The following is a 112177-nucleotide window of genomic DNA, read 5'->3' on the forward strand; positions in this document are numbered from 1 at the left end:
TCTGGTTTGGCATACCAGCCTTCGCCTGCGCCAAAGACCATCGGCCAAGCGCGCAGGTCATGCCCGTCAGGCGCGGGAATCCGCGCCATCGACCGGCGCAGGGGTTGGAACCCCAAAGGGGCCACCCCCGCCATGGCGGCGATCACATCGACCCATGCGCCAGCGGCATTAACCAGTTGGCGCGCTGCATAGTCCCCAGCCTTGGTGCTGACAGCCCAGCCTTGCGCGGTGCGACTGATCGCCGTCACCTCGGCCTTGGTGATGATCTGCGCGCCATTGCCGCGCGCGGTTTTCGCGAATGTCTGGATCAACCTGTCGGTGTCGATATCCCATGCCCCCGGATCATAGGCCGCACGATCGACATGGGCGGGGTTCAGCACAGGGATCAGCGCCAAGGCCTCATCCATCGTGATCTCGGCCATCTGCATCGCCTGCACGTCGGCTGCGAACAGATCAGCCTCGCCCTTGCTGCCGACCAGCATCAACCCGCGCGGCGACAGCACATCGGCGCTGCGATGAAAATCAAGACTGGCGCGGTTCAGCGCGACTGTCGACGGCTTGCCGTAATGTTGCTCGAACAAGGCGGCAGAGCGGCCAGAGGCGTGATAGGCCAGCGCGTCTTCGCGTTCCAGCAGCGTGACGCTGCCCAAGGCCGACAGGCGCGCTGCGGCGGAAATGCCGGCGATCCCACCGCCGATGATCAGGAAATCATTCATGCCTCTTCCAGCCGGTCAGTGGCCGGTGGCGGCGCAGGGCTGAGCGCTGTGATCTGTGCATAGATATCTGCCGACATTGTGAAATCCGCTGCCGCCAGCGACGGGCGCAATTGCGCCAATGACCGGGCCGAGATGATGGGCGATGGCCGTGTCGCATGGGTCATGACCCATGCCACGGCGAGCGTGGCGGGGTCGGTGCTTGCATCGCGGGCCAAGGCGGTCAGGCGCGCGGCCACATCATGCATCCAGCCCTGACCATACCGCACCGCATAGCGCGGATCATCGGTCAGCCGCCCGGTGCCGCCGCTGGCATATTTGCCGGTCAGCAACCCGCCACCCAAAGGCGAATAGGGCACCAGCGCGATGCCCTGATCCTGCGCCATTGGGAAAATCTCGACCTCGGCCTGTCGTTTGACCAAGGAATACATCGGCTGCATCACATCGATCCGGGTGCCAAGATCGCGCGCCACGGCTTGCGCTTTCATCACCTGCCAGGCGGCGTAATTGGACACGCCGATATGCCGGATCGCACCGCGCGCTTGCAGCTCTGCCATGGTGGCAAAGGTTTCTTGCAGCGGCGTGTCATCGTCAAACCGGTGCAGATACAGCAGATCAACCTGATCGCGTTGCAACTGGCTGCGGCAGATGTCGAATTGCGCCAGAATATTGGCCCGCCCCGCCCCGCCGGTATAGCCGACCTTGGTCGCCAGATAGATCTTGTCGTGCTCATGCTTGATCAGCTGGCCAAGGATCTTTTCGGCTGCCCCATCGGTATAGCGCACGGCGGTGTCGAAATGGGTGATACCGGCGGCACGCGCGGCGTCATACATGGCGGCACTTTCGGCCGCATCGGCCTTGCCGCCAAATTGCATTGTGCCGAAGGTCAGGCGGGAAACGGGCGTGCCGTCTTGTGTGGTCAGCTGTGTCATGCCGGCAATCTGGCACGGCGCTGGGCCGATGAAAAGCGGCGGCGCAGCTAAATTTCGACCCCCGCACCTGTTGCAAAGCCGGTTTGTGAGCATGGCGTTGGCCCTGACGGGGTTTGCATGACGGGGTTTACGTCGGGGGGTTTACATTTTGCCGCCCAGCCTGCTTGTTGCGGCAAGGTAATGGGGCCGATAAGGGGCGCAAACTTGCACGGCTTTCCGGTGGCAAAGGCAGGACAGGTGATCGGGCTGCTCGGCGGGTCGTTTGATCCGGCGCATCACGGCCATGTGCATATCACCAAGGCCGCGCTGACGCGGTTCGGGCTGGACAAGGTCTGGTGGCTGGTCAGCCCCGGCAATCCGCTGAAACGCAACGGGCCTGCGCCGCTGTCCCAGCGCATGCAGGCGGCACAAGCCCTGATGCGACACCCCCGCGTGACTATCACCGACATAGAGGCCCAGCTTGGCACCCGCCATACCGCGCAAACGCTGGTGGCCTTGCGCAGGCATTATCCGGGGGTGCGGTTCGTCTGGCTGATGGGGGCCGACAATCTGGCGCAATTGCACCGTTGGCAGGATTGGCGCTGGATCATGGACAACGTGCCGGTCGGCGTGATCGCGCGGCCCGATGACCGGATTTCGGCGCGCCTGTCAAAAGCAGCGCGGATCTATGGTGCCGCCCAATTGCCCGACAGGGCCAGTCATCGTCTGGGGCGGGCGCAAGCCCCTGCGTGGTCATTCATCAACCTGCCGATGTCGCATCAATCGTCCTCGGCGATCCGCGCGCGGGGCGAATGGTGATGCGACCGACGCGGCGGCAGATGCTGGCAGGGCTTGGCGCGACCCTTGCGACCGGCGCTTATGCCGAAGCGCCGCTGCGGTCCTACCGTCCCATCGCCCGGGTATCGCCGCGCGCTGCGCTGGACAGCATTGTCGCCCGTGCGGGGATCAGCGGGCAGGTCGGCGTGGCGCTGGGTGATCCGGCCACGGGGGAGGTGCTGGAAACATATAACGCCGCCGCGCCGCTGCCACCGGCCAGCGTGACAAAGGCGGTCACGGCGCTTTACGCGCTCGAAACTCTGGGGCCGGATCACAGGTTCACGACACGCGTTCTTGCTCAAGGCACGCTACAGGGCGGTATTTTAGATGGTCATTTGATCCTTGCAGGTGGTGGTGATCCAAATCTGGACACGGATGAGATGGCCCGACTGGTCGATGCCACCTATGCGGCCGGCCTGCGCGAGGTCAGGGGTGATTTTCTGGTCTGGGATGGCGCTTTGCCCTCGCTTGACCAGATCGACCCCGCGCAACTGCCGCATGTTGGCTATAACCCGGCACTTGGCGGGCTGAACCTGAATTACAACCGCGTGCATTTTGAATGGCGGCGGCAAGGGCAGAACTTTGTCACTGCGATGGACGCGCGCAGCGACACCCAGCGTCCGCCTGTCACCATCGCGCGGATGCGGGTCGTGGACCGTGATCAGCCGGTATTCACCCATGCGCGTGACGGCGATGTCGATGACTGGACTGTGGCACGCTCTGCGCTGAACGCCGAAGGATCGCGCTGGCTGCCGGTGCGCGCCCCCGCGCTTTACGCAGCCGAGGTCTTTGCGGTTTTCGCGCGCAGCAAGGGCATCATGCTTGGCCACCCCCGCGTCATCCCCGCGCTGCCGCAGGCGGTGGAACTGGCGCGCCACGACGGCCAGCCGCTGGCGGGGGTTTTGGCGCAGATGATGCGCTATTCCACCAATATCACCGCCGAGGCGCTGGGGCTGACCGCCACCGCGCGGATCGCAGGGCAGGTCCGTGGTCTGCGGATATCGGCGCAGGATATGGCGCGCTGGGCAGGCATGCGCGCGCCGGGCATTGCGCCGCAATTCGCGGATCATTCCGGCCTTGGCGATGCGTCACAGATCAGCGCCGCCGATATGGTCGCTTTCCTGCAAGCCCGCGATGTGCAAGCACAGTTGCGTCCGCTGATGCGCGACATCAGGCTGGTGGACCAGAACCAGACGGCGATCAGCGCGGGGCAGGTGGATGTACAGGCCAAGACCGGCACGCTGAACTTTGTCAGCGCCTTGGCGGGATATCTGCGCAGCGCGGGCGGGCGCGACCTGAGCTTTGCGATCTTCGCCGCCGATCTGGAGGCACGCGACCGTGGCAAGGCGCTGGGCGAGGAAATCCCGCCCGGCGCGCGCCGCTGGAACGCGCAGGCGCGCCGCCTGCAACAGGATATCGTGCAGCAATGGGCATTGCGGGCCTATTAGGTCTTTGGCATCTTCCGAGCGCAAAGATCCCCGCCGGAGGCCAGAATCTTTTTTTAAACTCTGTCTTTGCTTTACACGGTCATGTGCCGCGCCCGCGCACCACGCTCGATCGCAGCCGCATAAAGCCGGTCAAGATCCAGCTCCTCGCGGATTTCTTCGAGCATCCGCGCCTCTTGCCCTGCAATCTGGCCATCGGCGGCGGCTACATCGCATGACAATGCATAGGCGGTCTCGAACAGGCGGGTGGGCAGGGCATCGCGGATCAGGCCAAACAAGGCTTCTAGCCCGTCTTCGGGTTCCAGCAGATCGAAGACAAGCTGCGACATCTGCGGCACGCGTTCCACGTCATAGCCCGCGAACACCGGCAGGTTGTTGATCGCATTGCTGATCTTGACCAGTTCGGATGTGCGGATGTTGCCATCCGCGGCGGAAACGCTGATCATCAGAACGACCAGCGCGTCCTGAGCAGTCAATGGGCCGGCGTCTGACATGGTCTATCCTTTTTGATACCTGTCCCATTTATTGACGCCCTGTCCGTCTCGCAATAGGGAGTGTGCGTGCGGGCGCCATTTGGGGCGCCGCCTTTGACTGCGAGCAAGATTATGACCAACCTGCGTGACGCTGCGATGACATCCAAGGCCTGGCCCTTTGAAGAAGCGCGCGCCTTGCTCAAACGCTACGAGGATGCACCGCCCGAAAAGGGCTATGTGCTGTTCGAAACTGGCTATGGCCCGTCCGGCCTGCCGCATATCGGCACCTTTGGCGAAGTGTTGCGCACCACGATGATCCGCCGCGCCTTTGCGGTGATTTCCGACATCCCCACCCGCCTGATCTGTTTTTCCGACGATCTGGACGGGATGCGCAAGGTGCCGGGCAATGTACCCCAGCAGGACATGCTAAAGGAACATATGCACAAGCCGCTGACATCGGTGCCCGACCCGTTTGGCGCATATGAAAGTTTCGGCCATTACAACAACGCGATGCTGCGCCGTTTCCTTGATACCTTCGGGTTCGAGTATGAATTCTATTCGGCGCGCGAATTTTATCGCACCGGCCAGTTCGATGAAATCCTGCTGCGGGCCGCTGAACGCTATGATGCGCTGATGGCGGTGATGCTGAAATCCCTGCGCGAGGAACGGCAGGAAACCTATTCGATCTTTCTGCCGATCCACCCTGAAACCGGTCGCGTGCTGTACGTCCCGATGAAGAACGTCGATGCCGTGCGCGGCGAGGTGACGTTCGACGATGAGGATGGCCGCGAATGGACCCTGCCGGTCACGGGCGGCAATGTAAAACTGCAATGGAAGCCCGATTTTGGCGCGCGCTGGGCCGCGCTCGACGTTGATTTCGAGATGTATGGCAAGGAACATGCCACCAACACCGCGATCTATGACCGGATTTGCGAAATTCTGGGCGGGCGCAAGCCGAACCATTTTTCCTATGAATTGTTTTTGGACGAGAACGGCCAGAAGATTTCCAAATCATCCGGCAACGGGATTTCGATTGACGAATGGCTGACCTATGCGGCGACGGAATCGCTCAGCTATTTCATGTATCAAAAGCCAAAAACCGCCAAGCGGATGCATTTCGACGTGATCCCCAAGGCGGTGGACGAATACCACCAGCAATTGCGCGCCTATGCCGATCAGGACGATGCGGGCCGCGTGAACAATCCGGTGTTCCATATCCACGGCGGCGACGTGCCGGTGTCCGACATGGTGGTGCCGTTTGCGATGCTGCTGAACCTTGCATCCGTATCAGGGGCCGAGGACAAGGATACGCTGTGGGGCTTTATCCGCCGTTATGCCCCCGATGCGTCCGCCGAAAAGAACCCCCAGATGGATCAGGCAGCAGGGTTTGCGGTGCGCTATTACAATGATTTTGTGAAGCCCGCCAAAACCTATCGCGCGCCCAGTGATCAGGAACGTGCGGCGTTGCAGGATCTGGCGGCGCGGCTGCGGGTCTGGGATGGCGGGCTTGATGCCGAAGCCCTGCAGACCATGGTCTTCGCTGTCGGCAACGACCACGGGTTCGATCCGTTGCGCAATTGGTTCACCGCCCTTTACGAGGTGCTGCTGGGTGCCTCGCAAGGCCCGCGGTTTGGTGGGTTCATCGCGCTTTACGGTGTGGATGAAACCGTCGCCCTGATCGAGGCCCAGCTGTCCGCCGAGGTCTGAATTTCCGCTGCGCGCAAACGCTCCGCGGGGGATATTTGGGCTCGGAAGATGGGGGGCGCGAAAATGAACTGATTGGCCTTTGGCTGCGTATCAAAGACGAAGATTGCGCGCGGAGAGGCTGATGAAGGGCATTTTTGTATTCATTGTGGGTTTTTGGCTATCGGCCACGGCCCTTGTCGCACAGGATAATGCGGCCATCACCGGCGTGATCGGTGACCAGTTGCAGGCCTTCAACGACCGCGATGTTGCGGCGGCCTGGTCCTATGCCAGCCCCAATATCAAGCGCCTGTTCGGCAATGAGGGCAATTTCGCCGCGATGGTCCAGCAAGGCTATCCGATGGTCTGGGACAATGCCGATGTGCGGTTTCTGGACCTGCGCGATGTGGCGGGGTTTGTCTGGCAAAAGGTGATGATCCGCGATGCGCAGGGCGCGCTGCATCTGCTGGATTACCAGATGATTGAAACGGCTGATGGCTGGCAGATCAATGGTGTGACGCTGTTGCCTGCACCCGATGTCGGGGCCTGAGGCGCCCGTTGCGCGGCCCAGCGTAACGGTGGTGTCAGCCGGTCTTTAACTCTCTGGGATATCCTGTCGGCAGTTGCGCAGCACAGCCTTTGGGGATCATCCATGAACAAAGCCATCACCGACGCTATCGTTTTCAACCCTTTGCCATTTGCGGCGGGCCTTGGGGTCTGGTCCAGCGGCGATGGCACGCCGGGGTCCGATACCTATGCCGTCAGCGGGTCGGGGGTGTTTGTCGCTGCCGATCAGGATTTCGCGGGCTGTCTGGAAGTACTGAAAGTCGGGCCAATCACGCGCCTGCGCTATATGGGCCAAACGCCGGTTCTGCCCGGCTGCTATCTGCGTGTGACCGCGCGGGTCAAGGCGGTGGCGGGGCCTTTGCCCGCCGTGCGCATCGCCGGTTGGGCCGGCCGCGCCAATGGCACCGCCTTGACCGGCGTGCCCACGACCGGCCCCGCCACGCAGCTGACCGCCTATGGCGCGGTCGTCACGATCAGCGCGATCATCGCCACTGCCGCGCGCACCGGGGTTGATCTGGTCTGGACCGGGGCGGATTACGGCCATCTGGGGCTGGACCTGACCGGCCCTGTCGGCGGGCTGGTGCGCATCGACGATATCACGATCGAGGATGTCAGCGCCGTGTTCACGCGTGATCTGGTCAGTCTTGTCGATGTGCGCGATTTCGGTGCCAAGGGGGACGGCATGACGGACGATTCCGCCGCTTTCATCGCTGCTGATACGGCGGCGAACGGGCGGACGGTGATGGTGCCTGCGGGCGATTACCTGTTGGCGGGCCATGTGACGATGCAGAACAACACCCGTTTCGAAGGCCGGATTGTGCAAGCGGCCGAACACCGGTTCATTTTGCAAAAAGGGTACGATTACGACGCCTATCTTGATGCGTTCAAGGATGAGGAGACGGCGTTCAAGAAAGCCTATCAGGCGCTGATCAATTTTGCCGATCACGACTCGCTGGACCTGTGCGGGCGGCGCATCCTGCTGACCGCGCCCGTCGATATGCAGGCCTGTGACCCCGCGCGGCTGCGGTTCGAGACCCGCCGTGTGATCCGCAACGGTCAGTTCCAGCCCGATGACAGCGCCGCATGGGATACAGCCGTGGTCACATCGCAGGCCAGCTATGCGGCGGCCAATAACAGGCAGCTGACCAATGTGACCGGGATCGCCAATATCGCGGTGGGGTCACTGGTCACCGGGGCCGGTGTCGGGCGCGAGATCTATGTGATGGCGGTGGATGTCGCGCAAGCGCGTCTGACGCTGAGCAATCCGCTTTATGATGCCGAAGGCACGCAGGTTTTTACCTTTACCCGTTTCAGATACATGCTGGATTTTTCCGGCTATGAAAAACTGAGTCAGTTGATCCTGTCCGATATCGAATTCCAGGGGCGCGGTATCGCCAGCGGGATCATGATGGCCCCCGATGGCGTGACCTTTCACATCCGCGATAGTTTCATCAACCGGCCCCGCGACCGTGGCGTGACATCGCCCGGCTATGGCTGTCAGGGGTTGATGATTGACCGCTGCCAGTTCATTTCGGACGAACAATCCGTGCCGGTCGCCGCCCGCGTCAGCATCGGGTTCAATGCCAATGCAAATGACGTCAAGATCCGCGATAACCGCACCAGCCGGTTTTTGCATTTCTGCGTGCTGGCGGGGTCGGGCAACCTGATCACGGCAAACCACTGGTTTCATGGCGATGACGAGCCGGGCAGCGTGCGCAAGGGCGGCATCGTGCTGACCCTGCCCAATCCGAAAAGCATTTTCACTGGCAATTACTGTGACAACAATTTCATCGAATGGACCAATGAACATACCAGCAGCCCTGCGCTGGGCGCGCAGTTTTCTTTTGGCGGGCTGACGATCACGGGCAATATGTTCACCACCAATGACGTGGCCCCCTGGTTCAATTTCATCGTGATCAAACCTTATGGGCCGGGACATTTCATCAACGGGTTCGCTGTTGTGGGCAATGTGTTCCGCGCGATCAATGGGCGCATCGACCGGGTCGAGATGGTGGATACCACCTTTGCCGATCTGGATTTCAGCCGCACCCGCAGTTTTGAATTCAGCGCCAACACCTTCCACAACGTCGATTTTCCCGTCGCAAACCCCGCCGTGCTGGCCCATAGCCAGACGACCGCCGCCACCACTTGGGTGATGGATACAGGTCAGGCCTTGCCCTTTGGCGGGCGCGCACGCCATGTCGATTTTGTGATGCCCAGCGGCGCAATCACCACTGCGGCCAATGCCACGATCCGCGAGCTGCCCTGGGCCGAGGGCGAGCGTGGCACCAACCAGCGATCCGTTCATCTGAACTGGAGCGTGCCGGTGCGTGGGGCTGTCCGTTATCAGGTGCGGATGGACAGGACGGGCTGATTTCCGGGTATGTTGCCTGAATTTTAGGCAGGTGACCGCAAGATCGCATGTTTCTGCGCGATATTCTTGCGCCAAAGCTGGTCCTGCGCCGTTGATCCTTGGCACAAGGGGCCAAGGAAAGGCGGCACATGACCTATAGCGCACAGATCGATACGGACCGCGCCGTGCCTTTGCAGCCCCGTGCGCAAGGTGCCTTGTGTCTTGTGGCCAAGCGCCGTGGCGCGCAAAGCGTGATTGCCGATCTGCGTCAACAAGGCGCCCTGAAGGCGTTGTTTCCGCGCAGCTATGGCCGCACGCTCGATGCGGTGTTTTTGAATACGGCGGGCGGATTGACCGGTGGCGACCGGATGGCGCTGGACGTGGTGGCAGGTCCGGGCGCGCATGTCGTGCTGTCCTCGCAGGCGGCGGAACGCGGCTATGCAGCACTTGACGGTCATGTCGCGCGCGTCGATGTCACCTTGCAGGTGGCGCAGGGCGCGCGGATCGACTGGCTGCCGCAGGAAACCATTCTTTTCGATGCGGCAGCCCTTGACCGGCGCATGAGCGTCGATCTGGCGGGGTCTGCGCAATGCTTGATCGTGGAACCGGTGATCTTTGGCCGTGTCGCGATGGGCGAGGTCGTCCATTCCCTGCATCTGCGCGACCAATGGCGCATAAGGCGTGATGGCGTGCTGGTCTTTGCCGATGCGATCCGCCTGATCGGCGATGCCGATGCCCTGCTGGCACGCGCGGCTATCGCGGGCGGCGCAGGGGCGATGGCGACGCTGTTGCTGGCAGCACCGCAGGCGGCGGCGCTGGCTGGCATGCTTGAGCTGCCCGATGCCGCCGGTGCGAGCCTTTTGGCCGATGACCTGCTGCTGATCCGGCTTTTGGCGACGGATGGTTTTACCCTGCGTCGCGACCTTATCCCTTTGATCGAGGCGCTGTCGTCGGCGCCGATCCCCCGTGTCTGGAGATTGTGACCCATGCAACTGACCCCGCGTGAAAAAGATAAATTGCTGATCGCGATGGCTGCCGAGGTGGCGCGTAAGCGGCTCGCCCGTGGTGTGAAGCTGAATTATCCCGAAGCGATTGCCCTGATCACCGATGCCGTGGTCGAAGGCGCGCGCGATGGCCGGTCGGTTGCGGATATGATGCAGGCGGGTGCGCATATCATCACCCGCGAGCAGGTGATGGACGGGATCGCAGAGATGATCCCCGAGGTGCAGGTCGAGGCGACCTTTCCGGATGGCACCAAGCTGGTGACGGTGCATGATCCGATCCGTTGAAAAGAAGATGAGTATTTTTGGAAATAAGAAGTTGGGGGTCGTGCGATGAGACCGGGTGAAGTGATTGTGGGGTCAGGCGATCTGACGCTGAATGCCGGGGCAAAGGTGCTGGTGATGCAGGTGGCCAATACAGGCGACAGGCCGGTGCAGGTGGGGTCGCATTTCCATTTTGCCGAAACCAATCCGGCGCTGGATTTTGACCGCGTGGCCGCGCGCGGCATGCGGCTCGATATCGCCGCTGGCACGGCTGTGCGGTTCGAGCCGGGGCAAAGGCGCGATGTCAACCTGATCCCGCTTGGTGGGGCGCGGCGTGTGTTTGGGTTCAATCAAGCTGTGATGGGGGATTTGTAGGATGCCAGCAACGATCAACCGCCGCGATTATGCGGCCATGTTCGGCCCCACTGTGGGCGACAAGGTGCGGCTTGCCGATACGGAATTGTTCATCGAGGTCGAGCGCGATCTGACTGCTGAACTTGTCGGGCGCGCCACGACGGGCGGCACCGGCCCCAATGCGCTGTATTACGGCGAAGAGGTGAAATTCGGCGGCGGCAAGGTGATCCGCGACGGGATGGGGCAGTCTCAGGTCACGCGGGCGGCGGGGGCGGTGGATACGGTCATCACCAATGCGCTGATCGTGGACTGGACCGGCATCATCAAGGCGGATGTCGGCCTTAAAGACGGGCGCATTGTGGCCATCGGCAAGGCGGGCAATCCTGATACCCAGCCGGGCGTGAACATCATCATCGGACCGGGGACAGAGGCGATTGCCGGTGAGGGCCGGATTTTGACCGCAGGCGGGATCGACAGCCATATCCATTTCATCTGCCCGCAGCAGATTGACGATGCGCTGTATTCCGGCCTGACCACCATGATCGGCGGCGGCACTGGCCCTGCGCATGGCACGCTGGCCACGACCTGCACGCCTGGCCCTTGGCATTTGGGGCGGATGTTGCAGGCGGCGGATGCGTTTCCGATGAACCTTGCCTTTGCGGGCAAGGGCAATGCCAGCCTGCCTGCCGCGCTGGAAGAGCAGGTGCTGGCGGGTGCGTCTTGTCTGAAACTGCACGAGGATTGGGGCACGACCCCCGCGGCGATTGATTGCTGTTTGTCGGTCGCTGACGCGTGGGATGTGCAGGTGATGATCCATACCGACACGCTGAACGAGGCGGGATTTGTAGAGAATACCGTTGCTGCCCTGAAAGGCCGCACCATCCATGCCTTCCACACCGAAGGTGCGGGGGGTGGCCATGCGCCGGATATTATCAAAATCTGCGGCCAGCCCAATGTGCTGCCCTCATCCACGAACCCGACACGGCCCTTTACCGTCAACACGATTGACGAGCATCTGGACATGTTGATGGTCTGCCATCATCTGGACAAATCCATCCCCGAGGATGTGGCCTTTGCCGAAAGCCGCATCCGGCGCGAGACGATTGCGGCGGAAGATATCTTGCACGACATGGGCGCGTTTTCGATTATCGCATCCGATAGTCAGGCGATGGGCCGCGTGGGCGAGGTGATTATCCGCACATGGCAGACCGCCCATAAGATGAAGGTCCAGCGCGGGCAATTGGCCGAAGAAACCGGCGATAACGACAATCTGCGCGTGCGCCGCTATATTGCCAAATACACGATCAACCCGGCGATTGCGCATGGGATTTCCGCCCATGTCGGATCAATCGAGGTCGGCAAGCGCGCCGATCTGGTGTTGTGGAACCCTGCGTTTTTCGGGGTCAAGCCCGAGATGATCTTGATGGGCGGCACGATTGTTGCGGCCCAGATGGGTGATCCCAATGCGTCGATCCCCACGCCGCAGCCGGTCTATACACGGCCCATGTTCGGCGCCTATGGCCGGTCGGTCGAACATTCTGCCGTCACTTTTGTCAGTGCGGCGGCGCAGGATGCGGGGATCAGGGGCAGCTTGGGGCTGGCGAAACAGACCTTGCCTGTCGTCAACACCCGCAACATTGGCAAAAAGGATCTGAAACTGAACACCGCCATGCCGCATGTCGAGGTGAACCCCGAAACCTATGAGGTGCGCGCCGATGGCGTGCTTTTGACCTGCGCACCGGCAGAGGTGTTGCCGATGGCGCAACGCTATTTCCTGTTTTGATCATGATGCTGCATTGCAGAAAACGCATAGTGGCTTTGCGCAATGCGCGGTTGTTGGCACCGCGCACAGGGCCTAACTTGGGCGCAGGGGGGAAAGATAACCGCATTATAGAGGTGCAACATGGCTTTCCACACAGATACGATCCTGATCTCCAACCACGACATACTGACCCGCTTTGTGACGACGCCGCTGCGCGCGCTGGGGCGGTTCATCATCAAGGTGTCGGAGGCAACCGCGCAAGCGCGTCTTTTGCACGAGCTCAACAACATGTCCGATGCCCAGCTGGAGGCCTGGGGCATGACCCGCGCCGAAGCCACGGCAAAGTTTCTCAGCATCCGCAGCTGACGATGGTGTTGGGGTGCGCGCCATGACGGCACGCGCCCTGCAAACACATGCCCATGCGCATGGGCCGGTGGCGGATCATGTCAGCCTGACCTATGACGCGCGGATCTTGCGCCGCAAACGGTTGGTCACGGATCATGGCGAACCGTTTGTGGTTGATCTGCCGCAGACGACATCGGTTGATGCAGGGCATGTGTTCGTGCTGGACGATGGTCGCCAGATCGCCGTTATCGCCGCAGACGAGGCGCTGATGCGCGTCACCGGCGACTTGGTCCGTCTGGCCTGGCACATCGGCAACCGCCATGCGCCCTGCGCGATCCTGCCTGACGCGCTGGTCGTGCAGCGCGAAAAGGTGATGCGCGCGATGCTGGAACAGCTGGGCGCGACAGTCACCGATGTCGATGGACCCTTCACACCCGAAGGCGGGGCTTATGGCCACGGGCGCACCATGGGTCATGATCACGGCCATTCCCATGCATGACGCGCAGTTTCTGACGTTGGCACAATGGCTGTCGCCGGCCTATCCGGTGGGGGCCTTTGCGTGGTCGCACGGGTTGGAACGGACCATCGGGCGCGGCGATCTGCACGATGCGCAGGGTTTGGCGGACTGGCTGTCGGATGTGCTGGACCATGGGGCAGGGCGCAGCGATGCGATCCTGCTGTGCGCGGCGCATGGCGCGGATGATGTGGCCCCCGTGGCAGACCTCGCCGCTGTGCTGGCCCCCAGCCGCGAACGCCGGATGGAAACGTTACAACAAGGGGCAGCTTTTGCCGCGACGACGCGGGCTGTCTGGGGGCTTGATCTGCCAGATATGGCCTATCCTGTGGCGGTGGGGCGCGCGGCGCGGCTGATGGACCTGCCCGTGCAGCCGGTCGCACAGCTTTGGCTGCAAAGCTTTGCCAGCAATCTGGTGCAGGCCGCACAGCGCCTGATGCCGCTGGGCCAGACGCAGGCACAGCAGATAGTGGCGGGTCTTGCCCCTCTGTGCATTCGCATCGGGGCCGAGGCGACCCGCGCCAGCCTTGACGATATCGGCAGCGCGACCTTTGCCGTCGATACGGCGGCGATGCAGCATAACACGCAATACAGCCGGATTTTCCGGTCATGACGAAAGCTCACCCCATGTCCCCTCACGGCCCTTTGCGTATCGGTATCGGCGGCCCTGTCGGCGCAGGCAAAACTACGCTGACCGCGGCCCTTGCACGCGCGCTGAAAGACGAGTTGAGCCTTTGCGTCATCACCAACGACATCTACACTCAGGAAGATGCCGAAGCCCTGATGCGGATGCAGATCCTGCCCGCCGACCGGGTGATGGGTGTCGAAACCGGGGGCTGCCCGCATACCGCGATCCGCGAGGATGCGTCGATCAATCTGGCCGCCGTGGCTGAAATGCGCGCGCGGCACCCCGATCTGGACCTGATCCTGATCGAAAGCGGCGGTGACAACCTGTCGGCCACCTATAGTCCCGAACTGGCCGACCTGACGATCTATGTGATCGACACGGCGGCAGGCGAAGACATCCCGCGCAAGGGTGGCCCCGCCATCACGCGGTCCGATATTCTGGTCGTCAACAAAACCGATCTCGCGCCCTATGTCGGCGCATCGCTTGATGTGATGGCAACAGATGCCGCACGGATGCGTGGCACGCTGCCGGTGGTTTTCGCCAGCCTGAAACATGGCAAGGGCGTCGATGATGTGGTGGCCCTGATCCGCAATCTTGGCGGGCTATAGCGCCAGCCTTGCCCATCTTCCGAGCCTAAATATCCCCCGCGGAGCGTTCCCCTGCGCAGCAGGGGAAAATCAACGCCGGCCCAGTTTGCCGAACTCGCTGTCCAGCAAGGCGCGCAGTTTCTTGGCCCCGCCGCGCAAGGCGGCTTCGACATTGGTGTCGCTGTGGGTGACGGTCTGGGGCTGCATCCCTTCGGGGCGGCCTTCGATGGTGCAGCGGATATCGTCCGATCCGCCTTTGGCGGCATTCACATCGACGATATGCACCTCGACACGGGTCAGGCGGCTGGTCAGATGGCCCAATGCGCCGGTGACGATGGTTTGCGCCACTTCGGCCAGACGTTCGTCACCCTGGATGGTGGAATCGGTGTTCAGCTGGAATTGCATGTCAGTCCTTTCAATGTCTCTTTTGACCTAAGCAGTGAACGCGGCATTACAATCCCGGTGCCGGTGGGGCGGATCGCGCCATCGCGCGCGGCACTTGCGGGATGATGGTCCAAGGTGTATCTGAAACGCCATGAAACCGGTATTTGACATGGATGATCGCGCACGCCTGCCTTGGCGGTTCTTTGGCGCGACTTGCACGATCCTCGCACGGGGCTGACGCCCCCCGTTTCCGCACGCCTGCCAACATCTGAATTTTGATACGGGAGAGGACAATGTCCCCCAAAACGCTTTATGATAAAATCTGGGATGCGCATGTCGCGCATGAGGCCGAAGACGGCACCTGCCTGCTGTATATCGACCGCCATCTGGTCCACGAAGTCACCAGCCCGCAAGCCTTTGAAGGGCTGCGTCTGGCCGGTCGCAAGGTTCATGCCCCCGACAAGACTATCGCCGTGCCGGACCATAACGTGCCGACCACGCTGGACCGTGCCAATGGCGGCATGAACGAGGAATCGCGTATCCAGGTCGCGGCGCTGGACACCAATGCCAAGGATTTCGGGATCCATTACTACCCGGTGTCCGACGTGCGCCAAGGCATCGTGCATATCGTCGGCCCCGAACAGGGCTGGACCTTGCCCGGCATGACCGTGGTGTGCGGCGACAGCCATACCGCGACGCATGGGGCATTCGGTGCTCTGGCGCATGGGATCGGCACGTCAGAGGTCGAACATGTGCTGGCCACCCAGACCTTGATCCAGAAGAAATCCAAGAACATGAAGGTGGAAATCACCGGCAAACTGCGCCCCGGTGTTACCGCCAAGGACATCACCTTGTCCGTGATCGGCGCGACAGGCACCGCTGGCGGCAACGGCCATGTCATCGAATATTGCGGCGAAGCGATCCGTGATCTGTCGATGGAAGGGCGGATGACCGTTTGCAACATGGCCATCGAAGGCGGCGCGCGCGCGGGCATCATCGCGCCCGATGACAAGACCTTTGAATATTGCAAAGGCCGTCCACACGCCCCCAAAGGTGCGCAGTGGGAAGCGGCTGTCGCCTATTGGAAAACCCTGTTCACCGACGAAGGCGCGCATTTCGACAAGATCGTCACCCTGCGTGGCGAAGACATCGCGCCTGTCGTGACATGGGGCACCTCGCCCGAGGATGTGCTGCCGATCACCGCGACCGTGCCTGCGGCTGACAGCTTTACGGGTGGCAAGGTCGGTGCGGCGCAACGTTCGCTGGACTATATGGCGCTGACGCCTGGCACCAAGCTGACCGATATCACCATCGACACGGTGTTCATCGGGTCCTGCACCAATGGCCGAATCGAGGATCTGCGCGCTGCTGCCGCGATCCTGAAAGGCAAAAAGAAAAAAGACGGGCTGCGCGCCATGGTCGTCCCCGGTTCTGGTCTGGTCCGCGCGCAGGCCGAAGAAGAAGGGCTGGCGCAGATTTTCATCGACGCCGGTTTTGAATGGCGCCTTGCGGGCTGTTCCATGTGCCTTGCGATGAACCCTGACCAGCTTGCCCCCGGCGAACGTTGCGCGGCCACATCGAACCGCAATTTCGAAGGCCGCCAAGGCCGCGGCGGGCGCACCCATCTGATGTCGCCCGCGATGGCGGCGGCAGCGGCGATCACCGGCAAACTGACCGACGTACGGGAGATGATGTAATGCAAAAGTTCACCAAACTTTCGGGCATTGCCGCCCCCATGCCTTTGGTCAATATCGACACTGATATGATTATCCCCAAGCAGTTTTTGAAAACGATCAAGCGCTCCGGCCTTGGCGTGAACCTGTTTGATGAGATGCGCTATGACGACGACCGCAATGAAATTCCTGATTTCGTGCTGAACCAGCCGCAATACCGCGCGGCCCAGATCCTTGTCGCGGGCGAGAATTTCGGCTGCGGGTCCAGCCGCGAACACGCACCTTGGGCGATTGCCGATTTCGGCATCACCTGTGTGATCGCACCCAGCTATGCCGACATCTTTTACAACAATTGTTTCAAGAACGGCATCCTGCCGATCACCCTGCCGCAGGAACAGGTCGATGTGCTGATGAAGGATGCCGAAAAAGGGTCGAACGCGCGGATCGAGGTCGATCTGGAAGCGCAGACGATCACATCCTCGGATGGGGATGTGTTCCATTTCGAAGTCGATTCGTTCAAGAAACATTGCCTGATGAACGGGCTGGACGATATCGGCCTGACGCTGGAAAAGGCCGATGCCATCGCCGGTTTCGAGACACGGGCAAACGCCGCGCGCCCCTGGGTCTGAACGCCCCGCCATCGCAGGAAAGCCGCATCTTCGGGTGCGGCTTTTGTGTTTTGGGGTACAAGCAAAGGTTGTAATCACGCACCACTTTGCGGCTAAAACATGACATCAAGTTCATGAAAGCGCGTGATTGACTTGCAGATTGGCACCCGTTCATGCGAAATCATGGTTATCGTTCTGGTTGTGTTGCGCCGAGAATTACAGCCTAAGAAAAAATGGTCGCGGGCGCAGCCCTTGTGATCCGGGGAGTGGATGCCGTGTTCTTACGCTTGCCAGCCGCAATCGTGCGGGCAATCCTTGTGATAATGCTGGTCGTCATGCCATCGGCGTTGCTTGTCGGCAGCGGCAATGACACGACACAGGTTGTTGTGCTGGTGGCGATTTTTGCTGCCCTGTTCACCTTGGTCGAATACAGCGCGGCCAGCCCCAGCCTTGTAGAATTCCGCGATGCGCCGCCGTTCAACCGGACGCGGTTTTCGGCACTGTTTGGCATGGTTTTTTGCCTGTCGATGATCTTTCGTGGTTATGACAACCCGTCCCGGCTGACCGCCTTGTTGCAGACCACAGGCGAGGCGATCGGCAAGGCGATTGATTTTCCTTATTCGCCGGTCCGGCTGATGGTGCAGATGATGCCTGCGGGCACCGATCTCGCGCTTTTGGACCGGATCCGCGATGCGGCGGGGCTGAGTTATCTGATCGCGCTCTTTTCGATCGTCTGGTTTATCGTGCTGTTGCGGCTGCACCGCTGGCCACGGCGGGGCGGGGCGTTCAATGTCTGGGTCAATCTGCCGACCTTCGACCCCACGGCGGGCGGCGATGTGGTGCTGCGCCTGCAACGGGACGGGCGCATTAATATCTTGTTAGGGTTTGTGCTGCCATTCTTGGCGCCGGCGGTGGTCAAGCTGGTGGCGGTCTTTGCCGCACCGATCAATCTGGACAATCCGCATACCTTGATTTGGACGGTGGCGGCATGGGCGTTTCTGCCTGCAAGTATCCTGATGCGGGGTGTCGCGCTGACACGGGTCGCCGACATGATCCAGATGCAGCGCGAAAGACTGCGCAACCGCGCCACAGCCGCGGCGCTGGCTGGGTATTGATCCTGTGGCTTTGGCCCTTGGCCACCGCCGCCGATGTCCTCCGGATTGCCACCTATGCGGCGCCGCTGACCCGTGATGGGCCGGGATTATTGCTGCGTGACATCCTGCGCGGCGATGATCCGCAGGTCACGGCCCATGCCGCCATCATCGCGCAGGCCGATCCCGATCTGCTGGTGCTGACGGATTTCGATTATGACCTCGATTCCATCGCGCTGCGGGCTTTTGCGGCGCTGTTCGATCCGCCCTATCCCTATCTGTTCGCCGCGCGGCCCAATACCGGCATGCCAACGGGGCAGGATATCGACCGCAACGGCCGCTTGGGTGAACCGCGTGACGCCCAAGGGTACGGGCTGTTCAACGGGCAAGGGGGCATGGCGATCCTGTCGCGCCTGCCGATCGACGCAGGCGGTGTCACCGATCTGTCCGCGCTGTTGTGGCGCGACCTGCCGGGGGCGGATCTGCCGGTGCTGGATGGCGGGCCATTCTTTGCGCCGGCGGTGCTGGATGTGCTGCGGCTGTCCACCACCGGCCATTGGATCGTGCCGGTGCTGCCGCCCGATGCCCCGCCTTTCGCGATCATGGCCTATGCGGCCAGCCCGCCCGCCTTTGATGGGCCAGAACGGCGTAACATCCGGCGTAACCGCGATGAACTGCGCCTGTGGGAACAGGTGCTGGCGGGGCATTTTGGACCGGTGCCGGATGATTTCGTGATCACCGGCAATACCAATCTGGACCCGCAGCGCGGCAAAGGCGACAGGGCCGCGATGGCCGCATTTCTGGCGCATCCTTTGGTGCAAGACCCTTTGGCGGGACAGCCCACCGCCGATTGGCGCGCTATCGGGCTGGGCAAGCTGCGCGTCAGCTATGTGGTGCCGTCGCGGGGCTGGCAGGTTGTGGATGCGCGGGTGGTCTGGCCCGTGCCTGATGGCGATCCTGCCTTTGGCGCGCATCATCTTGTCTGGGTCGATCTGGCCCGTTAGGCCCTCTGGTATCTTGAACCTTTTCGCCGCGCGCGTTACGCCAAGGCAACATTTTTTTGCAAGGAAATTCCCCATGGCCAACCCTTCCCTTCTGATCCTCGCCGGTGACGGCATCGGCCCCGAGGTCATGAACGAGGTCAAGCGCATCATCGACTGGTTCGGTGCAAAGCGCGATCTGGCCTTTGACGTGTCCGAGGATCTGGTTGGCGGTGCCGCCTATGACAAACACGGTGTGCCGCTGCACGATGACACGATGGCAAAGGCGCAGTCGGTTGATGCGGTGCTGCTGGGGGCTGTGGGTGGCCCAGCCTATGACAACCTTGATTTCAGCGTCAAACCTGAACGCGGCCTGTTGCGCCTGCGCAAGGAAATGGACTTGTTCGCAAACCTGCGCCCAGCACAATGTTTCGATGCGCTGGCGGATTTTTCGTCGCTGAAAAAGGATATCGTGGCGGGTCTCGACATCATGATCGTGCGCGAATTGACATCGGGCGTCTATTTCGGTGAACCGCGCGGCATCCATATGGAAGACAACATGCGCGTGGGCATCAACACCCAGCGCTATACCGAAGCCGAAATCGAACGCGGCGCGCGCGCGGCGTTCGAGCTGGCGATGAAGCGCAACAAAAAGCTGTGTTCGATGGAAAAAGCCAATGTGATGGAAAGCGGCATCCTGTGGCGCGATGTCGTGACCGAAGTCCACCGCGATTATCCCGAAGTGGCGCTGTCGCACATGTATGCCGACAATGGCGCGATGCAGCTGGTGCGCGCACCAAAGCAATTCGATGTGATTTATACCGACAACCTGTTCGGTGACATCCTGTCGGACTGCGCCGCGATGCTGACCGGCAGTTTGGGCATGTTGCCTTCGGCCTCGCTGGGTTTGCCGATGGCCAATGGCCGGCCAAAGGCGATGTATGAACCGGTCCATGGGTCGGCCCCTGATATCGCGGGTCAGGGCAAGGCGAACCCGATTGCCTGCATCCTGTCGTTCGCGATGGCGCTGCGCTACTCGTTCGACCAAGGCGCCGAGGCTGACCGGCTGGAAGCCGCCATCGAAACGGTGCTGGCGGATGGCGCACGCACAGCCGACCTGATGGGCCCCGAAGGCGGCGTGCCTTTGTCCACCACGCAAATGGGTGACGCGATCCTGACCGCGCTCGACGCGAGCCTGTGATGACCCCGAACGCCAAAGGTGCGCTGATCGCGCTTGCCGCCTTTGGCGTTTTCGCCACGCATGACGTGGTGGTGAAAATCCTTGGTGGGATCTATTCGCCGGTGCAGATCGTCTTCTTTTCGGTGTTGCTCAGCTTTCCGCTGGCGACCATGATGCTGATGCGCGACAGTAAACCCGGCACGCTGGTCCCCACCCATCCGTGGTGGATGCTGACGCGCGCGGTGGCGACGGTGATCACCGGTTTCACGGCCTTTTATGCCTTTTCGGTGCTGCCATTGGCACAGGTCTATACGATTCTGTTCGCCTCGCCCTTGTTGATCACGGTGCTGGCGATTCCGGTCTTGGGCGAAACTGTCCGTATCCGGCGCTGGGCGGCGGTGATCGTGGGGCTGATCGGCGTGCTGGTCGTGCTGCGCCCCGGATCGACCGAATTATCGCTGGGCCATCTGGCGGCCTTGATGGCGGCGATTGGCGGGTCGATTGCATCAATCATCGTGCGCAAGATCGGGTCAGAGGAACGGCCCGTGGTCATGCTGCTCTATCCGATGGCATTGAACTTTGTGGTGATGGCGGCGGCCTTGCCATTCGTTTATGAACCAATGCCGATCGACCATCTTGGTATGTTGGGGATCATCGCGGTTTTTGCATGGATTGCCAGCCGGATGATCATTTCGGCCTATCAGGCGGGCGAGGCGGCGATCATCGCACCGATGCAATACAGCCAGATCATCTGGGCTAGCGTTTTCGGCTTTGTTTTCTTTGACGAAATGATTGATCTGAACACCGCTATCGGTGCCAGTATCATTATCGCAAGCGGCCTTTATATCGTCCTGCGCGAAAGCCGCAGTGGGGCATCTGAAAACACGCCTGTTCTGCGCACGCGGTCACGCTCGGAAACAGGTATCATTCCGCGGATCAGCATTTTGGTGCGTATCTCTGGCAAGACCTTGCCGGGGCAGCAAAAAGCCCCCGACTAAGGGTCAGAAATTCGCCTTGACGCCCGGTAGGTCCAGCGCCTTGATCAGGTCGCGCAATTCCTGCCGTGCCGCCACGTTCGAGATGTTCATGCTTTTCACCCCGATATCGCGCAGGTCCAGCAGGGTCAGGCCGCGCGGAAACAATTCGCGGAAAATCACCCGTTCGTTGAAACCGGGGGCAGTGCGAAACCCGATGCGGCGGGCCAACTTGTTGATCACGCGCTGCATCTTTTCCTTGTTGACCATCGCTTGCGCGCCCATCCGGTTACGCACGACCACCCAGTCAATTGGTTTCAGCCCCGCCTGCGCGCGCAATTGTCGTGCGCTCCAGACCATTTCCGAATAGATTGACGGGCCGGTGATTTCCTCGCCCTCGCCGTCAACATGGGCCAGCAGGTCGAAATCGACGAAACTGTCGTTCAGTGGCGTGATCAGAGTATCGGCAAGGCTATGCGCGACCTGGCTGAGCCGGGTGTGCGAGCCGGGACAGTCGATCAGGATGAAATCGCAATCCTCTTCCAGCCGGGCGACCGCCATCGACAGGCGATGGTCGAATGCGTTTTCGCCCGGGTTCAGGCCGTTCTCGTCGATGTCGGGCAGGTCGTAATAAACGGGTGTCGCCAGATCGAGGCCGGATTTCGCCATAAATGCTGTCCGATTGGTCAGGTACCGCGCCAAGGTGCGTTGCCGCAGGTCCAGATCCAGCACGCCGACCTTGTGGCCCTGGCGCGCAAGAGCAGTCGCCACATGCATGGATACCGTGGACTTTCCTGCGCCGCCCTTTTCGTTGCCGATAACGATGATATGCGCCACGCCGGACTCCTGTACTGGCTACTCTGGCGCGACTATATGATGTGGCAGTGCCAAGGAAAAGCGCAGCATCGCGTATTTGCGTGGTTTTTGTCATCTGTGGTTTTGCCCCCATGGCCACAGCACCTGACGCCCCGCTTGACAACAGGCGCGCAACCGATCATGTGCAGGTCAACCGATGCAAGCTGCCGCGTGAGCAGAGCGGGATCAAACCCGCAAGGCATCCGTTGATTTTCAGGTTCCCAGATCACGCAGGGGTCCCGCGCCACATCGGCGCCCGGACAATGCGGTTCAGGCAGTCAGCATTTGGCGCAACTTCTGCTTTTGACCTTTGGGGCTCGCCCATGGGTCGTACCCATATGCGCGGGCCGCAGGTCCGCTGAAAACACAGGATATCCATGATGGATTTTGACATGCTGGGCCTTGCGCCCCGATTGATTGCCGTTCTGAAAGAACAAGGCATCACCGATCCCACCCCGATCCAGACGCAGGCGATCCCGCATGCGATGAATGGTCGTGACGTGATGGGGCTAGCCCAAACCGGCACGGGTAAGACCGCGGCCTTTGGCCTGCCGATGATCCACGCGCTGATGAAGGCGGGTGTGAAACCAAACCCCAAGGCCGTGCGGGGGCTGGTGCTGGCACCGACACGCGAATTGGCCAAACAGATTGCTGACAACCTGACCGCCTATACCAAGGGCAGCCATCTGAAGGTCGCACTGGTCGTTGGCGGCGCAGGCATCACCGCCCAGACAAAGCGTCTGGCGGGTGGTGTCGACCTTTTGGTTGCAACCCCGGGCCGGTTGATCGACCTGCTCGATCGTCGCGCTGTGCGGCTTGATGAAACCGTCTATCTGGTGCTGGACGAGGCCGACCAGATGCTGGACATGGGGTTCATCCATGCCCTGCGCCGGATCGCCCCGCTGTTGGCCAAGGATCGTCAGACCATGATGTTCTCGGCCACCATGCCGAAACTGATGTCGGAACTGGCAGATGCATTTTTGACCGATGCGGTGCGTGTGCAGGTCAACCCCCCCGGTCAGGCTGTCAAGAAGATCGCGCAATCGGTCCATTTTGTGGCGCAGGCCGCGAAAACCGATTTGCTGGTCGATCTGTTGGACAAACACCGCGACGAGCTGGCGCTGGTTTTTGGCCGCACCAAGCATGGCTGTGAAAAGCTTTATAAAACGCTGGAGGCCAAGGGTTTTGCTGCGGCGTCCATCCATGGCAACAAATCCCAAGGTCAGCGCGAACGTGCGATCGAGGCGTTCAAGGCCGGCAAGGTCCGTGTGCTGGTGGCGACCGATGTTGCCGCCCGTGGCATCGACATTCCGGGTGTGCGCCATGTCTACAATTACGACTTGCCCAATGTGGCGGAAAACTATGTCCACCGGATTGGTCGCACCGCGCGGGCCGGTGCTGACGGGTCAGCCATCGCGCTGGTCGCCCCGGACGAAATGATTGAACTGCAGGATATCGAAAAAGCGATGAAGGAAACCATCCCCGTCGCATCGGGCCGTCCATGGGAAATCATGCCCGGCCAGAAAAAGCGCCCCAATGGCGGCGGTGCCGGTGGCGGGCGTCGTGGCGGCGGTGGCGGTGCTGGTGGTGGTGGCGGGAACCGTTCTGCCGCGCCGCGTGCCGGTGGCAAGCCCGGTGGCTTTGCCGGCAAGCCCCAGGGTGGTCGCAAACCAGGTGCTGGTGGTGGCGCTGGCCGGTCGCGCGGGCGGTCTGCCGCGTAAGTTGCCTCAGGCCTGCGGCCTGCCACGATTGCGCGGGGCGCAGGCCAATATCGTTACCGTCCCGCCTGATCATAGGCCATGGGGCGGGTGCTCTGATCATGCCTTGGTGCATTGGCACGGCCAGGGCGGTCTGGATAAGTCCGGCAGGGCAGCTGAGATACTGGTTCTGCCGCCAGATCAGATGGTGCCTGATCCGGCTATGGCGCAGCAGCGGTTCCACCCAAGCACGCGCTGATCTGGACTGTTCGGGGCTGGCCGCGATCACTTGCCATACACCAACCGGGCCGTCAGGCTGCACGTACCGCGCCTGACTGCTGCCGCGGTGTGTGGAACTGGCGCAAAGTGGCCGACAGGCGTTGCGCCTCGTCGCTAAGAGTGCTGCTGGCGGCGTTTGCTTCTTCGCCCAGAGCAGCGTTTTCCTGCGTCATATGATCCAGCTGCTGGACACCAATACTGACTTCGGATTGACCAAGCGCCTGATCCTTGACCGATGCGGCAATGGCCTGGATTGTCACGCCCATCTGTTCGACCTGCGCCAGCACCTGGCTCAGGGCGGTGCCGGTGTTCTGGACCAGGACCGTGCCTTCGCTGATCTTGGTCCGGCTGGCGGTGATCAGGGTCCGGATTTCGCGGGCCGATTGCGTGGCGCGCATCGACAAGGCCCGCACTTCTGACGCGACAACCGCAAAGCCGCGGCCTGCATCACCCGCGCGGGCAGCCTCAACCCCAGCGTTGAGGGCCAGAAGGTTGGTTTGAAAGGCGATGTCTTCGATGACTGAAATGATCTGGTTGATCTGGCCGGACGATTCTTCGATTTCCTGAATGGCTTGCGTTGCTTCATCCAGAACCTGACGGCTTTGGTTGGACAGGCTCAGGCTGCGCTTGGCCATCTCGTCCGCTTCGGCTGCTTTGGCTGCGATTGCTTTGCCGCTCTCGCTCAGATTTTGCAATGTCGCCGATGATTCCGCCAGCGTCGCCGCCTGTGTTTCGACCCGTCGCGCCAGCGAATCCGACATCGACGCAATCCCGGTGCTGGCGGTTGTCACTTCTTGTGCGATCTCGGTCATGTCGGACACGCTTTTGCCAAGGCTTGCGACCACCGCGTTGAAATCTTCGCGCAGCGCCTCATAGGCGGCGGGAAAAGGATCGGAATTGGTCGAGTCGATCCTATGTGTCAGGTCCAGTCGGGCCAGATGGGCCAGACCCGTGCGCAGCAGGCCCATGACCTTTGTCTGTTGTTCATGCGCTTGCCGGCTTGCGTCTTCCAGCTGATGGTTGCGTTGCAGGCCGACCTTGAAATCGGTTACACGGCGGGCAATTTCGCCGATTTCATCCTTCTTTCCGGTATGGGGTACGGTCGTGTCGAGATTGCCGCTCGCGATATCAGCGATGGCATTCGATATCTGGGTAATCGGGCGCGTTATTTGCATTGCCATCAGCACAACCGTACCCAGGCCCAAGACGATCACGATCACTGACGCTACGAGCATCGTCATCAACCGGTCGAATATCGCCGCATCGATATCCGTCCGTTCGACACCCACGTAAATAATACCGATGACATCATCGCCTGCGCCGTAAACCGGCAGATAGGCCGTGAGATAAGGCTTGCCCAGAATCTCCGCCTCACCCCGGTATGTCTGGCCTTTTATCACCGCAGCATAGACCGGGTTGTCGCGGCCAAGGTAGGTGCCGACCGCGCGTTCACCGTCGGGTTTGATGATATTTGTGGTCATGCGACGAAAGTCGTTTTCCTCCGAATCCCACAGAAAGAATGTCGCCGTTTCACGCAACACGCGCCCGACCTGATCGATCACGTCATGCGTGTCGAATTCGGGAATTTCGGTCAAACTGGCGCGGGTGATCTGCCCATCGGGGCCATAGGTCACCGTTAACCCGTCGAAGGTAGATTGAAAGACCGCTGCGACAATGCGCAGTGACTGGTCCTGCCGGACTTCCACAGCTGTCAGCATGGCATTCTTCGTCTGGCGTGCAGAGATTGACACCAGAACGGCGCAGACCACCAGCATGATCATCGTCATCATAATGGCAAGGCGCAGTTTCAATGAAAGAGTGACAGAACGTTTCATGGTAATCCCCAGAGTGATACGACATCTGAAGTCTACAGTTGAAAAACCAACAAACACTTAAAGCGCGAGGACCAAATGAAAAAGGGCCATATGCGGTTGCATATGGCCCTTGAAACAATCGCGAAGGAAAGGTGTTTAGAACCCCAGACCGGCGTATTTGTTCTTGAACTTGGACACGCGGCCGCCGGCATCCATCAGGCGGGTGCCGCCACCGGTCCATGCAGGATGCACGGAAGGGTCGATTTCCAGTGACATCTGGTCACCTTCCTTGCCCCAGGTGGATTTCATCTGCACGATCGTACCGTCAGTAAACTTGACGTTGATGACGTGGTAATCGGGGTGAATTTCTTTTTTCATGGAACCCGTCCTATGCCTGAGCGCCGGTAGGCGCCTTGTAGTTGGTGACTTCGGCGATGCGTGCGGATTTACCGCGACGTGCGCGCAGGTAATACAGCTTGGCGCGACGGACCTTGCCGCGACGGACGACTTCGATGCTGTCGATATTGGTGGAATGCAGCGGGAACACGCGTTCCACGCCTTCGCCAAAGGAAATCTTGCGCACGGTGAACGACCCGGCGATGCCTTTGCCGTTCTTGCGCGCGATGCAGACGCCTTCGTAGGCCTGCACACGGGTGCGTGTGCCTTCGGTCACTTTGTAACCGACGCGGATGGTGTCACCCGCCTTGAAATCGGGGATGGTTTTCCCCAGCGCAGCGATTTGCTCCGCTTCGATCTGTGCGATCAGGTTCATCTGAAACGCTCCTTATGATGCTTGCGGTGGTCCGCAATGTTGTTGCCATGACGAATAGCTCTGATCGTTTGTCGGGTCTGGCCGTAGCGCCCGTCAGAGATTGCGTCATCGTCTTTATTCTATCCGTCTGGTCCATCGGCAGGATTTGCCCCAACGCAAGGGCTGCCCGTGATCCGCGTGATCCATAAACGCATGGCCCGGAATCGGAACCGACCCAAGCCTGCGTCGTATAGGCCCAAGGGGGGCTGCGATCAAGTGGCGTCTTTGGCCTTGTATGCAGCCCAAAGATCGGGCCTGCGGTGTTCGGTGATCTGTTCGGACATCGCCCGCCGCCAGGCTGCGATTTTCGCGTGATTCCCCGACATCAGTACGTCAGGGATCGGGCGGCCCTGCCATAGGGCGGGTTTGGTATATTGCGGATGTTCCAGCAGTCCGCCCGAATGGCTTTCCTCGACCGCGCTGTCGGCATTGCCCAAAACGCCGGGCAAGAGCCGCACGGTCGCGTCGATCATTGCTTGCGCCGCAATCTCGCCCCCTGTCAGGACAAAATCGCCAAGCGAGACTTCGGTGATGCCGAAATGGTCGATCACGCGTTCATCAACACCTTCGAACCGGCCACACAGCAGGGTGACCCCATCCATCCGCGCCCAGTTGCGCGCCATCGTCTGGTCAAACCGGCGCCCGCGCGGCGACAGATAGACCAGTGGCATGATGCCCTTGGCGGCGCTGCGGGCCTCCAGAATGGCTGCTTCCAGCACATCGGCGCGCAACACCATGCCCGCGCCGCCGCCCGCAGGCGTGTCATCGACATTGCGGTGTTTGCCAATCCCGTGTGCGCGCAGGTCGTAAGTCTGTAGCTGCCACAGCCCGTCCTGTAGCGCACGCCCTGTCAGGCTTTCGCCCAGCACGCCCGGAAAGGCCTGCGGAAACAGGGTGATGATCTGCGCGGTCCATGCCCCCGCGAGCAGGGGGGTATCCGTCATCAATTCGCGCGGTTTCAATGTCGCGCTGATCGATTTGCGCCCGATGGCGCGGGACGGCGTGTCAGTCATCGGATGCAAAAAGCCCGGCAGGCGGGTCCGCGATGATGCGCCCTGCGGCCAGATCGACGGTTGGTACGGCGGCTTGGGTAAAGGGCAACAGCACGGTGTCGGACTGGCCGGGCACATGCAGTTCCAAAAGCGCGCCTGCGCCGTGATCGACGACAGATTTGACCTGCCCCAATTTGCTGCCGCCGGTGTCCAGCACAGCAAGCCCGATCAGGTCGGCATAGTAATATTCGTCATCGGGCAGCGATGGCATCGCCGCACGCTCGGCGTAAAGAGCCACGTTGCGCAGCGCGTCGGCGTCTTCTTTGGTCACGACACCTGACAGCCGCGCGGTGAACCCGCCCTTGAGCTGGCCTGTCAGCACCACCTGCGCGATGCTGTCGCCGTGTTCGGTATAAAGCGGTGTATAATCGGCGATCGCCATCGGGTCGGCGCAGAAGGATTTCAGCCGCACCTCGCCCTTGACCCCGAAAGAGCCGCCGATCATGCCTACGATAACGCGGTCAGTCATTGATCATCTCCGCTGCAAGACAGATATTGGAAACCCATAAGCCACCGCCGTTTTCGCAGATGTCTTGCTGGCCTTGCCGTTCATACATCATGCCCGCCACGAAGGCGACCATCACAAGGATGAAGGTGCGGAGCAATCGGAACATCTGGTGTTTGGGGGTAGCCCGGGTCAAGACCCGGGCCACGGTCCGCCGCTTATTCGGCGGCGGCGTCTTCGGCAGGTGCGTTTGCCGCTTCGTCAGCTTTGGCGGCTTTCGCTGCCTTTTCTTCGGCGCGCTTGGTTGCGGCCTTGCCGGGGGTGCCTTTTTTCAGGTTGACACGGTCTTTCTTGGGCATCACGCCAGCGGCTTCGAGCATGCGGGCAACACGGTCGGTCGGCTGTGCGCCCTGACCCAGCCAATACTGGATGCGGTCCATATCCATGCGCACGCGGTCTTCGCTGTCTTTTGGCAGCATTGGCGCATAGGTGCCCAGTTTTTCGATGAAACGACCATCGCGTGGCATGCGGCTGTCGGCAGCGACGATGGCGTAATGTGGGCGCTTCTTGGAACCGCCGCGGGCGAGCCGGATTTTCATAGACATGGTGTTTCTCCTTTAAGATGTCTTTGGGGGTGGCGGGGTGAACCCCGCCCTACGATTGGTGTTGTTTGTGATGCTGGATCACTTCCTGAATGATGAAGTTCAGGAATTTCTTGGCGAATTCAGGGTCCAGATCGGCCTGTTGCGCAAGATCGGTCAGCCGTGCGATCTGCGCGGCTTCGCGCGCTGTATCGGACGGGGGCAGGGCATGTTCGGCTTTGAGCCGGCCCACGGCCTGTGTGTGTTTGAAGCGTTCGCCCAAAGTATAGACAAGGATCGCATCCAGCCGGTCGATGCTGGCGCGATGGTCTTTCAGGATTTGTGCGGCGCGGGTGACGGCGTCAGACATGGGCCTGTCCTTTCGGATTTGGGTGGCGGTAAACCAGTGTGTCGGGCTTTGGGCCAAGAGCCTTTGCGTCATGTGCCGCGCCAAGCTTTTCTGCCAACCGGATCGAGCGCGTATTGTCCGGCGCGATATAGCTGACGGCACTGTCCCAGCCGAGGCTGTCATAGGCATGGGCAATCGCGGCGCGCGCGGCCTCAGAGGCGATGCCGGTGCCTTCGGCGGCATCCGACAGGATCATCCAGCCGATTTCGGTTTCCGGCCAGTCGGGCGGGGTCCACGGGCCGACAAGGCCCAGGGCGGTATCGTCCTCCGCGCGCGTGACCGCCCACATTCCATAGCCAAAGATGTCCCAATGGCCCAGCTCGGACGCAAAGCTGCGCCACGCCTTGCCCAGATCCTTATGCCCGCCAAAGGCGGTGGAGCGGTCCGACATCATGAAATCATGAAAGGCGGGCCAGTCATCCGCGACAGGGCGGCGCAATGTCAGCCTGTCGGTTTTCAGGTTTTGGCAAACCTGAAGCCTCCGGCGGGGATATTTCGGCTCGAACGATGTCATTTCTTTTTGCCAAAACCTGACAGACCAGCCGGCAGTTGCATCCCGCCACCCAAGCCAGGCAGGCCGCCGCGCCCTTGCAGGGCTTTGGCGGCGTCGGCCATCGCCTTGGGGTCGTTCATATCGGGCATGCCTTCGGGGGCGCCGCCTTTGCCGAACATGCCTTTCATGGCCTGTTTCAGCATCCCGCCCTTGCCCATCTTTTTCATCATATCGGCCATCTGCCGGTGCTGTTTGATCAGCTTGTTGAGTTCGGAAACCTCAAGCCCAGCACCCGCCGCGATCCGTTTCTTGCGCGAGGCGGCCAGCAGGTCTGGGTTGGCGCGTTCTTTCTTGGTCATCGAATTGATCAGCGCGATCTGGCGTTTGAGGATGCCGTCATCCATCCCCGCCGCCGCCATCTGTTTGCCCATCTTGGCGGCACCGGGCATCATCCCCATCATGCCTTCCATGCCGCCCATCTTCAGCATCTGGTCCAGCTGCATCTTGAGGTCGTTCATGTTGAACCGGCCCTGCTGGAACCGTTTCATCATGCGCGCGGCTTGTTCGGCCTCGATCGTTTCCTGCGCCTTTTCGACAAGGGCGACGATATCGCCCATGCCCAGGATGCGGCCGGCGATGCGCGATGGCTCGAAGGTTTCGATGGCGTCCATCTTTTCGCCAAGGCCGACGAAACGGATCGGCTTGCCAGTGATCGCGCGCATCGACAGCGCCGCACCGCCGCGCCCGTCGCCATCCATCCGCGTCAGGACCACGCCGGTGACGCCGATCTTGTCGTCGAATTCCTGCGCAACATTGACCGCGTCCTGACCTGTCAGGCCATCGACGACCAGCAGCGTTTCGCGCGGATTAGCCACATCGCGCACCGCGGCGGCCTGTGCGATCAGTTCGGCGTCGATATGCAGCCGGCCTGCAGTGTCGAGCATATAGACGTCATAGCCGCCCAAGGATGCCTGTACCTTGGCGCGTTTGGCGATCTGGACAGGGGTTTCGCCCTTGACGATGGGCAGGGTATCGACCCCGATCTGCATCCCCAGGATCGCCAGCTGTTCCATCGCCGCAGGGCGGTTGGTGTCAAGCGAGGCCATCAGCACCTTTTTGCCTTCGCGTTCCTTCAAACGTTTGGCAAGTTTGGCGGTAGTGGTGGTTTTACCCGACCCCTGCAAACCGACCATCAGAATGGGCGCAGGCGGGTTGTCGATTTTCAAAGCACCTGGGTCTTCGTCACCGGTCAGGACGCGCTGAAGTTCGTCATGCACGATCTTGACGACCTGCTGGCCCGGCGTGATCGATTTGGTGACGGCCTGACCTGTCGCCTTGGCCTGCACGGCGGCGACGAAATCGCGCGCGACAGGCAGCGATACGTCTGCCTCGAGCAGGGCGGTGCGCACCTCGCGCAGGGCGGTTTTCACATCATCTTCGGACAGCGCACCTTGCTTGGTCAGCTTGTCGAACACGCCGGACAGGCGTTCGGAGAGATTTTCAAACATAGGCCACGGCCCTTTTGTCGTTTCGGTTGCGGCCCATCCTATACCGGACAGGCCAAAGCAGGAACGCCCCCGTGGGCGCAACGCGCTGACGGAGGGCGATCCCCTGAATGCGGGGACCGGAAAGCACAGGCGTTCCGGGATGGCTGGCGTTTATGCCGACAGACGGCGCGAGTCAACTGCCGCGCAATTGCGCGATCTTGTGCAGCGTATCGGCGCGATAGGCATAGGCCACGCTGCCGGTACCCGCCATGAGCGCCAGCATATGCAGATAGGGCGGGCCGACCCAGATCAGCAGGGCCGACAGACCGGTAATCATCGTGGCCAGCAGCACAAGCCCGGCAATCCCTTCCCAGCCGCGCCACCACAGCAGGGCGGCGCCCAACACCTCGACCGAGCCGGTGACATAGCGCGGAAACTGGCCAAAGCCGATGGCCTCATAGATGGCGACATCGGTGCTGTGCCCGGTCAGCTTGCGCAGGCCGAAATACACGAATGCGATGGTGAGCGCGGCGCGCAGGGCGGCCAGAAGTCGGGTCTGTGTCATGACCCAAAGATAGGCCGCACCGGACATTATCAAGGGCGCGCCTTTGCCCTTGCGCAGGCGAACGATTTGCGGGATTTTCAGCTTAGAGTGTCTGTCAGCGCACGGAACCGAGATGGATAATTGGGACGAAATCCGCACCGCATTTCAGGTTGCGCGCAGAGGGACGGTCAGCGGCGCTGCCGAGGAACTGGGCGTGCATCATGCGACCGTCATCCGCCATATCGACGCGCTGGAACAGCGGCTGGGGGTGAAATTGTTCCAACGGCACGCGCGCGGCTATACCGCAACCGAAGCGGGGCAGGACCTGTTGCAGGTGGCGCAAGCAACCGATGACCAGTTCACCCAGCTGGCCGGCCGGATCAAGGGGCAGGGCGAAGGCGTGTCAGGCGACCTGGTCATCACCTCGCTGGATATGCTGTCGCATCGGCTGACGCCGGTGATGGTGGCGTTTCAGGCGCAATATCCCGACTTGCGCATCCGTTACCGGACCGGCGACCGCGTGTTCCGGCTGGAATACGGCGAGGCGCATGTCGCGATCCGCGCCGGCACGATGCCCGAAGAGCCTGACAATGTGGTGCAGCCTTTCATGGCGCAGCGGATGTCGCTGGTGGCCTCGGCGGCCTATATCGACCGTTTTGGCCTGCCGGACGGGGCAGAAGACCTGCCGCGCCACCGGTTCGTGATCGGTGATGACGAAAAATCCCGGGCCCCGTTCGAACGCTGGCTGCGCCAAAGGGTGCCGGATGCGGCGTTGATGTATCGCGCCTCTGACCCGCGCAACATGCTTGATGCGATCCTTGCGGGGGCGGGGATCGGGTTCGTGGTGCAACAGGAATGCGCAGCGCATGGCTTGACCGAGGTGATCCCCAGCCTTGACGAATGGTCGGCGCCGCTGTGGCTTGTCACACATGTCGATCTGCACCGCACGACCAAGGTGCAGGCCTTCTTGCGGTTCATCAAGGACCAGATGAAGACGCTGGAATGACCCAGCCGCGTGCCGGGCATCTGGCGATGCTGCTGTTCTCGACGCTGGTAGCGGGGTCTTTCGCGCTGGGCGCGCTTGCGGCCAATGATATCGCCCCCATCGCGCTAAACGCGGTGCGGTTCTGGATCGCGGTGTTTATTTTGGGGGCGGCGGTGGTCGCGACCGGCGGCATGACGCGCGGGGCGGTCACGGCTCTCTGGCGCTATCCGTTGCTGGCGGGGTTCCTGACCACCTATTTCGTCGCCATGTTCGAAGGGTTGAAAACCGCGCCCCCCGTCAGCGCCGCCGCCGTGTTCACCCTGACACCGCTGATGGCGGGGGTCTTTGGCTGGCTTTTGCTGGGCCAGCGCTTTACGCCGCGTATTCTTTTGGCCTTGGCGATCGGTGGGGTGGGCGCGCTTTGGGTGATCTTTCGCGCCGATGTCGCAGCAGTGCTGCGGTTCGAAATCGGGCGTGGTGAATTGATCTATCTGGGCGGTTGTCTGGCCCATGCGGTCTATACCCCGCTGGTGCGGCGGCTGAACCGGGGGGAACCTGCATTGGTTTTCAGCTTCGGTGTGCTGCTGGCGGGGGCGATGCTGTTGACGGTTTTTGGCTGGGGCGATCTGCGTGCGACCGACTGGACAGCATTGCCCGCGATTGTCTGGATCACGATCCTTTACACCGCCCTGTTCGCCAGCGCGGCCACCTTTACTCTGCTGCAATTCGCCACGATGCGGCTGCCCAGCAGCAAGGTGATGGCCTATACCTATCTGGTGCCAAGTTGGGTGATCGTCTGGGGTGTGGCGCTGGGCGGTGAGATGCCGCCCGCCATCGTGATGGCGGGGCTGGGGATCACGATTGCGGCGCTGGTTCTGTTGTTGCGGCAAGACTAGCGAATTCGAGGTCCAGAAACGCCTCGAACGCATCCAGATCGACAGGTTCCATCTGCCCGAACCCCGCCATCCAGACCGAGGCCGCGCGCAACGCATCAGGTTCAAGCTTGCACCATTTCACGCGGCCGCGCTTTTCCTGACTGATGAGGCCCGCGGCGGTCAAAACCCCCAGATGCTTGGAAATCGCCGCCAGCGACATCGCGAAAGGCTCGGCCACATCGGTCACCGCCATGTCATCTTCCAGCAGCATCGACAGGATCGCGCGGCGCGTGGGGTCCGCAAGCGCGGCAAAGGTATTATCGAGCGTGGCAGCCATGCCTGTGCTTATGCCACCGACCACGCAAACGTCAACCATCCGGTTGAATATGAATATCGACAAAACGCGCACACCGACCGCCTTTTTTGACTTCTCTTTTCTAAAAATACTCAATTAAAACAGATGGTTGATATGGTATCGTCGCGGCTTGACTCTCTGCCTGCACCACCCTAGACGGTGTCCAACCTTCCGAAGGGGGCCAACCGATGCCGGAACCGCAGAACGCAGACCGCCTCAAGGCGCTCGAAGCGAAGATTGCGGCGCTCAAGACACCGGCAGAGGTGAAGGACCATTCGGAAGAACATTATTCGCAAGCGCAGCTTGCCTGGCGAATGGTGATCGAACTCGTGGCCGGTCTGGGGATCGGTTTCGGCATTGGATACGGCTTGGATACCCTGTTTGGGACCATGCCGGTTTTTCTGGTGCTGTTCATATTTTTAGGCCTCGCCGCCGGTGTGCAGACGATGATGCGCTCGGCAGCAGAGGTTCAGTTGAAGCAGCAGCGCGCTGCACAGGAAAAGGGTGACGCAAGTGGCGATTGAACCAGAAACCAAAGGTGGTCTTGTCTTCCATCCGCTGGACCAGTTCATCGTCAAGCCCGCTTTCGGGGATGGCGCGGTCAACTGGTATACCGTTACCAATCTCACCGTCTGGATGGGCATCATCCTGCTGGCGATCTTTGCGCTGTTCGTTCTGGGGAGCCGGGGCCGTGCGATCATTCCGTCGCGGGTCCAGTCGATTGGCGAATTGATGTATGGTTTCATCTACAAAATGATCGAAGACATCACCGGCAAGGACGGGGTCAAGTATTTCCCCTATATCATGACGTTGTTCGTCTTCATCCTGTTTGCGAATTTCATCGCCTTGATCCCGATGTCCTATAGCCCGACATCGATGATCGCGGTGACTGCGACGCTGGGTTTTGGGTCTTTCGTCGCCATCACGATCCTTGGGTTCGTGAAACATGGGGCCTCTTTCCTGAAATTGTTCTGGATGTCCGACGCACCCTTGTTCCTGCGCCCGATCATCGCGGTGATCGAAGTGATTTCCTACCTCGTGCGCCCGGTCAGCCTGTCCATTCGTCTGGGCGGCAATATCGCGGCGGGCCACGTCGTTCTGAAAGTGTTTGCCGGTTTCGCGGCGCTGGCTGTCGCCAGCCCTGCGGCGATCCTTGGCATTATCGCCATCTATGGGCTGGAAGTGCTGGTTGCCGGCATTCAGGCCTATGTCTTCACGATCCTGATCTGTGTCTATCTCAAGGACGCACTTCACCCGCATCACTAACACCGGATGGGTGAAATCACCCGTCCTACCTCTCAACTTCCAATCGTAAGGAGAATTCTCATGGAAGGCGAACTCGCACATATCGGCGCTGGTCTGGCTGCAATCGGTTCCGGCTTTGCCGCAATCGGCGTCGGCAACGTTGCCGGCAATTACCTGGCAGGCGCATTGCGCAACCCATCTGCCGCTGCTGGCCAGACAGCCACGCTGTTCATCGGTCTGGCATTCGCCGAAGCGCTGGGGATCTTCGCATTCCTCGTGTCGCTTCTGCTGATGTTCGCAGTCTAACAGGCAACCCATATCCTTACGGCTGACCGGCGCGTTTGATGCGTGTCGGTCGGTAAACCTGCAAGGTATTCGGGGACCATCATGGCAACACAGACAAATACGATCGCAGGAGCTTGCGTCGACGCCGGCGGATCCGCTCTTGGCATGCCGCAGCTTTGCGCTGAATGGATGCCGAACCAGATTTTCTGGCTCATCGTCACATTGATTGCGATTTTCTTCGTGATGTCGCGCATTGCGCTGCCACGGATTGGCGCGGTCTTGGCCGAACGCTCTGGCACAATCACGAACGATATTGCCGCAGCCGAAGATTTCAAGAACAAGGCAGCCGAAGCCGAAACCGCCTATGAACAGGCATTGACCGATGCCCGCGCCAAGGCCCAGGAGATCATCGCCAAGGCCAAGGCAGAGATTCAGGCCGACCTTGACGTCGCATTGCAAAAGGCCGATGCCGCCATCGCCGCCAAGGCCGCCGAAAGCGAAACAGCCATTGGCGAAATCCGCGACAGCGCCATCAAGAACATCACCGAGGTCGCCACCGACACCGCCAAGGAATTGGTGCTGGCGCTGGGTGGCACTGCTGACGCCACGACAATCACCGCCGCGGTCAACGCGCGGATGAAAGGATAAGTCATGCGTTTTATGGTCACTGCCCTTTTCGTTGCCGCAGCCTCGCCCGCATTGGCGGCCGATTATCCGTTCGTGTCGCTGCGCAACACCGATTTCGTGGTTCTTGTCGCCTTCCTGATCTTCATCGGCATCCTGCTGTATTACAAGGTGCCGGCGCTGGTGGCAGACATGCTGGACAAGCGTGCTGTCAATATCCGTGCCGAGCTCGACGAAGCCAAGGCTTTGCGCGAAGAGGCGATGGCGCTGCTGGCCTCTTACGAGCGCAAGCAAAAGGACGTGCAAGTCCAGGCTGACCGGATTGTCGCCTCTGCCAAGCAAGAAGCCAATGATGCGGCGGTCGCTGCGAAAGAAGAGATCGCCAAATCCATCAGCCGCCGCATGCAGGCCGCCGAGGAACAGATCGCATCCGCACAGGCCGCTGCGATCAAGGATGTCCGCGATCAGGCCGTGATCGTTGCTGTCGCTGCTGCCAAGGACGTTCTGGCAGGGCAGATGAACGCGAAATCGGCCGGTGCGCTGATCGACGAATCCATCGCGGTTGTCGCAGATAAACTGCATTAAACCGATCAATCTGATGATACAAAAAGCCCGGATGCCGCGATGCATCCGGGCTTTTGCGTTCAAAGGCCGTGGCGCGCGGCCGGATTAGCGGCGCAATTCGTGCTGGAACCGCTTTTGTGCGAAGGTTTCGTTGCGGTCCGCCTTTTGCTGGCGTGTCAGCGCCTGTTCGACATAATCAAGATGCGCCTCGACCGCCGCACGGGCCGCGACAGGATCGCGCGCTTGCAGCCCCATGTTGATCTGGCGGTGCTGGTCAAGCAAGGCATCGCGCGTCGTGCGCTGTTTGAACATGACGCTTCGGTTATAAAACACACCTTCGCGCAGCAGGTCATACATCGACCGCATCATATGCAGCATGATGATGTTGTGGCTGGCCTCGATGATGGCCAGATGGAATCCGGCGTCAAGATGGGCTTCTTCTGCCGGATTGCGTTTCAGATGGGCGGTTTCCATCTTTTGAAAAATAGTGTCGATCACCTTGAGGTCAGTATCGCTCCCAAGAATGGCGGCGCGGCTGGCGGCCAGCCCCTCCATGTCGCGGCGGAAGCTGATGTAGTCGAACACGGCCTCGTCATGGGATGCAAAAAGCGTGACCAATGCGGGGGCAAAAGCGGACCCCAGCACATCGGCCACGAACACCCCCGCCCCGGCGCGTGAAATCAGCAGGCCGCGTTCCTGCAGATCGGCCAAAGCCTCGCGCAGGGACGGGCGCGACACGTTCATAGTCTCGCTCAGCTCGCGTTCGGATGGCAGACGCTCGCCGGGCCGTAGGATGCCGCGCAAAATCAGACCTTCGATCTGGTGCACAACGCCCTGGGACAGTTTTTCCTGAAGAACCGGCTCGAACGGCATAATGTCTCTTTCGCGTTTTGGTCTGTTCATATGACCACATTCTGTATGATGTGTTCAAATGAAAAGGGGCCGCAGATTGCAGCCCCTTCGCCGGTCGCATGTCGAAAGATCAGTTTGGCGTGATGATGATTTCCACACGACGGTTCAACTGGCGGCCTTCGGCTGTGGCGTTGGATGCGATCGGCTGGTACAGACCCGCGCCGATCGACCGGACCCGCCCGGGTGACACGCCGCCGCTGCGCAGCACGCCGGCCACAGATTGCGCACGACGTTCCGACAGGTCCTGGTTAAAGCTGGCAGAGCCGACATTGTCGGTATGGCCGATCACGTTAATGGTCGAATCAGGGTAATTGGTCAGCGACCGCGCCACGATCATCAGGTCATTCTGCGATTGTGCGCCGATTTGTGTGCTGTTGGTCGCGAACAAAAGATCCTGTGACAGCACGACCACCAGGTTGGTGCCGTTATTGGACACACCCACATCGTTGCGCAGCGCGCGGCGCAATTCTTCGGCCTGACGGTCAAGGCTGTTGCCGATCCCGCCACCGACGCCTGCACCCAGTGCAGCGCCGATCAATGCCGCGCGGTTGCGGTCGCGCACGGTGCCGTCGTTGCCGATCAAGGCGCCGGCAGCAGCCCCCCCAAGCGCGCCGATCATGGCACCCTGACGCGTGTTCTGGCTTTGGTTCGGTGCACCGGGATCGCAGGCGGCCACCAGCAGCATGGCAGACGCGGCAATCGCGAGCGGGAATTTGGATAGGATCATGACAGGGTTTCCACTACTTTAAAGTGCGCAAAACGGCGCGGTTTACACGCTGTCTTATGACGACAAATGCATTGCTATCCAATAACGGTTTCACGCCCCTTTTGGTTCCAGTGCTTTTCCGCCCATCGCATCGCCTGCGTCAATGCGCGCAGATTCCCATGCCAGCATGGCCCGTTTGACAGGCATCCCCCAGTGATAACCGCCCAACCCCCCCGATTTGCGCAAGGCGCGGTGACAGGGGATCAACCAACTGACAGGGTTGCGCCCGACAGCCGTGCCAACCGCACGCACGGCCTTTGGGTTGCCGATGGCGCCCGCGATCTCGGCATAGGTGGTCACATGGCCTGACGGAATGGCGAGCAGCGCCTCCCAGACCTTGAGCTGGAATGGCGCGCCGATCATGTGCAGGCGGGTTTCGCCGGTCATGCCAAACGCAGCCTCGGCCCAGCCGCGCAGGGCATCGGGGTTTTCGATGAACGTTGCGGCAGGCCAGCGCTGGCACAGATCGGCCATCGCGGCGTCAGCACCGGTTTCCGCGGCGAAGGCCAGCCCGCAAATCCCGCGATCGGTCCCCATCACCAGCGCGGGGCCAAAGGCACTGTCAAACCAGCCCCAGACAATCGTTAGCCCCGCCGCGTCGCGCGCGTAATCGCCGGGGCTCATCGCTTCCCAGCGCAGGAACAGATCGTGCAGCCGGCCCGAACCGGACAGCCCGACCGCATGGGCGGTGTCCAGCGTGGTGAAGCGGTCACGCAACAAGGTCTTGGCATGCGACAGGTTCAGATATTGCTGATAGCGTTTGGGCGACACCCCGACCCAGGATGAAAACAGGCGCTGGAAATGCGCAGGGCTCATCTGCATCTGCGCCGCCAGATCGGCCAGCGACAGCGGTGCGTCGCCCGCAGCATCGATCAGGTCGATGGCGCGGCGCATGACGTGGTAATGATATCTGTCTGACTGGTTCATGGGTCTGATCCTAGTGATATCGCGCGCCCCCCGCGACCCGATTATTGCGCATCCGGCGCTTGCCCAGCCGCAACGGGCGTTGCATACCAGAAACATGGCAAAGCAGCTTGATTATCATTCCATCCGCGCGATCTTTGCGCGTTTTCAGGCCGAAGCGCCCGAGCCGGAAGGCGAGCTTGAGCATGTCAACGCCTATACGCTGGTCGTGGCGGTCGCGCTGTCCGCGCAGGCCACCGACAAAGGCGTGAACAAGGCCACACGCGGGCTGTTCGCTGTCGCCGATACACCGCAAAAGATGCTGGATCTCGGGCTGGACGGCGTGACCGAGCATGTCAAAACGATTGGCCTGTTTCGCCAGAAGGCCAAGAACATCATCAAGATGAGCCAGATTCTGGTCGATGATTTCGGCGGCGAAGTGCCCAATTCCCGCGCCGCGTTGCAATTGCTGCCCGGCGTCGGGCGCAAGACGGCCAATGTCGTGCTGAACATGTGGTGGGGCCAGCCGGCGCAGGCGGTGGACACGCATATCTATCGCTTTGGCAACCGCAGCGGCGTGGCGCCGGGGCGCGATGTCGATGCGGTGGAACGCGCCATCGAAGACCATATCCCCGCCGATTATCAATTGCATGCGCATCATTGGATGATCCTGCACGGGCGCTATGTCTGTGTCGCACGCAAACCCAAATGCGGTGCCTGTCTGATCCGCGATCTGTGTCTCTATGAGGAAAAGAATTTATGAAAAAGTATCAGGTTGTCGGAATCGGCAATGCGATGGTCGATGTGCTTGCGCGCGCTGACGACGGATTTCTGGATACCGCTGGCGTACAAAAAGGCATCATGCAGCTGATTGATATGGACCGTGCAGTCGATCTTTATGACCGGATCGGCCCGGCCAAGGAAATCAGCGGCGGATCGGCTGCGAATACCATCGCCGGTATCGCGCAGCTGGGCGGACGGACCGCCTATGTGGGCAAGGTCAAGGATGACCAGCTGGGCGCGATCTTTGCGCATGACCTGCGCGCGCAGGGTGCCGATTATGCGACACGTATGGCGCCCAAGACCGAGACCGCCGAAACCGGACGCTGCATTGTCATCGTGACGCCGGATGGCGAGCGGTCGATGAACACCTATCTTGGCGTGACCGAATTCCTGTCGCCCGACGACATTGATGACGCGCAGATGGCCGATGCTGACTGGATCTACCTGGAAGGCTATCGTTTCGACGGACCCGACAGCCACGCGGCCTTTGCCAAGGCGATTGCCGCTTGCAAAGGCGCAGGCGGGCGGGTGTCGATCACCCTGTCGGATCCGTTCTGCATCGCACGGCACCGCGACGCCTTTGCCGCGATGATCCGCGATCATGTGGATCTTTTGTTCTGCAACCGCGCGGAAATGCTGGCGATGTACCAGACGACAGATTTCGAGGCCGCCCTTGCCCAGTCGGCGGCAGAGGTGGAGATGGTGGCCTGCACCGACAGCGGCAATGGCGTACATATCCTGTCAAATGGCGCGCGCTGGCATGTGCCTGCCGTGCCGACCGAGATTGTCGATGCGACAGGCGCGGGCGATCTGTTCGCGGCAGGGTTCCTGTGGGGGCTGACCGCAGGGTTCGGTTTGGAAACCTGCGGCAAGATGGGCAATCTGGCGGCGTCCGAGGTGATCAGCCATATCGGCGCGCGGCCGGAAACCGATCTCAGGACGCTGTTTGCAAAACACCAGCTGCTTTAAGCCAGCGCTGGTCCAGCGCGTCGATTGCGGCAGGGTCAAAGCGCCCTTCCTCTTTCCAGTATTTGCCGGATGGGACGTAATATCCAAGCCGGGCCTCTTCGTCCAATGCCGCCTTTGCCTCGGCAAGGTCATAGGGCAGCGGCTGCGCAATGGCTGTCGCCTGTGGCGTGGAGCGCGGAAAGACCAGCCGGCTTTCGTCCAGTGACAGGTTGACGACAGCACAGCCGCGCGCGGCAGCCATCAGCATGAACCGCGCCGATTTCGCTTCGAGCGAGCGCAAAGTGACGTCGGCGCGCAACGGGTCGGCTGTGCCGGTGCCATAGAAATGCGTCTGGCTTTGCGCGGGATAGACCATATCGCAGCCCATCATCGCAATCACGCGTGGCTTGAGCGCCGCCAGCGCCCAATAGCCTGCGGTAAAGGCCATCGTCCCGCCGGCATAAACAAAGCCGCCAAATGCGTTCTGCAAGGGAACATAATCGGCGGCTCTGATAATCCGCTGCTCTGGGGCCAGCGCGCGCGGCATGCGCGCTGCCGGAAAATCATCAGGATGGATCAGATCGTCCCAATCGGGGCGCACCGCCCAGGCGTTGTTGATCGCCACGATCCGGTCGAATGGATGGCGCGGCCAGTCACGGGTTTCCACAACATTCGGGCCACTGCCCAGCACCAGAACAACCGCCATCATCATTTTCCTTGCATCACCCGATGTCTGGCAGATAACCCAGCATCAAGCGATGTCGAGAAAAACTTTTATGCCTCCGGCGGGGATATTTGGGCTCGAACGATGCAAAAGATAACCGCCATCCATCACTTGGTCGCCCGGCGCTTTGCAACAGATGGCGGCATCGTTGTCGGCGGTCATCGGCATCCCTGCCTGTACCGCAGCATCAGCATGGCGCATTAACCTTAACATCCCCTTAAACGGCATCGTTCGAGCAAAAATATCCTCGGGGGTGAGGCGCGCCAGCGCCGAGGGGGCAGACAGCCCCCTTACTGCCCCAGCTTGGCATGCACTTCGTCCAGGTCGATCTCGCCCACAGGCATCTTGTTGGCCGGATTTTCGAAATCGTATTTGAACAGCCGGAAATCGCGTTTGTAGATTTCATAGACCAAGTGCATCGACAGATCGTCGAAGTAATCCTCGACAGGATGCAGCCGCTTGGGGCCGTGGCCTTCGCTTTCGTTGAAACGCGGGATCGTGGCAAGGTCGATCGCATGGGGCCGGTCGGTCCGGTCCAGCACGGCCTGCATGCCGTCGTCAAATTTTTCGGTCCAGAAGATGTGGTCATAACGCCCGCCATTCGCGATGAATGTCCCGATATGGCCTGACATGGCCGACCAGTGGATATCCGGCTCCATCGGTTTGCGCCAGCGGATCGTGTCGCATGCAAACAGCAAGAATCGCCGGAAGCTTTTGATCTGATCAAAGGCGAGTCCATCCGCCGGATTGCCCACGTCGATCCCGTATTTCTGGATCAGCTGCGGGACCAGATTGCCGCGATAGTAATTTCCGCTGCGTTGCACGCCGCAGATCTTGTCGAAGAACGACGACAGGATGCGGGTATAGGGGTTGCGCACGCAGGTGAAGGCGAAACTTTTATGCGCCAGCACATTGTCCCGGATCGGCTGCTGGCTGTTCTCCAGCGCCCATTTGTGCAGGCCTGTCTTCGCGTCATGGATGTCGCCGTCGAAGAACCTGCCGTGATCGGAATAATACATGATCTGCCCGATGGTCGAACAGGCGCATTTCGGCACCACACGGTAGACCATGCTTTCGCTGGGCGTCATCCAGGTTCCGGGAAAATTGGCCAATGCGATGCTCCTTTGTGCCAAGCTGCGCCCACCCGACGACATAAAGGCAAAGAAACCCTGTCGCTTCAATGTCTGTTTGCGCTAAAACGCGACAAAGCCAGTCGCGGAACGAAGAATATCATGGCACGTGTCGCCTTTATCCTGCTTTGCCACAAAGACCCCGATGCCATCCTGAATCAGGTGACACGGCTGACGGCCGCTGGCGATTATGTGGCGATCCATTTCGATGCCTCTGCCGCCCCTGCCGATTACCGCAAGATCACCAGCGCGCTGGCAGACAACCCTAACGCGATCTTTGTGACGCGCCGTGTCAGATGCGGCTGGGGCGAATGGAGCCTGGTAGAGGCCACCCTGCGCACGCTGCAGGCCGCGTTTGACGCCTTTGCGCAGGCGACCCATTTCTACATGCTGTCGGGCGATTGCATGCCGATCAAATCCGCCCATTACGCGCATCGGTTTCTGGATGCCCATGACAAGGATTTCATCGAAAGTTTCGATTTCTTCGACACTGACTGGATCAAGACCGGATTGCGCGAAGAACGGCTGATCTATCGCCATTATTTCAACGAACGCAGCCAGAAGCGCCGGTTTTACGCTGCCTTTGCCTTGCAAAAGCGGTTGAATATCACCCGCGCGGTCCCAACTGGTATTCAGGTCATGATCGGCAGCCAGTGGTGGTGCTTGCGCCGAAGCAGCGTTGCGGCTGTGCTGGCCTTCACCCGCCAGCGCCCGGACGTGATCCGGTTTTTCCGCACGACCTGGATTCCCGACGAGACGTTTTTTCAGACCCTTGTTCGCCATCTCGTCCCCGGCCGCGAGATCGAGAGCCGCACATTGACCTTTTTGATGTTCAGCGATTACGGGATGCCGGTGTCGTTCTACAACGACCATGCCGATCTTTTGCTGGGGCAGGATGCCTTGTTCGCGCGCAAGATCAGCGCAGAGGCGCATCGCCTGAAACAGGTGCTGGGCGCGCTTTATGCATCGGATCGGACGGATTTCACCATTTCCAACGAAGGCCGGACCCTGTTCAGCTTTCTGACCGCGCGCGGGCGCAGCGGCCGGCGGTTCGCCCCGCGGTTCTGGGAGGCGGAGGCGTCAATCGGGGCGGGGCGCAGCCTGCTGATCATCTTGTGTAAGAAATGGCATGTCGCCAAGCGGCTGACGGCGGCGATCCGCCAAAGCACCGATATTCCGGCTTTTGATTACCTGTTCCATGAGGATGACACGCCATTGCCCGATATGGGCGGGATCGAGAGGTCGCTGGCCAAACGTGGCCGCCATCACCGTGCTTTCGTCCGGATGCTGTACGATCATGCGGGAACGGATCGGGTGGTGATCTGTCTGGATACATCCAGCCTTGATCTGCTCGGGGATTTCCATGCTGACCGCGCCGATGTGCGGATATTGGAAATCGACTGCGATCTGGGTGACGATTATCTGATCGGTCATGCGATCCGTGTGGGGCTGGCCGGGCCGCAAACATCGCGCGACACCTTCGCGCGCTTGCTGCCCACGATCCGCCGTGACATGATTCATGAACGTGACGCGATCCGCGATGCCCGTTTCAAGAATGCCGCGCGCCTGCGTGAAACCGCCACCGATGCCGAAAACGCGGCGGCGCTTGCGGTGTTTCTGGGGGTGGACGACACCACAGCACTGGCATTGGCGCAAACGCCGCATCTGTTTGTTGATTAAGGAAGACCGATGACTTTTGACTATGACGACCAGAATATCTTTGCGAAAATCCTGCGCGGGGAAATCCCCAATCAGACGGTCTATGAAAACGACCATGCGCTGGCGTTCAACGATATCAACCCGCAGGCACCGGTGCATGTGCTGGTGATCCCCAAGGGGGCCTATGTCAGCCTTGACCATTTCGCGCGCGATGCCTCGCCTGCCGAACAGGCCGGTTTCATGCAGGCCGTGGCCGAGGTTTGCCGCCTGACCGATGTGGCCCAAGGGTTTCGCGCCATCGCCAATACCCGCAGCCACGGCGTGCAGGACGTGCCGCATTACCATCTGCATATCATCGGCGGGCGGCAATTGGGCCGGATGCTGCAGGGCTGACGACGTTCAGGACGTCAGTGACAGGAACACATCTTCGAGATCAGCCTCGCGGCTTTGCACATCCTTGATGGTGATACCCGCCTCGCGCAGCAGCGACAGGATCGCGTCGGCTGGTGTGGCCCCCGCATTATAGGTAAAGCTCAGCCGTCCATCGTCATGCGCCTGTCCGGTGATCCCCGCGGGCAGGGCGGGCAGGGTCGCGGCGCTGGCAGGCGTGACGACCAGCGTCTTGCTGTCGAGCCGCCCCAGAAGGTTGGCGGTGCTGTCGCGGATCACGACGGCCCCGTGGTTGATGATGGCAATCTCGTCACACATTTCCTGCGCCTCTTGCAGGTAATGCGTGGTCAGGATGATGGTCATACCTTGCTGGTTCAGTTTGCGTACATTGTCCCACAGCATGTTGCGCAGCGTGATATCGACGCCTGCGGTCGGTTCATCCAGCACCAGAATCTGCGGTGAATGCACCAGCGCCTTGCCCAGCAACAACCTGCGCCGCATCCCCCCCGACAATGACCTTGCATAGGCATTGGCCTTGTCGGTCAGCCCGATCAGGTCAAGGATTTCCGCCGTCCGGCGCTGCGATTTCGGCACGCCGTACAGCCCTGCCTGCACGTCGAGCGATCCTGCGGGTGTAAAGAACGGATCAAGATTCGGTTCCTGCGGCATGATCCCGATGGCCGCGCGCGACTGGCGCGGGTTTTTGTCCTGATCAAAGCCCCAGATTTTTACCGATCCTGCCGATTTCACCACCAGACCCGCCAGAATGTTGATCAGCGTCGATTTGCCCGCCCCGTTCGGCCCCAACAGGCCAAAGACCATCCCGCGCGGGATATTCAGGTCGATACCTTTGAGCGCCTGATGCGCGGGTGCGCGGCTGGTGGCCGCATAGGTCTTGTGCAGGCCGGTGATTTCGATGGCGTTGTCGGTCATGCTGGTCTTTCCCCTTTGCCGCAGCTGCGGTATAGGGTGACACATAAGGCGGGCAGCGCCCCGCGGCAATCAGACAGGCCAGATCAATGACCACACCCGCACCGGAAACCCGCATTGTGAACGACTGGCGCGTGTCCTGCGACGGCGGCGAAGCCGGGCTGGGCCATCCGCGCGTCTGGCTGCAGATCCCCGACCAGCGCGGTTGGGTCGAATGCCCCTATTGCGACGCCAAGCTGATCCACAAGGATTTCGAAGGCAAGGTCTGACCTTGTCCAAGCCACATTGTCGCCGGAACGGAGGGACGTCATGACAACCCAATTCGGCAAAGGCTGTCACCTGCATCTGATCGACGGATCGGCCTTTATCTTTCGCGCCTATCATGCGCTGCCGCCGCTGACGCGCAAGTCCGACGGTCTGCCAGTAGGGGCGGTCAGCGGTTTTGTGAACATGCTGCAACGCTATGTCGAAAACAACTCTGGTGCTGACGCTGCGACCCATGTCGCCGTGATCTTTGACAAGGGCAGCCATACCTTTCGCAACGACATGTATGACCAATACAAGGCCAACCGCGAGGCGATGCCCGAAGAGTTGCGCCCGCAGATCCCGCTGACCCGCGACGCAACCCGCGCCTTCAACATCGCCTGCGAAGAGGTCGAAGGCTTCGAGGCCGATGATATCATCGCCACCCTTGCCCATCAGGCGCGCCGCGCGGGGGGCCGTGTGACCATCGTCAGTTCCGACAAGGACCTGATGCAGCTGGTCGGCGACGGTGTCGAAATGCTCGACCCGATGAAAAACAAACGCATCGACCGCGACGGCGTGTTCGAAAAATTCGGCGTCTTTCCGGACCGCGTGGTCGATGTGCAGGCGCTGGCGGGCGATTCGGTTGATAACGTGCCGGGCGCGCCGGGCATCGGGATCAAGACCGCGGCCCTGCTGATCAACGAATTCGGTGATCTGGAAAGCCTGCTTGAGCGCGCGGGCGAAATCACCCAACCCAAACGCCGCGAAACGCTGGTCAACCATCGCGCGCAGATCGAATTGTCCAAACGGCTGGTCCAGCTGGATTGCGATATGGTTCTGGATTTCGGGCTGGATGATCTGGAAATCCGCCTGCCCGATCCCGACACCTTGCTGGCTTTTCTCGCCCAGATGGAATTTCGCACCGTATCCAAACGGATCGCGGACAAGCTCGGCGTTGCTGCCCCCGTGATCGAAGCGCCAGCCCCCGCGACCGAAACCGCCCCGATTGAGGCCGTGCCTTTCGATGCCGACAGCTATGAATGCGTCCGCGATGCCACAGCCCTGCAGGTCTGGATCGACCGGATTTACGAGGCGGGCCATGTCGCCGTCGATACCGAAACCACCAGCCTTGATGAAATGCGGGCCGATCTGGTCGGCATCTCGCTTTGCGTGGCGGCGGGGCAGGCCTGCTATATCCCGCTGGCGCATAAGGCGGGGGCGGATGATCTGTTCGGCTCGGACGCGCGGGCCGAAGGGCAGATGGATATGGCCGCCTGTCTGGCGATGCTCAAGCCCGTGCTGGAGGATGCGAGCATCCTGAAAATCGGGCAGAACATGAAATATGATGCCAAGATTTTCGCGCTGCTGGGGATCGCTGTCGCCCCCATCGACGACACGATGCTGATGTCCTACGCGATGCATGCGGGGCTGCACAATCACGGCATGGACACGTTGTCTGAACGCTATCTGGGGCATATCCCGATCCCGATCAAACCGCTGTTGGGGTCGGGGAAATCTGCCATCACCTTTGACCGGGTGCCGGTGGACGATGCGGTAAAATATGCCGCCGAAGATGCCGATGTCACCCTGCGCCTGTGGCAGATGTTCAAACCGCAGCTGCACCAATCGCGTGTGACAACGGTCTATGAAACGCTCGAACGCCCGCTGGTGCCGGTGCTGGCGCAGATGGAAATGCACGGGATCAAGGTTGACCGCGATACCCTGTCGCGGATGTCCAACGCATTCGCGCAAAAGATGGCGGGACTCGAGGACGAGATCCAGAAAATGGCGGGCCGCCCGTTCAATGTCGGCTCGCCCAAACAGCTGGGCGAAATCCTGTTCGATGAACTGGGCCTTGCGATGCCCGACGGCAAATTGCCCGCCAAGGGCAAGACAGGCGCCTATTCCACCGGCGCCGATGTGCTCGAAGACCTCGCCACGATCCACGACCTGCCACGCCGTATCCTCGACTGGCGGCAATTGGCGAAACTCAAATCAACCTATACCGACGCGCTGCAGGACCATATCAACCCCGACACGGGCCGCGTGCATACGTCCTATTCCATCGCGGGCGCGATCACCGGTCGGCTCGCCTCGACCGACCCGAACCTGCAAAACATCCCCGTCCGGTCTGACGAAGGGCGGCGCATCCGCGAAGCCTTTGTCGCGGCACCAGGCAATGTGATCGTCAGCCTAGACTACAGCCAGATCGAATTGCGCATCCTGGCGCATATCGCGGGGATCGATGCGCTGAAACAGGCCTTCCTTGACGGGATCGACATTCATGCGATGACGGCCTCGGAAATGTTCGACGTGCCGCTCGACCAGATGACGCCCGATATCCGCCGTCAGGCCAAGGCGATCAATTTCGGTGTCATCTACGGGATTTCGGGTTTCGGTCTTGCACGCAACCTGCGGATTCCGCGCAGCGATGCCCAAGGGTTCATCGACCGCTATTTCGAACGTTTCCCGGGCATCCGGCAATATATGGATGACACCGTCGCCTTTGCCCGCGATCGTGGCTATGTCCAGACCCTGTTCGGCCGCCGGATCAACACACCGGAAATCAACACCAAAGGCCCGCAGGCCGGTTTCGCCAAACGCGCCGCGATCAACGCGCCAATCCAGGGCACCGCCGCCGATGTGATCCGCCGCGCGATGATCCGGATGCCAAAGGCCATCGCCGGTCTGCCCGCCAAGATGCTGCTGCAGGTCCATGACGAATTGCTGTTCGAGGTCGATGCAACCGCCGCCGACGACCTGATCGGCATCGCACGGCAGGTGATGGAAACCGCCAGCGACCCCGCCGTCAAGCTCGACGTCAAACTCTCCGTGGACGCGGGGCAGGGACCAAACTGGGCCACCGCCCATTGAAAACGGGGCGCGAGGCTAAAACCCCGCGCCCCCACTTCTTATTTCCAAAAATACTCCCGCGCGGCGCGCTCCGTCGCGGCAGCGGCGGATCAGTTCACCGATTTGGCCTCGACCAGATTGGCCTCGGATTTGCGCGCAGGCGCAATGGCGATCCGGCGGGGTTTCAGCGCCTCTGGCACTTCGCGCACCAGATCGATATGCAGCATGCCATTTTCATGCAAGGCACCTGTCACCTCGACATGATCGGCCAGCTGGAACCGGCGTTCAAAGGCGCGGGTGGCGATCCCGCGGTGCAGGAATTTGCGCGTGCTGTCGTCTTCGTCCTTGCGGGCGGTGACATGCAGCGTGCGGTCCTTGACCTCGATCGCAAGCTCGTGATCGGCAAAACCGGCCACGGCGATCGAAATGCGCCAGCCGTCATCGGCGGTTTTTTCGATATTATAGGGGGGATAGCTGGTCTGGCCGACATCACTGGCCAGCGCACGGTCCAAAAGCTCGGCGATCTGGTCAAAACCGACAGTGGCACGGTACAGCGGGGTTAAATCAAAACTACGCATAGGGTCATCCTTTTCATCAAGCGATAACAATGTCTGGCCTTCCATTCATGGACAGACCGTTAGGGCAAGGCCCGTCATTGGCACCTTGCTGGGATAGATTTGGGAAAGGCAGCAGCGCCTTTCAAGACCCTAATCGACGGTGACGAATTTGGCGCCCGTGTCGTTGCGCGCGCCCGATGTCATCACGCGCTGGCTGCCGCCCGGGCGCACCGGGGCTTGGCTTGCCAAATGCGCCATCAGCGCATTCAGCGGCCCTTCGAGCGAGGTGCCAAGCGCCACTTTTTCGCCGCCCACCTCGGCCATCGCGGACACGACCGAGGCGATCCGCGTCTCGCCCTGGTGCATGATAAAGACCGGCGATCCGCTTGATCCGTAATCGACATCGCAGGTCATGATGATCACGCCGGTCTGGTGGCCCAGCACGTTGCAGACCTCTTGCAGGCTGGGGGCGTCTTCGCGCCCGCGGCCATAGGACACGACCCCGACCTCGTCACCGCTCAGCGGGCGTTGCGCGATCAGATAGGGGCGCAGGCGGGTTTCACGGATCGGAAGGTCCAGTTCCAGCACTGCAATATCCATCGCCACAGCCGCCGGGCGGGTCACACCACCGGTGTGGATGTAATCCGGATGTGCCACCGCCCGTGTCACCCCGCGCGTCGCCGCCGCCCGCCCGTCGCGTAATCCCGCGCGAAACGAAAACCTGTCCGCCGCGACCACAGACCCGTCCTTGTCATAAAGGCAATGCGCCGCCGTCAGGATCAGCTTTTCGCGGATCAATGCCGCCGTGCAGAACCCTTTTCCTGCGATATCAAGCCGCCCGACAGCCTCCCAGCCCGCGCTGTCCTGACGCGTCTGCAAGGTGACTAGTCCGGTTTCCTGCGCGGCGGCAACACCGGCCATCAGAACCGTGCAAACTGTCGCAATGAAATGGCGCATCCCGTGTTCCGTCCAGCTGCCGCAGGTCTGCATGATAGATCACGCAGCACCACGGCGCTAGCGCAGGATCGGCACCGCTGGCACCGTCTTGCCGGGGGCGCTCAGCGCGGGGGGCTGCGGCCCGCCCGTCGCCCAATCCAGCAATTCAACAGTATGCACGATTGGCACGCCGGTGCCGCTGCCGATCTGCATCATGCAGCCGATATTGCCTGCGGCGATGATATCGGGCACCAGCGCCTCTAGCGTCTTGACCTTGCGGGCCTTCAACTGCTTGGAGATCTCGGGCTGCATCAGGTTGTACGTTCCCGCAGACCCGCAGCACAGGTGGCTGTCGGCAGGTTCCAACACGGTGAAACCGGCCTTTTTCAGCAAATCCTTGGGATATGTCTTGATCTTCTGACCATGCTGCAAGGAACAGGCGGCGTGATAGGCGACCTTGGTGCCTTTGGCGGCACCTGCGGGCAGGTCAAGCTTCATCAGCACTTCAGACACATCCATCGCGATGGCGGCAACCCGCGCGGCATCGGCGGCCAGCGGGTCATCGCGGAACATATGCCCGTAATCCTTGACCGTCGTGCCGCAGCCAGAGGTATTGATGACGATGGCATCAAGCCCACCCTGATCCATCTCGCGCACCCAGGCCCGGATATTGGCGGCGGCCGCCGCATGGCTTTCCTTTTCCTTGCCCATGTGATGGGTCAAGGCCCCGCAACAACCCGCCCCTTTTGCCACGACAACCTCGGCCCCGAAACGCGTCAGCAGGCGGATCGTGGCGTCGTTGATATCTGTGTTCAGCGCCTTTTGCGCACACCCCGTCATCAGCGCCACGCGCATCTTTTTATCGGCGACCGCAAAGGTCTGCGGATCATCATTGCGGCTGACCGGCGGAATGGTGCGCGGTGCCATTTCCAGCATCGCGCGCAGGCGCGGATCAGGCATGAACCGCGCAAAGGGTCGTCCAATCTTGGCCCCCAGCAGCGCCAGCCGGAACCGCATCGGATAGGGCAGGACCTGCGCCAAGATCCAGCGCAAGGCACGGTCCGACCATGGCCTGTCATAATTCTTTTCAATATAGGCGCGGGCATGATCGACCAGATGCATGTAATGCACGCCGGATGGACAGGTGGTCATGCAGGCCAGACACGACAGGCAGCGGTCGATATGTTTGACAGTCTTGGCATCGGGCTTGCGCTCGTTTTCGAGCATGTCCTTGATCAGGTAAATCCGCCCCCGCGGGCTGTCCAATTCATCGCCCAATATCTGATAGGTCGGGCAGGTCGCCGTGCAGAACCCGCAATGCACACAGGTGCGCAAAATCTGGTTGGCCCGCGCGGTACCTGAATCCTGCAATTGCTCTGGTGTGAATGTCGTCTGCATCAGCCGATCATCCCCGGATTGAATATCCCGCGCGGATCGAATTTCGCGCGCAGCCCTGCGCTCAGCGCCGCGACAGGCGCGGATTCCGGCTGGAACACCGGCACATGCGCCTGCCCACGGATCAGCGTCGCATGGCCTTTGAAATCACCCAGCCTTGTGCGCAGATCACCATCGGCCAGCAACCACACAAGCCCGCCCGCCCAATCATAGACCACCGCCCGCGCCCCTGCCTTGGCGACCAGCGCGGGCGCATCCGACGCCTTGACCGACAACCGCCAGACGCAGCCCTGTTGTCCGGCAAAGGCGGTCACATCGCGGATCGCGGCCCAGAGCGCGGCAGACGCGGCTTTATCATCCAGTACCGTGGCTGACCCAAACGGAGCCACGACCCCCGCCAAGGCTTGCGCGCGATACGCGACCGAGGCGGCAAATCCTTCCAGCCGCAGCATCGTGCGCCCCGCAGCAGGATCATGCGCCGCCCCTGTCACCTCGAAAGGCGAAGACATGGCAGCGGCCAACGCGGCGACAGCGGTCGCGTCATCCAGACCGTCCAGCACCAGCGTCGCTTGGGTTTGCACATCCGGCAGCACTTTCAGCGACACTTCGGTCAGCACACCCAAGGTGCCGTAAGACCCGCAGAGCAGCTTGACCAGATCATAGCCGGTGACGTTCTTCATCACGCGGCCCCCGTTCTTGATGATATTGCCCGCGCCATCGACAAACCGCACGCCCAGCATGAAATCGCGGCAGGCCCCCACGGTGATCCGGCGTGGCCCTGACACATTGGCCGCAACCATCCCGCCGATGGTCGGCTCTCCACTGGTGCCAAGCAGTGCGCGATGATCCATCGGTTCAAACGCAAGGCGCTGGTTTTCCGCCGCCAGCCGCGCCTGCACCTCGGCCAAAGGCGTACCGGCCTTGGCCACCAGCGTCAGCGCGCCGGGTTCATAAAGCGTGATCCCCGCCATCCCCGCCAGCGACAATGCAGCCCCTGTCGCGCGCCCGATAGGTCTTGTCCCGCCGCCCATGATCCGCAGCGGGCCATCGGCCTCGGCCACCATGCGGGCAAGGTCTTGCTCGTTCTTGGGTGTCATATCATCTTCCGAGTATAAATATCCTGGGGGAGCCGCGGACAGCGTCCGTGGCGGGGGCAAAGCGCCCTCAAGCCGCGCGCCGTGGCGCAGAGCTATCCAGCGGAAACACTTTGGCCGCATTCAGCAACCAACCCGGATCGAAGACATCCTTGACTGCCATCTGCGCCTCAAGATCGGCAGTGGCGAATTGCACATGCATCAGATCGCGCTTTTCGATCCCCACGCCATGTTCGCCGGTCAGGCAGCCGCCCACCTCGACACAAAGCCGCAGGATATCCGCGCCGAACGCCTCGCAGAGCTCCAGATCACCCGGTTTATTGGCATCAAACAGGATCAGCGGGTGCATATTGCCGTCACCGGCATGGAACACATTGCCGACGCCCAGCCCGTATTCCTTGGACATCTCGCCGATCCGGCGCAGCACATAGGGCAGTGCCGACACTGGAATCGTGCCATCCAGACACATGTAATCATTGATCTGACCCATCGCGCCAAAGGCCGATTTGCGGCCCAGCCAGATGCGGCCCGCCTCGTCGGCATCCTTGGCTTCGCGCAATTCCACGGGGTTGTGGCTGCGGGCGATCTGCATGATCAGCGCCAGCTGCGCGTCGATTTCGGCGGGCGATCCTTCGACCTCGACGATCAACAGCGCCTCGCAGATCGGATAGCCTGCCTTGGCAAAGGCTTCGGTCGCCTCGATACAGGGGCGGTCCATGAATTCGATGGCAACGGGCAGAATGCCTGCCTTGATGATGTCGGTGACAACCTGACCCGCGACTTCGGAACTGTCATAGCCCATCAGCACGGGGCGCGCGCCTTCGGGTTTGGGCAGAATGCGCAGGGTCGCCTCGGTCACGACGCCCAACTGACCCTCGGACCCGCAGATCACGCCAAGCAGATCAAGCCCGCCGGCATCCATATGCGCGCCGCCGATGTCCATCACAGTGCCGTCCATCGTGACCAGCGTCACACCCAGCAGGTTATTGGTGGTGACACCATATTTCAGGCAATGCGCGCCGCCCGAATTCATCGCGATATTGCCCGCAATCGCGCAGGCAAGCTGGCTGGACGGGTCGGGGGCATAGAAAAATCCATCCGCCTCGACAGCACCCGTCACCGACAGGTTGGTGCGGCCCGTTTGCACGCGGATATAGCGGTCGGGGTAATTCGTCTCGATCACCTGTGTCATCCGCGCGACGCCAAGGATCACGCAATCCGCCGTCGGCAGCGCACCACCGGCCAGCGAGGTGCCCGATCCGCGCGGCACAACCGGCACGCCCATATCATGGCAAATCTTCAGCACGGCCGAGACTTGTTCGGTCGTCGAGGGCAAAACCACGGCAAGCGGCGGGCAGCGATAGGCGGTCAGCGCGTCACATTCATAAGCGCGGGTTTCCGCGATATCGGACATCAACGCATCCGGCGGCAGCACAGCGGCCAATCGGGCGACAATCTGGTCCTTGCGGGACAAGACACCGGCATTCGGCTGTGGCATTTGCATGGAACGACCTCCCATCGTGGTGACTGGTAAGAATATATGACCAATTTTGCCATATGGCAAGTTGGAACTGGACCCGCTACAGGTTTGTTATGACATTTCTTGACCATATTGCCCTGCTCACTTTGTTCGACGCGATTGCGGCGGCGCTGATCTTGCTGGTCTGGTTCGGGATCGGCTGGCGGATCGAACATCCGGGGGCCAAGAACCCCTCGGTCACCATGCTGATGTCCGAACGGCGGCGCGACTGGATGAAGGTACTTGTCACCCGCGATTCGCGCATTTTTGACAGCCAGATCCTGGGCGGTCTGCGCGAAGCCACCGCGTTTTTTGCATCGACCAGCCTGTTTGCCATCGGGGGCGTGCTGGCGCTACTTGGCAATACCGAAAGCCTGCGTGGCGTTGCCGCTGAGGTGAGCGATACACAGGTGCCGGTCCTGATCTGGCAGTTGAAACTGGCGCTGGTGGCGCTGTTTCTGATCAATGGTTTTTTGAAATTCGTCTGGTCCAACCGTGTGTTCGGCTATTGCGCGGTGGTCATGGCCTCGGTGCCAAACGACCCCGCCGATCCGCTGGCCTATCCGCGCGCGGCGCAGGCGGCGGAACTGAACATCCGTGCCGCACTGAATTTCAACCGCGGCCTGCGGTCGATGTATTTCGCGCTTGCGGCGCTGGGCTGGCTGGCAGGCCCCGGTGCATTGGTCGCGGCAACGCTGATCGTGGCATGGATCATCTGGTCGCGCGAATTTGCGTCGTTGCCGCGCAATGTGCTGATGAACGACGACGGCGTTTCGGGGAAACCATGACCCGCATTTTGCGGCCTTTGGGGATGCTCTAACGCCGCCCTTCGCGCAGCCATGCCGCCACGCTCAACATCGCGGCCAGCAGCAGGAACAACCATGCCGGCACCAGGGGCGTGATCTTGATATCCGCCGTCTGGAACGCGCCGCGCGGGGTGATCCCGATCCAGCCGCGTCCCGTGGCAGGGCGGCCTGCGCGCACGGCGCGGATGTCCACGGCACCCGCTGAAACCGGCATGATCCCGCCGCGCTGCGCGTCGATCAGCGGTGCCAGCATGTCACCCGTTGCAATCGTCTGTTCGAATTCGCGCGGTGCCGCAGTGCCAAGGGCGATCACGGCCTGCTGGTCCCCGTCATCGAGCCGGTAAAGCCCGATCTCGGGCGCATCCCACAGCGTCTCGAACCGGCCAGGGGATGTTTCGGTCAAGGGCAGGGTGGTCTCGGTCCCGTCGGGATGGGTGATCGTCACGTCGCCCGTGGTTTCCGACAGGGTGCGGCGGATGATCCGCATCTGCTGGCCTGCAGGTTCGACAAACAGCGCCTCTTCTTCCAGCTCGGGTTCACGCATCATCCAATGCGCCAGACGGCGCAGCAGTTCCAATTGCGGCCCGCCGCCTTCATAGCCGCGATCCCAAAGCCATGAATGATCCGACGCCATCAGCGCGACACGGCCTGCGCCAACACGGTTCAGCACCAGCAAAGGGCGATCATCAAGGCCGGACATCACGACAGATGCCTCTTGCGGGACCACCACATCGACCAGCCGGAACCAGCGGCCCCAGCCCGGACCATCGCCCTCCGCGGCAGGCGGAGACAGGTCATCCAGCCCCGCTGTCACCGGATGGCGCGCGCCCAGATCGGTGATCTGCGGCACGAACCCTTCCTCGAACACGCGCGCGGTCGGCGCACCGGGCAGCACGGCGCCCAGAGGCGAGCGATAGATGCTTTCGGCGGCGCCATATTCCGGCCCCGACGAAATCAGCACAGCCCCGCCCTGGTCGACATAATTGCGGATATTATCCAGATAGGCATTGGGCAATATCCCGCGCCGGCGATAGCGGTCAAAGATGATCAGGTCGAAATCATCAATCTTTTCCAGGAACAGTTCGCGCGTGGGAAAGGCGATCAGCGACAATTCAGTGACCGGCACACCGTCCTGCTTTTCGGGTGGGCGCAGGATGGTGAAATGCACTAGGTCCACGGCAGAATCCGATTTGAGCAGGTTGCGCCATGTCCTCTCGCCCGGATGCGGCTCGCCCGATACGAGCAGAACGCGCAGCCGGTCGCGCACGCCGTTGATCTGGATCACGGCGGTATTGTTGCGGTCGGTCAATTCGCCTTCCGCTTCAGGAATGGTGAATTGCAGCACGTTCATGCCCGCATGGGACAATTGCACCGGCAGTTCGATATCACGGCCCACCGGCACAGGCAGGGTCAGCGGTGGGGCGCCATCAATGGAAACCGACAGATCGACCGTCTGCGTGGCGGGTGCGGCACCCTGATCCTCGATCCGCAGCGTCAGGGTAAAAGTCTCGCCCAGAATGGCAAAGGCGGGGGCGTTGGATATGACCAGCCGGCGGTCCCAATCGTCAGGCGCGCCGGTCAGGATCAGGTGCAGTGGCGCAGGCAGGGCGGGGGCATTGTCCATGTCATGCACACGCCCGTCAGAAATCACCACGATCCCCGCAATCCGGCCCTGCGGTTCCTCGGCCAATGCCTGCGACAACGCGGTCATCAGGGCCGTCCCCTGATCGCCCTTGGCATCCCCCAGCGTGACAAGGCGCATTTCCGTATTGGGCTGGCGGTCAAGTTCTGCGGTGATATTCGCCAAGGCTTGCGCATTCTGGTCTGGCCTGCCCGCGATGCGCTGGCTGGCGCTTTCATCGACCACGACCATGATTATATCGCTCAGCGGGGCGCGGTCTTCGCGCTGCAAGGACGGGTTGGCCATGGCCGCCAGCAACGCGATCCCCGCCAGCGCGCGCAGCCACCAGCCCGGCAACCGCCGCCAGAGGGCGAGCGTGACCGCCAGAACAACCAACCCCGCCAGACCATAAACCGCGATCAGCGGAATCAGCGGGTCAAAGATCACCGTGCCGGTCATTTACAAACGTCCTCGCATCTTCCGAGCCGCGTGAATTGCCGGTGGCAATTCACGTTAATCCCCGCCGGAGGCGTCAGATGTCGTGACATCTGACAGGTCAAGATCAGCCGCATTCTCATTGCCCGAGCCGGTCAAGCAGGTCCGGCACATGCACCTGATCTGATTTATAATTCCCGGTCAGCACATGCATGATCAGGTTGACGCCAAACCGCAGCGCGATTTCACGCTGGCGTTCGCCTGCCGCGCCGCGCCCGACAGGGAACATCGGCGCGCCGTTCGCCGTCACAGCCCAAGCGCGCGCCCAGTCATTGCCGCCGATCACCACCGGCGTCACCCCGTCGTTGAGATTGCGAAACGGCATCCCGTCGATCTGCACCGCATCCAGAGGGGCGGCCTCGACCCAGACATCGCGGCTGGCGTGGCGGCCCGGAAAATCCTGCAACAGATAAAACGTGCGCGTCAGCACATGGTCGGGCGGGATCGGTGCAAGGCGCGGAATATCCAGCGACCGCGCAATCGCCTGCAAACGCGCCCCTTCGGGCGAGCCTGACCCGAACCGCGCGGTATCGGCGTCGCGGGTGTCGAACAGGATCATCCCGCCGCTGCGCAGATAGCGGTTCAGCTTGCCATAGGCGTCGCGGCTGGGCAGCGGCTGATCGGCCGTGACGGGCCAGTACAGAAACGGAAAGAACGCCAGTTCGTCGGTTTCGATATTCACGCCCATCGGGGCGGCAGGTTCGATTGATGTGCGCCGGAACAAGGTCTGCGACAGGCCCAACAGGCCCGCGGCCGTCACTTCGTCAACCTGCGGATCGCCGGTCAGCACATGGGCCAGCACCACCTCGGAGGTGGCCTGGATGGCGAAATCCTCGGGGGTTTGGGCCTGCGCCTTTGGGGCAAGGGCCAGCGCCAGCATCAGGGCCACCGCCACATCCGCGCGCGGCCCGCGCAGACGGCCCCCCACGGCCAGTGACGCGATGATATCGACCAGCAACAGCGCCAGTGCTGCGCCCAAAAGCCAGCCTTTGAGCGCCGTGGCACGCAGGACGTCCATCCCTTCAACAGCGATCCGCGCAGGCCAGCCCGCAGGGGTCAGCACCGTATCCGGCCCGATCACATTGACCGCGATCTGGCGGTCGCGCGTGGCGTAAAGCCCGGGGCGCAATTGCGGTCCGGTGACGCCAGCGCCCAGCAGCTCGCCCGCGACACCGGCCAGATCGCGTCCGTCCTGCAAACGCCCGTAGGCATCAAGCAATTCCTGCGGTTGCCATACCGTGCCTGCCAGTTCTGCGGCCTCAGGCGCGGCAGGGCGGCTCGATACGGCCAGCCGTTCCAGCATCTGCACGAAAAGGCCGGACAATGGCAGGCTCGACCATTCGGCATTCGCCGTGACATGGACCAGCACGATTTGTCCGTCACCGCTGAACTTGCGTGTGACCAGCGGCGTGCCATCGGCCAGCTGCGCGATCACGCGCTCAGCCAGCGTCGGGTCGGGTTGCGCCATGACCTGACTGGTGACGGTCACGTCCTCGGGGATGGTCAGGCCAAAGAACGGCGTGTCGGTGGCAAAGGGGGCCAGCGCTTTGGGTTCGCCCCAGCTCATCGCGCCACCGACGCTGCGCCCGCCGTCGCGCAGGCGCACGGGCAACAATGGGTCCTCGGCGCTGCGGCCCACGTCAGAGGCGGCCAGACGCGGCCCCGCGAACCGCAACAGAAGCCCACCCTGATCGACCCAATCGACGATGCCCTGCGCCTCGATATCGGTCAGGATCGCGACATCGGCCAGCACGATCAAATCGGGATTGGCCAGCAGCACATCGGCCAGATCACCGTCGATCAGGTCTGCGGTCGGCTCTAGCGCCTCGCGCAGATAGAAAAGCTGTGACAACAGGTCCAGCCCTTCGCGTATGTCGCGCCCTGCGATCAGCGCCACCTCGCGCCGGCGCAGGGCATCGTCGCCAAGGCTGACGGCGGCGGCAGACCGCGTGCCGGTCAATTCGAAGCGCGTGATCCGGTTGCGCAATTCAGGCGGCAGGTCGAGCGTGGCTTCCGCCACCTCTTGCCCCGCCGCGAATGTCAGCGGCACATTGGCCAGCGCCCGTTCCACGCCTGCGGGATCAAGGCCGATGGCGGTGACGGTTGTATCGCTTGGCGCGCCGATGGGGGTGCGCGTCGCGCTCACACGGACCTCGCCGTCCTCATAGCGTGCGGGGCGCAGGCCGGTCACCTGACGTGGGGTCTGGAACACGGTCACATTGCCCGCCGCCTCGAAGGCGGAGAGCAGGTCGTCGCGGCCCGGATAATCCAACCCGTCGCTGATCCAATAGGTCTCAAACCCGCCCTGATCCGCAAAATAGGCGGCGGCATCGGCGGGTTGCCACGGCTGGGGTTGCAGGTTCGCCAACCGGTCCTGCCATGCGCTGGGTGGCGCAAAGGGCAAGGGCTCGGCCAGTGGCAGGTCTGTCAGCGTCACCACGGCGACGCGGCGTTCGTTGACGGACGCCTCGGTCAACAGCGCCGCCACACGGTCGCTTTTCGCCTGCCAGTCGGGCGCGCCCGCCCATGTGCCATCAAGGGCGATCACCAGATCACCGCGCCCGTCGCGGGCCTGTTGCGGGTTCAGCACGGGGCCGGCAAAGCCGACAATGACAGCCGCGATGGCCAGCAGACGCAACAAGAGCAGCCACCATGGGGTGCGGTCGGACTGGCTTTCGTCATCGCTCAGACCCAGCAGCAGCACCACACCGGGGAACCGGCGCCGCACGGGGGCAGGCGGCACAGCGCGCAGCACTATCCAAAGGATCGGCAGGGCGATCAGCCCCAGCAGCAGCATCGGGGCTGCAAATCCGATGGGTCCGATCATAAACATCAGCGCCGCCTTTCCAGCGCGCCATAAAGCCACAGCAACGCCTGTGTTGCCGACTGGCCGGTATGATGGGTGTGAAACTGCCAGCCAGTCATGCGCGCAAGCTGCGCCAGCTCGACCTTGCGGGCCGCCAACCTGTCCAGATAGCGTGACTTGAGATCGCGGGCGCGCAGCGTCTCGTGCTGGACGCTGCCGGTCATGGATTGAAAGATCGTGCGCCCGTCAAACGGAAATACCTCTTCCTGTGGGTCAAGCACCTGCAGCAGCGCGCCTTTGACACCGCGATCCGCGGCGCGGGCCAGCGCGTCGCGCACCCCGTCGATATTGCCCAGAAAGTCGCTGACAAACAGCGCGCGCGCATGCGGCAACAGGCCGGTCGCATCGGGTGATCCGTGGTCGGTCGCGGCCTGTTCGGACAGAATCTGCGCCATCTGTTGCAATTGCGCGCCTCCGCGCCGTGGTGGCAGGCGCAGACCGGTCAGCCCGACGCGTTCCCCGCCGCGGATCAGCAACACCGCCAGCGCCATCGCCAGAATGCGCGCGCGATCACCCTTGGTCGCGTGATCGTCGGACGCGAAACCCATAGACGCGCCCTGATCGACCCAAAGGATCACTGATTGCGCGATCTGCCATTCCTTGTCCTGCACAAAGCGCGCATCCGACCTTGCCGATCGGCGCCAGTCTATGCTGCGCGCGGCATCATGGGTCTGTGCAGGGCGGTATTGCCAGAACGTATCGCCGGTGCCCGCCCGCCTGCGCCCGTGGTCGCCCAGCAGGACGGTCGCGGCCAGATGCTCTGCCTCGGCCAGCAGGGGCGGCAGATGCGCGGCAAGCGTTTCCGCCTGCGACCGGAGCGTCAGCGCTGTTGTCATGCCGCCGCTGTGACCCGTGTAATCTGGCCTGCGACCTCGTTGATGATGGATTGCACATCCTCGCCGCGCGCGCGGGCGGCAAAGGACAGCGCCATGCGATGTTCCAGCACCGGCACTGCCATGTTGCGCACATCCTCTGCCGATGGGACCAAGCGGCCATCGAGCAAGGCCGAGGCGCGCACCGTCAGCATCAGCGCCTGTGCGGCACGCGGGCCGGGGCCCCAGCTGACATTTTGGCGGATTACATCGGGGGCGGTCGCATCATCGGGACGGCAGGCGCGCACCAGATCAAGGATCATCTCGAGGATATGTTCGCCCACCGGCATCCGGCGCAGCAGTGCTTGCGCGGCCAGAAGTTCGCCCGCGCTGAACACGGGCTTGACCTGCGCATCCTCGGTGCCTGTGGTGGCGATCAGGATGTCTTTTTCGGTCTGCCGGTCGGGGTAGGGCACGTCGATCTGGACAAGAAACCGGTCAAGCTGCGCCTCTGGCAGGGGATAGGTGCCTTCCTGTTCCAGCGGGTTTTGCGTGGCCAGCACATGGAACGGCACGCCAAGCGGACGGTGCTGGCCTGCGATGGTCACTTCTTTTTCTTGCATCGCCTGCAGCAGCGCCGATTGCGTGCGGGGGCTGGCGCGGTTGATTTCATCGGCCATCAGCAACTGGCAGAACACAGGCCCTTCGATAAACCGGAACGCACGGCTGCCGTCGGCGGCTGTTTCCAACACTTCAGAGCCCAGAATATCCGCTGGCATCAGGTCAGGCGTGAACTGGATACGGTTGCCCTGCAGGCCCATGACGGTGGACAAAGCATCCACCAGCCGCGTCTTGCCAAGGCCGGGCAGGCCGATCAGCACCGCATGGCCACCGCAGACCAGCGCCGACAATGTCAGGTCCACGACGCGGCGCTGGCCGATGAAACGGGCGGCGATACTGTCGCGCGCGGCACCCAGTTTTGCACCCAGTGCGTCTATCTGTGCGACAAGATCGGCGTCGTCGGCCATGACTTTCCCCTTGGATTACCTATATGCTGCAAGAGAACAGATAATCCTGATGATCCCAATGGCAAAAGAATGACCACACAAAAGATTGTTGCCCCCACCGCCGAAGGACTGGCCCAAAGCGTGCTTGCCGCGCAAAAAGCCGGTCCAAAAGGCGGATTGCCGCCGGTCCATCTGTGGAACCCGCCACATTGCGGGGATATCGACATGCGCATCGCGCGCGACGGGACGTGGTTTTACATGGGCACGCCCATCGGGCGGCCCGCGCTGGTGCGGCTGTTTTCGACCATCCTGCGGCGCGACGGGGATGATTATGTGCTGGTCACACCGGTCGAAAAGGTGGGCATCACAGTCGATGACGCGCCTTTCGTCGCGGTGGATGTGGACCGCGACGGTGACGGGCTGATTTTTACCACCAATGTGGGCGATACCGTCACCGCTGGCCCCGACACCCCGATCCGCGTGATGCGCGATCCGCAAACCGCAGAGCCGTCACCCTATGTGCTGGTCCGCGCGAACCTGGAGGCGCTGATCGACCGCAAGTCGTTCTACCGGCTGGTCGATCTGGGCGAACATGCCGAGCACGAGGGCGAGCGTTGGTTCGGCGTGCGGTCGCAGGGCGCGTTCTTTGCGATCATTCCTTCGGCGGAGTTGGGGTAGGGAGCGAACGCTGTATGACGGCTTTGAGCACCTCGCAGTCATTGCGCCATCCTCGGATCATGCTAATGAACAGTAGATGAAAAAATACACTATCCGACACGACAAGGACGAAGCGAAAGGAGCTTTCAGGGGCGATGGACGTCTTGCCTTTGGTATAACCTTGGGTGTCTTGGGTGTTGTTCTTGCATTCATCGCATTTGAGTTTTTTGCTGGTGTTAAAGATCGGTCTGAATACCTGCATATTGCACCGCTGATTATTTCGTTATTGGTTGCGGCAGGCTCAACATACTTCGCAGCTTACGCACTACTGGAGCAGCGTCGGGCGCGCGAAGCCAGCACTGATCCAGTTTTGATTGTCCATCTTGGTCAACGATCAGATGCTCGAGAATTGATTACCTTCAATGTTACAAATGTTGGCGCTGGAGCGGCCCTCAACGTTCTTCTCGATGTTGATGAACCTGACGACGATAATGACGACCGCCCGAAGCGGAACTACCTGCGCCAAATATTCAAACCGCACCATCCATTTGCGGTAATCCTACAAGGAAACTCGATAGCGTTAGATTTTGCATTGGGATGGTTCCTTTTGGGGCAAGAGTGTTCTGGGCAAATCGATAGGGAGAAGCCGCAACATCCTTTGCCTCCTTTTCAGGCTAGGCTGTCATATGAAGACCTCGCCGGTGGTAAGTACGAGAGCGAGTTCACAATCGATGTCCGCGAGTTACGCGGACTAGGTGCAAGCAAGTCTCCAGAGATGCGAATGGTGACTGCCCTCGAAACGATCGCAAAGAAAAGCTGACAGGGAAGCAGAAATCGAGTAACCGCTTCTCTCCATAAACCAACTTCTGTACCTGGTAGCTGACGGTTCATCCCCCCACACACACGCAAATGTAACTGGCACCTCCCGCGCCCTGACTTATCCTTGGTTCAAGCAACAAAAGGATCTGCCATGCCGATGCTGGGACGCCGCGCTGTCTTGTTGGGGGCTGCGGCCATGGTCGGAACGCCGCTGATCGCACAATCGGACCCTTGGGCCGCTGTGGCCGAGAGTGCGCGCGCGCTTGACCAGTGCCGCGCCATCGTGATCCGCCAGTCGGGGGCAGAGGTTTTGTCGCAGGCGTTTCGCGGGCCGTCGCTGGGCGCTGCGGTGCCAGTGAAATCGGTGTCCAAGACCATCGTCGCGGCCTTGACGGGGGCGGCGTTGGATCGGGGCGAATTGCCCTCGCTCGCGGCGACATTGGGCGAGGTTGCGCCGAAGTTGATCCCTGCCGGGGCCGATCCGCGTGTGGCGGGGATCACTGTGGAAAACCTTGTCACCATGCAGGCGGGGTTGGAACGCACGTCGGGGGGCAATTACGGGGCTTGGGTGAACAGCCGCAACTGGGTTGCCAATGCGTTATCGCGGCCATTCGTGGCGGAACCGGGGGCGCAGATGCTCTATTCCACGGGGTCGTTTCATGTGCTGGGTGCGGTGCTGTCCGAAGTGTCGGGGCGGTCCTTGCTGGATCTTGCGCGCGCGCGCCTTGGCGCACCTTTGGGCATCGAAATCCCCGCATGGACCCGCGATCCGCAGGGGCGCTATCTGGGTGGCAATGAAATGGCGCTGACGCTGGATGGCATGGCGCGGTTTGGCGAGATGTACCGCATGGGCGGCCAGTATGACGGCGCGCAGGTGCTGTCTGCCGATTGGGTCGCGCGGTCGCTGGAGCCGCGGACAAGGTCACAGTTCTCGGGCCTCAGCTATGGCTATGGCTGGTTTCTGGGGCAGGCGGCGGGTGTCGATTATGCGCTGGCGCGCGGCTATGGCGGGCAGGTCATTTGCACCGTGCCGGCGCTGGAAACCACGCTGGCGCTGACATCTGACCCGAACCTGCCCGCGCGGTCGGGCGGACATTTCGGCGATATCATGCGGTTGATTGAGGATGATGTGATCCCCGTCGCGCGCCGGCAGTTGGGGTAAGGCGGGGCAAGCCCCGCCCGACGTCAGATACCCGTGCAGATGTATTTCATCTCCATGTAATCATCCATGCCATGCGATGACCCTTCGCGCCCCAGACCCGATTGCTTGACGCCACCAAACGGGGCGACCTCGGTCGAGATGAGGCCGGTGTTCACGCCAACGATGCCATATTCCAGCGCCTCGGCGACGCGGGTCACGCGCGACAGATCCTTGGCATAGAAATAGGACGCAAGGCCAAAGATCGTGTCATTGGCCTGAAAGATCACGTCGTCTTCATCCTCGAACATGAACAAGGGGGCAAAGGGTCCGAATGTTTCGTCGGTGCTGACCAGCATATCCTTGGTCGCATGGGTCACGATGGTCGGTTCAAAGAACTGTCCGCCCAGATCATGCACCTTGCCCCCCGTCAGGACCTTGCCACCTTTGGACAGGGCATCGTCGAGATGTTCCTGCACCTTTTTGATCGCTGCCGGTTCGATCAGCGGGCCAAGCGTGGTACCATCGGCCAACCCGTCACCGACGCGCAGTTTTTCAACCGCGACCTTCAGCTTGGCAGCAAAGGCGTCATAGACCCCTTTTTGCACATAGATCCGGTTGGCGCAGACGCAGGTCTGGCCGTTGTTGCGGAATTTGCACGCGATGGCCCCTTCAACGGCGGCGTCCAGATCCGCATCATCGAACACGATGAAAGGCGCGTTGCCGCCCAGTTCCATGGAACATTTCATCACCTGATCGGCGGCCTGTTTCAAAAGGATGCGCCCCACTTCGGTCGATCCCGTAAAGGTCAGTTTGCGCACGATCGGGTTTTCGCAGAATTCCTTGCCGATCTCTGACGCGGAGTTCGAGGTCACGACCGAAAACAGCCCCTTTGGTACGCCCGCTTCTTCGGCCAGTTTCGCCATGGCAAGCGCCGACAAAGGGGTCAGCGAGGCAGGGCGCACGACGAAGGCGCAGCCAGCAGCCAGTGCAGGAGCGACTTTGCGCGCAATCATCGCATTGGGAAAATTCCAAGGCGTGATCCCGGCGGCCACCCCGATGGGCTGCTTGATCACGGCGATGCGTTTGTCGGCCATATGGCCGAGGATGGTCTGGCCATAGACGCGTTTGGCCTCTTCGCCGAACCATTCCACGAAAGACGCGCCATAGGCGACTTCGCCGCGCGCTTCGGCCAAAGGTTTGCCTTGTTCCGACGTCATGATGATCGCCAGATCTTCTTGGTTTTCCATCATCAGGTCGTACCATTTGCGCAGCACCTTGGCGCGGTCCTTGGCGGCAAGGGCGGCCCATGGTTTTTGTGCTTTTTGCGCGGCGTCAATCGCTTGGGCGACTTCGGCGCGGCTGAGGTCAGGGACATGCGCGATCACGTCACCGCGTGCGGGGTTCATAACGGCAAAGGTCGCCCCACTGGCGGCCTGTTTCCATTCGCCACCGACAAACGCGGCGTCACAGACCAGATCGGGACGGCGCAGCATGGATTTCAGGTTGGTCGTTTCATCAAGCATGATAGTCTCCTTTGACTTTCGCCCAATGTGGCCCCTGTATGGGGCAAAGGTAAAGGGGGGACCGGCAGATGGAACTCGATGATGCTTATGCGAATGCGGCCCATATTCCGGGTGGTGCCGATTATCCCGATCGCTGGGCGGCGCAGGCCGCCGCGTTCCGCAGTGCCGCGCGCTGCGAGCTGGATCTGGATTACGGCGAAACCGACCGGCTGCGGTTCGATCTGTTCCACCCGGACAGGCTGGCGCGCGGGGTCGTGATTTTCGTGCATGGCGGCTATTGGCTGCGGTTCGACAAATCCTATTGGTCGCATCTGGCGGCGGGGCCGCTGGCGCAGGGCTGGGCGGTGGCGATGCCGTCTTATGATCTTTGCCCCACGGTCGGCATCGCGCAGATCGGTGACCAGATCGCGCGCGCCATCGATGTGATCGCGCGGCGCGTGCCGGGGCCGGTCCGGCTGGTCGGGCATTCGGCGGGCGGGCAATTGGTGGCCCGCGTGATGGCGCCGCGCGATGGCGCGGACTGGCAGCAGCGCGTGGCCTGTGTCGTGCCGGTCTCGCCGGTTGCTGATCTGGCCCCGTTGATGCGGACCTCGATGAACAAGGATCTGGGCATCACCCCCGCCATCGCGCAGGCCGAAAGTCCCGTGCATCTGCCGCCGCCCCCCTGTCCGGTGACCGTCTGGGTCGGCGGTGCAGAACGCCCTGTTTTTCTGGAACAGGCCGATTTGCTGGCGCAGGCATGGGCCGCGCCGCTGGTTACGGTGCCGCTGCGCCATCACTTTGATGTGATTGAGGACCTTGGTCTGCCCGACAGCGACCTGACCCGCGCTGTGCTGGCGTGATTGTTTCACATTCCGCTGGAATGTGAATGCCTCCGGCGGGAGTATTTTTGGAAAAAAGAAGTTGCAAGATGCAGACCTGCGCCTGCCGACCGTGTGAGGCTGCGTTGCAGTGCAGTCGTGCAAGGGCGCTGCGCGGATTTTTGATCTTTCCTCTTGCGCTTGCCACGCCTATAAGACTGCCAAGTTCCCCGACAATGTGAACCCGGCCCATGCGGTCTGCCCCTGCAAGGGCTTGGGTAAGGCTTGTCCGTCAGATCAGGAGACCAAAGATGTCTGATAAACCAATCATGGCCAAGGCGACTGCCGTCTGGCTTTGCGACAACACCACGCTGACCTTTCAACAGATTGCGGAATTCTGCGGGTTTCACGAACTCGAGGTGCAGGGCATCGCCGATGGCGACGTGGCTGTCGGCGTCAAGGGGTTTGACCCTGTGGCCAACAACCAGCTGACGCAAGACGAAATCACCAAGGGCGAGGCTGATCCGGCCTATAAGCTGAAGCTCAAGTTCTATGCCGCCGCCGCAGGCGAGGAAAAGCGCCGTGGCCCGCGTTACACGCCTTTGTCCAAGCGGCAGGACCGTCCGGCGTCGATCTATTGGCTGGTGAAATTCCACCCCGAATTGTCCGATGCGCAGATCGCGAAACTGGTCGGCACCACCAAGCCCACGATCCTTGCGATCCGTGAACGCACGCATTGGAACATCAACAACCTTGATCCGATTGATCCGGTCGCACTTGGCCTGTGCAAGCAATCCGAGCTGGACGCTGCTGTCCAAAAGGCCAATGCCAAGAAAGCCCGCGAAGGCGGCGCGATGACCGACGACGAACGCCGCAAGCTGGTCAGCACCGAAACATCGCTGGGCATGGCGCCTGAACCCAAGATGCCAACCGCGATGGCCGGGCTTGAGACATTCAGCTTTAGCGATCAGCGCGATGATGCTGAAGACGAAGAAGACACCCGCGACGTCAAGGATGCGGACAGCTTTTTCAACCTGCCCGATGATGACGACGAGGATGATGACGACCACCGCTGATCTGGCCTTGGTCCGAATGAAAAACGCGCGTCCCTTGGGGCGCGCGTTTTGCGTTGGTCACGCGTTGCAGGCCAGAATGGCCACGGTGTCAGAGCGCCTTGCGCGCGTTCAGCGCGGCGGTGATCGTGCCATCGTCAAGATAATCCAGCTCTCCGCCCACAGGCACCCCCTGCGCCAGCGAGGTAACGCTCACACCGGGGAGTTGGTCGGCGATATAATGCGCGGTGGTTAGCCCGTCGATCGTGGCCCCCAGCGCGATGATCACCTCGGTCACGTTTTCGGCGGCGATCCTGTCGATCAGCTTGGGGATGCGCAATTCGTCCGGCCCGACCGCATCGAGTGCTGACAGCGTGCCGCCCAGCACATGATAGCGCCCTTTGAACACGCCCGAGCGTTCCATCGCCCATAGGTCGGCCACGTCTTCGACCACGGCGATCTGGCCTGTGGCGCGTTTGTCCGACAGGCAGATGTCGCAAAGGTCACTGGTGCAGATATTTGCGCAATTGAGGCATTCACGCACCGTCGATCCGACCTTTTGCAAGGCATCGGCCAAGGGCAGCAGCACCAGATTGCGTTTCTTGATCATATGCAGCACGGCGCGGCGTGCCGAGCGTGGCCCCAGCCCCGGCAGTTTCGCCATCATCGCGATCAGGTGGTCAAGGTCTTCGGTGCCGTGTGCCATGGGGGCCTTTGCGTGGTGGGCCAAAAACTTTGCGGCCTCCGGCGGGGATACTTGGGCGCGGAAGATGCGGTCAGAAGGGCAGTTTCATACCCGCAGGCAGGCCCATCGCCTCGGCCATCTTGCCCATTTCCTGCTGGCTGCGTTCGGCTGCCTTGGATTGCGCATCCTTGATCGCGGCAAGGATCAGGTCTTCGACCACTTCCTTGTCCTCGCCGTTAAAGATCGAGGGGTCGATGTCGAGGCTTTTCAATTCGCCTTTGGCGGTCGCCGTGGCCTTGACCAGACCTGCGCCGCTGACACCCTCGACCATGATATGGTCGAGGTCTTCTTGCATCTGGGCCATCTTGCCCTGCATGTCCTGCGCCTGTTTCATCATCTTGGCCATATCGCCAAGGCCGCCTAATCCTTTGAGCATCGGATCTCTCCTTATTGGTTTATCCTCAGATAGGTCTTTGGGCGCGCGCGGGCAAGCGGATCAATCCTGCTCGAACGGGTCCCATTCGTCTTCGACCTCGGGCAGCGCCTCGGCTTCGGCCTCTTGCGCCTTGCTGGCGGCGGTGCGGATGTCGGTGATGCGCGCCTTGGGGAAGGCTGCGATCACGGCCTGCACCAGCGGATGGGCGCTGGCCTGATCGCGCAGGCTGGTTTCAGCGGCGTCGCGGGTCTGGGCGATGGTGGGCGCGCCGCCGTCGCTGACCACCGTGATCGTCCAGCGATTGCCGGTCCATAGCTGGAGCCGCGCACCCAGCCTGCCCACCAGATCGGGGGCGGCATCCGCGGTTGGTTGCACGGTGATCCGCCCGGGTTGATAGGAGACCAGTTGCAGGCCGGTTTCGACCTCGACCAGCAGTTTGACATCGCGGTGGTGGCGGATCAGCTGCACCACATCTTCGAAGCGGGCGTAATGTTGCAGGGCGTCGGGGGCGAGCGCTGTGGCGGTTTGTGCGCCGCCGGTTGAGACCACGCTGCGCGCACTGGGGCCGCCTGTTGGCGGGGTGGGCGCGCTGCGTGGCGCAGGCCCTGTCGGCGGTGGCGTCGCATCCCTGAGCTTGCGCACCAGATCGTCGGGGCTGGGCAGGTCGGCCACATGCGTCAGCCGGATCACGGCCATTTCGGCGGCCATCATGGCATTGGGGGCCATTGCGACCTCTTCCAGCGCTTTCAACAGCATCTGCCACATCCGCGACAGCACGCGCATTGGCAGACCCTCGGCCATGGCCTGACCGCGGGCGCGTTCATCGGGGCCGATGGTGGGGTCGTTGGCGGCATCAGGCGTGATCTTGACCACGCTGACCCAGTGACAGACCTCGGCCAGATCGCGCAGCACGGCCATGGGATCAGCGCCATCGGCATATTGGCCCGAAAGTTCGGTCAGCGCATCGGCAGCACGTCCGCGCAGGATCATGTCGAACAGATCCAGCACGCGGCCCCTGTCGGCCAGCCCCAGCATGGCGCGGACCTGTGCGGCGCTGGTTTCGCCCGCGCCATGGCTGATCGCCTGATCGAGCAGCGATTGCGCATCGCGCGCCGAGCCTTCGGCGGCGCGGGTGATCAGCGCCAGCGCGTCATCGCTGATCTGCGCCCCCTCGGCAGTGGCGATCTTGCGCAGCAGGGCGATCTGGGTTTCGGGTTCGATCCGGCGCAGATCAAACCGCTGGCAACGCGACAGGACAGTGACCGGCACCTGCCGGATCTCGGTCGTGGCAAAGATGAATTTCACATGTTCGGGCGGTTCTTCCAGCGTCTTGAGCAACGCATTGAAAGCGTTTTTCGACAGCATATGCACTTCGTCGATGATATAGATCTTATAGCGGGCCGATGCGGCACGGTAATGCACCGAATCGATGATCTCGCGGATATCGCCCACGCCGGTGCGCGATGCGGCGTCCATTTCCATCACATCGACATGCCGGCCTTCCATGATCGCCACGCAATGTTCGCAGGTACCGCAAGGGTCGGTGGTCGGCCCGCCGGTGCCGTCAGGGCCGATGCAATTCATCCCCTTGGCGATGATCCGCGCGGTCGTGGTTTTGCCGGTGCCGCGGATGCCGGTCATCATAAAGGCCTGCGCGATCCGGTCGGCGGCAAAGGCATTGCGCAGGGTGCGCACCATCGCATCCTGCCCGACCAGATCGGCAAAGGTTTCGGGCCGGTATTTGCGGGCCAGCACTTGATAGCGGGGTTGATCGGTCATGGCGGCCTTTGGCAGGATTCGGGCGATGCCACAGCCTAGGGCCACGCGCGCCAGAGGTCCACCAAGCTGTTGCCGCTGCGCGCGCCGTCGGGCAGGGTGCTGACAAACAAGGATACGCCGATGCCAGATTTCGAGATTTACGCCCTGCCCGTCGCGCATGGCACGCTGGCCCTGTCGCCCTTGCCGCTGGGGCAGGGGCTGCAGGTGCTGCTGGACTGGCACCCCGATCTGGTCGTGACGATGACCGGACAGGACGAGATGGACCGCCTTGGCGCAGGTGATCTGGGCAGGGTGCTGCGCGCGGCGGGGGTTGATTGGCACCACCTGCCGGTCGTGGATTACGGCACGCCCGCCACGCCCGATATCACCGAAATCGAAACCGCCGCACTGGATGTGCTGCGCGCGGGCGGCAAGGTGCTGACGCATTGTCGGGGCGGTTGCGGGCGGTCGGGCATGATGGCGCTGCGCCTGATGATCGCAGCAGGCGAAGATGCGGACGCCGCCCTGACCCGCCTGCGCGCGCGGCGTCCCTGTGCGGTGGAAACCGAGGCGCAACTTGCTTGGGCCAAAGGTTAGCCGCCACGCTCATCATCGTTGGAGCGCAAATATCCCCGCCGGAGGCCCAAAAGTTTTTCCCCGCCCTGCGTCAGGACTTCTGACGTGGCTTCTTGCTGCCTTTGGCGGTGCGCCCCTGTTTGCGGACCTTGTCGCGCGCCAGTGCGATGGCCTCGGTTGCTTGGGTGTTCTCGGATTTCAGCTTTTTGAACCGCGCCAGCCTGTCAGGGTCGATTGCGCCAGCCGCAACGGCGGCCTGCACGGCACAGCCCGGTTCGCGCTCATGCGCGCAGTCGCGGAATTTGCATTGCGCGGCCAGGTCCGAGATTTCCGGAAAGGTCGCGTCGATGCCGAAACCGACCTCGGCCAGCCCCAGCCCGCGCATGCCGGGCGTGTCGATCAGCCAGCCCCCCGCCAGCATCCGGTGCAGCGACCGACCTGTCGTCGTATGCCGCCCGCGCGCGTCATCGTCGCGGATGTCGCGGGTCGCGGCATTGCCGCCGGTCAGCGCATTGGCAATCGTCGTTTTGCCCACACCGGACGTACCAGCAAAGGCAATGGTCTGCCCCTGTCCGCACCATGGCGCGAAATGCGCAGGCAGATCGGCGGCTTTGGCATTGACGGCCAGCACCGCCAGATCACGGCCCAGAGCGCGTGCCTGATCTGCAAAACCGGCCGGATCATCGGTCTGGTCAGCCTTGGTCAGCACGATCACCGGACGCACGCCCGCATCATGTGCCAACGCCAGATAGCGTTCTAACCGCGCGGGGTTGAAATCGGCGTTGCAGGATGTGGTGATGAACAAAGTGTCCAGATTGGCCGCGATCAGCTGTTTGTCGCCCGTGTGGTATTCGGTGCCGCGCGACAATTCGGTCTGCCGGTCCAGCACGCGGATCAGCCGGTATTGCGCCGGTGCGCACAGCACGAAATCCCCCACCGCGACCACCGCTGTCGTCAGCCCTGGATCCAACGTCAGATCGATTGACCCGTCGGCCGTCAGGGCCACCACGCGGTCGCGATGCACATTGGCGATGCGAGCAGGGGTCAGGTCGGTATCATCTGGACCCAGCTGCCTTTGCTGGAACGCATGCCAGCCAAGCGCATCCAGCCCGGTAAGGGCCGTCACCATAGCGGCCTGATTGGGCGAATTTCGGTAATCGGAGTGACCTCTTGTTGTGCCGACGGCCCCCTAGGGACTGTTCAGGTGTATCGTAAGGAGCGCAGGCAGGTGCTGCAACCCCGTTGCACGCCGCGCAAGTACGCAGCTTTCCCCAAACCATACAAGAAGGGGCGCAGACCAGATGTCGCTCTGGCAACGCCATGGCCAGACCATCGTCAAACCACAACAGGCGGAATTAAGCCTATTTTCAAAGCGTTGGATGGTCTGACCTTGTGCTTTGCTGCACTGCCGCAATATGGACGTCAATCGCCCCCGCACCACCGAAGCGCGCGGCGATCACCTCTTTTGCAATCACATGATCTGGGACCCTAATGGCCTTTGCGACACTTATGAATAGACGTCAGTTGTTGAAATCCGGCGCAGCGACAGCCGCCGCGCTGATGGCCAGCGGCGTGATTGCGCAGGATGTGGTCGATCCCGTGCCGTTTTCTTTTGATATCCTGTCAGACATGGCGCAGGCGCAGGCCGCCGCCCCCTTTGTCGCAGGCTCCCGCCCCGAAGGGTTCCTTGGCGCGCTGGATTACGACGATTACCGCCTGATCCGGTTCCGTGCGGACCACGCGCGCTGGGCTGACAGCGCTGCTGCGTTCCATGTCCATGCGTTTCACACCGGCTGGCTGTTTGGTGAACCGGTCAAACTGTTCGAGCTGACACATGACGCGGACAGCCTGATCGCGGCACCGATGGTGTTTTCGACGGCGGATTTCGAATATTTGAACGATCTGGCCGACCGCGTGCCTGCGGATGCGCAATTGCCCGGCGTTGCCGGTTTCCGGCTGAACACGCCGTTGAACCATCCTGAGCGTTTCGACGAATTGGTGTCGTTTCTGGGTGCCAGCTATTTCCGCGCCCTTGGCCGCGACAGCCGCTATGGGCTGAGCGCGCGGGGGCTGGCGCTGAACACCGCAGGCCCCCAGCCCGAGGAATTCCCCCGTTTTACGCGGTTCTATCTGGAACGCCCGACGCAAGGCGAGGACGAAACCACCGTCTATGCCCTGCTTGACAGCCCCAGCGTCAGCGGTGCCTACCGCTTTGTTATCCGTCCCGGTGACACGACCGAGATGGACGTGACCGCGCGCCTGTTCTTTCGCGCCGATGTGGCCGAACTGGGGATCGCGCCGCTGACCTCGATGTTCTTGTTCAACGGCGTCAACCGTGCGGGGTTCGATGATTACCGCCCGCGCGTGCATGACAGCGACGGGCTGCGGATCGTGCAGCAAGGCGGCGATGTGATCTGGCGGCCGCTGAACAACCCGTCCCGTCTTGCGGGGTCGTATTTCGTGGAAAACAACCCCGTCAGCTTTGCCCTGCACCAGCGCGAACGCGATTTCACCAAATACCTTGATGCCGGCGCGCATTACGAGATGCGCCCCTCGCTCGAGGTGGTGCCGCTGGGCGATTGGGGCGCAGGCCATGTCCGGCTGGTCGAGATCCCCACCGCGCTGGAAGTCGAGGATAATATCGTCGCCTATTTCATCCCCGCAGGCAAAGTTGCGGCAGGGGATACGCGTGAATTCGCGTACCGGCTGCGCTGGGGCGATCTGCCCGAAAACGACACTGCCGATCTTGCGCATGTGGTGGAAACCCGCGCCGGTGCGGGCGGCGTATCGGGTGTCGTCAATCCCGAAAACAAGCGTAAATTCGTGATTGATTTCAAGGGCGGTTTGCTGTCCCGCCTTGGGCCTGACGCCGAAGTGACGCCTGTGGTGGCTGTGGTGGGTGGCGATCTGGTCGCGGTCACGCTGGCCCGTGTGGACGATAGCGATCTGTGGCGCGTGGTGCTGGATGTGCAATCCGACAGCCCGCTTGTTGAACTTTCTGCGCATGTTGCGGGTTATGATCGCAAGTTGACGGAAACGTGGCTTTACCAGTGGATCAGACCGCATGCGTGATATGTCCCCCCGTGATGATGCCGATATCGAACGGATGATCGCCGCGATCGGTGCGCTGCCTGATGCGCCGATGGTGATGGTGCGGCAGGACCTCGAACAGGCGGGTGCGCGGGTGCTGCATGGGCTGGTGCCACGCCTGTTGGGCCTGTTCATGTCAAAGGCTGGCCAGTAAATCATGCAAAACTCTACGCGCGATGACCGCGATATGACGGCTTGGCGCATGTTTGCTTTGGCTGTCAGCGTGACGGCGGGCCTTGTCGCTTTCGTGTTTTTTCTGCGCTTTGGTATCGCCGACGGGCTGGATGTGATCGACATGCTGCGCAGCGGTCTGTTGCTGGTCTCGACCTTCTGGCTGTCATGGGGGGCGATGCTGGCCTTTGTGGGGCTGACCACGCGGGCGCGCGCGCCTGTCATCGACCGCAGCGCACCATTGCAAGGCCGCATCGCCGTGCTGGTCCCGATTTACGAAGAAGACCCCGTCACCACCTTTGCACGGATCGCGGCGATGGATATGTCGCTGGCCGCCACCGGCCATGGTGACGCCTTCGACATCGCGATCCTGTCGGATACCCGCACCGATGTGGTCGCCGCGCGTGAACGGCTTTGGTATTTGCGTCTGCTGCGTGACAGCAACGGGCAGGGGCGGATTTTCTATCGCCGCCGCGCCAGCAACACGGGCAAGAAAGCGGGCAATGTCGCGGATTTCATCCGCACGTCCGGGGCGGCCTATGAATTTGCGATCATCCTTGATGCCGACAGCCTGATCGAGGGCGCAACCATGGTCGAGATGACCCGCAGGATGCAGGCGGACCCTGATCTGGGGCTGTTGCAGACCTTGCCGCGGATCATCGGGGCGCGGTCGCGCTTTGGCCGTGCAATGCAGTTTTCGGCGGCGTTCAATTCGCCTGTCTTCGCGCGCGGGCTTGCGATGATGCAAGGGCGCACCGGCCCGTTCTGGGGGCATAACGCGATCATCCGCACCCGCGCCTTTGCGCAAAGTTGCGGCTTGCCGCAACTGGCAGGCAAGCCCCCGTTCGGCGGTCATATCCTCAGCCACGATTACGTCGAGGCGGCGCTGCTGGCGCGCGCGGGCTGGAATGTCCGGCTGGATGACGATCTGGACGGCAGCTACGAGGAAGGGCCGGAAAATATCGTCGATCATGCCAAACGCGACCGGCGCTGGTGCCAAGGCAACCTGCAACATGCGCGGCTGGTCTTTGCCCCCGGTCTGCGGGGCTGGAGCAGGTTTGTCTTTGTGCAAGGCATCCTTGCCTATCTGGCGTCTGTTGTCTGGCTGGCGTTCCTGCTGGCAAGCGTGGCGGCCCCTGTCTTTGGCCCGCCGGTCGTGTATTTTCCGACCCAATACTGGCCGTTGCCGGTGACACCGCCCGATCAGACCACGCTGGCCCTTGCCTTGGTCATCGGCATTTTTGGCCTGCTGATCCTGCCCAAGCTGTTGATCGGCGCCGATGCCGTGCTACGCGGGCGCGCGCGCGGGTTCGGCGGCTGGTGGTCTGCGACGCAGGCGACGATGTCCGAATTGCTGTTGTCGTCGATCACGGCACCGATTTTCATGCTGTACCAGACGCGGTCGGTGTTTCAGGTGTTGCTGGGGCGCGACGGCGGCTGGCCTGCGCATGACCGCGGCGACGGGCGGCTGCGGCTGGCGGATGCCTTTGCCGCCAGTCACTGGATTGTGGCCTGCGGCTTGATTGGTCTGACGCTCGCCGCCGTGTTGTCGCCGGACCTGTTGTTGTGGTTCCTGCCAGTCACGCTGCCGATGGTGGCCGCACCTTTCATCATCGCCTGGACATCGCACCCCGGTGCGCCGGGGCTATTTGTGACACCGCAAGATTTAGCACTTGCGCCGGTGATGCGCTTGCGCGCGGCGGTGCTGGAAGGCTGGCAGGCAGGCAGCACAGATGACGAACCAGAGCTTTGGTCAGGGAATTTGCACTATGTCTGACATGATCGGCAGCCGCGCCACAGCGGACCGCGACCCAAGGCTGGACGTGTTTCGTGGATTGGCGTTGGTGATGATCTTTATCAACCATGCGCCGCGCAACTGGCTGGAAAATCTGACCAACCGCAATTTCGGTTTTTCAGACGCGGCCGAAGGGTTTGTCTTGATGTCGGGGATCGCTGCTGGCATCGCCTATTCCGGCTATTTCCGGCGGGCTGATCCGCTGACGGGGATCGCCCGCGTGTTGCGGCGGGTCTGGACCATATATCAGGTGCATATCCTGATCACCGTGGTTGCGCTCGCCATCGCCGCTGCGGCGGCGCTGTGGTTCGGCGCGCCCGATATGATGCGCAAACACGGAATCTGGGTGCTGGTCAAAGACCCTTTGGGTTTTCTGATCGGGGTGCCGCTCTTGGGGCATCAGCTGGGCTATGTGAATATCCTGCCGCTGTATCTGGTGCTGTTGCTGCTGGTGCCGCCGGTGATCTGGGGCGCGCTGCGCTGGCCGCTGGTCGTGCTGGGCCTGTCCATCGCAGTCTGGCTGGCGGCGGGGCTGCTGCGGGTCAATTTTCCGAACTATCCCCAGCAGGGTGGCTGGTTTCTGAACCCGTTGTCATGGCAATTGCTGTTCGTGATCGGCCTGCTGACCGGCATTGCGCATAAGGCGGCAGAGCGGTTCGTGCCGGTCCTGCCGTGGCTGCAATGGCTGACGGGGGGCTTTTTGTTGCTGTCGCTGGTCTGGATGCAATGGCCCGATTTCGCGTCTTTCATGCGCGGCGGGCTAAAGGCGGCGCAGGATGCGGGCGCACCTTGGGTGATGACCAGTTTCAGCAAGACCTATCTGTCCGCACCGCGCCTGTTGCATATCCTTGCGCTGGCCTATTTTCTGTCCAGCTTTGCCGCGGTCAGGCGCGCCTGCCATCTGGGGGTGACAGCGCCTCTTGCCTTGCTGGGGCGGCAGGCGCTGCCGGTCTTTGCGCTGGGCACGGTCCTGGCCTTTGCCATTCAGGCGGTCAAGACGGTGACGGGGCAGGATGTCGTGCTGGACACGCTGATGATCGCGGGCGGGGTGCTGGCGCAGCTGGGGCTGGCGGCGGCCAAGCAATACTGGCCCAAGCCGCGCGCGGTTCTGCCCTAGCCCATGCGTTCGGATGCATAGGACCCCGGCGAGGCCGGGAACACCACCGTCTTGTTGCCGTTCAGCATGACGCGGCGGTGGATATGGGCGTGGATCGCGCGGGCCAAGACCTGGCTTTCGACATCGCGGCCAAGGCTGACGTAATCGGCTGGCGATTGCGCATGGGTCACGCGCGCGATGTCCTGTTCGATGATCGGGCCTTCATCCAGATCGGCCGTGACATAATGCGATGTCGCCCCGATCAGTTTCACGCCGCGTTCATAGGCCTGTTTATAAGGGTTCGCCCCTTTGAAGCTGGGCAGGAACGAATGGTGGATATTGATGATCTTGCCCGACATTTGCTGGCACATCCGGTCTGACAGCACCTGCATATACCGCGCCAGCACGACCAGATCGGCGCCAGTCGCATCGACCACATCCATGATGCGGGCCTCAGCCTCGGGCTTGTTTTGCTTGGTGACGGGGATGCAATGGAACGGGATGTCATGGTTCACCACGACTTTTTGGTAATCCATATGGTTGGATATCACCGCCACGATGTCGATCGGCAACGCGCCAATGCGCCAGCGGTAGAGCAGGTCGTTCAGGCAATGGCCGAACCGCGACACCATGATGATGACCTTCATGCGCACCGCTTCGTCGTGAAAGGCGAAGGCCATGCCGAATCTCGTGCCGATGTCGCCGAAGTCATCCGCGATCGTGTCCAGCGCTGCGCCCGTTTCGCTGGTAAAGCTGACCCGCATGAAAAACTTGCCGGTCTCGGTGTCGTCGAATTGTGAACTGTCGGTGATGTTGCAGCCATGATCGGCCAAAAAGCCGGCTATGGCGGCAACAATGCCACGGGCGCTGTCGCAGGTGACGGTCAGGGCGAATTTGGTCATGGGATGCTTTCGGCTATAAAACAATACGTCTGCGGTGGTCGGGTCTTTTCGTGTCATGCCTGCCGCGGTCAGCACAAGGCGTAGGATGTCCGGCAGGGCGTGTTTTTTTCTCAAGATCACCCTTTTGTTAACCCCGCCATAGCGATCACGACGATACATATGGCATTGACGACTACGGGCGGCATGACAGGTGCAAAACTGCGATCAACCGTTGCCGCACGACTTTGAATATGGCATGAAACGACAATGCAACTAAACGAAAGAGTTTAGATTTTGACTGACTATACCACACGCCGTACCATGATGGTCGATACACAGGTTCGCCCGTCCGATGTCACCCGGTTTCCGATCATCGACGCGATGCTGACCATCCCGCGCGAAGATTTTGTACCCGACAATCTGCGCGAGGCGGCCTATGTCGGCGAAAACCTGGATATCGGCAAAGGCCGGATCATGCTGGAACCACGCACGCTGGCCAAGATGCTGGAACTGGCCGATGTGCAGCCGGGGCATGTGGCGCTCGATATCGGGTGCGGGCTTGGCTATTCCACCGCTATCCTTGCCAGCCTGTGTGATTTCGTCGTCGCCATCGAGGATGACACGGCCCGCGCCGAAGAAGCGCAGAGCCTGCTGTCAGGACATGGAATCGACAATGCCGCCGTCATGGCAGGCCCGCTGGTGGCGGGATCGGCGAAATCGGGACCTTTTGATCTGATCATGGTGCAGGGGGCGGTCGAACATCTGCCCGATGATCTGCTGGCGCAATTGCGCGAAGGCGGGCGGGTTGTCTGTCTGTTTGCCGAAGGCGCGCTGGGCGTGGTGCGCGTTGGCCACAAGATGGACGGCACGGTCAACTGGCGATTCGGCTTTAATGCCGGCGCGCCGGTGCTGGACGGGTTCCGACGGCCTGTGGCTTTTGCGCTTTGACGGAAACGACTGGCCCTGATTTGGGCTGTAACTGGTGACACGATAGGGACCAAGATGATCAAACGCAGTGCAATTGCCGGTGTGGCCATGATGATGACCCTGATCGCGGCACCCGCCGTGCGCGCAGAAACATTGGCCGATACACTGACCGCGGCCTATACCAACTCGGGGCTGCTGGATCAAAACCGCGCCCTGCTGCGTGCGGCTGATGAAAATGTCGCGCAATCCGTGGCGGCAACCTTGCCGGTGATCAACTGGGCGATGGCCACCAACAGGACGTATAATGCGGCAGCGCAAACATCGGCGCTGCAAGACACGACATCGACGACGGCGCGCATTTCGGGGTCGCTGACGCTTTATGATGGCGGGGCGAACCGGCTGGCGATCGACAGCCAGAAAGAAATTGTGCTCAGTACCCGCCAATCTTTGCGCGGTATTGAACAAGATGTGCTTTTGCGCGCGGTGCAGGCTTATATGAACGTGCGCCGCGAACGTGAATTTGTTGAATTGCGCCAGAACAACCAACGGCTGATCACACAAGAATTGCAGGCCGCGCGCGACCGTTTCGACGTGGGCGAGGTGACGCGCACCGATGTGTCGCTTGCCCAGGCCCGGCTTGCCGGATCGCAAAGCCTGCTTGCGGCAGCACAGGGCAACCTTGCCCAGTCGATCGCGGAATATACCGCCGCTGTGGGCCGTGTACCCAGTGGATCAGGCGCAGCAGCGCCCGCGCCTGTGCTGCAATCGGTGCAAGACGCCAAGGCATTCGCCCTGCGCAACCACCCCGCCGTGCTGCAAGTGCAGCATTCCGTCGCCGCGGCAGAACTGGCCGTCCAGCGTGGCGAGGCGGCCTTGCGCCCGAGCCTGTCGCTGAACAGTTTTGTTGCCGTTGACGACGAATGGAACGAAAGCGCGCAGATCGGCCTGTCCTTGGGTGGCCCGATTTATAATGGCGGGGCAATTGCCAGCCAGATCCGCCAATTGCAGGCGAACCGTGACGCCAGCCGTGCAGGTCTGCATCTTGCTCTGCTCGGGGTCGAACAACGTGTCGCCAATGCCTATGCCGCGTTGCAGGTCGCGCGCGCGTCGGCGCAGGCCTCCGACCAACAGGTCAGCGCTGCGCGGATCGCGTTTGAAGGCGTGCGCGAAGAAGCCTCGCTTGGGTCGCGGACCACGCTGGATGTGCTGAATGCGGAGCAGGAATTGCTGGACGCACAGGCAAACCGGATCGCCGCCGATGTTGACGAGGTGATCGCATCTTACAGCGTCTTGGCCGCAATGGGCTTGCTGACCGCCGAGCATCTGCAACTGCCGGTCCAGCAATATGACGTCAGCGCCTATTACAACCTTGTCAACAACTCTCCCGTGGCCGCTTCGCCGCAGGGCGAGGCGCTGGACCGCGTACTTGAAGCATTAAGCCGGGATTAACGCGCAGTTGTTATGCAAGGCCCTTTCCGCTAGGCTTAGCTGAATTCGCGCGAAATGGGGAATAACGATGTCGAACATGGCACGGTCGAACGAGATCGACGAACTTGTTTTGTCGGTGCGCAATCTGGTGTCCTACAAGGACACCGATCTGACGCGCAAGATGCCGCCGCAGGACCGCCTGATGCTGGTGCCTGCGTGGCGGATCGACGTACCGCAGGACAAGACACCCGATCACACAGCCCCGACCGCATCCGCCGATTTGCTGGTGCTTGAAAACGCGGTGATGCCGGACGCGCCGCGTCTGGGCGGCACTGTCGCGGACCTCGAGGTTGCCGTGACGGCCCGCGCCGAAGATTGGGAGCCCGATGGTGGTGAACCCTTCGATCAGGCCGCTTGGGCTGCCAGCGCTTTTGATGTGCCGCAAGACGACCCTGCCTCTGCCATCCCGGGGGCTGCGATTGCCGACGCGCTGTCACCGATCGCACAATCGGGGCTTGATGCCCGGATCGCCGCTGATATCGCCGCGCAGGACGCCAGTTTGCCGATAGATGAACCCGCCCTGCGCGCCGCAGTGGTGCGCATCCTGCGCGAAGAATTGGCAGGCGAGCTGGGCGAAAAGATCACGCGCAATGTGCGCAAACTGGTCCGCCGCGAAATCAACCGGGTGCTTGTGTCGCACGATCTGGACTGATCACAGGTCCGGCCAACGTCAAGAGCGTGTCGATATCCAGATGCTGTTCCAGATGATCCGCCAGCGCATCGAGCGTCTTTTCTACTTGTGCATCATAGCCATAGGCCGCAACCGGCTTGCCTAGCTGTGCAAAAAATGCCGACCGGAACGCATCGGCGCTGAACAAGCCGTGCAGGTAGCAGCCCATGATCCGCCCATTGGGTGACGCCGCCCCTTCGCCGCGCCCGTCCAGCGAGAGCCATGCGCGCGCGCAATCGGGGCCGGTCGTTGCACCCATGTGGATTTCATAGCCGCTGACCGCATCGCCACTGGCCAGATAGACGGCCTGCGACAGCGCCAGCCGTTTGTGTGGTTGCATCACCGTCGCCACATCCAGATGGCCCAGCCCCGCCACGCTGCGCGCCGGCCCTTCGATGCCGTCAGGGTCGGCGATGGTCTGCCCCAGCATCTGATAGCCGCCGCAGATGCCCAGCACATGCCCGCCGCGCCGGATATGCGCGGCAAGGTCGATGTCCCAGCCTTGGGCGCGGAAATGCGCCAGATCCGCGATGGTCGATTTCGACCCCGGCAGGATCACCAGATCGGCATCGGCGGGCAGGGGGCGGCCTGCCTCGATAATCTCGACGCTGACGCCGGGGGTACCGGACAACGGGTCCAGATCGTCGAAATTGGCAATCCGGTTCAGGCGTGGCACGGCGATGCGGATCGCACCACCCTTGCGGCTTTTGATATCCATCACATCCTCGGCGGGGAGTTTCCACGCATCCGCGAACCACGGGATGATCCCCAGCGGGGTCCAGCCGGTGCGGGCGGTGATGATGTCCATGCCATCGGCAAACAGGGTCGGATCACCGCGAAACTTGTTGATCGCATAACCCTTGATAAAGGCCAGGTCATCATCCGGCAGCACCGCATGTGTACCGACCATCTGCGCAATGACACCGCCACGGTCGATATCGCCGATCAGCACGACAGGCACACCCGCCGCAGCGGCAAAACCCATATTGGCGATGTCACCGGCGCGCAGATTGACCTCGGCCGGGCTGCCGGCACCTTCGACGATGATCAGGTCACGGCCTTGGGCCAGACGGTGGAAACTGTCCAGCACCGCGGGTAGCAGCGTTGCTTTGTGCTTGCCATAATCGCGTGCCTTGAGCGTGGCGACCCGTTGCCCCTGCACGATGACCTGCGCGCCGATATCGGTTTCGGGTTTCAGCAGAACCGGGTTCATGTCGATCACCGGTGCCAGCCCGCAAGCCAGCGCCTGCAAGGCCTGTGCGCGCCCGATCTCGCCGCCATCGGCGGTGACGGCGGCATTGTTGGACATGTTCTGCGGTTTGAACGGGGCGACAGACAGGCCCCGCCGCACGCAGGCGCGCGCGATGCCCGCCACCAACATGGATTTCCCCACATTGGACCCCGCCCCCTGGATCATGATTGCCTTGGTCATTGCGCACCCTTTCGTTGAGGCTTGATACGCATCGGGTGGGCCGCCGCAAACGAAAAACGCGATCCCGAGGGATCGCGCTTTTCAATGCGTCTTGGGATAGCGCGGCATTCAGGCGGCGCGCGATTCCTGTTCAGCTGCGTTGCGACGTTCGCTTTCTTCGCGCGACAGGGCGACCGAGGTACGAATCCCCTTGCCTACAAATTCCATCAGCCCGTTGACCACACGTTCATTCGGGTCGATGCCGGCACAGGACAATACTTCACGGCCATCACGCGACCGGGCCCAGCGGGCGATCTGTTCGGGCCCATTGCCATATTTCTTGTCATCAGCGATCGCGTCATCAAGCGCAGCGAGAACGACGGCAGCAAAGAGTTTGCGGGCACGGTTGCCCTGTTCGTTGTTGAACGCTGTTCCGTCGACGAAATCTCTCATTTGGCTTCCTTTTTTGCTCTTGCGGTTCCGCGTGCTCGCCCTTATGCACACTCAGCTCCGATTCGGGGGGCTTGTTTTTGCATAACAGCCATGCGTTTGCGGCATGGCTCTCGCTTGGCGGTCTGGCGTCGGACTGATCTTGCACGCATGCCTTTGCGCCTATATAGGCGTGAGCGATCGCCATACAAGACTTGGCCCCCATTCTGTCATGAAGTGACCCATGCCCAAAATCAACGGTAACGAAATCCGCCCCGGCAACGTGCTGGAACACGAAGGTTCCTTGTGGGGCGCTGTGAAAGTCGATCACGTCAAGCCCGGCAAGGGTGGCGCATTCGCGCAGGTCGAGCTGAAAAACCTGCGCGACGGGCGCAAGCTGAATGAACGTTTCCGGTCTGCCGACAAGGTCGAGCGCGTGCGTCTGGATCAAAAGGACCAGCAGTTCCTGTTTGAAACCGATGGGATGCTGACCTTCATGGACAGCGAAACCTATGAACAGATCGCCCTGCCTGTCGATATTCTGGGTGACCGGCGCCCGTTCCTGCAGGACGGCATGGTTGTGCATATCGAATATTATGGCGAAGAGGCGTTGAACGTCACCCTGCCGCAAAAGGTGGTCTGCAAGGTTGCCGAAACCGAACCTGTCGTCAAAGGCCAGACGGCGGCGAATAGTTTCAAGCCTGCGATCCTGGATAACGGTGTGCGTGTGATGATCCCGCCTTTCGTGGGAACCGATGAAGACATCATCGTGAACACCGAATTGTTCGAATACGTCGAACGCGCCTGATATTTGCCTGCGGCGCTGCGCGCCTTGGGTCTCTGGCAGGGATATTTAGGCTCGGAAGATGCCGGATGTTTCTATGCGAATGTGATCGTTGCGCTGCCGGCCTGCATCGGGCCGGTGGCGCGGTCGAACCGCAGATAGGCGATGGCGTGATCGCCGCTGATCGTGTGTAACACCCCGGTATCCTTGCCATCTGCCGTGATCGGATCGCCGGGCTGGGCCGCACCGTCGATGCGCACCCGCGCCAGACCTTTGCGCAATTCGGTCTTGTGTTTCATCCGTGCGACGATTTCCTGTCCGACATAGCAGCCTTTGCGGAAATCGACGCCGTGCAGCGCCTCGAACCCGGCTTCCAGCACATAGGTTTCGGGCGTCAGTTCGATCCCGGTTTCGGGGATCAGATGGGCGACGCGCAAAGCATCCCAATCGGTCTGGTCACTGATGTCGCTGTCGCCATAGAACCGCCACCCCATGCCTGCGTGCCGCGGGTCGGGCAAAGCGCCCGGTGGCGTGGAACCTGTTCCACGCGACACCACCAGATCGGTCTGCCCGATCTGCACAGCCGCGCGCAGCCGGTACATGCTCAGGCGTTGCAGCAAGGTTGCACCATGGCTTTGTGCGACATCCACCAACAGCCGGTCATCCTGCCCCAGCACGAAGAAATCGGCGATGAACTTGCCTTGCGGCGTCAGCAAGGCGGCATAGATGATGCCCTGTGCGGCGCGGGTCACATCATTGGTCACCAGCCCTTGCAGGAATGACACCCGGTCCACGCCCGAGATCGACAGGACCATGCGGTCAGACATTGGTTTTTTCCTTGTTGCGAAAATTGCTGGCGGTTCAGGTCGGCGGTGGCTTTGGCGATTGTTTGTCCTTTGGTCTAGTCGCAAACGGGGGCACAGGGCAAGGTGGGGCTGGTTGACGCTGCCAAGCACGGCGCTACTGTCCGCCCGACACCCTTTCAGAAAGCGTATTCATGTCACTCTCCAATGGTCGGGCCTATCTGGCTATCCCCGGTCCCTCTGTCATGCCCGATGCGGTTTTGCGCGCAATGCATCGTGCGTCGCCCAATATCTATGAGGGAGAATTGCATGATCTGACGCGCAGCCTGATCCCCGATCTGCAGGCTGTCGCCATGACCAAATCCAAGGTCGCGATCTATATCGGCAACGGCCATGCCGCCTGGGAGGCTGCATTGGCCAATACCTTGTCGCGCGGTGACACGGTGCTGGTGCTGGCGACAGGCCCGTTCTGCATCGGCTGGGGCGAGATGGCGGCGCAGATGGGTGTGCATGTCGAAACGCTGGATTTCGGCGTCAACGCGCCTGTCGATCCTGCCCGTGTGCGCGCGCATCTGGCAGCCGATACTGCACATCGGATCAAGGCGGTGCTGGCCGTACATGTCGATACATCGACCAGCGTCAAGAATGACATCGCTGCCTTGCGTGCGGCCATTGATGCCGCGCGCCATCCGGCGATGCTGTTTGCTGATTGCATCGCGTCGTTGGGCTGTGACCGGTTCGAGATGGATGCCTGGGGCGTCGATGTCATGGTTGCGGGCTGCCAGAAAGGGCTGATGACGCCTGCGGGGATCAGTTTCGTCTGGTTCAACGCCAAGGCCGATGCCGCGCGCGGCGATTGCGTGACGCGATATTGGGATTGGCGCCCGCGGGCCGCGCCAGAGCTGTTTCACCAGTATTTCAACGGCACCGCGCCAACACATCATCTGTATGGCCTGCGTGCGGCGCTTGACATCATGCTGGCCGAAGGGCTGGACAATGTCTTTGCCCGCCATGCCACGCTGGCCCGCACGATCTGGGCTGCGTTTGACTGCTGGTCGGCGGATGGCCCGCTGCATATGAATGTTGCGGATTCGGCGCATCGGTCGCATGCGGTGACATCCGCCGGGATTGGCGCACCCTTGGGCGACAAGCTGCGCCATTGGTGCGAACATCGCTGCGGGTTGACGCTGGGGATCGGGCTGGGGCGTGTGCCTGCGGATGGCTATTTCCGCATCGGGCATATGGGGCATGTGAATGCCCATATGATCATGGGCGCGCTGGGCACGATTGATGCGGGGCTGAAGGCGCTGGATATTCCGCATGGCCGCGGCGCGTTAGAGGCTGCGTCCAGCGTGATTGCCACCGCCTGACCCGCCGCAGCAGGCCCGCCACCGCCGTTGCCTGCCTACCCAAAGCACCTATGTTGCGGTTTCAGCCGCCTTTCGCCCGGTCCAGCGCCTGCGGCAGGCTCTGGCCGAATGCGGCGATCTGGTCGGGGGTGCCGCAGCTGACGCGGATACAGCGGTCTTGCGGTGTCACGAAGGGCATCCGGACGAAAATGCCATCTGCGACCAATGCTGTCAGTACCGCGCGCGCGAAGGCCCCATCCTGCCCGCAGTCGATGGTGACGAAATTCGTGGCGGATGGCAGGGCGGTCAGCCCATGGGCGGCCGCGATGCGCCCGATTGCGGCGCGCGACGTGGCGATGGCTGTGCGGACGTGGTCGATCCATGCGCTGTCTTGCAAGGCGGCCAGCGCGCCGGCCTGCGACATCCGGCACATGCCGAAATGGTTACGCACCTTTTGAAAGCCCGCGATCACATCTGCTGCCCCGATGGCGTAACCCACCCGCGCCCCGGCCATGCCATGTCCTTTGGAAAAGGTGCGCAGGCGGATCACATTGGGCGTATCCGCCGCGATATCGGGGGCGGTGCCATGGGGGGCAAGGTCGATATAGGCCTCGTCCAGCAGCAGCAGGCAATCTGCGGGCAGGTTTGCTGCCATGTCTGCGATGACATGGCCCTGGTGCCAGCTGCCCATCGGGTTGTCGGGATTGGCGATATAGACCAGTTTCGCGCCGGTTTCATGCGCCTTGGCGATCAGGGCTGCGGGGTCTTCGTGATTGCCCGCATAAGGCACCTTGTGCAGCACCCCGCCGAAACCCGTGACGTGGTAGTTGAAGGTTGGATAGGCTCCGTCTGATGTGACCGCGCCGTCACCCGCGCTGATGTAAAGCCGCACCAGCAGGCCCAAAAGCCCGTCGATCCCTTCGCCCACCATGATATTGTCGATGTCTGTGCCGTGATGGGCGGCAAGGGCTGTGCGCAAATCATGGCTTTCGGGGTCGCCGTACATCCAGACCTCGGTCGCGGCCTGTTGCATCGCGGCGATGGCACGGGGCGAGGGGCCAAAGGCGCTTTCGTTGGCACCCAGCCGCGCGGTAAAAACCTGTCCGCGCGCGCGTTCCTGCGCCTCTGGTCCGACGAAGGGGACCGTAGCGGGCAAAGAGGCGGCAAGCGGGGTCAGGCGGGGATGGGTCATCGTGAAAACTTTTATGCGCTCCGCGCGGGGAGTATTTTTGGAAATAAGAAGTGGGGGGCCAAGCGGATGGCCCCCGCCGTGTTTAGCCCAGTTCCTGCAGTCGTGCGATGGCCGCCTTGATCTGGGTGTCTTCGTTTTCGCGCAAGGCGAGGTTGGCGCGGGCCTCTTCCACCACGTCATCGGGCGCGGAGGCCACGAAGGCTGGGTTGTTCAGCCGTCCGCGCAGGCCGCCCAGTTCCTTGGCGAGTTTCTGGGAAGTCTTTTCAAGCCGTGCGATTTCGGCGGCGACGTCGATCAACCCTGCGAGAGGCAGGCCGAACGTGCCGCCGTCCATTGGAATCGTGACGCAGCCTTTGGGAAAGCTGTCGACATGGGTCAGGCTGTCGATCCGTGCCAGCCGCTGGATCAGGGCGGCGTTGTTATCCCAAGCGGATTGGCCTTTGGCATCAAGCCCCGTCACCAGAAGCGGCACCTGTGCGCCTGCGGGCACATGGACCTGCGCGCGCGCCGAACGGGTGTTGTCGATCAGGCCGATCACCCAGTTCATTTCGCGGTCGGCGTCGGTGTCGACAAGTGCGCTGCCGTAGCTTGGCCAATCGGCGTGGCAAAGCATTTTGGCGCGGGTGTCGGCCAGGCCCCAGAGTTCTTCGGTGATGAAGGGCATGATCGGGTGCAACAGGATCAGGCATTGATCCAGCACCCAGCGCAGGGTCTGTTCAGTTTCCAGCTTTGCGGCGGCATCCTCGCCTTGCAGGATCGGTTTGGAGAATTCCAGATACCAGTCGCAGACCTTGCCCCATGTGAAGGCATAAAGCGCATCCGCCGCATCGTTGAACCGGTAGGCGTGCAGCGCGGCATCCACGGTTTCGCGCAGCTTGCCTGTTTCACCGATGATCCATTTGTTCAGCGTCAGGGTCGCCTCTGGCCGTGTGGGATCGCCCGGATAGGGGATAGTGTAATGGTCGGCAAAGCTGAAGGCGTTCCAGAGTTTGGTGCCGAAGTTCCGGTAGCCCTTGATCCGGTCTTCGGAGATTTTCAGCACGCCGCCGATGGCCGCCATCTGTGCGTTGGAGAACCGCAAGGCATCGGCACCATATTGGTCGATCATGTCCAGCGGGTCGATGACATTGCCCTTGGTTTTCGACATCTTCTCGCCCTTGGCGTCGCGGACAAGCTGGTGCAGGTAGATCGTATGGAACGGGTCCTGGGCCATGACGGCCTGTGACATCATCATCATGCGCGCGACCCAGAAGAACAGGATATCCTGTCCGGTGATCAGGACGTCACCGGGAAAGTATTTCATCGCGGGGTCGTCAGCGGGCCAGCCGAGCGTGCCGAAAGGCCACAGGCCTGAGGAGAACCATGTGTCCAGCACGTCGGGGTCGCGCGTGAGCGCGGTGTCGGGGCCGGCCATCGCCTGTGCTTCGGCCTCGGTGGTGGCGCAATATTGGCTGCCGTCGGCGGCAAACCACACCGGGATTTGATGCCCCCACCAAAGCTGGCGCGAGATGCACCACGGCTCGATATTTTCCAGCCAGTGGTAATAGACTTTTTCGCCGCTTTCGGGGATGATCTTGGTGCGGCCTTGTTTCACGGCCTCCAGCGCGGGGCCAACAATTTTGGCGGTATCCACGAACCATTGGTCGGTCAGCATCGGTTCGATCACCACGCGCGAGCGGTCGCCGAATGGCTGCATGATCTTTTTGGCTTCGACCAAGGGGATCATGGTGGGCGCGTCCCGGACTTGATCCGGGACCTCGGCGTTTGCCGCTGCCTCAGGCCCCGGCTCGGGGGCCGGGGTTGGCGCGGGGGCGGGGACCATGACGGCCAGACCTTCGGCCGTTACATCGGCCACCACGCGCGCACGCGCCTCGAACCGGTCCAGCCCGCGATACGCGTCGGGTACAAGGTTCATCGCGGCGATCATCGCCTCGTCGAAATTCTGATCCCCATTGGCGATGGCTTGCGCAATCGCTGCCTCTTCGGCATAGGGCCGCCCGTCAGCGCGCATCGCACCGCGCGTATCCATCAAGGCATACATCGGGATATTGCCCCGCTTGGCGACCTCATAATCGTTGAAATCATGCGCGCCGGTGATTTTCACCGCACCTGACCCGAAGGTCGGATCGGGGTAGGGGTCGGTGATGATCGGGATCAGGCGGCGGTGTTCTTTCGGCCCGACGGGGATTTCGCACAGCTTGCCCACGATGGGCGCATAGCGCGGATCGTCCTTGTGGACGGCAACAGCGCCATCGCCCAGCATGGTTTCGGGCCGCGTCGTGGCGATGGAAATGTAATCGCGCACCTCGCGCAAGGTGACGTTGCCGTCTTCGTCTTTCTCAATATATTCATAGGTTTCGCCACCCGCCAGCGGGTATTTGAAATGCCACATATGGCCGTCGACCTCGATATTCTCGACCTCGAGGTCGGAAATCGCGGTCTCAAAGTGCGGGTCCCAATTGACCAGACGCTTGCCGCGATAGATCAGGCCCTTGTTGTACATATCCACGAAAACGCGGATCACGGCGTCGTGGAAATTGCCGGCAGGTTCGGTGGCGGGCGCTGAATCCGCGCCCGACATGGTAAAGGCAGAGCGTGACCAATCCATGCTGTCGCCCAGACGCCGTGCCTGTTGTTCGATCACACCGCCCTTGTCGCCTTTCCAGTCCCAGACTTTTTTCAGGAAGGCCTCGCGCCCCATCTCGACCCGTTTGGGTTGGCCCGTGGCGGCAAGATCCTTTTCCACCATCAATTGCGTAGCGATCCCCGCATGGTCCAGCCCCGGCTGCCACAGCGTGTCAAACCCCTGCATCCGTTTCCAGCGCGTCAGGATATCCATCAAGGTATGGTTAAAGGCGTGGCCGACATGCAGATGCCCCGTCACATTGGGCGGCGGCAGCATGATGCAGAACGTCTCATCCCGGCTGGCGTTGGCCCCGGCTTTGAAGGCGCCGGCCTCTTCCCACATTTTATAAAGGCGGGCTTCGGCCTCGGCGGCGTTGAAAGTCTTTTCCATCGGCATCAGTGCTGTCCTTTTTCGGCTTGTCGCCAGATACCAAGCGCGCACACCAAGGGAAAGGGTTTGTTCGGGCTGGACTTGGGGGTTTCGCCCGCTAGGGTCTGGACAAGCCATTCAAGGGGATCAGCATGGAAAAATTCGGCAAAAGCCAGTCGGTGACGCGGGTCGAGGATTTGCGCTTTCTGACGGGCGCAGGGCGCTATGTCGATGACGTCGCCCCGGCGGGCGCGCTGCACGCGTTTTTTCTGCGCGCGCCTGTGGCACATGGCAGGGTCACGGCGCTGGATGTGGCGGATGCGCGCGCGATGCCGGGGGTGGCCTTGGTCGTCACCGCGGATGATCTGGTGGCGGCGGGGGTGCGGATGGGTTTGGCGGGCAAGGTGTTGCGCAACAGCGACGGGTCGCGCGCGGCGGCCCCCGTCCGCCCCATTCTCGCGCAGGGCCACGTGCGCCATGTGGGCGAGCCGGTGGCGATGATTGTCGCTGAAACGATGCCGGCCGCGCGCGATGCGGCCGAGGCGATTTTACTGGAAATTGATGATCTGCCTGTCCATGTGGCACTGGAAATCGGCGGCGTGGCGATCCACGCCGAAGCGCCTGACAACCTTGCCTTTGACTGGGCGCTGGGCGATGCGGATGCGACACGCGCGGCCATCGCCGCTGCCGCCCATGTCGTCACGGCGCAGGTGTTTGACAACCGCGTGATCGTGAACGCGATGGAACCGCGTGGGTGCTTTGCCGAGGTCACGGATGGCCGGTTGCATGTCGCCGTCAACGGGCAAGGCGTCTGGGCCACCAAACGTGACCTGATCCATCATTTCGGCCTGAATGACGCGGATGTGCGCGTGACCACCCCCGATGTCGGTGGCGGTTTCGGGATGAAAGGCATGCGCTATCCTGAACCCTTTTGCGTGGCCCATGCCGCGCGCGTGCTGGGCCGCCCCGTGCGCTGGATGTCGGAGCGCACCGAGGCGATGCTGACCGATAACGCGGGCCGCGATCTGACGACGACCGCGACACTTGCCTTTGATGCTCACCATCGGATCACGGCGTATCAGCTTGATACGATCGCCAATATGGGCGCTTATAATTCGCAATTCGCCCAAGCGATCCAGACAGAATTGTTCGCCAAAGTGCTGATGGGCACCTATGATGTTCAGACCGCCCATATGCGCACGCGCGGTATTTATACCAACACCACCCCCGTCGATGCCTATCGCGGCGCAGGCCGGCCAGAGGCGATTTTCGTGCTGGAACGCAGCATGGACGCCGCGGCGCGCCAATTGGGTGTTGATCCTTGGGAATTGCGGGCGCGCAACTTCATCAAACCTGAACAATTTCCCTATACCACCGTCACGGGTATGACCTATGACGTGGGGGATTTCATGCAGGTTTTGAACACCGCCGGGCGCAACGCTGACCGCGGCGGTTTTGCGGCGCGCAAGGCCGCATCGGCCGCGCAGGGCAAATTGCGCGGGCAGGGCCTGTGCTATTACATCGAAAGCATCCTTGGCGATCCCGATGAAACCACCGCCGTTGAATTCACGCCGGGTGGCGCGCTGATCTATGTCGGCACGCAATCCAACGGGCAGGGGCATGAAACCGTCTATGCGCAGTTTCTGGCAGATCAGACCGGTATCCCCGCCGATCGTATCACCGTGGTGCAAGGCGACAGTGACCGCATCCCCACGGGCGGCGGTACGGGCGGGTCGCGGTCGGTGACTGTGCAGAACACCGCGACCTTGGCGGCGGTGGATGTGATCCGCGACGCCTTTAGCGCGTTTCTTGCCGAACAAGAGGGGGTGGATGCCGCTGCGATCCGCTTTGACGATGAACGCTTCCGCATCAACGGGTCCAACCTGACCCCCACCATGCTGGAGGTGGCCGATCTGGCCCGCGCGGCAGGGCGCCACGATCTTTTGCGCCATTCTGCGACGATCACGCTCGACAATCGCAGTTTCCCCAATGGCGCGCATGTGGCCGAGGTCGAGATTGACCCCGCCACGGGTGTCGTCAGTGTTGATCGCTATACCGTGGTTGACGATTTCGGCAATCTGATCAACCCGATGCTGGCCGAGGGGCAGGTCCATGGTGGTGTCGCCCAAGGGATTGGGCAGGCCCTGACCGAACGCGCGGTGTTCGACGCGGATGGGCAGCTTTTGTCGGCCAGCTTCATGGATTATGCCATGCCGCGCGCGGACGATTTGCCGATGATCGGCTTTGCCACCGAATGCACGCCATCGCTTTACAATCCGATGGGCATGAAAGGCTGTGGCGAGGCGGGGACGGTCGGGGCCTTGGCCGCGATCAGCAACGCGGTGATGGATGCCTTGCAGGATGTCGGCGTGACGCAGATCGACATGCCTTTTACCCCGCATCGCGTCTGGCAGGCGATCAGCGCAGCACAGGGTGCCGATGCGGCTGCGTGATTGGGTTTTCGGTCTTTTCGGGCGCAAACCGCGCACCGAAGAGGCCGCAATCCGCCAGCGGGGTCCGGCGATCCATGTTATCATCATGGATGGCACGATGTCGTCGCTGGACCCGGGGGCGGAAACCAACGCGGGCCTGACCTTCAAACTGCTGCGCGAGGGCAGTAAGGGCGCGAATATGACCGTCTATTACGAGGCGGGGATTCAATGGCGTGACTGGGCGACGACGCTGGATGTGATCACCGGACGCGGGATCAACCGCACGATCAGGCGCGCCTATGGCGTGATTGCGTCACGCTATCGGCCCGGTGACCGGATCGTGCTGATCGGCTATTCACGCGGTGCTTTTGCCGTGCGGTCATTGGCGGGGGTGATCGGCATGGTCGGGCTGGTGCGCGCGGATGCGGCCACCGAACGCAACGTGACGCAGGCCTACCGGCATTACCGCACCGGGGGGCGCAGCCAATATGCGGCCGCCTTCCGCCGCCTGCATTGCCATCCTGTAGTCGAGATCGAGGCTGTTGCCGTCTGGGACACCGTCAAGGCGCTGGGCTTGCGGTTTCCGCTCGTCTGGCGCTGGGGGCAGGAACAGCACAATTTCCATTCTGCCGAACTGGCCCCGCATGTGCGGCACGGCTTTCACGCGCTGGCCCGCGATGAACGGCGCAAGGCATATACGCCTGTCCTGTGGTCCTGCCCGCCCGGATGGCAGGGGCATGTCGAACAGGTCTGGTTCAAGGGCAATCACGCCGATGTCGGCGGGCAGGTGCGTGCCTATCCGCCAGCACGCCCGCTGGCCAATATCCCGCTGGTCTGGATGCTTGACCGGCTCGAGGCTTGCGCCGTGCCTTTGCCCGCAGGCTGGCGCGACAGGTTTGCGCAGGATGTGAATGCGCCGTCTATCGGCAATTGGCGCGGCTGGGCGCGGCTGTTCATCGCGCGGCGCAGGCGGGTGATCGGGCGTGACCCGTCCGAACGGCTGCACGACAGCATCGCGCAGCGGGTGCAGCGGCGGTCATTCTTGCGACGGGCGCATGATCAGGCAAGTGGTTGATCCGGTTGCATAAAGCTTGCCATCGGCGGCACCCCTGATTTCCCCATGCGCGACACCCGTGCTGCGGCCTGCGTGATCGCTGATGCCGGTGGCAAGGATTTCCACGCCTATCGGGATCGCGCGGGTCAGGTTCACCTTGTATTCGAGCGTGGTATAAACCGATCCCTTGGGCACCAGCGTCATCACAGCACAGGCCATGCAACTGTCCAGTAAGGTGCCATACCAGCCGCCATGCACGCCGCCCATCGGGTTGGCATGCTCGAATGCAGGCGTGCCGCGAAAAGTGACACGACCTGCCGCGACTTCGTGCAGGTGGTAATTCATCAGGCCCGAAATCGGGGGGCGGCTGATCTCGCCGCGCTGCATGGATAGCATGAAATCAAGGCCCGACATGGACAGGATAGTGTCCAGATCAAGCAGATCGGCTGGGGTTTTCGCAATGAACATCGGCGCGCCTTTGTGTTTTCGGGCGCAGGCTCGCCTGTCAGGCGACGTTTTGCAACCGTGCTTTGGGCGTGATGCCCAGCGCATGGCACACGTCGCGCGTCAGCTCTGGCCGGTTCAGCGTGTAGAAATGCAGATGATCCACACCACCGCGCACCAGATCGTCGCACAGCTCTGTCGCCAGCGCCGTGGCGAGCAGGTCGGTCGTGCCGTCGCGGGTGGCATTGGTGAATGCATCGCGGATCACCTGCGGGATATGGGTGCCGCATTGGTCCGCAAACCGCTGCGCGCCGGACCAGTTTTCAATCGGCAGAATGCCCGGAATGATCGGCGCGGTGATTCCCGCCTTGGCGCAGGCATCGCGGAACCGGAAAAAGGTGTCGGCCTCGAAAAAGAACTGGGTGATCGCGGATGTCGCACCGGCATCGATCTTGCGCTTGAGAAAGGCGATATCGGCGGCCTGATCGACAGCTTCGGGGTGCTTTTCAGGATAGGCCCCGACGCGGATGGTGAACTGGCCGGTCTCAGCCAAGGCTTCGATCAACTCGACAGAGCTTGCGAAACCGTCCGCATGGGGGGTGAATGTCGCCTGCCCTTTGGGCGCATCGCCGCGCAGGGCCACAATCTCGCGCACACCGGCGGCGGCATAATTCTGTGCGATGTCCAGCGTTTCGGCGCGGGTGGCATCAACGCAGGTCAGATGTGCTGCCACATTCAGCCCGCTGGTGCGGTGGATGGTGCTGACCGCCTCATGCGTCAACTGGCGTGTCGTCCCACCCGCGCCATAGGTCACCGACACGAAAGTCGGGTCCAGCGGGGCCAGCGTATTGACGCAATCCCACAGCCGGAACGACCCTTCGAGCGATTTTGGCGGGAAGAATTCAAAGGAAACGGTGGGCGTGGACATGACAATACCTCTTGCTTGCCTTGTCGTTTTGTCACGTTTATGAAGTTGAGACAAATTCATAACCTTCACTAACTTCATGAAGAACATTCACATGCACATCGAATTCCGCCATCTGCGCACGATCAAGGCGATCCATGACACCGGCGGGCTGGCGCGTGCTGCGGATCAGTTGAACATGACACAATCGGCCCTGTCGCATCAGATCAAGGGGATCGAGGATCAGGCGGGCGTGGAATTATTCGTGCGCCGGTCCAAGCCGCTGCGCCTGTCGTCGGCGGGGATGAAGATGCTGGCCGCGGCCGAGGCGATCTTGCCGCAGGTCGCTGCCTTGGAGGCGGAATTTTCGGGTCTGGTATCAGGCAAGGCCGGACGGCTGCATATCGCGATCGAATGTCATGCCTGTTTTGAATGGCTGTTTCCGGTGCTGGAACAATTCCGCAAGGCCTGGCCCGAGGTCGATGTCGATATCCGCCCCGGTCTGGCCTTTGACGCTTTGCCTGCGCTGCGGCGCGAGGATGTCGATCTTGTCGTCTCCTCCGACCCCGAGGATTTGCCCGAGACCGATTTCACCCCGCTGTTTGATTATGAACCGGTGTTTGTGGCCGCAGCCCAGCATCCTCTGGCTGCCAAGGACGTGATCGAGGCCGAGGATTTTCGCGGCCAGACGCTGATCACCTATCCGGTGGACCGCGCGCGGCTTGATATCTTTTCGCAGCTGCTGACACCGGCCAAGGTGGAACCGGCGGCGGTGCGGCAGGTGGAATTGACGGCTGTCATCCTGCTGCTGGTGGCGTCCAATCGCGGTGTCGCGGTGCTGCCTGATTGGGTGGTGCGGCAGGTGCGGTATCATTCCGATTACATCACCCGTCCGCTGACGCGCGCGGGCATCACCCGCAGGCTTTATGCCGCGACCCGCAGCGATGACACCAGTCGCCCCTATATGGCGCATCTGATCCGGCTGGCGCGGCAGGAAGCGGTTAAGCTGCAACGCGGCTGATGCCTTGCCCTCATGCGCATTGCCGCCTATAGGCAGCCCTTGATCCCGAACCAAAGGCAAGACAGATGGCTGGCAGCGCAAATCTCAACGTGATGATGAAAACCGCCCGCAAGGCGGGGCGCGCCTTGCTCAAGGACTTTGGCGAGGTCGAACAATTGCAGGTCAGCACCAAAGGGCCGGGCGATTTCGTTACCCGCGCCGACCGCGCCGCCGAACAGATGATCCGTGAGGATTTGCTGCATGCGCGCCCGTCGTACGGCTTTCTGGGCGAGGAAGGCCGCGAGATCGAAGGCGAAGACCCGACCCGCCGCTGGATCGTCGATCCGCTGGACGGTACCACGAATTTCCTGCACGGCCTGCCGCATTGGGCGGTCAGCATCGCACTGGAACACAAGGGTCAGATCGTTGCTGGCGTGATCTATGATCCGGTGAAGGACGAGATGTTCTATGCTGAAAAAGGCGGCGGTGCCTGGCTGAACGAAAGCCGCTTGCGCGTGTCTGGCCGCCATAAGCTGATTGAAAGCATCTTTGCCACCGGCCTGCCGTTCGCGGGCCGCGCCGATCTGCCTGAAACCTTGCAGGATCTTGCGCGCCTGTTGCCCGCCTGTGCGGGTGTGCGCCGGTTCGGGGCGGCCGCCCTCGATCTCGCCTATGTGGCGGCGGGGCGGTATGACGGGTTCTGGGAACGCGGGCTGAAATCCTGGGACATGGCCGCCGGTCTGGTGATCGTGCGCGAAGCGGGCGGGATTGTGGAACCTCTGCAAGCCGAGGCCGATATCATCGGTAGCGGTCAGGTTATCTGTGCAAACGAGGCGATTTTCGAGACCTTCGCCAAGGTGATCCGCAAGGCGTGAGCCGCCTCATCGTCCGAGCCCAAATATCCTGGGGGAGCCCCGGACGTGGTCCGGGGCGCGGGGGCAAAGCCCCCAATCCCGGATTTCATCCGGGATAGAAGATGAGTATTTATAGAAATAAGAAGATGTCAGCGGCGCACAATTGGCACGCTGCTGCGGCGATAGCGCGCTTCGGGATGGGGCGGGCGGCCTTCGGTGCGCTGCCAATATCCACGCGCGCCGCGCCTGATCCAGACCGGCACCGTCAAGGCAAGCCCCATCACGAAGCCACCGGCATGCGCCCAATAGGCTACACCGCCTGCGGATGTATCGACCGATAGCCCGCCAAGGATCTGCAACCCGAACCACAGGCCCAGCAAGATCCACGCGGGGATCGGCAGGAGCCGGAAAAAGATGATCAAGAAGATAAAGATATCCACGCGCGCCTTGGGGAATAGCAGCAGATAGCCGCCCATCACGCCAGCGATGGCACCAGAGGCACCCACCATCGGCACTTGTGAAGTGGGATCGCCTAGAAATTGCGCAAGGCTCGCGCCTATGCCGCAGGCAAGATAGAAGGCGAGAAAGGGCAGGTGGCCCATTTCATCTTCCAGATTATCGCCGAAAATCCAGAGAAACAGCATGTTGCCGGCCAGATGCATGAAGCCCCCATGCAGAAAGATCGACGTGACAAGCGCCGCGGCATTCTGCCCTTCGGACAACAGCACCGGGATCAGTGCATAGTTGAAATAGAACCGGTTGATCTGCAGATCGGTCTGTAGCGTGGCAAGCCCCCAGACATAGACCAGCACATTGACCCCGATCAGGGTCAGCGTGACATAAGGTGTGGCCTCGGACGGGTTGTGGTCGCGGATGGGCAGCATCATGCCGCGACCATTTCTGCCTTTGCGCCTGCGGTCAAGTCCGGGCGGGGCCGCCCACCTCTGCCAGCAATGCGGCATTACCGCCTGCTGCGGTCGTGTCGATACAGACATGCCGTTCGTGGCAGGCATGCGCGCGGTCTGGCTGGCCCGTGATCAGGGCGATGATCTTGCCATCGCGCGCCGAGAGCGCGGTTTCCAGCGCGCGGGCTGTGGCGGTATCGCCCCACCAGATGACGGCCGCCAAGGGGGCGAGCGTTGTCAGCGCCGCGGCTGGCAGATCGCCCCCTGCGCTGATCCCGACCCCGCCCAAGGCGGCGATGGCCGCGATCTGAGCCGCCGCCGCCTCTGGCCCCGGACCCATGCACAGGATCGCGCCGCGCGGGTGCAGCCCATGACGGTTGGATTCGCCGGTCGGGCCGGGCAGGTCGGTGGGCGCGGGGCTGGCGGGCATCGGGGCGCCGGCCAGCTGCTTTTGCAAGGCGGCAAGATCGGCGGTGGTGTCCCATTTGCCACTGGTCTGTGCCGGTTCTGGTGCAACAAAACGGGGCAGGTAATGCGGCCCGCCTGCCTTTGGCCCGGTGCCGGAGAGGCCTTCACCGCCGAAAGGCTGGCTGCCCACGACTGCGCCGATCTGGTCGCGGTTGACATAGATGTTGCCTGCCTCGATCCGTTCGACCACGGTCTGCACGCGGTCGTCGATCCGCGTGTGCAGCCCGAAGGTCAGCCCGTATCCCATGGCGTTGATGTCGTCGATCACGCGGTCAAGGTCGCGCGCCTCAAAGGTCGCCACATGCAGGACGGGGCCGAAGATTTCGCGCGTCATCTGGGCGATGCCTTGCACGCGGATTACGGTGGGGGCGATGAAATGGCCTGTCGCGGGGGCGCTGATCTGGTGCAGGATGCGCCCGTCACTGCGGGCCTGCGCGATATGCTCGGCGATGGTTTCATGCGCGGCGGCGTCGATGACTGGCCCCAGATCGGTGGACAGATGCCACGGGTCGCCGACGGTCAGTTCGTCCATGGCTCCTTTGAGCATGGTCATCAGCTTGTCCGCGATATCGCTTTGCACATAAAGGCAGCGCAGCGCCGAACACCGCTGACCGGCAGAGCGGAAGGCGCCGTTGACGATATCGCGTACCGCATGTTCGGGGAGCGCGGTGCTGTCCACGATCATCGCGTTCAGCCCGCCGGTTTCGGCGATCAGCGGCGTGCCGGGGGCGCAATGGGTGGCCATGCTGGCGCGGATTTTCAGCGCTGTTGCGGTCGAGCCGGTGAAGGCCACGCCATTGATGCGCGCGTCGGCGGTCAGGGCTGCGCCCACATCGCCGCCACCGGGCAGCAATTGCAGCGCAGCGACAGGCACGCCTGCATCATGCAGGATCTGCACCGCGCGGAAAGCCAGGAGCGGCGTCTGTTCGGCAGGTTTGGCGATGACTGCATTGCCTGCGGCCAAGGCGGCCGAGACCTGCCCCAGAAAGATTGCCAGCGGAAAGTTCCACGGGCTGATGCAGGTCCAGAGGCCGCGTGCCTGCATATCAGCGGTGGCTTGGGTGGCGTAATAGCGCAGGAAATCCACCGCCTCGCGCAGTTCGGCCACGGCATCGGGCAGGGTCTTGCCCGCCTCGCGCGCCAGCAGCGCGAAAAGCGTGTCGGCGTCTTTTTCCAGCGCATCGGCGGCCTTGCGCAGCACTGCCGCGCGGGTGGTGTAATCGGCGGTCCAGATCGCGGCACCGGCCAGCGCATCGGCCACGTCGTCGGGGGTGGCGGGTGTCACTTGCCCCACGATGTCGTCGGGCTGTGCGGGGTTGATGACGGGGAAAGAACTTTCTTGCCTCCGGCGGGGATATTTCGGCTCCAACGATGTGAGGGGGCCTGCGGTAAAACTGGCGTTCTGCAAGGGCGCGCGGGCCTTGTCGATGGTGTCGAGCGTGGGTTGATGCGTCAGGTCCCAGCCTTTGGAATTGATCCGCGCGGGCGCGAAAAGTTCGGGCCCGGTGGGCAGGTCGGGTCGCAGGCCTGCCGCGTCAAAAGGGCAGGCGGCGACAACGCTGGCGGGAACGGTATCGTCCACGATCTGGTTGACGAAACTGGAATTGGCCCCGTTTTCCAGCAGACGACGGACGAGATAGGCCAGCAAATCTTCGTGCGCGCCGACGGGGGCGTAGATCCGGCACCGGGTCTGTTCGGCGTTCAGCACTATACTATGCAATGTTTCGCCCATGCCGTGCAGGCGCTGGAATTCAAACTGGTTCTTGTCGCGCCCCATCTGGGCGGCCATGTCCAGCACGGCGGCCACAGTATGTGCGTTATGTGTGGCGAATTGCGGATAGATCCTGTCGGTCAGGCCCAGAAGTTTGCGTGCAGTGGCGATATAGCTGATGTCGGTATGCTGTTTGGCGGTAAAGACGGGGAATCCGTCGATCCCCTGCACCTGCGCGCGTTTGATTTCCGCGTCCCAATAGGCGCCTTTGACAAGCCGGACCATGATCTTGCGGTCCAGATCATGCGCCATTTGGTAAAGCTGGTCGATCATCAAGGGCGCGCGTTGTCCGTAGGCCTGCACGACCACCCCGAACCCGTCCCATTTCGCCAGTGCGGGATCGGCCAGCACGGCGCCGATCACGTCGAGCGACAGGGCCAGCCTGTCGGCCTCTTCCGCGTCGATGTTAAACCCCATGCCTGCGGATTTCGCCAAGAGCGCCAGCGCGCGCACCCGCGGCACCAGTTCTTCCATCACCCGCGCCTGTTGCGCCACCTCGTAGCGCGGATGCAGCGCCGAGAGTTTGATCGAAATGCCGGGGTTTTCCGCGACCGAGCCATGCACGCAATGATCGGCAATGGCTGATATCGCGCGGGAATAGGCAAGGTGGTAGTATTTGGCGTCGGCCTCGGTGCGGGCCGCCTCGCCCAGCATGTCATAGCTATAGGTGAACCCCTTGGCCTGCATGCCGCCGGCCCGTTTCATTGCCTTCTGGATCGTTTCGCCCAGCACGAATTGCCGCCCCATTTCGCGCATCGCGCGGCCGACAGCGGTGCGGATCACCGGTTCGCCCAGCCGTTTCACCGCAGATCGCAGGTGCCGTGTGATCCCCGGTTTTTCATCATCCAGCACGCGGCCTGTCAGCATCAGCGCCCATGTCGAGGCGTTCACCAGCGACGAGGCCGAATGCCCCAGATGTTTGCCCCAATCGGATGGCGCGATCTTGTCCTCGATCAGATCGTCCATCGTGTCGGCGTCTGGCACGCGCAACAGCGCCTCGGCCAGGCACATCAGCGCGATGCCCTCGTCAGTGGACAGGCCGTATTCGGCCAAGAATACCTCCATCAACCCCGGATCGGCGCTGGTGCGGATCTGGGTGACAAGCGTCGCCGCGCGGTCGCAGATCCGGGCGCGGTCGGTGTTGGACAAGGCGGCGGTTTTCACCAAGCTTGCCACGGCTGCGGTTTCGTCGCTGTAGATCGCGGCATCGATGGCATCACGCAAAGTCAGGGCAGTATCACGGGGCATGGTGGAATCCTTAACCAGATGTCCCATCATAGCTGATTGTGAAAAGGCGATTGGCCTGCTAATGCAAAAGATACGGGACAGAGTAATGAAAAAATGGGTAAAGTGTGATCGAAAAGAATAGCGAACTGGACAAATTCGACCGAAAGATCCTGGACGTCCTTGCCGTGGAAGGGCGGATCAGCATCACTGATCTTGCGCGCCGGATCGGGTTGTCGAAATCGCCCACGCAGGCGCGGTTGCGCAGGCTGGAGGAAACCGGCGTGATCCGAGGGTATCGCGCGCTCTATGATCCGATTCGGTTGGACCGCGATCATGTCGCCTTTGTCGAAGTCCGGCTGTCTGATACGCGTGAAAAGGCGCTTGCTGCCTTCAATGCCGCCGTGCTGCGCATTCCCGAGGTTGAACAATGCCACCTGATCGCGGGGGCGTTCGATTACCTTCTCAAGGTACGCACTGCAGGGATGACCGGCTATCGCATCGTTCTGGCCGAGAAGATTTCGACGTTGCCACATGTGTCCAATACATCGACTTACGTGGCCATGCAGACGGTCAAGGAAGAGGGTGTATCCCCTGTCGCTCCCGGCCCGGATATCTGACCCAAGGCCCTGCCGATCCTGCAGTGCAAGCGCGACCGGTTGTTTGCTGAATGCGCGCTTTTGGTGACATGGGCCTGGGTCGCGTTGTGATCTGACTTGCCGCCGCCTGCTGTCACGCTTAGGAAAGCGATACGCACCCTGCATGCCTGCGTGGTGGAATGGTAGACATCGGAGACTTAAAATCTCTTGGCCGCAAGGCCGTGCCGGTTCGAGTCCGGCCGCGGGCACCACATTCTTGATGCAGATCACAAAAGGACCATTGCACAGCCCGTGCATCGGCTGGTCAGCTTTGGTTGGTAGAGATGGCCGTCCTGACCGTGTGGAAACCTGCGACAAGGGAACGCCACGCGCCGCGATCAGGGTGTGATGCTGCGCAAAATCGTCAGCTTGCCCCGAAGATCAGCAGCACCAGCGGGATGGTCAGTACCGATGCCAGCGTCTGCGCTGTCACCAGCCCTGCCATATATGTGGCATCGCCGCCGAATTGCCGTGTCAGCACATAGGATGTCGGTGCAGTCGGGATGGCAAAGAAGATCACCAGCACCAGTGCCTCGATCCCGTCCAGCCCGAAAATCCACGCCATGCCCATCGCCAGCACCGGCATTGCGAACAAGCGCAGCGTGCTGTTGACGCCGATCGCGCCCATGTCGGATCGCAGCGCCCCGGGGCGCAGCGCCGCACCGACGCAAAGCAGGCCCAAGGGCAGGCTGCCTTGCCCGAGCAGCGCGAAAAACGCGCCGGTCCCCAATGGCAGCCCGATCCCGCTCAGCGCCATCGTGATCCCCAGCGCACAGGCCAGGATCAGCGGGTTGCGCGCCATCATGCGCAGGATCGCCAGCGGTTTGCGGGCCTCGGTCCGGTCAGCCAGCGCCATGATCGACAGCACATTGACCAGCGGCACCACGACCGCCAGCACGATGGCCGCCCGTTCGATGCCGGGCGCGCCAACCAGGGCTGCCGTGATCGCAAGGCCAAGATAGGTATTGATCCGCACCACCCCTTGCAAGGCGGGGCCAAACCGAGCGGCGGGCGCGGGGTGCTGCCAGCGCCAGCCGTACAGGCCAAAGGCGGCAAGGGCGATGGACGCGCCAGCCGCCCCGCCCAACCGCCAGATTGCGGGATCACCCAAAGGTGCCGCGGCAAGGCTGCCCACCAGCAGGGCCGGAAACAATATATAGTAATTGACGCGTTCAGCCGCTGGCCAGAACCCCGGTTCTGGAAACCCCGTGCGTGCCATGACAAAGCCAAGGCAGATCAGCGCGAACAGCGGCCAGATTGTCAGGATGATCATGCTGTCCGTTCCATTGTCTGTCTTGGCCCCTGCCTTACCATCGCGTCGCATCCCTGCGCCAGATCAAAGCCGTAACATCGGGTGGCTGGCGTGCAGCTGAGTGATGCAATTTGGTGGATATCAGAGGTGTTTTTGCCGACGACGCCAATTTCTCTTTTTGCGGTCAATCTTTTCTCATTATACAATTTTAGGTAATCTTTCGCGCGGGTCATTGTGGCATCAAATATCAACAGACAGGTGAATGCCATGTTTGGCCACACACAGGCCAAGGGCGGTTTCGGGCGGCCAGACCTGATTTATGCCCTGATCGCGGTGCCGGCATTGGGGTTATTCGCATGGCTGTCGGGGCAGGGCATGTTGGTGGAACATCCCGGCAGTGATATCTGGCAGCATGCCGCCGCTTTGCTGGCCTTGATTGAAAACCCGCATGCACCCGGCAATCCGTTTATCGTCTCGGATGCGGGGTCGCGCCATTTCCAGCCGCTTTGGCTGGGATGGGCCGCTGTGGCGCGGATCGCGGGGCTGGATGTCTGGCAGGTGCTGGCTTTGGCGGGATATGGCGCGATGGCGCTGTTCGGCATCGGCGTCTATGTCTTTGCGCGTGCCTTGCATCCTGCGCCTTGGGCGCCGGTGGTGCTGTTTTTATGCCTCATGCTGGGGTGGGCGTTGCCGCTGCAGCATACGGGGTTTCATTCGCCGTTGACCCTGTATTACGCCGCTGCCTATCCGGCGACCTATATGATCGGCTTGAGTTTTATCCTATGGGCGCTGGTGCTGCGTAGTCTGGTGCGGCCTGTCTTTGTGATCCCGCTGTGCGCACTGGCGGCGTTGATGTTCACGACCCATCAGGTTGGGGCCGTGATCGGTTTCATCGGCGCAGGCAGCTTTGCGCTTTGCTGGCCGCATGGCACCATCGCCGCACGCCTGCGGGTGTTGTCGGCGCTGGTGCTGGCTGTCAGCCTGTCCACATTCTGGCCCTATTTCAATGCCGTTGAGATTGTCCTGCGCCCCGGCAATGCGACATGGGAAGGCGGGCCTGCGTTTTATTCCCCGGTTTATCTGACCGCCGCATTGATCCCCTCAATATTCGGGCTGGCCGGATTGCGCGCGCCCGCAGGCCGCGCCTTGGTGCTGATGGCTGGCGTGTTCTTGTGCATCTACCTTGTCGGGCTGACCGGATTTCAGCTTGCGGGCCGGTTCCTGATGCCCTTGGTGCTGGTGCTGCAGGTCGGTCTGGCGCTTTATATCGTGACCAACATTGGGTCAGACCGCAGGCGTCTGGTTCTGATCGGGCTGATTGCGGCGACCAATCTGGCGACGCTTGCGATGGTCGCCAACCTGCTTGATATCACCGCACCCGCCACAGAGCCGGGTGAGGTGACTTTTTACGAGGCGGCACGCATTCTAAGCGCCGATATCGCCGATGATCAGCCGGTGGCGGCCCTGCTGACCAGCGCTTGGCCTGTTGTCGCAACAGGGCAAAAGGTTTTGTCTGTGCCATGGCCGGAACCCATGATTGTCGATCTGGCCGCGCGGCAGGCCGTGGCAAAGGCGCTGTTCGCGACCGATCTGGCGGCCGGTGACCGGATCGGCTTGGCGCGCCGCCATGATGTGCGCAGCCTGATCGCATGGCAAGACCGCCTGTCCGACGCCCAATTGGCGGTCTTGCAGGCGCAGGCCGTCGCGACCACCAATGTGGGGCCTTTGATCCGCTTTGATCTATACGATGTGCCGGGGATGGGCGTGATCCACCCGCGCGTGGTAGATCAGTGAATGGGGCACCTCTTGACCGTGGCGCGCCATCAGCGCGGCATCGCCAAGCACGCTGCGTGCCGCGCCGTCGGCGACGATCCGTCCTGCGTCGATCAGGATCACCCGCGGGCAAAGCTCCAGCACCAGTTCCAGATCATGGCTGGCGATCAGCATCGCCTGATCCATGCCGCGCAGCAGGTCGATCAGCCGCCTGCGGTTGCGCAGGTCAAGTGCGGCTGACGGTTCATCCAGCAACAACAGGCGCGGGTCCATCACCAGCACCCCCGCCAGACAGGCCAGCCGTTTCTCGCCCCCCGACAAATGATGCACGGGCCGGTCGGCCAAGCCCGTGATCCCCACACGGTCAAGGGCTGTCGCCACGGCCCTGTCCAGCACGGCGCCGGACAGCCCCAGATTGCGTGCGCCAAAGGCCACATCCTCGGCCACGGTCGGGCTGAACAGTTGATCCTCGGCCTGCTGGAACACGAACCCCATATCGGGGTGGAACCCGCCGGGGGTGACGGGTTTGCCGTCCATCTGCACCGCGCCTGCGCTAGCGCGGATCACGCCGGTCAGGCACAGCATCAGCGTCGTTTTGCCCGCCCCATTCGGGCCGATCAGCCCGACCCTTTCGCCCTGTGCGATGCGCAGCGATATGTCGTGCAAGACCCTCTCGCCAGTGGCGCGGGTCAGGGTCAGGTCGGTTGTATGCAGCAGGGACATGGTCATGCCAGATGGTCCACCACCAGCAGGCTGGCTGCAAGGGCGATCAGGCCCGCCAGCGCCCATTTGTCGCCGCGCGGCACGGCGGCTGCGTCGGGTAGGGCCGCCCCTTTGGCCCCGTGTCCGCGCAGGATCATCGCGTGATAGACCCGTTCGGACCGCGCATGGCTGCGCAGCAGCAGGCTTGCCAGCAGCCAGCCGGTCGCGCGGAACCGCCCCAGCCAGCCATGCCCGCCGCGCAGGCGCATCGCGGTCTGCATGCGGGCCAGATCGTGGCGCAGATCCTCGATATGGCGCAGGGTCAGCAGCGCCATATCCACCAGAAGCGCGGGCAGCCCAAGCCCGCGCAGCGCGCCGATCAGATGCGATAGCGGCAGCGCGCCCACGAATACCACGATCAGCGTAAAGATCGTGACGAACCGCAGGGCGATGCCTGTGGCCGCTGCCAGCCCTTCGGCGCGCAGGGTCAGGGGGCCAACTGCGGCGATCACATGATCCCCGCTGGTAAAGGGTAAAACCACGACCAGCCCCGCCACCACAACGCCCGGCAGGCGCAAGGCCCGCAGCAACCGGCGGGCGGGCGTGCCGGACCACCAGACAAGGCCCAAGGTTGCCGCAACCATCAGCGCCAAGGCGGCTGGCGCATGCAGCGCGGAAAACCCGAAGGCAAGCGTCAGCAGGGCGGCAACCCGCAGGCGTGGATCGGTGATCGGATCAGCGCGCAACGATCATCTCGGGGCTGGTGCGGCGCAGAAAACCCAGCACGGCGACGACGACCATCCCCTCGGCCAGTGCCAGTGGCAGATGCGCCAGCGCCAGTGCCGTGATCGCCGCGCGTTCGGCACCCGCATCCAGATGCGCGGGCAATCCCGCCAGCAGGATCGCGGCGAACAGCGCGACAGCCAGCAGAACGGCCCCCGCGCCGGTGGCAAAGCCCACAATCGCCGCCGCTGCGCGCTGGGTCAGATGCCCCAGAGCGCGCGTCAGCCCAAAGGCGGCCAGCGCGGGCAGCCCAAGGATCACCGCATTGACCCCCAAGGTGGTCAGCCCGCCATGCCCGAACATCACTGCCTGAAACGCCAGCCCGATCAGGATCGCGGGCAGCGCATACCAGCCCAGCATCGCCCCCATCAGCCCCGGCAGCACCAGATGCACGCTGCTGGGTGGCACTGGAATATGGATCAGCGAGGCCGCGAAAAAGGCTGCCGTCATCATCGCGGCACGCGGTAGCCCTGCACGCGGGTCAGGCTGGGCCGCGATCCGGTTCAGCGACAGGGCGGTCAGCCCCGCCGCGATGGCCCAGCCGCCCAAGCTCAGCCCAAGGGGCAGAATACCATCGGGGATATGCATCAGGCCGGTTCCGCAGGGCGCAAGCGCCGGAAATACAGCGCCGTGCCAATGCAACCCCACACAACGCTGGCCGCCATCAGCAGGCGCTGCGCCCATGACAGGCCGGTGCGGCTGGCCGTGACGGTGATGGCTGCGCCATCCGTGCCGACCGTGACATAGCCCATGGCACCGTGACCGGCCTGCCGCACCTGCACCGCCCATTGTCCCGCCCTGTCGTCCGGCACAAAGACGAACCGGCCATCCGCGTCTGTCATTCCCGTCAGCCAAGGCAGCGCAGGATTGTCGGGCGCAAAAACGGATACCTGTGCGCCCGCCATAAGCGCGCCGGTGTCATAGCGGGCTTGGATCGCCACGGCCTCGGTGGTGCCCATATCGACAAAAGCGCCATGCGCTGCCGCAGGACCCGCCAGCAACAGCGCCGCGATCAGGGGTTTAGCGATGGATGACAGCACAATGTCCCTCTCCGACATGGCCGATATGCAGGCCCGTCAGGGTCATCTGATGGGTGCCGCCCGCAGCGAAAGCGTCGAACCCCAGCGCATTGATATTCATTGGATCGGTGTCTTCCTTGTCAAGGCGACCGAACAGATGATCCAGATGGAAGGTCAGTTCAAGCTCGGCAGCGTTGCCAGCGGTCACAAACCCGTTGCGCGCATCGCCGACATATTCGCCGCAGGTGTAATCATGCGTGGCATCACTGGTCAGGGTGAAATCCACGCTTGCGCCGTCGCGCGTTGCCGTGCCGACCAGCACCATGGACTGGCCCGCCCAGTCACCCGATTGCGCAGGCACTACCGACCAGACGACCGCGGTGTAATGGCCCACGGGGGCGGGGGCCGTCGCCAGCATCACGCGGCCCTGCGCATCGGTGTCGGTCAGGTCGATCGTCATCTGGTCGATGGCATCGAAAACCACGGTGTCTGTGGCGCGGGGCTTGCCACCGGCATGGGCATCATAGGGCGGGTCGGTCTGCAATGCGGACACGCCTGCCAGCGTGACGAACACATGATCGAAACGCAATTCCCAGCCGTCGCGGGTCAGTGCGGGGGCAATGAACCCTTCGCGCGCCAAAGCTTCGCCATTGGCGAAAAGGTGCAGGCGGCCTTGGGCAGCGGCGGCGGTGCCGATGGTCAGGGCGGCGGCAAGGGTGCACAAACAGGCGCTGGGCAGAGACATGGTGGTCCTTGAGAGTATGAAAAACGTTCTTGTTTTTCATACGAACCGCCTGACTGGGTGTCAATGGCGCAGCTGTGCCGGGGGTTTAGGCCGATGTTGGGCCGATGTTATGCCGATGTTATGCCGGTGAAAATGCGGCAGTCTGTGCATAATCGGGGGCATGGCGGCGCAGGTAGGTGTCGGTCACGACCAGCAGGTTGCTGTCGGGGGCGCCATCGCAAAGAAACTGTGCCAAGGTCCGCGCGCGCCCTTGCTGATTGTGGCGCAGGGCGTCGATCATCTGCATGATCTGGCGTTCCGCAGGCGTCAACCAGTCGCGGCAGCAAGGGCAGCTTTCGGCATTGAACGCGATTGGCGTCGTCCGGCTGGCCCGCAAGGTCTGCACCACACCCACCAGATCATAGCACAGGGCGCCTGCTGCATCGGGGCCGACATGGGTGGTGGCGCAGCGCAGCGCAACCAGCCAGCCGTGGCTGTCGGGGGCGGCAAAGGTCTGGAAATGCCAGCGGCACAAGACCAAGGTCAGCCGCGCGAAAGGATCAAGGTGGATGTCATGCAAAGGAACCTCGCCAGGGCGCGGGTCCCGTGTGGGGCCATGGTCTGTTTGCGGGTCATAGACGGGGCGGAACGGGCGGCGCGGATCAGCGCCGTGCATGGGCAGCGCTTTCCTTTGCGGATGGCTGGACCTGCGGGTCAAGGATCAGCTCCACCAAATGGGGTTCCAGCGTGGACCCGTCGGTGATGCAATCGTCTTGGGCGGCGATCAGATCAATCAGGAAATCATAGGTGGCATCGGGCATGGGCAATTCCTGTGCAAAGGGGGCATGCCTTGCCGGACCATCGCGCAACCGCTGTCCCGACTGGGTGATTTATACCTGACATAAATAATCAGGTTAGTAAAGCGATTTCGCGGGACCGGCCTGCCGATTCGGGTCTTATGTGAATGAGTTTCATAATCGTCTTGCCTAACATGAATTTGTTTTCAAAATCGCATGCGCCTATCTGAAGGACAGGCACGTCAGGTGCCTTTTGTCGTTTGATCGGACTGTTATGACCACTATCCTGCCCAAATCCCCCGCCTTTGACCGGATCGCCGCTGCAGCGGCTGATCGCATACTGATCCTTGACGGCGCGATGGGCACGCAGATTCAGGCTTTGGGCTTTGCCGAAGGTGATTTCACCGCGCATGGGGCCGGTTGTGCCTGCCATCCGCAGTTTTTCAGTGATGATCCCTTGCCGCAACAGGGCAACAACGACCTGTTGATCCTGACCCAGCCGCAGGCGATCGAGGATATCCATTACACCTATGCGATGGCCGGTGCCGATATCGTTGAAACCAACACGTTTTCCTCCACCAGCATCGCGCAGGCCGATTATGGTTTGGAACATCTGGTCTATGACCTGAACTTTCACGGCGCGCGGCTGGTGCGGCAGGCACTGGACCGTGCCACGGCGCAGGATGGGCGGATGCGCTTTGTCGCGGGCGCGCTGGGACCAACGAACCGCACGGCGTCGATGTCGCCTGATGTGAACAATCCGGGCTATCGCGCGGTCACCTTTGACCAGCTCCGCGTGGCCTATGTGGAACAATTGCGCGGGTTGATTGATGGTGGCGCCGATCTGATCCTGATCGAGACGATCTTTGACACGCTCAACGCCAAGGCCGCAATTTTCGCCTGCGAGGAAATCTTTGCCGCCAACGGTCTGCGCCTGCCGGTGATGATTTCCGGCACGATCACGGATAGGTCGGGGCGCACCCTGTCGGGCCAGACACCCACCGCGTTCTGGCATGCCGTGCGCCATGCGGACCCTTTGACCATCGGGCTGAACTGCGCGCTGGGTGCGGCCGAAATGCGCGCGCATCTGGCAGAATTGTCGGGCGTGGCCGATACGCTGATCTGCGCTTACCCGAATGCGGGCCTGCCCAATGAATTTGGCGCATATGACGAAAGCCCCGCTTTCATGGCCGAACAGATCGCCGCATTCGCCAAGGAAGGCTTGGTCAATATCGTGGGCGGCTGCTGTGGATCGACGCCGGATCATATCCGCGCCATTGCTGCCGCCGTCGCGGGTCACAAACCCCGCGCGATCCCTGCGCAGACGCCTTTGATGCGCCTGTCGGGGCTGGAACCCTTTACCCTGACCCGCGACATCGCTTTCGTGAATGTGGGCGAGCGCACGAACGTCACCGGTTCGGCCAAGTTCCGCAAGCTGATCACAGCCCGCGATTATGCCGCCGCCGTCGATGTCGCCCGCGAACAGGTCGAAAACGGCGCACAGATCATTGACGTGAACATGGACGAGGGCCTAATCGACAGCAAACAGGCGATGATCGACTATCTGAACCTGATCGCGGCCGAGCCTGATATCGCCCGCGTGCCGGTGATGATCGACAGTTCCAAATGGGAGGTGATCGAGGCGGGCCTGCAATGCGTCCAAGGCAAGCCCATCGTCAATTCGATCAGCATGAAAGAAGGCGAAGAGGCGTTTTTGCATCAGGCGCGGCTCTGCCGTGCTTATGGTGCGGCGGTGGTCGTCATGGCCTTTGACGAGGCGGGCCAAGCCGATACCGAGGATCGCAAGGTCGCGATTTGCACCCGCGCCTATCAACTCTTGACCCAAAAGGTTGGTTTCCCGCCCGAGGATATCATCTTTGACCCCAACGTGTTCGCCGTGGCGACAGGGATCGAGGAGCACGACAATTACGGCGTCGATTTCATCAATGCCACCCGCCGGATCAAAGCCGATCTGCCGCATGTCCATGTCTCGGGCGGCGTGTCGAACCTGTCGTTCAGTTTTCGTGGCAACGACCCCGTGCGCGAGGCGATGCATGCCGTGTTCCTGTATCATGCCATTCAGGCCGGCATGGATATGGGCATCGTCAATGCAGGCCAGTTGGCGGTTTACGACAGTATCGACCCCGATCTGCGCGACGCCTGCGAAGATGTGGTGCTGAACCGCACGCCGGATGCGACTGAGAATATGCTGGTGATTGCCGAGCGGTTCAAATCCACCGGCGCGCGCGAGGCCAAGGAACGCGATCTGGCGTGGCGCGAGTGGTCGGTTGAAAAACGGCTGGAGCATGCTTTGGTCAACGGGATCACCGAATTCATTGATGCCGACACCGACGAGGCGCGTCTGCGCGCCGACCGTCCGCTGCATGTGATCGAAGGCCCGCTGATGGCGGGGATGAATGTGGTGGGCGATCTGTTCGGCGCGGGCAAGATGTTTTTGCCGCAGGTCGTCAAATCCGCCCGCGTGATGAAACAGGCAGTCGCCGTGCTTTTGCCCTATATGGAAGAAGAAAAGCGCCTCAATGGCGGGACAGGCCGCGAAAGCGCGGGCAAGGTGCTGATGGCCACGGTCAAAGGCGATGTGCATGACATCGGTAAGAATATCGTGGGCGTCGTGCTGGCCTGCAATAATTACGACATCATTGATCTGGGCGTGATGGTGCCCGCCGCGAAAATCCTTGAAGTCGCCAAGGCTGAAAATGTCGATATCATCGGCCTGTCTGGCCTGATCACCCCGTCGCTGGATGAGATGGTCCATGTCGCGGCGGAAATGGAACGCGCGGGGATGGATATTCCGCTGCTGATTGG

113 protein-coding genes and 1 tRNA gene (2 of these 114 cut by a window edge) are annotated in these 112177 nt (G+C 61.9%); 57 read left to right on the forward strand and 57 right to left on the reverse strand.

Going from position 1 to position 112177, the window contains the following annotated elements; translation table 11 throughout:
• Window positions 1–716, reverse strand: partial view of an NAD(P)/FAD-dependent oxidoreductase gene (locus SKA53_RS14380; protein WP_007206904.1) — the 5' portion only. It extends 355 nt beyond the left edge of the window; the window shows 716 of its 1071 coding nt (coding positions 1–716); its start codon is at window positions 714–716; the stop codon falls past the left edge of the window.
• Window positions 713–1645, reverse strand: coding sequence for an aldo/keto reductase (locus tag SKA53_RS14385; protein ID WP_007206905.1), 933 nt, complete (start codon window positions 1643–1645; stop codon window positions 713–715). The genes SKA53_RS14380 and SKA53_RS14385 overlap by 4 nt, the downstream gene beginning before the upstream one ends.
• 180 nt (window positions 1646–1825) lie before the next feature.
• Between SKA53_RS14385 and SKA53_RS14390 the strand changes: the two genes are divergently transcribed.
• Both SKA53_RS14390 and dacB read left to right on the forward strand, forming a co-directional pair.
• Window positions 1826–2443, forward strand: coding sequence for a nicotinate-nucleotide adenylyltransferase (locus tag SKA53_RS14390; RefSeq protein WP_007206906.1), 618 nt, complete (start codon window positions 1826–1828; stop codon window positions 2441–2443).
• Window positions 2437–3909 carry a D-alanyl-D-alanine carboxypeptidase/D-alanyl-D-alanine endopeptidase gene (gene dacB / locus SKA53_RS14395; protein WP_007206907.1) on the forward strand — a complete coding sequence of 491 codons (1473 nt, stop codon included), beginning with the start codon at window positions 2437–2439 and terminating at the stop codon, window positions 3907–3909. The genes SKA53_RS14390 and dacB overlap by 7 nt, the downstream gene beginning before the upstream one ends.
• Before the next feature lie 71 nt (window positions 3910–3980).
• Here the strand turns inward: dacB and SKA53_RS14400 are convergent, their stop codons facing one another.
• Window positions 3981–4400 (reverse strand): tellurite resistance TerB family protein, encoded by a 420-nt coding sequence (locus SKA53_RS14400; protein ID WP_007206908.1) that lies wholly within the window; start codon window positions 4398–4400, stop codon window positions 3981–3983.
• 111 nt (window positions 4401–4511) lie between these two features.
• Here SKA53_RS14400 and SKA53_RS14405 point away from each other — a divergent pair, with 111 nt between their 5' ends.
• The 11 genes from SKA53_RS14405 (at window position 4512) to ureG (ending at window position 14458) form a co-directional block, all read left to right on the forward strand.
• Entirely contained in the window at window positions 4512–6086 is a 1575-nt protein-coding gene (locus SKA53_RS14405) for a lysine--tRNA ligase (protein WP_007206909.1), read from the forward strand.
• Between the two features lie 121 nt (window positions 6087–6207).
• Complete coding sequence (locus SKA53_RS14410; RefSeq protein WP_007206910.1) at window positions 6208–6612, forward strand: DUF4864 domain-containing protein; 405 nt, start codon at window positions 6208–6210, stop codon at window positions 6610–6612.
• Between the two features lie 102 nt (window positions 6613–6714).
• Entirely contained in the window at window positions 6715–9003 is a 2289-nt protein-coding gene (locus SKA53_RS14415) for a glycosyl hydrolase family 28-related protein (protein ID WP_007206911.1), read from the forward strand.
• Window positions 9004–9131: 128 nt separating this feature from the next.
• Window positions 9132–9965: an urease accessory protein UreD gene (locus SKA53_RS14420; RefSeq protein WP_007206912.1), complete on the forward strand. Its 834-nt coding sequence runs from the start codon at window positions 9132–9134 to the stop codon at window positions 9963–9965.
• Window positions 9966–9968: 3 nt separating this feature from the next.
• On the forward strand, window positions 9969–10271 hold the full coding sequence (locus SKA53_RS14425) for an urease subunit gamma (RefSeq protein WP_007206913.1): 303 nt from the start codon (window positions 9969–9971) through the stop codon (window positions 10269–10271).
• A gap of 45 nt (window positions 10272–10316) precedes the next feature.
• Window positions 10317–10622 (forward strand): urease subunit beta, encoded by a 306-nt coding sequence (locus SKA53_RS14430; protein ID WP_007206914.1) that lies wholly within the window; start codon window positions 10317–10319, stop codon window positions 10620–10622.
• A gap of 1 nt (window position 10623) precedes the next feature.
• The gene (ureC, locus tag SKA53_RS14435; RefSeq protein WP_007206915.1) at window positions 10624–12384 is read left to right on the forward strand and encodes an urease subunit alpha; all 1761 of its coding nucleotides are present in this window, start codon (window positions 10624–10626) and stop codon (window positions 12382–12384) included.
• 120 nt (window positions 12385–12504) lie between these two features.
• Window positions 12505–12729: a hypothetical protein gene (locus tag SKA53_RS14440; protein WP_007206916.1), complete on the forward strand. Its 225-nt coding sequence runs from the start codon at window positions 12505–12507 to the stop codon at window positions 12727–12729.
• Window positions 12730–12751: 22 nt separating this feature from the next.
• Window positions 12752–13207 (forward strand): urease accessory protein UreE, encoded by a 456-nt coding sequence (locus tag SKA53_RS14445; RefSeq protein WP_007206917.1) that lies wholly within the window; start codon window positions 12752–12754, stop codon window positions 13205–13207.
• Window positions 13200–13835, forward strand: a complete 636-nt coding sequence (locus SKA53_RS14450) for an urease accessory protein UreF (protein WP_007206918.1) — start codon at window positions 13200–13202, stop codon at window positions 13833–13835. The genes SKA53_RS14445 and SKA53_RS14450 overlap by 8 nt, the downstream gene beginning before the upstream one ends.
• A 14-nt stretch (window positions 13836–13849) precedes the next feature.
• Window positions 13850–14458, forward strand: a complete 609-nt coding sequence (ureG, locus tag SKA53_RS14455; RefSeq protein ID WP_040483015.1) for an urease accessory protein UreG — start codon at window positions 13850–13852, stop codon at window positions 14456–14458.
• A 69-nt stretch (window positions 14459–14527) separates the two neighbouring features.
• Here ureG and SKA53_RS14460 read toward each other — a convergent pair whose 3' ends face one another.
• The gene (locus SKA53_RS14460; RefSeq protein WP_007206920.1) at window positions 14528–14842 is read right to left on the reverse strand and encodes a hypothetical protein; all 315 of its coding nucleotides are present in this window, start codon (window positions 14840–14842) and stop codon (window positions 14528–14530) included.
• A gap of 272 nt (window positions 14843–15114) precedes the next feature.
• Here SKA53_RS14460 and leuC point away from each other — a divergent pair, with 272 nt between their 5' ends.
• The 6 genes from leuC to SKA53_RS14490 all read left to right on the forward strand — a co-directional run bounded on the left by leuC (window position 15115) and on the right by SKA53_RS14490 (window position 21351).
• Window positions 15115–16518, forward strand: coding sequence for a 3-isopropylmalate dehydratase large subunit (gene leuC / locus SKA53_RS14465; protein WP_007206921.1), 1404 nt, complete (start codon window positions 15115–15117; stop codon window positions 16516–16518).
• Entirely contained in the window at window positions 16518–17123 is a 606-nt protein-coding gene (gene leuD, locus SKA53_RS14470) for a 3-isopropylmalate dehydratase small subunit (RefSeq protein WP_007206922.1), read from the forward strand. The genes leuC and leuD overlap by 1 nt, the downstream gene beginning before the upstream one ends.
• A gap of 302 nt (window positions 17124–17425) precedes the next feature.
• Window positions 17426–18217 (forward strand): hypothetical protein, encoded by a 792-nt coding sequence (locus SKA53_RS14475; protein WP_050752720.1) that lies wholly within the window; start codon window positions 17426–17428, stop codon window positions 18215–18217.
• A 17-nt stretch (window positions 18218–18234) separates the two neighbouring features.
• The gene (locus SKA53_RS14480; RefSeq protein ID WP_007206925.1) at window positions 18235–19197 is read left to right on the forward strand and encodes an endonuclease/exonuclease/phosphatase family protein; all 963 of its coding nucleotides are present in this window, start codon (window positions 18235–18237) and stop codon (window positions 19195–19197) included.
• A gap of 73 nt (window positions 19198–19270) precedes the next feature.
• Window positions 19271–20374 (forward strand): 3-isopropylmalate dehydrogenase, encoded by a 1104-nt coding sequence (leuB, locus tag SKA53_RS14485; RefSeq protein ID WP_007206926.1) that lies wholly within the window; start codon window positions 19271–19273, stop codon window positions 20372–20374.
• Window positions 20374–21351, forward strand: coding sequence for a DMT family transporter (locus SKA53_RS14490; RefSeq protein WP_007206927.1), 978 nt, complete (start codon window positions 20374–20376; stop codon window positions 21349–21351). Before leuB ends, SKA53_RS14490 begins: the two co-directional genes overlap by 1 nt.
• Before the next feature lie 3 nt (window positions 21352–21354).
• Here SKA53_RS14490 and SKA53_RS14495 read toward each other — a convergent pair whose 3' ends face one another.
• On the reverse strand, window positions 21355–22164 hold the full coding sequence (locus SKA53_RS14495) for a division plane positioning ATPase MipZ (protein ID WP_007206928.1): 810 nt from the start codon (window positions 22162–22164) through the stop codon (window positions 21355–21357).
• A 398-nt stretch (window positions 22165–22562) separates the two neighbouring features.
• Between SKA53_RS14495 and SKA53_RS14505 the strand changes: the two genes are divergently transcribed.
• Window positions 22563–23903 (forward strand): DEAD/DEAH box helicase, encoded by a 1341-nt coding sequence (locus tag SKA53_RS14505; RefSeq protein ID WP_040483334.1) that lies wholly within the window; start codon window positions 22563–22565, stop codon window positions 23901–23903.
• A gap of 287 nt (window positions 23904–24190) precedes the next feature.
• Here SKA53_RS14505 and SKA53_RS14510 read toward each other — a convergent pair whose 3' ends face one another.
• The 11 genes from SKA53_RS14510 to SKA53_RS14555 form a co-directional block, all read right to left on the reverse strand.
• Window positions 24191–25993: a methyl-accepting chemotaxis protein gene (locus SKA53_RS14510; RefSeq protein ID WP_007206931.1), complete on the reverse strand. Its 1803-nt coding sequence runs from the start codon at window positions 25991–25993 to the stop codon at window positions 24191–24193.
• 135 nt (window positions 25994–26128) lie between these two features.
• A complete protein-coding gene (rpmE, locus tag SKA53_RS14515) occupies window positions 26129–26350 on the reverse strand; it encodes a 50S ribosomal protein L31 (RefSeq protein WP_007206932.1) in 222 nt (73 codons plus the stop codon).
• Between the two features lie 10 nt (window positions 26351–26360).
• Window positions 26361–26744 carry a 50S ribosomal protein L19 gene (gene rplS, locus SKA53_RS14520; protein WP_007206933.1) on the reverse strand — a complete coding sequence of 128 codons (384 nt, stop codon included), beginning with the start codon at window positions 26742–26744 and terminating at the stop codon, window positions 26361–26363.
• A gap of 251 nt (window positions 26745–26995) precedes the next feature.
• Complete coding sequence (trmD, locus tag SKA53_RS14525; protein WP_007206934.1) at window positions 26996–27796, reverse strand: tRNA (guanosine(37)-N1)-methyltransferase TrmD; 801 nt, start codon at window positions 27794–27796, stop codon at window positions 26996–26998.
• On the reverse strand, window positions 27789–28304 hold the full coding sequence (rimM, locus tag SKA53_RS14530; protein WP_007206935.1) for a ribosome maturation factor RimM: 516 nt from the start codon (window positions 28302–28304) through the stop codon (window positions 27789–27791). The genes trmD and rimM overlap by 8 nt, the downstream gene beginning before the upstream one ends.
• Window positions 28297–28449, reverse strand: coding sequence for a hypothetical protein (locus SKA53_RS15460; RefSeq protein WP_007206936.1), 153 nt, complete (start codon window positions 28447–28449; stop codon window positions 28297–28299). The genes rimM and SKA53_RS15460 overlap by 8 nt, the downstream gene beginning before the upstream one ends.
• 49 nt (window positions 28450–28498) lie before the next feature.
• The gene (gene rpsP, locus SKA53_RS14535) at window positions 28499–28885 is read right to left on the reverse strand and encodes a 30S ribosomal protein S16 (protein ID WP_207327947.1); all 387 of its coding nucleotides are present in this window, start codon (window positions 28883–28885) and stop codon (window positions 28499–28501) included.
• Between the two features lie 49 nt (window positions 28886–28934).
• Window positions 28935–29231 carry a chorismate mutase gene (locus SKA53_RS14540; protein WP_007206938.1) on the reverse strand — a complete coding sequence of 99 codons (297 nt, stop codon included), beginning with the start codon at window positions 29229–29231 and terminating at the stop codon, window positions 28935–28937.
• Window positions 29224–29784, reverse strand: coding sequence for a GNAT family N-acetyltransferase (locus SKA53_RS14545; protein ID WP_007206939.1), 561 nt, complete (start codon window positions 29782–29784; stop codon window positions 29224–29226). Before SKA53_RS14545 ends, SKA53_RS14540 begins: the two co-directional genes overlap by 8 nt.
• Window positions 29781–31271, reverse strand: a complete 1491-nt coding sequence (ffh, locus tag SKA53_RS14550) for a signal recognition particle protein (RefSeq protein WP_007206940.1) — start codon at window positions 31269–31271, stop codon at window positions 29781–29783. Before ffh ends, SKA53_RS14545 begins: the two co-directional genes overlap by 4 nt.
• A 172-nt stretch (window positions 31272–31443) precedes the next feature.
• Window positions 31444–31815 (reverse strand): hypothetical protein, encoded by a 372-nt coding sequence (locus SKA53_RS14555; protein ID WP_040483336.1) that lies wholly within the window; start codon window positions 31813–31815, stop codon window positions 31444–31446.
• Window positions 31816–31927: 112 nt separating this feature from the next.
• Here SKA53_RS14555 and SKA53_RS14560 point away from each other — a divergent pair, with 112 nt between their 5' ends.
• The gene (locus tag SKA53_RS14560) at window positions 31928–32800 is read left to right on the forward strand and encodes a LysR family transcriptional regulator (RefSeq protein ID WP_007206942.1); all 873 of its coding nucleotides are present in this window, start codon (window positions 31928–31930) and stop codon (window positions 32798–32800) included.
• Window positions 32797–33675, forward strand: a complete 879-nt coding sequence (locus SKA53_RS14565; protein WP_007206943.1) for a DMT family transporter — start codon at window positions 32797–32799, stop codon at window positions 33673–33675. The genes SKA53_RS14560 and SKA53_RS14565 overlap by 4 nt, the downstream gene beginning before the upstream one ends.
• On the opposite strand, the gene SKA53_RS14570 is transcribed toward SKA53_RS14565, so the two are convergent.
• Window positions 33635–33991, reverse strand: a complete 357-nt coding sequence (locus tag SKA53_RS14570) for an ArsR/SmtB family transcription factor (protein WP_040483017.1) — start codon at window positions 33989–33991, stop codon at window positions 33635–33637. The genes SKA53_RS14565 and SKA53_RS14570 overlap by 41 nt on opposite strands.
• Before the next feature lie 206 nt (window positions 33992–34197).
• On the opposite strand from SKA53_RS14570, the gene SKA53_RS14575 reads away from it, so the two are divergent.
• The 5 genes from SKA53_RS14575 to SKA53_RS14595 all read left to right on the forward strand — a co-directional run bounded on the left by SKA53_RS14575 (window position 34198) and on the right by SKA53_RS14595 (window position 36748).
• A complete protein-coding gene (locus SKA53_RS14575; protein WP_007206945.1) occupies window positions 34198–34533 on the forward strand; it encodes an AtpZ/AtpI family protein in 336 nt (111 codons plus the stop codon).
• A complete protein-coding gene (locus tag SKA53_RS14580; RefSeq protein WP_007206946.1) occupies window positions 34523–35275 on the forward strand; it encodes a F0F1 ATP synthase subunit A in 753 nt (250 codons plus the stop codon). The genes SKA53_RS14575 and SKA53_RS14580 overlap by 11 nt, the downstream gene beginning before the upstream one ends.
• 60 nt (window positions 35276–35335) lie before the next feature.
• Entirely contained in the window at window positions 35336–35560 is a 225-nt protein-coding gene (locus SKA53_RS14585) for a F0F1 ATP synthase subunit C (RefSeq protein WP_007206947.1), read from the forward strand.
• A gap of 81 nt (window positions 35561–35641) precedes the next feature.
• Window positions 35642–36187, forward strand: coding sequence for a F0F1 ATP synthase subunit B' (locus SKA53_RS14590; RefSeq protein WP_007206948.1), 546 nt, complete (start codon window positions 35642–35644; stop codon window positions 36185–36187).
• 3 nt (window positions 36188–36190) lie between these two features.
• Window positions 36191–36748 (forward strand): F0F1 ATP synthase subunit B, encoded by a 558-nt coding sequence (locus SKA53_RS14595; RefSeq protein ID WP_007206949.1) that lies wholly within the window; start codon window positions 36191–36193, stop codon window positions 36746–36748.
• An 84-nt stretch (window positions 36749–36832) separates the two neighbouring features.
• Here SKA53_RS14595 and SKA53_RS14600 read toward each other — a convergent pair whose 3' ends face one another.
• From SKA53_RS14600 to SKA53_RS14610, 3 genes are all read right to left on the reverse strand, one after another.
• Window positions 36833–37600 (reverse strand): FadR/GntR family transcriptional regulator, encoded by a 768-nt coding sequence (locus tag SKA53_RS14600; protein WP_007206950.1) that lies wholly within the window; start codon window positions 37598–37600, stop codon window positions 36833–36835.
• A gap of 109 nt (window positions 37601–37709) precedes the next feature.
• Window positions 37710–38366 carry an OmpA family protein gene (locus tag SKA53_RS14605; protein ID WP_007206951.1) on the reverse strand — a complete coding sequence of 219 codons (657 nt, stop codon included), beginning with the start codon at window positions 38364–38366 and terminating at the stop codon, window positions 37710–37712.
• Between the two features lie 90 nt (window positions 38367–38456).
• Complete coding sequence (locus tag SKA53_RS14610) at window positions 38457–39332, reverse strand: methylated-DNA--[protein]-cysteine S-methyltransferase (RefSeq protein WP_007206952.1); 876 nt, start codon at window positions 39330–39332, stop codon at window positions 38457–38459.
• 94 nt (window positions 39333–39426) lie between these two features.
• Here SKA53_RS14610 and nth point away from each other — a divergent pair, with 94 nt between their 5' ends.
• Both nth and SKA53_RS14620 read left to right on the forward strand, forming a co-directional pair.
• A complete protein-coding gene (gene nth / locus SKA53_RS14615) occupies window positions 39427–40071 on the forward strand; it encodes an endonuclease III (protein ID WP_040483337.1) in 645 nt (214 codons plus the stop codon).
• Window positions 40068–41060 (forward strand): adenosine kinase, encoded by a 993-nt coding sequence (locus SKA53_RS14620; RefSeq protein WP_007206954.1) that lies wholly within the window; start codon window positions 40068–40070, stop codon window positions 41058–41060. The genes nth and SKA53_RS14620 overlap by 4 nt, the downstream gene beginning before the upstream one ends.
• Here the strand turns inward: SKA53_RS14620 and SKA53_RS14625 are convergent.
• From SKA53_RS14625 to SKA53_RS14630, 3 genes are all read right to left on the reverse strand, one after another.
• Complete coding sequence (locus SKA53_RS14625; protein ID WP_007206955.1) at window positions 41026–41751, reverse strand: hypothetical protein; 726 nt, start codon at window positions 41749–41751, stop codon at window positions 41026–41028. The two genes, SKA53_RS14620 and SKA53_RS14625, sit on opposite strands and share 35 nt — an antisense overlap.
• A 39-nt stretch (window positions 41752–41790) precedes the next feature.
• A complete protein-coding gene (locus SKA53_RS15665; protein ID WP_007206956.1) occupies window positions 41791–41964 on the reverse strand; it encodes a hypothetical protein in 174 nt (57 codons plus the stop codon).
• A gap of 89 nt (window positions 41965–42053) precedes the next feature.
• Complete coding sequence (locus tag SKA53_RS14630) at window positions 42054–42917, reverse strand: sulfotransferase family protein (RefSeq protein WP_007206957.1); 864 nt, start codon at window positions 42915–42917, stop codon at window positions 42054–42056.
• Between the two features lie 78 nt (window positions 42918–42995).
• Here SKA53_RS14630 and SKA53_RS14635 point away from each other — a divergent pair, with 78 nt between their 5' ends.
• Window positions 42996–44573 (forward strand): DUF5928 domain-containing protein, encoded by a 1578-nt coding sequence (locus SKA53_RS14635; RefSeq protein ID WP_007206958.1) that lies wholly within the window; start codon window positions 42996–42998, stop codon window positions 44571–44573.
• A 9-nt stretch (window positions 44574–44582) separates the two neighbouring features.
• Window positions 44583–44945 carry an HIT domain-containing protein gene (locus SKA53_RS14640; RefSeq protein ID WP_007206959.1) on the forward strand — a complete coding sequence of 121 codons (363 nt, stop codon included), beginning with the start codon at window positions 44583–44585 and terminating at the stop codon, window positions 44943–44945.
• Between the two features lie 6 nt (window positions 44946–44951).
• Here the strand turns inward: SKA53_RS14640 and SKA53_RS14645 are convergent, their stop codons facing one another.
• On the reverse strand, window positions 44952–45875 hold the full coding sequence (locus SKA53_RS14645) for an ABC transporter ATP-binding protein (protein ID WP_007206960.1): 924 nt from the start codon (window positions 45873–45875) through the stop codon (window positions 44952–44954).
• An 86-nt stretch (window positions 45876–45961) separates the two neighbouring features.
• Here SKA53_RS14645 and SKA53_RS14650 point away from each other — a divergent pair, with 86 nt between their 5' ends.
• The gene (locus tag SKA53_RS14650) at window positions 45962–46141 is read left to right on the forward strand and encodes a zinc-finger domain-containing protein (RefSeq protein WP_007206961.1); all 180 of its coding nucleotides are present in this window, start codon (window positions 45962–45964) and stop codon (window positions 46139–46141) included.
• Window positions 46142–46181: 40 nt separating this feature from the next.
• Window positions 46182–48992, forward strand: coding sequence for a DNA polymerase I (polA, locus tag SKA53_RS14655; RefSeq protein ID WP_007206962.1), 2811 nt, complete (start codon window positions 46182–46184; stop codon window positions 48990–48992).
• An 89-nt stretch (window positions 48993–49081) separates the two neighbouring features.
• Here the strand turns inward: polA and SKA53_RS14660 are convergent, their stop codons facing one another.
• The 5 genes from SKA53_RS14660 to SKA53_RS14680 form a co-directional block, all read right to left on the reverse strand.
• On the reverse strand, window positions 49082–49549 hold the full coding sequence (locus SKA53_RS14660) for an Hsp20 family protein (protein ID WP_040483339.1): 468 nt from the start codon (window positions 49547–49549) through the stop codon (window positions 49082–49084).
• Between the two features lie 129 nt (window positions 49550–49678).
• Complete coding sequence (locus SKA53_RS14665) at window positions 49679–50485, reverse strand: trypsin-like serine peptidase (protein WP_040483018.1); 807 nt, start codon at window positions 50483–50485, stop codon at window positions 49679–49681.
• Between the two features lie 57 nt (window positions 50486–50542).
• Window positions 50543–51862 carry a glycolate oxidase subunit GlcF gene (gene glcF / locus SKA53_RS14670; protein WP_007206965.1) on the reverse strand — a complete coding sequence of 440 codons (1320 nt, stop codon included), beginning with the start codon at window positions 51860–51862 and terminating at the stop codon, window positions 50543–50545.
• Complete coding sequence (locus tag SKA53_RS14675; protein ID WP_007206966.1) at window positions 51862–52956, reverse strand: FAD-binding protein; 1095 nt, start codon at window positions 52954–52956, stop codon at window positions 51862–51864. Before SKA53_RS14675 ends, glcF begins: the two co-directional genes overlap by 1 nt.
• Before the next feature lie 67 nt (window positions 52957–53023).
• The gene (locus SKA53_RS14680) at window positions 53024–54457 is read right to left on the reverse strand and encodes an FAD-linked oxidase C-terminal domain-containing protein (RefSeq protein WP_007206967.1); all 1434 of its coding nucleotides are present in this window, start codon (window positions 54455–54457) and stop codon (window positions 53024–53026) included.
• Between the two features lie 89 nt (window positions 54458–54546).
• Between SKA53_RS14680 and SKA53_RS14685 the strand changes: the two genes are divergently transcribed.
• Window positions 54547–55260, forward strand: coding sequence for a DUF599 domain-containing protein (locus SKA53_RS14685; protein WP_007206968.1), 714 nt, complete (start codon window positions 54547–54549; stop codon window positions 55258–55260).
• A 28-nt stretch (window positions 55261–55288) separates the two neighbouring features.
• Here the strand turns inward: SKA53_RS14685 and SKA53_RS14690 are convergent, their stop codons facing one another.
• The 4 genes from SKA53_RS14690 to SKA53_RS14705 form a co-directional block, all read right to left on the reverse strand.
• Entirely contained in the window at window positions 55289–57358 is a 2070-nt protein-coding gene (locus SKA53_RS14690; RefSeq protein WP_007206969.1) for a hypothetical protein, read from the reverse strand.
• 115 nt (window positions 57359–57473) lie between these two features.
• Window positions 57474–60227 carry a DUF4159 domain-containing protein gene (locus tag SKA53_RS14695; RefSeq protein ID WP_007206970.1) on the reverse strand — a complete coding sequence of 918 codons (2754 nt, stop codon included), beginning with the start codon at window positions 60225–60227 and terminating at the stop codon, window positions 57474–57476.
• Window positions 60227–61096, reverse strand: coding sequence for a DUF58 domain-containing protein (locus tag SKA53_RS14700; protein ID WP_007206971.1), 870 nt, complete (start codon window positions 61094–61096; stop codon window positions 60227–60229). Before SKA53_RS14700 ends, SKA53_RS14695 begins: the two co-directional genes overlap by 1 nt.
• Window positions 61093–62100, reverse strand: a complete 1008-nt coding sequence (locus SKA53_RS14705) for an AAA family ATPase (protein ID WP_007206972.1) — start codon at window positions 62098–62100, stop codon at window positions 61093–61095. The genes SKA53_RS14700 and SKA53_RS14705 overlap by 4 nt, the downstream gene beginning before the upstream one ends.
• A gap of 69 nt (window positions 62101–62169) precedes the next feature.
• On the opposite strand from SKA53_RS14705, the gene SKA53_RS14710 reads away from it, so the two are divergent.
• The 3 genes from SKA53_RS14710 to SKA53_RS14720 all read left to right on the forward strand — a co-directional run bounded on the left by SKA53_RS14710 (window position 62170) and on the right by SKA53_RS14720 (window position 64717).
• Entirely contained in the window at window positions 62170–62757 is a 588-nt protein-coding gene (locus SKA53_RS14710) for a DUF1285 domain-containing protein (protein WP_007206974.1), read from the forward strand.
• Between the two features lie 76 nt (window positions 62758–62833).
• Window positions 62834–63556, forward strand: a complete 723-nt coding sequence (locus tag SKA53_RS14715; protein ID WP_007206975.1) for a hypothetical protein — start codon at window positions 62834–62836, stop codon at window positions 63554–63556.
• Window positions 63557–63706: 150 nt separating this feature from the next.
• Window positions 63707–64717, forward strand: coding sequence for a serine hydrolase domain-containing protein (locus SKA53_RS14720; RefSeq protein WP_007206976.1), 1011 nt, complete (start codon window positions 63707–63709; stop codon window positions 64715–64717).
• 23 nt (window positions 64718–64740) lie between these two features.
• Here SKA53_RS14720 and SKA53_RS14725 read toward each other — a convergent pair whose 3' ends face one another.
• Window positions 64741–66219 carry an NAD-dependent succinate-semialdehyde dehydrogenase gene (locus SKA53_RS14725; protein ID WP_007206977.1) on the reverse strand — a complete coding sequence of 493 codons (1479 nt, stop codon included), beginning with the start codon at window positions 66217–66219 and terminating at the stop codon, window positions 64741–64743.
• Between the two features lie 68 nt (window positions 66220–66287).
• Between SKA53_RS14725 and SKA53_RS14730 the strand changes: the two genes are divergently transcribed.
• A complete protein-coding gene (locus tag SKA53_RS14730; RefSeq protein ID WP_007206978.1) occupies window positions 66288–67061 on the forward strand; it encodes an alpha/beta hydrolase in 774 nt (257 codons plus the stop codon).
• Window positions 67062–67330: 269 nt separating this feature from the next.
• Window positions 67331–68095, forward strand: coding sequence for a DUF1013 domain-containing protein (locus tag SKA53_RS14735; RefSeq protein ID WP_007206979.1), 765 nt, complete (start codon window positions 67331–67333; stop codon window positions 68093–68095).
• Window positions 68096–68183: 88 nt separating this feature from the next.
• Here the strand turns inward: SKA53_RS14735 and recR are convergent, their stop codons facing one another.
• From recR to SKA53_RS14750, 3 genes are all read right to left on the reverse strand, one after another.
• Entirely contained in the window at window positions 68184–68777 is a 594-nt protein-coding gene (gene recR / locus SKA53_RS14740; RefSeq protein WP_007206980.1) for a recombination mediator RecR, read from the reverse strand.
• Between the two features lie 70 nt (window positions 68778–68847).
• On the reverse strand, window positions 68848–69192 hold the full coding sequence (locus SKA53_RS14745; protein WP_040483019.1) for a YbaB/EbfC family nucleoid-associated protein: 345 nt from the start codon (window positions 69190–69192) through the stop codon (window positions 68848–68850).
• Window positions 69193–69252: 60 nt separating this feature from the next.
• A complete protein-coding gene (locus tag SKA53_RS14750) occupies window positions 69253–70971 on the reverse strand; it encodes a DNA polymerase III subunit gamma/tau (RefSeq protein WP_007206982.1) in 1719 nt (572 codons plus the stop codon).
• A 120-nt stretch (window positions 70972–71091) separates the two neighbouring features.
• Here SKA53_RS14750 and SKA53_RS14755 point away from each other — a divergent pair, with 120 nt between their 5' ends.
• On the forward strand, window positions 71092–71547 hold the full coding sequence (locus tag SKA53_RS14755; protein ID WP_040483341.1) for a protein-tyrosine phosphatase family protein: 456 nt from the start codon (window positions 71092–71094) through the stop codon (window positions 71545–71547).
• 70 nt (window positions 71548–71617) lie between these two features.
• Here SKA53_RS14755 and rsgA read toward each other — a convergent pair whose 3' ends face one another.
• Complete coding sequence (gene rsgA, locus SKA53_RS14760) at window positions 71618–72655, reverse strand: ribosome small subunit-dependent GTPase A (protein WP_007206984.1); 1038 nt, start codon at window positions 72653–72655, stop codon at window positions 71618–71620.
• Between the two features lie 362 nt (window positions 72656–73017).
• Between rsgA and SKA53_RS14765 the strand changes: the two genes are divergently transcribed.
• Genes SKA53_RS14765 through SKA53_RS14780 form a run of 4 tightly spaced genes read left to right on the forward strand, consistent with a single transcriptional unit; the run spans window position 73018 to window position 77699 of the window.
• Entirely contained in the window at window positions 73018–74598 is a 1581-nt protein-coding gene (locus SKA53_RS14765; protein WP_007206985.1) for a glucan biosynthesis protein, read from the forward strand.
• Window positions 74591–74770: a hypothetical protein gene (locus SKA53_RS14770; protein WP_007206986.1), complete on the forward strand. Its 180-nt coding sequence runs from the start codon at window positions 74591–74593 to the stop codon at window positions 74768–74770. Before SKA53_RS14765 ends, SKA53_RS14770 begins: the two co-directional genes overlap by 8 nt.
• A gap of 3 nt (window positions 74771–74773) precedes the next feature.
• The gene (mdoH, locus tag SKA53_RS14775) at window positions 74774–76564 is read left to right on the forward strand and encodes a glucans biosynthesis glucosyltransferase MdoH (protein WP_007206987.1); all 1791 of its coding nucleotides are present in this window, start codon (window positions 74774–74776) and stop codon (window positions 76562–76564) included.
• Window positions 76557–77699: an OpgC family protein gene (locus SKA53_RS14780; RefSeq protein ID WP_007206988.1), complete on the forward strand. Its 1143-nt coding sequence runs from the start codon at window positions 76557–76559 to the stop codon at window positions 77697–77699. The genes mdoH and SKA53_RS14780 overlap by 8 nt, the downstream gene beginning before the upstream one ends.
• Here SKA53_RS14780 and purU read toward each other — a convergent pair.
• Window positions 77696–78580: a formyltetrahydrofolate deformylase gene (purU, locus tag SKA53_RS14785; RefSeq protein WP_007206989.1), complete on the reverse strand. Its 885-nt coding sequence runs from the start codon at window positions 78578–78580 to the stop codon at window positions 77696–77698. The two genes, SKA53_RS14780 and purU, sit on opposite strands and share 4 nt — an antisense overlap.
• A 300-nt stretch (window positions 78581–78880) precedes the next feature.
• Here purU and SKA53_RS14790 point away from each other — a divergent pair, with 300 nt between their 5' ends.
• The 3 genes from SKA53_RS14790 (at window position 78881) to SKA53_RS14800 (ending at window position 81626) form a co-directional block, all read left to right on the forward strand.
• The gene (locus SKA53_RS14790) at window positions 78881–79507 is read left to right on the forward strand and encodes a protein-L-isoaspartate O-methyltransferase family protein (protein ID WP_007206990.1); all 627 of its coding nucleotides are present in this window, start codon (window positions 78881–78883) and stop codon (window positions 79505–79507) included.
• A gap of 54 nt (window positions 79508–79561) precedes the next feature.
• A complete protein-coding gene (locus SKA53_RS14795) occupies window positions 79562–80935 on the forward strand; it encodes a TolC family outer membrane protein (protein WP_007206991.1) in 1374 nt (457 codons plus the stop codon).
• A gap of 67 nt (window positions 80936–81002) precedes the next feature.
• The gene (locus SKA53_RS14800) at window positions 81003–81626 is read left to right on the forward strand and encodes a hypothetical protein (RefSeq protein ID WP_007206992.1); all 624 of its coding nucleotides are present in this window, start codon (window positions 81003–81005) and stop codon (window positions 81624–81626) included.
• Here SKA53_RS14800 and SKA53_RS14805 read toward each other — a convergent pair.
• A complete protein-coding gene (locus tag SKA53_RS14805; RefSeq protein WP_007206993.1) occupies window positions 81592–83076 on the reverse strand; it encodes a cobyric acid synthase in 1485 nt (494 codons plus the stop codon). The two genes, SKA53_RS14800 and SKA53_RS14805, sit on opposite strands and share 35 nt — an antisense overlap.
• A gap of 108 nt (window positions 83077–83184) precedes the next feature.
• Window positions 83185–83508 carry a DUF6280 family protein gene (locus tag SKA53_RS14810; protein WP_007206995.1) on the reverse strand — a complete coding sequence of 108 codons (324 nt, stop codon included), beginning with the start codon at window positions 83506–83508 and terminating at the stop codon, window positions 83185–83187.
• 220 nt (window positions 83509–83728) lie between these two features.
• Here SKA53_RS14810 and efp point away from each other — a divergent pair, with 220 nt between their 5' ends.
• Entirely contained in the window at window positions 83729–84292 is a 564-nt protein-coding gene (gene efp / locus SKA53_RS14815; protein WP_007206996.1) for an elongation factor P, read from the forward strand.
• 71 nt (window positions 84293–84363) lie between these two features.
• On the opposite strand, the gene SKA53_RS14820 is transcribed toward efp, so the two are convergent.
• Window positions 84364–85095, reverse strand: a complete 732-nt coding sequence (locus SKA53_RS14820) for a YgfZ/GcvT domain-containing protein (protein WP_007206997.1) — start codon at window positions 85093–85095, stop codon at window positions 84364–84366.
• Window positions 85096–85265: 170 nt separating this feature from the next.
• Here SKA53_RS14820 and SKA53_RS14825 point away from each other — a divergent pair, with 170 nt between their 5' ends.
• A complete protein-coding gene (locus SKA53_RS14825) occupies window positions 85266–86441 on the forward strand; it encodes a pyridoxal-phosphate-dependent aminotransferase family protein (protein ID WP_040483021.1) in 1176 nt (391 codons plus the stop codon).
• A 61-nt stretch (window positions 86442–86502) separates the two neighbouring features.
• On the opposite strand, the gene SKA53_RS14830 is transcribed toward SKA53_RS14825, so the two are convergent.
• Together SKA53_RS14830 and SKA53_RS14835 are read right to left on the reverse strand one after the other, a co-directional pair.
• Window positions 86503–87612 carry a pyridoxal phosphate-dependent aminotransferase gene (locus SKA53_RS14830; RefSeq protein WP_007206999.1) on the reverse strand — a complete coding sequence of 370 codons (1110 nt, stop codon included), beginning with the start codon at window positions 87610–87612 and terminating at the stop codon, window positions 86503–86505.
• An 82-nt stretch (window positions 87613–87694) separates the two neighbouring features.
• A complete protein-coding gene (locus SKA53_RS14835) occupies window positions 87695–90634 on the reverse strand; it encodes a valine--tRNA ligase (RefSeq protein WP_007207000.1) in 2940 nt (979 codons plus the stop codon).
• Window positions 90635–90759: 125 nt separating this feature from the next.
• Here SKA53_RS14835 and SKA53_RS14840 point away from each other — a divergent pair, with 125 nt between their 5' ends.
• Together SKA53_RS14840 and SKA53_RS14845 are read left to right on the forward strand one after the other, a co-directional pair.
• Window positions 90760–93060: a xanthine dehydrogenase family protein molybdopterin-binding subunit gene (locus tag SKA53_RS14840; RefSeq protein WP_007207001.1), complete on the forward strand. Its 2301-nt coding sequence runs from the start codon at window positions 90760–90762 to the stop codon at window positions 93058–93060.
• The gene (locus SKA53_RS14845) at window positions 93047–94114 is read left to right on the forward strand and encodes a DUF2235 domain-containing protein (protein ID WP_007207002.1); all 1068 of its coding nucleotides are present in this window, start codon (window positions 93047–93049) and stop codon (window positions 94112–94114) included. Before SKA53_RS14840 ends, SKA53_RS14845 begins: the two co-directional genes overlap by 14 nt.
• On the opposite strand, the gene SKA53_RS14850 is transcribed toward SKA53_RS14845, so the two are convergent.
• On the reverse strand, window positions 94076–94561 hold the full coding sequence (locus tag SKA53_RS14850; RefSeq protein ID WP_007207003.1) for a PaaI family thioesterase: 486 nt from the start codon (window positions 94559–94561) through the stop codon (window positions 94076–94078). The genes SKA53_RS14845 and SKA53_RS14850 overlap by 39 nt on opposite strands.
• 37 nt (window positions 94562–94598) lie before the next feature.
• Window positions 94599–95465 carry a methylenetetrahydrofolate reductase [NAD(P)H] gene (gene metF / locus SKA53_RS14855; RefSeq protein ID WP_007207004.1) on the reverse strand — a complete coding sequence of 289 codons (867 nt, stop codon included), beginning with the start codon at window positions 95463–95465 and terminating at the stop codon, window positions 94599–94601.
• Between the two features lie 91 nt (window positions 95466–95556).
• Here metF and SKA53_RS14860 point away from each other — a divergent pair, with 91 nt between their 5' ends.
• Window positions 95557–96462 carry a LysR family transcriptional regulator gene (locus SKA53_RS14860; RefSeq protein WP_040483344.1) on the forward strand — a complete coding sequence of 302 codons (906 nt, stop codon included), beginning with the start codon at window positions 95557–95559 and terminating at the stop codon, window positions 96460–96462.
• 65 nt (window positions 96463–96527) lie between these two features.
• Window positions 96528–97316, forward strand: coding sequence for an inositol monophosphatase family protein (locus SKA53_RS14865; RefSeq protein ID WP_007207006.1), 789 nt, complete (start codon window positions 96528–96530; stop codon window positions 97314–97316).
• Window positions 97317–97444: 128 nt separating this feature from the next.
• Here the strand turns inward: SKA53_RS14865 and SKA53_RS14870 are convergent, their stop codons facing one another.
• Both SKA53_RS14870 and putA read right to left on the reverse strand, forming a co-directional pair.
• Window positions 97445–98179 (reverse strand): rhomboid family intramembrane serine protease, encoded by a 735-nt coding sequence (locus tag SKA53_RS14870; RefSeq protein WP_040483345.1) that lies wholly within the window; start codon window positions 98177–98179, stop codon window positions 97445–97447.
• A gap of 34 nt (window positions 98180–98213) precedes the next feature.
• Complete coding sequence (putA, locus tag SKA53_RS14875; RefSeq protein WP_040483346.1) at window positions 98214–101687, reverse strand: bifunctional proline dehydrogenase/L-glutamate gamma-semialdehyde dehydrogenase PutA; 3474 nt, start codon at window positions 101685–101687, stop codon at window positions 98214–98216.
• Window positions 101688–101791: 104 nt separating this feature from the next.
• Here putA and SKA53_RS14880 point away from each other — a divergent pair, with 104 nt between their 5' ends.
• Window positions 101792–102283, forward strand: coding sequence for an Lrp/AsnC family transcriptional regulator (locus SKA53_RS14880; protein WP_007207009.1), 492 nt, complete (start codon window positions 101792–101794; stop codon window positions 102281–102283).
• A 144-nt stretch (window positions 102284–102427) separates the two neighbouring features.
• Window positions 102428–102513 (forward strand) — tRNA-Leu (locus SKA53_RS14885).
• Window positions 102514–102665: 152 nt separating this feature from the next.
• Here the strand turns inward: SKA53_RS14885 and SKA53_RS14890 are convergent.
• Window positions 102666–103574, reverse strand: a complete 909-nt coding sequence (locus tag SKA53_RS14890; RefSeq protein ID WP_040483022.1) for an AEC family transporter — start codon at window positions 103572–103574, stop codon at window positions 102666–102668.
• On the reverse strand, window positions 103571–103822 hold the full coding sequence (locus tag SKA53_RS15670; protein WP_207327949.1) for a hypothetical protein: 252 nt from the start codon (window positions 103820–103822) through the stop codon (window positions 103571–103573). The genes SKA53_RS14890 and SKA53_RS15670 overlap by 4 nt, the downstream gene beginning before the upstream one ends.
• Here SKA53_RS15670 and SKA53_RS14895 point away from each other — a divergent pair.
• Complete coding sequence (locus SKA53_RS14895; RefSeq protein WP_040483023.1) at window positions 103821–105347, forward strand: hypothetical protein; 1527 nt, start codon at window positions 103821–103823, stop codon at window positions 105345–105347. The two genes, SKA53_RS15670 and SKA53_RS14895, sit on opposite strands and share 2 nt — an antisense overlap.
• Here the strand turns inward: SKA53_RS14895 and SKA53_RS14900 are convergent.
• The 7 genes from SKA53_RS14900 to SKA53_RS15620 form a co-directional block, all read right to left on the reverse strand.
• Entirely contained in the window at window positions 105294–106055 is a 762-nt protein-coding gene (locus tag SKA53_RS14900; protein WP_007207012.1) for an energy-coupling factor ABC transporter ATP-binding protein, read from the reverse strand. The two genes, SKA53_RS14895 and SKA53_RS14900, sit on opposite strands and share 54 nt — an antisense overlap.
• Window positions 106052–106774: a cobalt ECF transporter T component CbiQ gene (gene cbiQ / locus SKA53_RS14905; protein ID WP_007207013.1), complete on the reverse strand. Its 723-nt coding sequence runs from the start codon at window positions 106772–106774 to the stop codon at window positions 106052–106054. The genes SKA53_RS14900 and cbiQ overlap by 4 nt, the downstream gene beginning before the upstream one ends.
• Complete coding sequence (gene cbiM / locus SKA53_RS14910; protein ID WP_007207014.1) at window positions 106764–107399, reverse strand: cobalt transporter CbiM; 636 nt, start codon at window positions 107397–107399, stop codon at window positions 106764–106766. The genes cbiQ and cbiM overlap by 11 nt, the downstream gene beginning before the upstream one ends.
• Window positions 107399–107851, reverse strand: coding sequence for a carboxypeptidase-like regulatory domain-containing protein (locus SKA53_RS14915; protein WP_007207015.1), 453 nt, complete (start codon window positions 107849–107851; stop codon window positions 107399–107401). The genes cbiM and SKA53_RS14915 overlap by 1 nt, the downstream gene beginning before the upstream one ends.
• A complete protein-coding gene (locus SKA53_RS14920) occupies window positions 107832–108575 on the reverse strand; it encodes a hypothetical protein (RefSeq protein ID WP_007207016.1) in 744 nt (247 codons plus the stop codon). Before SKA53_RS14920 ends, SKA53_RS14915 begins: the two co-directional genes overlap by 20 nt.
• Window positions 108576–108693: 118 nt before the next feature.
• Entirely contained in the window at window positions 108694–109230 is a 537-nt protein-coding gene (locus SKA53_RS14925; protein ID WP_007207017.1) for a hypothetical protein, read from the reverse strand.
• Window positions 109217–109375: a hypothetical protein gene (locus SKA53_RS15620; RefSeq protein ID WP_165474499.1), complete on the reverse strand. Its 159-nt coding sequence runs from the start codon at window positions 109373–109375 to the stop codon at window positions 109217–109219. Before SKA53_RS15620 ends, SKA53_RS14925 begins: the two co-directional genes overlap by 14 nt.
• 250 nt (window positions 109376–109625) lie before the next feature.
• Here SKA53_RS15620 and metH point away from each other — a divergent pair, with 250 nt between their 5' ends.
• Window positions 109626–112177, forward strand: partial view of a methionine synthase gene (gene metH, locus SKA53_RS14930; RefSeq protein ID WP_007207019.1) — the 5' portion only. Its footprint extends 1213 nt past the window's final position; the window shows 2552 of its 3765 coding nt (coding positions 1–2552); it begins with the start codon at window positions 109626–109628; its stop codon lies off the right edge, out of view.

The organism is Yoonia vestfoldensis SKA53 (assembly GCF_000152785.1).
In the GTDB taxonomy this organism is placed as follows: Bacteria; Pseudomonadota; Alphaproteobacteria; order Rhodobacterales; family Rhodobacteraceae; genus Yoonia; species Yoonia vestfoldensis_A.

Bases quoted from the DNA above. Each gene is read 5' to 3' on its own strand.
- SKA53_RS14385 (WP_007206905.1), bottom strand. From the start codon at position 1,645: ATGACACAGCTGACCACACAAGACGGCACGCCCGTTTCCCGCCTGACC.
- SKA53_RS14390 (WP_007206906.1), top strand. From the start codon at position 1,826: ATGGGGCCGATAAGGGGCGCAAACTTGCACGGCTTTCCGGTGGCAAAG.
- dacB (WP_007206907.1), top strand. From the start codon at position 2,437: ATGGTGATGCGACCGACGCGGCGGCAGATGCTGGCAGGGCTTGGCGCG.
- SKA53_RS14400 (WP_007206908.1), bottom strand. From the start codon at position 4,400: ATGTCAGACGCCGGCCCATTGACTGCTCAGGACGCGCTGGTCGTTCTG.
- SKA53_RS14405 (WP_007206909.1), top strand. From the start codon at position 4,512: ATGACCAACCTGCGTGACGCTGCGATGACATCCAAGGCCTGGCCCTTT.
- SKA53_RS14410 (WP_007206910.1), top strand. From the start codon at position 6,208: ATGAAGGGCATTTTTGTATTCATTGTGGGTTTTTGGCTATCGGCCACG.
- SKA53_RS14415 (WP_007206911.1), top strand. From the start codon at position 6,715: ATGAACAAAGCCATCACCGACGCTATCGTTTTCAACCCTTTGCCATTT.
- SKA53_RS14420 (WP_007206912.1), top strand. From the start codon at position 9,132: ATGACCTATAGCGCACAGATCGATACGGACCGCGCCGTGCCTTTGCAG.
- SKA53_RS14425 (WP_007206913.1), top strand. From the start codon at position 9,969: ATGCAACTGACCCCGCGTGAAAAAGATAAATTGCTGATCGCGATGGCT.
- SKA53_RS14430 (WP_007206914.1), top strand. From the start codon at position 10,317: ATGAGACCGGGTGAAGTGATTGTGGGGTCAGGCGATCTGACGCTGAAT.
- ureC (WP_007206915.1), top strand. From the start codon at position 10,624: ATGCCAGCAACGATCAACCGCCGCGATTATGCGGCCATGTTCGGCCCC.
- SKA53_RS14440 (WP_007206916.1), top strand. From the start codon at position 12,505: ATGGCTTTCCACACAGATACGATCCTGATCTCCAACCACGACATACTG.
- SKA53_RS14445 (WP_007206917.1), top strand. From the start codon at position 12,752: ATGACGGCACGCGCCCTGCAAACACATGCCCATGCGCATGGGCCGGTG.
- SKA53_RS14450 (WP_007206918.1), top strand. From the start codon at position 13,200: ATGCATGACGCGCAGTTTCTGACGTTGGCACAATGGCTGTCGCCGGCC.
- ureG (WP_040483015.1), top strand. From the start codon at position 13,850: ATGTCCCCTCACGGCCCTTTGCGTATCGGTATCGGCGGCCCTGTCGGC.
- SKA53_RS14460 (WP_007206920.1), bottom strand. From the start codon at position 14,842: ATGCAATTCCAGCTGAACACCGATTCCACCATCCAGGGTGACGAACGT.
- leuC (WP_007206921.1), top strand. From the start codon at position 15,115: ATGTCCCCCAAAACGCTTTATGATAAAATCTGGGATGCGCATGTCGCG.
- leuD (WP_007206922.1), top strand. From the start codon at position 16,518: ATGCAAAAGTTCACCAAACTTTCGGGCATTGCCGCCCCCATGCCTTTG.
- SKA53_RS14475 (WP_050752720.1), top strand. From the start codon at position 17,426: ATGCTGGTCGTCATGCCATCGGCGTTGCTTGTCGGCAGCGGCAATGAC.
- leuB (WP_007206926.1), top strand. From the start codon at position 19,271: ATGGCCAACCCTTCCCTTCTGATCCTCGCCGGTGACGGCATCGGCCCC.
- SKA53_RS14490 (WP_007206927.1), top strand. From the start codon at position 20,374: ATGACCCCGAACGCCAAAGGTGCGCTGATCGCGCTTGCCGCCTTTGGC.
- SKA53_RS14505 (WP_040483334.1), top strand. From the start codon at position 22,563: ATGGATTTTGACATGCTGGGCCTTGCGCCCCGATTGATTGCCGTTCTG.
- SKA53_RS14510 (WP_007206931.1), bottom strand. From the start codon at position 25,993: ATGAAACGTTCTGTCACTCTTTCATTGAAACTGCGCCTTGCCATTATG.
- rpmE (WP_007206932.1), bottom strand. From the start codon at position 26,350: ATGAAAAAAGAAATTCACCCCGATTACCACGTCATCAACGTCAAGTTT.
- rplS (WP_007206933.1), bottom strand. From the start codon at position 26,744: ATGAACCTGATCGCACAGATCGAAGCGGAGCAAATCGCTGCGCTGGGG.
- trmD (WP_007206934.1), bottom strand. From the start codon at position 27,796: ATGACTGACACGCCGTCCCGCGCCATCGGGCGCAAATCGATCAGCGCG.
- rimM (WP_007206935.1), bottom strand. From the start codon at position 28,304: ATGACTGACCGCGTTATCGTAGGCATGATCGGCGGCTCTTTCGGGGTC.
- SKA53_RS15460 (WP_007206936.1), bottom strand. From the start codon at position 28,449: ATGTTCCGATTGCTCCGCACCTTCATCCTTGTGATGGTCGCCTTCGTG.
- rpsP (WP_207327947.1), bottom strand. From the start codon at position 28,885: ATGTCTATGAAAATCCGGCTCGCCCGCGGCGGTTCCAAGAAGCGCCCA.
- SKA53_RS14540 (WP_007206938.1), bottom strand. From the start codon at position 29,231: ATGTCTGACGCCGTCACCCGCGCCGCACAAATCCTGAAAGACCATCGC.
- SKA53_RS14545 (WP_007206939.1), bottom strand. From the start codon at position 29,784: ATGACATCGTTCGAGCCGAAATATCCCCGCCGGAGGCTTCAGGTTTGC.
- ffh (WP_007206940.1), bottom strand. From the start codon at position 31,271: ATGTTTGAAAATCTCTCCGAACGCCTGTCCGGCGTGTTCGACAAGCTG.
- SKA53_RS14555 (WP_040483336.1), bottom strand. From the start codon at position 31,815: ATGACACAGACCCGACTTCTGGCCGCCCTGCGCGCCGCGCTCACCATC.
- SKA53_RS14560 (WP_007206942.1), top strand. From the start codon at position 31,928: ATGGATAATTGGGACGAAATCCGCACCGCATTTCAGGTTGCGCGCAGA.
- SKA53_RS14565 (WP_007206943.1), top strand. From the start codon at position 32,797: ATGACCCAGCCGCGTGCCGGGCATCTGGCGATGCTGCTGTTCTCGACG.
- SKA53_RS14570 (WP_040483017.1), bottom strand. From the start codon at position 33,991: ATGGCTGCCACGCTCGATAATACCTTTGCCGCGCTTGCGGACCCCACG.
- SKA53_RS14575 (WP_007206945.1), top strand. From the start codon at position 34,198: ATGCCGGAACCGCAGAACGCAGACCGCCTCAAGGCGCTCGAAGCGAAG.
- SKA53_RS14585 (WP_007206947.1), top strand. From the start codon at position 35,336: ATGGAAGGCGAACTCGCACATATCGGCGCTGGTCTGGCTGCAATCGGT.
- SKA53_RS14590 (WP_007206948.1), top strand. From the start codon at position 35,642: ATGGCAACACAGACAAATACGATCGCAGGAGCTTGCGTCGACGCCGGC.
- SKA53_RS14595 (WP_007206949.1), top strand. From the start codon at position 36,191: ATGCGTTTTATGGTCACTGCCCTTTTCGTTGCCGCAGCCTCGCCCGCA.
- SKA53_RS14600 (WP_007206950.1), bottom strand. From the start codon at position 37,600: ATGCCGTTCGAGCCGGTTCTTCAGGAAAAACTGTCCCAGGGCGTTGTG.
- SKA53_RS14605 (WP_007206951.1), bottom strand. From the start codon at position 38,366: ATGATCCTATCCAAATTCCCGCTCGCGATTGCCGCGTCTGCCATGCTG.
- SKA53_RS14610 (WP_007206952.1), bottom strand. From the start codon at position 39,332: ATGAACCAGTCAGACAGATATCATTACCACGTCATGCGCCGCGCCATC.
- nth (WP_040483337.1), top strand. From the start codon at position 39,427: ATGGCAAAGCAGCTTGATTATCATTCCATCCGCGCGATCTTTGCGCGT.
- SKA53_RS14620 (WP_007206954.1), top strand. From the start codon at position 40,068: ATGAAAAAGTATCAGGTTGTCGGAATCGGCAATGCGATGGTCGATGTG.
- SKA53_RS14625 (WP_007206955.1), bottom strand. From the start codon at position 41,751: ATGATGATGGCGGTTGTTCTGGTGCTGGGCAGTGGCCCGAATGTTGTG.
- SKA53_RS15665 (WP_007206956.1), bottom strand. From the start codon at position 41,964: ATGCGCCATGCTGATGCTGCGGTACAGGCAGGGATGCCGATGACCGCC.
- SKA53_RS14630 (WP_007206957.1), bottom strand. From the start codon at position 42,917: ATGTCGTCGGGTGGGCGCAGCTTGGCACAAAGGAGCATCGCATTGGCC.
- SKA53_RS14635 (WP_007206958.1), top strand. From the start codon at position 42,996: ATGGCACGTGTCGCCTTTATCCTGCTTTGCCACAAAGACCCCGATGCC.
- SKA53_RS14640 (WP_007206959.1), top strand. From the start codon at position 44,583: ATGACTTTTGACTATGACGACCAGAATATCTTTGCGAAAATCCTGCGC.
- SKA53_RS14645 (WP_007206960.1), bottom strand. From the start codon at position 45,875: ATGACCGACAACGCCATCGAAATCACCGGCCTGCACAAGACCTATGCG.
- SKA53_RS14650 (WP_007206961.1), top strand. From the start codon at position 45,962: ATGACCACACCCGCACCGGAAACCCGCATTGTGAACGACTGGCGCGTG.
- polA (WP_007206962.1), top strand. From the start codon at position 46,182: ATGACAACCCAATTCGGCAAAGGCTGTCACCTGCATCTGATCGACGGA.
- SKA53_RS14660 (WP_040483339.1), bottom strand. From the start codon at position 49,549: ATGCGTAGTTTTGATTTAACCCCGCTGTACCGTGCCACTGTCGGTTTT.
- SKA53_RS14665 (WP_040483018.1), bottom strand. From the start codon at position 50,485: ATGCGCCATTTCATTGCGACAGTTTGCACGGTTCTGATGGCCGGTGTT.
- glcF (WP_007206965.1), bottom strand. From the start codon at position 51,862: ATGCAGACGACATTCACACCAGAGCAATTGCAGGATTCAGGTACCGCG.
- SKA53_RS14675 (WP_007206966.1), bottom strand. From the start codon at position 52,956: ATGACACCCAAGAACGAGCAAGACCTTGCCCGCATGGTGGCCGAGGCC.
- SKA53_RS14680 (WP_007206967.1), bottom strand. From the start codon at position 54,457: ATGCAAATGCCACAGCCGAATGCCGGTGTCTTGTCCCGCAAGGACCAG.
- SKA53_RS14685 (WP_007206968.1), top strand. From the start codon at position 54,547: ATGACATTTCTTGACCATATTGCCCTGCTCACTTTGTTCGACGCGATT.
- SKA53_RS14690 (WP_007206969.1), bottom strand. From the start codon at position 57,358: ATGACCGGCACGGTGATCTTTGACCCGCTGATTCCGCTGATCGCGGTT.
- SKA53_RS14695 (WP_007206970.1), bottom strand. From the start codon at position 60,227: ATGTTTATGATCGGACCCATCGGATTTGCAGCCCCGATGCTGCTGCTG.
- SKA53_RS14700 (WP_007206971.1), bottom strand. From the start codon at position 61,096: ATGACAACAGCGCTGACGCTCCGGTCGCAGGCGGAAACGCTTGCCGCG.
- SKA53_RS14705 (WP_007206972.1), bottom strand. From the start codon at position 62,100: ATGGCCGACGACGCCGATCTTGTCGCACAGATAGACGCACTGGGTGCA.
- SKA53_RS14710 (WP_007206974.1), top strand. From the start codon at position 62,170: ATGACCACACAAAAGATTGTTGCCCCCACCGCCGAAGGACTGGCCCAA.
- SKA53_RS14715 (WP_007206975.1), top strand. From the start codon at position 62,834: ATGAAAAAATACACTATCCGACACGACAAGGACGAAGCGAAAGGAGCT.
- SKA53_RS14720 (WP_007206976.1), top strand. From the start codon at position 63,707: ATGCCGATGCTGGGACGCCGCGCTGTCTTGTTGGGGGCTGCGGCCATG.
- SKA53_RS14725 (WP_007206977.1), bottom strand. From the start codon at position 66,219: ATGCTTGATGAAACGACCAACCTGAAATCCATGCTGCGCCGTCCCGAT.
- SKA53_RS14730 (WP_007206978.1), top strand. From the start codon at position 66,288: ATGGAACTCGATGATGCTTATGCGAATGCGGCCCATATTCCGGGTGGT.
- SKA53_RS14735 (WP_007206979.1), top strand. From the start codon at position 67,331: ATGTCTGATAAACCAATCATGGCCAAGGCGACTGCCGTCTGGCTTTGC.
- recR (WP_007206980.1), bottom strand. From the start codon at position 68,777: ATGGCACACGGCACCGAAGACCTTGACCACCTGATCGCGATGATGGCG.
- SKA53_RS14745 (WP_040483019.1), bottom strand. From the start codon at position 69,192: ATGCTCAAAGGATTAGGCGGCCTTGGCGATATGGCCAAGATGATGAAA.
- SKA53_RS14750 (WP_007206982.1), bottom strand. From the start codon at position 70,971: ATGACCGATCAACCCCGCTATCAAGTGCTGGCCCGCAAATACCGGCCC.
- SKA53_RS14755 (WP_040483341.1), top strand. From the start codon at position 71,092: ATGCCAGATTTCGAGATTTACGCCCTGCCCGTCGCGCATGGCACGCTG.
- rsgA (WP_007206984.1), bottom strand. From the start codon at position 72,655: ATGGTGACGGCCCTTACCGGGCTGGATGCGCTTGGCTGGCATGCGTTC.
- SKA53_RS14765 (WP_007206985.1), top strand. From the start codon at position 73,018: ATGGCCTTTGCGACACTTATGAATAGACGTCAGTTGTTGAAATCCGGC.
- SKA53_RS14770 (WP_007206986.1), top strand. From the start codon at position 74,591: ATGCGTGATATGTCCCCCCGTGATGATGCCGATATCGAACGGATGATC.
- mdoH (WP_007206987.1), top strand. From the start codon at position 74,774: ATGCAAAACTCTACGCGCGATGACCGCGATATGACGGCTTGGCGCATG.
- SKA53_RS14780 (WP_007206988.1), top strand. From the start codon at position 76,557: ATGTCTGACATGATCGGCAGCCGCGCCACAGCGGACCGCGACCCAAGG.
- purU (WP_007206989.1), bottom strand. From the start codon at position 78,580: ATGACCAAATTCGCCCTGACCGTCACCTGCGACAGCGCCCGTGGCATT.
- SKA53_RS14790 (WP_007206990.1), top strand. From the start codon at position 78,881: ATGATGGTCGATACACAGGTTCGCCCGTCCGATGTCACCCGGTTTCCG.
- SKA53_RS14795 (WP_007206991.1), top strand. From the start codon at position 79,562: ATGATCAAACGCAGTGCAATTGCCGGTGTGGCCATGATGATGACCCTG.
- SKA53_RS14800 (WP_007206992.1), top strand. From the start codon at position 81,003: ATGTCGAACATGGCACGGTCGAACGAGATCGACGAACTTGTTTTGTCG.
- SKA53_RS14805 (WP_007206993.1), bottom strand. From the start codon at position 83,076: ATGACCAAGGCAATCATGATCCAGGGGGCGGGGTCCAATGTGGGGAAA.
- SKA53_RS14810 (WP_007206995.1), bottom strand. From the start codon at position 83,508: ATGAGAGATTTCGTCGACGGAACAGCGTTCAACAACGAACAGGGCAAC.
- efp (WP_007206996.1), top strand. From the start codon at position 83,729: ATGCCCAAAATCAACGGTAACGAAATCCGCCCCGGCAACGTGCTGGAA.
- SKA53_RS14820 (WP_007206997.1), bottom strand. From the start codon at position 85,095: ATGTCTGACCGCATGGTCCTGTCGATCTCGGGCGTGGACCGGGTGTCA.
- SKA53_RS14825 (WP_040483021.1), top strand. From the start codon at position 85,266: ATGTCACTCTCCAATGGTCGGGCCTATCTGGCTATCCCCGGTCCCTCT.
- SKA53_RS14830 (WP_007206999.1), bottom strand. From the start codon at position 87,612: ATGACCCATCCCCGCCTGACCCCGCTTGCCGCCTCTTTGCCCGCTACG.
- SKA53_RS14835 (WP_007207000.1), bottom strand. From the start codon at position 90,634: ATGCCGATGGAAAAGACTTTCAACGCCGCCGAGGCCGAAGCCCGCCTT.
- SKA53_RS14840 (WP_007207001.1), top strand. From the start codon at position 90,760: ATGGAAAAATTCGGCAAAAGCCAGTCGGTGACGCGGGTCGAGGATTTG.
- SKA53_RS14845 (WP_007207002.1), top strand. From the start codon at position 93,047: ATGCGGCTGCGTGATTGGGTTTTCGGTCTTTTCGGGCGCAAACCGCGC.
- SKA53_RS14850 (WP_007207003.1), bottom strand. From the start codon at position 94,561: ATGTTCATTGCGAAAACCCCAGCCGATCTGCTTGATCTGGACACTATC.
- metF (WP_007207004.1), bottom strand. From the start codon at position 95,465: ATGTCCACGCCCACCGTTTCCTTTGAATTCTTCCCGCCAAAATCGCTC.
- SKA53_RS14860 (WP_040483344.1), top strand. From the start codon at position 95,557: ATGCACATCGAATTCCGCCATCTGCGCACGATCAAGGCGATCCATGAC.
- SKA53_RS14865 (WP_007207006.1), top strand. From the start codon at position 96,528: ATGGCTGGCAGCGCAAATCTCAACGTGATGATGAAAACCGCCCGCAAG.
- SKA53_RS14870 (WP_040483345.1), bottom strand. From the start codon at position 98,179: ATGCTGCCCATCCGCGACCACAACCCGTCCGAGGCCACACCTTATGTC.
- putA (WP_040483346.1), bottom strand. From the start codon at position 101,687: ATGCCCCGTGATACTGCCCTGACTTTGCGTGATGCCATCGATGCCGCG.
- SKA53_RS14890 (WP_040483022.1), bottom strand. From the start codon at position 103,574: ATGATCATCCTGACAATCTGGCCGCTGTTCGCGCTGATCTGCCTTGGC.
- SKA53_RS14895 (WP_040483023.1), top strand. From the start codon at position 103,821: ATGTTTGGCCACACACAGGCCAAGGGCGGTTTCGGGCGGCCAGACCTG.
- SKA53_RS15670 (WP_207327949.1), bottom strand. From the start codon at position 103,822: ATGGCATTCACCTGTCTGTTGATATTTGATGCCACAATGACCCGCGCG.
- SKA53_RS14900 (WP_007207012.1), bottom strand. From the start codon at position 106,055: ATGACCATGTCCCTGCTGCATACAACCGACCTGACCCTGACCCGCGCC.
- cbiM (WP_007207014.1), bottom strand. From the start codon at position 107,399: ATGCATATCCCCGATGGTATTCTGCCCCTTGGGCTGAGCTTGGGCGGC.
- SKA53_RS14920 (WP_007207016.1), bottom strand. From the start codon at position 108,575: ATGTCTCTGCCCAGCGCCTGTTTGTGCACCCTTGCCGCCGCCCTGACC.
- SKA53_RS14925 (WP_007207017.1), bottom strand. From the start codon at position 109,230: ATGCACGGCGCTGATCCGCGCCGCCCGTTCCGCCCCGTCTATGACCCG.
- SKA53_RS15620 (WP_165474499.1), bottom strand. From the start codon at position 109,375: ATGCCCGATGCCACCTATGATTTCCTGATTGATCTGATCGCCGCCCAA.